108 protein-coding genes and 1 tRNA gene (2 of these 109 cut by a window edge) are annotated in these 110,573 nt (G+C 67.4%); 63 read left to right on the forward strand and 46 right to left on the reverse strand.

Features of this window, described 5'->3' with window-relative positions; genetic code table 11:
- The 3 genes in view from ABL838_RS14035 to ABL838_RS14045 are tightly spaced (at most 31 nt apart) and all read right to left on the reverse strand, a layout consistent with a single transcriptional unit that may run on beyond the window.
- Positions 1 to 1,127, reverse strand: the 5' portion of a protein-coding gene (locus ABL838_RS14035; protein WP_418125670.1) for a dipeptide ABC transporter ATP-binding protein. Its footprint begins 751 nt before the window's first position; 1,127 of the gene's 1,878 nt are visible here — the first part of the coding sequence; its start codon is at positions 1,125 to 1,127; its stop codon lies off the left edge, out of view.
- A 31-nt stretch (positions 1,128 to 1,158) separates the two neighbouring features.
- Positions 1,159 to 2,139 (reverse strand): isoaspartyl peptidase/L-asparaginase family protein, encoded by a 981-nt coding sequence (locus tag ABL838_RS14040; RefSeq protein ID WP_418125671.1) that lies wholly within the window; start codon positions 2,137 to 2,139, stop codon positions 1,159 to 1,161.
- Complete coding sequence (locus ABL838_RS14045; RefSeq protein WP_418125672.1) at positions 2,136 to 3,113, reverse strand: MurR/RpiR family transcriptional regulator; 978 nt, start codon at positions 3,111 to 3,113, stop codon at positions 2,136 to 2,138. Before ABL838_RS14045 ends, ABL838_RS14040 begins: the two co-directional genes overlap by 4 nt.
- 273 nt (positions 3,114 to 3,386) lie before the next feature.
- Between ABL838_RS14045 and ABL838_RS14050 the strand changes: the two genes are divergently transcribed.
- Together ABL838_RS14050 and ABL838_RS14055 are read left to right on the forward strand one after the other, a co-directional pair.
- Positions 3,387 to 3,929 (forward strand): demethoxyubiquinone hydroxylase family protein, encoded by a 543-nt coding sequence (locus ABL838_RS14050; RefSeq protein WP_184638297.1) that lies wholly within the window; start codon positions 3,387 to 3,389, stop codon positions 3,927 to 3,929.
- 113 nt (positions 3,930 to 4,042) lie between these two features.
- Positions 4,043 to 4,345, forward strand: a complete 303-nt coding sequence (locus ABL838_RS14055) for a hypothetical protein (RefSeq protein WP_184638295.1) — start codon at positions 4,043 to 4,045, stop codon at positions 4,343 to 4,345.
- Positions 4,346 to 4,411: 66 nt separating this feature from the next.
- Here ABL838_RS14055 and ABL838_RS14060 read toward each other — a convergent pair whose 3' ends face one another.
- The 3 genes from ABL838_RS14060 to ABL838_RS14070 all read right to left on the reverse strand — a co-directional run bounded on the left by ABL838_RS14060 (position 4,412) and on the right by ABL838_RS14070 (position 5,854).
- Positions 4,412 to 4,867 (reverse strand): GNAT family N-acetyltransferase, encoded by a 456-nt coding sequence (locus ABL838_RS14060; RefSeq protein WP_184638293.1) that lies wholly within the window; start codon positions 4,865 to 4,867, stop codon positions 4,412 to 4,414.
- Between the two features lie 94 nt (positions 4,868 to 4,961).
- Positions 4,962 to 5,516 carry a hypothetical protein gene (locus ABL838_RS14065; RefSeq protein ID WP_418125673.1) on the reverse strand — a complete coding sequence of 185 codons (555 nt, stop codon included), beginning with the start codon at positions 5,514 to 5,516 and terminating at the stop codon, positions 4,962 to 4,964.
- Positions 5,513 to 5,854 carry a hypothetical protein gene (locus ABL838_RS14070; protein WP_418125674.1) on the reverse strand — a complete coding sequence of 114 codons (342 nt, stop codon included), beginning with the start codon at positions 5,852 to 5,854 and terminating at the stop codon, positions 5,513 to 5,515. Before ABL838_RS14070 ends, ABL838_RS14065 begins: the two co-directional genes overlap by 4 nt.
- Positions 5,855 to 6,129: 275 nt before the next feature.
- Between ABL838_RS14070 and ABL838_RS14075 the strand changes: the two genes are divergently transcribed.
- Positions 6,130 to 7,158: an aldo/keto reductase gene (locus ABL838_RS14075; protein WP_418125675.1), complete on the forward strand. Its 1,029-nt coding sequence runs from the start codon at positions 6,130 to 6,132 to the stop codon at positions 7,156 to 7,158.
- Between the two features lie 9 nt (positions 7,159 to 7,167).
- On the opposite strand, the gene ABL838_RS14080 is transcribed toward ABL838_RS14075, so the two are convergent.
- On the reverse strand, positions 7,168 to 8,061 hold the full coding sequence (locus tag ABL838_RS14080) for a LysR substrate-binding domain-containing protein (RefSeq protein ID WP_126019298.1): 894 nt from the start codon (positions 8,059 to 8,061) through the stop codon (positions 7,168 to 7,170).
- Positions 8,062 to 8,230: 169 nt separating this feature from the next.
- Here ABL838_RS14080 and ABL838_RS14085 point away from each other — a divergent pair, with 169 nt between their 5' ends.
- From ABL838_RS14085 to ABL838_RS14095, 3 genes are read left to right on the forward strand one after another with little or no spacing between them, the layout of a single operon-like run.
- Positions 8,231 to 9,385, forward strand: coding sequence for a branched-chain amino acid ABC transporter substrate-binding protein (locus ABL838_RS14085; RefSeq protein WP_418125676.1), 1,155 nt, complete (start codon positions 8,231 to 8,233; stop codon positions 9,383 to 9,385).
- 14 nt (positions 9,386 to 9,399) lie between these two features.
- On the forward strand, positions 9,400 to 10,299 hold the full coding sequence (locus tag ABL838_RS14090) for a delta(1)-pyrroline-2-carboxylate reductase family protein (protein WP_418125677.1): 900 nt from the start codon (positions 9,400 to 9,402) through the stop codon (positions 10,297 to 10,299).
- A 36-nt stretch (positions 10,300 to 10,335) separates the two neighbouring features.
- Entirely contained in the window at positions 10,336 to 11,508 is a 1,173-nt protein-coding gene (locus ABL838_RS14095) for an NAD(P)/FAD-dependent oxidoreductase (protein WP_418125678.1), read from the forward strand.
- Positions 11,509 to 11,519: 11 nt separating this feature from the next.
- Here ABL838_RS14095 and ABL838_RS14100 read toward each other — a convergent pair whose 3' ends face one another.
- Complete coding sequence (locus ABL838_RS14100; protein ID WP_418125679.1) at positions 11,520 to 12,842, reverse strand: DUF3443 family protein; 1,323 nt, start codon at positions 12,840 to 12,842, stop codon at positions 11,520 to 11,522.
- Between the two features lie 73 nt (positions 12,843 to 12,915).
- Positions 12,916 to 13,470 carry a DUF2844 domain-containing protein gene (locus tag ABL838_RS14105; protein ID WP_418125680.1) on the reverse strand — a complete coding sequence of 185 codons (555 nt, stop codon included), beginning with the start codon at positions 13,468 to 13,470 and terminating at the stop codon, positions 12,916 to 12,918.
- A 170-nt stretch (positions 13,471 to 13,640) separates the two neighbouring features.
- On the opposite strand from ABL838_RS14105, the gene ABL838_RS14110 reads away from it, so the two are divergent.
- Positions 13,641 to 14,648 carry a class I fructose-bisphosphate aldolase gene (locus ABL838_RS14110; RefSeq protein WP_418125681.1) on the forward strand — a complete coding sequence of 336 codons (1,008 nt, stop codon included), beginning with the start codon at positions 13,641 to 13,643 and terminating at the stop codon, positions 14,646 to 14,648.
- Positions 14,649 to 14,660: 12 nt separating this feature from the next.
- Here ABL838_RS14110 and msrA read toward each other — a convergent pair whose 3' ends face one another.
- The 4 genes from msrA to ABL838_RS14130 all read right to left on the reverse strand — a co-directional run bounded on the left by msrA (position 14,661) and on the right by ABL838_RS14130 (position 17,250).
- Entirely contained in the window at positions 14,661 to 15,365 is a 705-nt protein-coding gene (gene msrA / locus ABL838_RS14115) for a peptide-methionine (S)-S-oxide reductase MsrA (RefSeq protein ID WP_418125682.1), read from the reverse strand.
- Positions 15,366 to 15,461: 96 nt separating this feature from the next.
- On the reverse strand, positions 15,462 to 15,713 hold the full coding sequence (locus ABL838_RS14120) for a pentapeptide MXKDX repeat protein (RefSeq protein ID WP_418125683.1): 252 nt from the start codon (positions 15,711 to 15,713) through the stop codon (positions 15,462 to 15,464).
- A gap of 104 nt (positions 15,714 to 15,817) precedes the next feature.
- Positions 15,818 to 16,609 (reverse strand): molybdopterin-dependent oxidoreductase, encoded by a 792-nt coding sequence (locus ABL838_RS14125; protein ID WP_418125684.1) that lies wholly within the window; start codon positions 16,607 to 16,609, stop codon positions 15,818 to 15,820.
- Positions 16,606 to 17,250 (reverse strand): cytochrome b/b6 domain-containing protein, encoded by a 645-nt coding sequence (locus ABL838_RS14130; protein WP_418125685.1) that lies wholly within the window; start codon positions 17,248 to 17,250, stop codon positions 16,606 to 16,608. The genes ABL838_RS14125 and ABL838_RS14130 overlap by 4 nt, the downstream gene beginning before the upstream one ends.
- A 99-nt stretch (positions 17,251 to 17,349) precedes the next feature.
- Between ABL838_RS14130 and ABL838_RS14135 the strand changes: the two genes are divergently transcribed.
- The 3 genes from ABL838_RS14135 (at position 17,350) to ABL838_RS14145 (ending at position 20,586) form a co-directional block, all read left to right on the forward strand.
- On the forward strand, positions 17,350 to 18,075 hold the full coding sequence (locus ABL838_RS14135) for a response regulator transcription factor (RefSeq protein ID WP_184638267.1): 726 nt from the start codon (positions 17,350 to 17,352) through the stop codon (positions 18,073 to 18,075).
- Positions 18,072 to 19,568, forward strand: a complete 1,497-nt coding sequence (locus tag ABL838_RS14140) for an ATP-binding protein (protein WP_418125686.1) — start codon at positions 18,072 to 18,074, stop codon at positions 19,566 to 19,568. Before ABL838_RS14135 ends, ABL838_RS14140 begins: the two co-directional genes overlap by 4 nt.
- 85 nt (positions 19,569 to 19,653) lie before the next feature.
- Positions 19,654 to 20,586: a crotonase/enoyl-CoA hydratase family protein gene (locus ABL838_RS14145; protein ID WP_418125688.1), complete on the forward strand. Its 933-nt coding sequence runs from the start codon at positions 19,654 to 19,656 to the stop codon at positions 20,584 to 20,586.
- 18 nt (positions 20,587 to 20,604) lie between these two features.
- Here ABL838_RS14145 and ABL838_RS14150 read toward each other — a convergent pair whose 3' ends face one another.
- Positions 20,605 to 21,513, reverse strand: coding sequence for a transglutaminase family protein (locus tag ABL838_RS14150; RefSeq protein WP_418120278.1), 909 nt, complete (start codon positions 21,511 to 21,513; stop codon positions 20,605 to 20,607).
- Positions 21,514 to 21,645: 132 nt separating this feature from the next.
- Here ABL838_RS14150 and ABL838_RS14155 point away from each other — a divergent pair, with 132 nt between their 5' ends.
- Positions 21,646 to 21,981, forward strand: a complete 336-nt coding sequence (locus ABL838_RS14155) for an antibiotic biosynthesis monooxygenase family protein (RefSeq protein ID WP_418125690.1) — start codon at positions 21,646 to 21,648, stop codon at positions 21,979 to 21,981.
- 122 nt (positions 21,982 to 22,103) lie between these two features.
- Here ABL838_RS14155 and mnmC read toward each other — a convergent pair whose 3' ends face one another.
- On the reverse strand, positions 22,104 to 23,867 hold the full coding sequence (gene mnmC, locus ABL838_RS14160) for an FAD-dependent 5-carboxymethylaminomethyl-2-thiouridine(34) oxidoreductase MnmC (protein ID WP_418125864.1): 1,764 nt from the start codon (positions 23,865 to 23,867) through the stop codon (positions 22,104 to 22,106).
- Positions 23,868 to 24,050: 183 nt separating this feature from the next.
- Entirely contained in the window at positions 24,051 to 24,326 is a 276-nt protein-coding gene (locus tag ABL838_RS14165) for an oxidative damage protection protein (RefSeq protein WP_126019332.1), read from the reverse strand.
- Between the two features lie 166 nt (positions 24,327 to 24,492).
- On the opposite strand from ABL838_RS14165, the gene ABL838_RS14170 reads away from it, so the two are divergent.
- The 20 genes from ABL838_RS14170 to ABL838_RS14265 all read left to right on the forward strand — a co-directional run bounded on the left by ABL838_RS14170 (position 24,493) and on the right by ABL838_RS14265 (position 41,780).
- On the forward strand, positions 24,493 to 25,542 hold the full coding sequence (locus tag ABL838_RS14170; RefSeq protein WP_184638257.1) for a sulfate ABC transporter substrate-binding protein: 1,050 nt from the start codon (positions 24,493 to 24,495) through the stop codon (positions 25,540 to 25,542).
- A gap of 128 nt (positions 25,543 to 25,670) precedes the next feature.
- The gene (ssuE, locus tag ABL838_RS14175) at positions 25,671 to 26,255 is read left to right on the forward strand and encodes an NADPH-dependent FMN reductase (protein WP_126019337.1); all 585 of its coding nucleotides are present in this window, start codon (positions 25,671 to 25,673) and stop codon (positions 26,253 to 26,255) included.
- 140 nt (positions 26,256 to 26,395) lie between these two features.
- Entirely contained in the window at positions 26,396 to 26,533 is a 138-nt protein-coding gene (locus tag ABL838_RS14180) for a hypothetical protein (protein WP_165909539.1), read from the forward strand.
- A 31-nt stretch (positions 26,534 to 26,564) separates the two neighbouring features.
- Positions 26,565 to 27,521 (forward strand): sulfonate ABC transporter substrate-binding protein, encoded by a 957-nt coding sequence (locus ABL838_RS14185; RefSeq protein WP_184638253.1) that lies wholly within the window; start codon positions 26,565 to 26,567, stop codon positions 27,519 to 27,521.
- Positions 27,521 to 28,690: an FMNH2-dependent alkanesulfonate monooxygenase gene (gene ssuD / locus ABL838_RS14190; protein ID WP_418125692.1), complete on the forward strand. Its 1,170-nt coding sequence runs from the start codon at positions 27,521 to 27,523 to the stop codon at positions 28,688 to 28,690. The genes ABL838_RS14185 and ssuD overlap by 1 nt, the downstream gene beginning before the upstream one ends.
- Before the next feature lie 9 nt (positions 28,691 to 28,699).
- Positions 28,700 to 29,548 carry an aliphatic sulfonate ABC transporter permease SsuC gene (gene ssuC, locus ABL838_RS14195; RefSeq protein ID WP_418125693.1) on the forward strand — a complete coding sequence of 283 codons (849 nt, stop codon included), beginning with the start codon at positions 28,700 to 28,702 and terminating at the stop codon, positions 29,546 to 29,548.
- A 10-nt stretch (positions 29,549 to 29,558) separates the two neighbouring features.
- A complete protein-coding gene (locus tag ABL838_RS14200) occupies positions 29,559 to 30,533 on the forward strand; it encodes an aliphatic sulfonate ABC transporter substrate-binding protein (protein WP_418125694.1) in 975 nt (324 codons plus the stop codon).
- A 7-nt stretch (positions 30,534 to 30,540) separates the two neighbouring features.
- Complete coding sequence (locus tag ABL838_RS14205; RefSeq protein ID WP_418120283.1) at positions 30,541 to 31,386, forward strand: ATP-binding cassette domain-containing protein; 846 nt, start codon at positions 30,541 to 30,543, stop codon at positions 31,384 to 31,386.
- A 145-nt stretch (positions 31,387 to 31,531) separates the two neighbouring features.
- The gene (locus tag ABL838_RS14210; RefSeq protein WP_418125695.1) at positions 31,532 to 32,821 is read left to right on the forward strand and encodes an O-acetylhomoserine aminocarboxypropyltransferase/cysteine synthase family protein; all 1,290 of its coding nucleotides are present in this window, start codon (positions 31,532 to 31,534) and stop codon (positions 32,819 to 32,821) included.
- 22 nt (positions 32,822 to 32,843) lie between these two features.
- A complete protein-coding gene (locus ABL838_RS14215; protein WP_418125696.1) occupies positions 32,844 to 33,440 on the forward strand; it encodes a malonic semialdehyde reductase in 597 nt (198 codons plus the stop codon).
- Between the two features lie 64 nt (positions 33,441 to 33,504).
- Positions 33,505 to 33,720 (forward strand): TOBE domain-containing protein, encoded by a 216-nt coding sequence (locus tag ABL838_RS14220; RefSeq protein ID WP_007829250.1) that lies wholly within the window; start codon positions 33,505 to 33,507, stop codon positions 33,718 to 33,720.
- 269 nt (positions 33,721 to 33,989) lie between these two features.
- The gene (locus ABL838_RS14225) at positions 33,990 to 34,655 is read left to right on the forward strand and encodes an N-acetylmuramoyl-L-alanine amidase (RefSeq protein ID WP_418120285.1); all 666 of its coding nucleotides are present in this window, start codon (positions 33,990 to 33,992) and stop codon (positions 34,653 to 34,655) included.
- On the forward strand, positions 34,652 to 35,215 hold the full coding sequence (locus ABL838_RS14230) for a hypothetical protein (RefSeq protein WP_418125697.1): 564 nt from the start codon (positions 34,652 to 34,654) through the stop codon (positions 35,213 to 35,215). Before ABL838_RS14225 ends, ABL838_RS14230 begins: the two co-directional genes overlap by 4 nt.
- 61 nt (positions 35,216 to 35,276) lie before the next feature.
- Positions 35,277 to 35,843, forward strand: a complete 567-nt coding sequence (locus ABL838_RS14235; RefSeq protein ID WP_418125698.1) for a hypothetical protein — start codon at positions 35,277 to 35,279, stop codon at positions 35,841 to 35,843.
- Between the two features lie 175 nt (positions 35,844 to 36,018).
- Positions 36,019 to 36,975, forward strand: coding sequence for a TauD/TfdA dioxygenase family protein (locus ABL838_RS14240; protein ID WP_418125699.1), 957 nt, complete (start codon positions 36,019 to 36,021; stop codon positions 36,973 to 36,975).
- A 137-nt stretch (positions 36,976 to 37,112) separates the two neighbouring features.
- Positions 37,113 to 37,598, forward strand: coding sequence for a rhodanese-like domain-containing protein (locus ABL838_RS14245; protein WP_184638233.1), 486 nt, complete (start codon positions 37,113 to 37,115; stop codon positions 37,596 to 37,598).
- A gap of 40 nt (positions 37,599 to 37,638) precedes the next feature.
- Positions 37,639 to 38,553 (forward strand): serine O-acetyltransferase EpsC, encoded by a 915-nt coding sequence (gene epsC / locus ABL838_RS14250; RefSeq protein ID WP_126019365.1) that lies wholly within the window; start codon positions 37,639 to 37,641, stop codon positions 38,551 to 38,553.
- Positions 38,550 to 38,819, forward strand: a complete 270-nt coding sequence (locus ABL838_RS14255; RefSeq protein WP_125950756.1) for a helix-turn-helix domain-containing protein — start codon at positions 38,550 to 38,552, stop codon at positions 38,817 to 38,819. Before epsC ends, ABL838_RS14255 begins: the two co-directional genes overlap by 4 nt.
- A gap of 63 nt (positions 38,820 to 38,882) precedes the next feature.
- On the forward strand, positions 38,883 to 39,815 hold the full coding sequence (locus tag ABL838_RS14260) for a family 2A encapsulin nanocompartment shell protein (RefSeq protein WP_184638231.1): 933 nt from the start codon (positions 38,883 to 38,885) through the stop codon (positions 39,813 to 39,815).
- Positions 39,816 to 39,881: 66 nt separating this feature from the next.
- Positions 39,882 to 41,780, forward strand: a complete 1,899-nt coding sequence (locus ABL838_RS14265; RefSeq protein ID WP_418125865.1) for a family 2A encapsulin nanocompartment cargo protein cysteine desulfurase — start codon at positions 39,882 to 39,884, stop codon at positions 41,778 to 41,780.
- A gap of 17 nt (positions 41,781 to 41,797) precedes the next feature.
- On the opposite strand, the gene ABL838_RS14270 is transcribed toward ABL838_RS14265, so the two are convergent.
- A complete protein-coding gene (locus ABL838_RS14270) occupies positions 41,798 to 42,808 on the reverse strand; it encodes an alpha/beta hydrolase family protein (protein ID WP_418125700.1) in 1,011 nt (336 codons plus the stop codon).
- Between the two features lie 105 nt (positions 42,809 to 42,913).
- Between ABL838_RS14270 and ABL838_RS14275 the strand changes: the two genes are divergently transcribed.
- The gene (locus ABL838_RS14275) at positions 42,914 to 44,272 is read left to right on the forward strand and encodes an FAD-dependent oxidoreductase (RefSeq protein ID WP_418120290.1); all 1,359 of its coding nucleotides are present in this window, start codon (positions 42,914 to 42,916) and stop codon (positions 44,270 to 44,272) included.
- Here ABL838_RS14275 and ABL838_RS14280 read toward each other — a convergent pair.
- Together ABL838_RS14280 and panE are read right to left on the reverse strand one after the other, a co-directional pair.
- Positions 44,259 to 44,927, reverse strand: coding sequence for an Asp/Glu/hydantoin racemase (locus tag ABL838_RS14280; RefSeq protein ID WP_418120291.1), 669 nt, complete (start codon positions 44,925 to 44,927; stop codon positions 44,259 to 44,261). The genes ABL838_RS14275 and ABL838_RS14280 overlap by 14 nt on opposite strands.
- A 7-nt stretch (positions 44,928 to 44,934) precedes the next feature.
- On the reverse strand, positions 44,935 to 45,876 hold the full coding sequence (panE, locus tag ABL838_RS14285; protein WP_418120292.1) for a 2-dehydropantoate 2-reductase: 942 nt from the start codon (positions 45,874 to 45,876) through the stop codon (positions 44,935 to 44,937).
- 336 nt (positions 45,877 to 46,212) lie between these two features.
- Between panE and ABL838_RS14290 the strand changes: the two genes are divergently transcribed.
- Complete coding sequence (locus tag ABL838_RS14290; RefSeq protein ID WP_184638219.1) at positions 46,213 to 46,767, forward strand: NADPH-dependent FMN reductase; 555 nt, start codon at positions 46,213 to 46,215, stop codon at positions 46,765 to 46,767.
- Between the two features lie 70 nt (positions 46,768 to 46,837).
- Here ABL838_RS14290 and ABL838_RS14295 read toward each other — a convergent pair whose 3' ends face one another.
- Positions 46,838 to 47,485 carry an FMN-dependent NADH-azoreductase gene (locus ABL838_RS14295; RefSeq protein ID WP_184638217.1) on the reverse strand — a complete coding sequence of 216 codons (648 nt, stop codon included), beginning with the start codon at positions 47,483 to 47,485 and terminating at the stop codon, positions 46,838 to 46,840.
- Between the two features lie 136 nt (positions 47,486 to 47,621).
- On the opposite strand from ABL838_RS14295, the gene ABL838_RS14300 reads away from it, so the two are divergent.
- The 8 genes from ABL838_RS14300 to ABL838_RS14335 all read left to right on the forward strand — a co-directional run bounded on the left by ABL838_RS14300 (position 47,622) and on the right by ABL838_RS14335 (position 54,333).
- Positions 47,622 to 48,536: a LysR family transcriptional regulator gene (locus tag ABL838_RS14300; protein WP_126019381.1), complete on the forward strand. Its 915-nt coding sequence runs from the start codon at positions 47,622 to 47,624 to the stop codon at positions 48,534 to 48,536.
- Positions 48,537 to 48,667: 131 nt separating this feature from the next.
- Positions 48,668 to 49,309 (forward strand): peroxiredoxin, encoded by a 642-nt coding sequence (locus ABL838_RS14305; RefSeq protein ID WP_126019383.1) that lies wholly within the window; start codon positions 48,668 to 48,670, stop codon positions 49,307 to 49,309.
- A gap of 24 nt (positions 49,310 to 49,333) precedes the next feature.
- Positions 49,334 to 49,909, forward strand: coding sequence for an RBBP9/YdeN family alpha/beta hydrolase (locus tag ABL838_RS14310; protein ID WP_184638215.1), 576 nt, complete (start codon positions 49,334 to 49,336; stop codon positions 49,907 to 49,909).
- Positions 49,906 to 50,922 (forward strand): sulfate ABC transporter substrate-binding protein, encoded by a 1,017-nt coding sequence (locus ABL838_RS14315; protein WP_418125701.1) that lies wholly within the window; start codon positions 49,906 to 49,908, stop codon positions 50,920 to 50,922. Before ABL838_RS14310 ends, ABL838_RS14315 begins: the two co-directional genes overlap by 4 nt.
- Positions 50,923 to 51,810: a sulfate ABC transporter permease subunit CysT gene (gene cysT / locus ABL838_RS14320; protein ID WP_126019390.1), complete on the forward strand. Its 888-nt coding sequence runs from the start codon at positions 50,923 to 50,925 to the stop codon at positions 51,808 to 51,810.
- A 1-nt stretch (position 51,811) separates the two neighbouring features.
- A complete protein-coding gene (gene cysW, locus ABL838_RS14325) occupies positions 51,812 to 52,714 on the forward strand; it encodes a sulfate ABC transporter permease subunit CysW (protein ID WP_418125702.1) in 903 nt (300 codons plus the stop codon).
- Between the two features lie 21 nt (positions 52,715 to 52,735).
- Positions 52,736 to 53,833 (forward strand): sulfate/molybdate ABC transporter ATP-binding protein, encoded by a 1,098-nt coding sequence (locus ABL838_RS14330; RefSeq protein WP_126019394.1) that lies wholly within the window; start codon positions 52,736 to 52,738, stop codon positions 53,831 to 53,833.
- Positions 53,830 to 54,333: a disulfide bond formation protein B gene (locus ABL838_RS14335; RefSeq protein WP_126019397.1), complete on the forward strand. Its 504-nt coding sequence runs from the start codon at positions 53,830 to 53,832 to the stop codon at positions 54,331 to 54,333. Before ABL838_RS14330 ends, ABL838_RS14335 begins: the two co-directional genes overlap by 4 nt.
- A 74-nt stretch (positions 54,334 to 54,407) precedes the next feature.
- Here ABL838_RS14335 and ABL838_RS14340 read toward each other — a convergent pair whose 3' ends face one another.
- Positions 54,408 to 54,758: a hypothetical protein gene (locus ABL838_RS14340; RefSeq protein ID WP_418125703.1), complete on the reverse strand. Its 351-nt coding sequence runs from the start codon at positions 54,756 to 54,758 to the stop codon at positions 54,408 to 54,410.
- 364 nt (positions 54,759 to 55,122) lie between these two features.
- Between ABL838_RS14340 and macA the strand changes: the two genes are divergently transcribed.
- Genes macA through ABL838_RS14355 form a run of 3 tightly spaced genes read left to right on the forward strand, consistent with a single transcriptional unit; the run spans position 55,123 to position 59,673 of the window.
- Positions 55,123 to 56,289, forward strand: coding sequence for a macrolide transporter subunit MacA (gene macA / locus ABL838_RS14345; protein WP_418125704.1), 1,167 nt, complete (start codon positions 55,123 to 55,125; stop codon positions 56,287 to 56,289).
- Entirely contained in the window at positions 56,286 to 58,283 is a 1,998-nt protein-coding gene (gene macB / locus ABL838_RS14350) for a macrolide ABC transporter ATP-binding protein/permease MacB (RefSeq protein WP_184638199.1), read from the forward strand. Before macA ends, macB begins: the two co-directional genes overlap by 4 nt.
- Complete coding sequence (locus ABL838_RS14355; protein ID WP_418125705.1) at positions 58,276 to 59,673, forward strand: efflux transporter outer membrane subunit; 1,398 nt, start codon at positions 58,276 to 58,278, stop codon at positions 59,671 to 59,673. The genes macB and ABL838_RS14355 overlap by 8 nt, the downstream gene beginning before the upstream one ends.
- Before the next feature lie 13 nt (positions 59,674 to 59,686).
- On the opposite strand, the gene ABL838_RS14360 is transcribed toward ABL838_RS14355, so the two are convergent.
- Genes ABL838_RS14360 through ABL838_RS14370 form a run of 3 tightly spaced genes read right to left on the reverse strand, consistent with a single transcriptional unit; the run spans position 59,687 to position 62,358 of the window.
- Positions 59,687 to 60,463: a glycosyltransferase family 2 protein gene (locus ABL838_RS14360; RefSeq protein WP_418125706.1), complete on the reverse strand. Its 777-nt coding sequence runs from the start codon at positions 60,461 to 60,463 to the stop codon at positions 59,687 to 59,689.
- Positions 60,430 to 61,227 (reverse strand): lysophospholipid acyltransferase family protein, encoded by a 798-nt coding sequence (locus ABL838_RS14365; protein ID WP_418125707.1) that lies wholly within the window; start codon positions 61,225 to 61,227, stop codon positions 60,430 to 60,432. Before ABL838_RS14365 ends, ABL838_RS14360 begins: the two co-directional genes overlap by 34 nt.
- A gap of 48 nt (positions 61,228 to 61,275) precedes the next feature.
- Positions 61,276 to 62,358: a Rid family hydrolase gene (locus ABL838_RS14370; protein ID WP_240650476.1), complete on the reverse strand. Its 1,083-nt coding sequence runs from the start codon at positions 62,356 to 62,358 to the stop codon at positions 61,276 to 61,278.
- Positions 62,359 to 62,484: 126 nt separating this feature from the next.
- Here ABL838_RS14370 and ABL838_RS14375 point away from each other — a divergent pair, with 126 nt between their 5' ends.
- From ABL838_RS14375 to rng, 9 genes are all read left to right on the forward strand, one after another.
- Positions 62,485 to 63,210, forward strand: a complete 726-nt coding sequence (locus ABL838_RS14375) for a YebC/PmpR family DNA-binding transcriptional regulator (protein WP_126019416.1) — start codon at positions 62,485 to 62,487, stop codon at positions 63,208 to 63,210.
- A 56-nt stretch (positions 63,211 to 63,266) separates the two neighbouring features.
- On the forward strand, positions 63,267 to 64,565 hold the full coding sequence (gene purD, locus ABL838_RS14380) for a phosphoribosylamine--glycine ligase (RefSeq protein ID WP_126019418.1): 1,299 nt from the start codon (positions 63,267 to 63,269) through the stop codon (positions 64,563 to 64,565).
- Positions 64,565 to 65,482, forward strand: a complete 918-nt coding sequence (hemF, locus tag ABL838_RS14385; protein ID WP_418125709.1) for an oxygen-dependent coproporphyrinogen oxidase — start codon at positions 64,565 to 64,567, stop codon at positions 65,480 to 65,482. Before purD ends, hemF begins: the two co-directional genes overlap by 1 nt.
- 17 nt (positions 65,483 to 65,499) lie before the next feature.
- Positions 65,500 to 66,114 (forward strand): nicotinate (nicotinamide) nucleotide adenylyltransferase, encoded by a 615-nt coding sequence (gene nadD / locus ABL838_RS14390; RefSeq protein WP_418125710.1) that lies wholly within the window; start codon positions 65,500 to 65,502, stop codon positions 66,112 to 66,114.
- On the forward strand, positions 66,114 to 66,779 hold the full coding sequence (gene rsfS, locus ABL838_RS14395; protein ID WP_126019424.1) for a ribosome silencing factor: 666 nt from the start codon (positions 66,114 to 66,116) through the stop codon (positions 66,777 to 66,779). The genes nadD and rsfS overlap by 1 nt, the downstream gene beginning before the upstream one ends.
- Positions 66,776 to 67,243 carry a 23S rRNA (pseudouridine(1915)-N(3))-methyltransferase RlmH gene (gene rlmH, locus ABL838_RS14400; RefSeq protein WP_070060813.1) on the forward strand — a complete coding sequence of 156 codons (468 nt, stop codon included), beginning with the start codon at positions 66,776 to 66,778 and terminating at the stop codon, positions 67,241 to 67,243. The genes rsfS and rlmH overlap by 4 nt, the downstream gene beginning before the upstream one ends.
- The gene (locus tag ABL838_RS14405; protein ID WP_418125711.1) at positions 67,240 to 67,944 is read left to right on the forward strand and encodes a phytanoyl-CoA dioxygenase family protein; all 705 of its coding nucleotides are present in this window, start codon (positions 67,240 to 67,242) and stop codon (positions 67,942 to 67,944) included. The genes rlmH and ABL838_RS14405 overlap by 4 nt, the downstream gene beginning before the upstream one ends.
- 3 nt (positions 67,945 to 67,947) lie before the next feature.
- Positions 67,948 to 68,550, forward strand: a complete 603-nt coding sequence (locus ABL838_RS14410; protein WP_184638187.1) for a Maf family protein — start codon at positions 67,948 to 67,950, stop codon at positions 68,548 to 68,550.
- A gap of 135 nt (positions 68,551 to 68,685) precedes the next feature.
- Positions 68,686 to 70,215: a ribonuclease G gene (gene rng, locus ABL838_RS14415; protein ID WP_418125713.1), complete on the forward strand. Its 1,530-nt coding sequence runs from the start codon at positions 68,686 to 68,688 to the stop codon at positions 70,213 to 70,215.
- A 10-nt stretch (positions 70,216 to 70,225) separates the two neighbouring features.
- On the opposite strand, the gene msbA is transcribed toward rng, so the two are convergent.
- Positions 70,226 to 72,010, reverse strand: coding sequence for a lipid A export permease/ATP-binding protein MsbA (gene msbA / locus ABL838_RS14420; protein ID WP_418125714.1), 1,785 nt, complete (start codon positions 72,008 to 72,010; stop codon positions 70,226 to 70,228).
- Between the two features lie 255 nt (positions 72,011 to 72,265).
- On the opposite strand from msbA, the gene tolB reads away from it, so the two are divergent.
- The 5 genes from tolB to ABL838_RS14445 all read left to right on the forward strand — a co-directional run bounded on the left by tolB (position 72,266) and on the right by ABL838_RS14445 (position 75,782).
- Positions 72,266 to 73,492: a Tol-Pal system beta propeller repeat protein TolB gene (tolB, locus tag ABL838_RS14425; RefSeq protein ID WP_221297482.1), complete on the forward strand. Its 1,227-nt coding sequence runs from the start codon at positions 72,266 to 72,268 to the stop codon at positions 73,490 to 73,492.
- Positions 73,493 to 73,520: 28 nt separating this feature from the next.
- Entirely contained in the window at positions 73,521 to 74,036 is a 516-nt protein-coding gene (gene pal, locus ABL838_RS14430; protein ID WP_126019437.1) for a peptidoglycan-associated lipoprotein Pal, read from the forward strand.
- Positions 74,036 to 74,785 carry a tol-pal system protein YbgF gene (gene ybgF / locus ABL838_RS14435; RefSeq protein ID WP_126019439.1) on the forward strand — a complete coding sequence of 250 codons (750 nt, stop codon included), beginning with the start codon at positions 74,036 to 74,038 and terminating at the stop codon, positions 74,783 to 74,785. Before pal ends, ybgF begins: the two co-directional genes overlap by 1 nt.
- 19 nt (positions 74,786 to 74,804) lie before the next feature.
- Positions 74,805 to 75,656, forward strand: a complete 852-nt coding sequence (locus ABL838_RS14440; protein WP_418125715.1) for a ThiF family adenylyltransferase — start codon at positions 74,805 to 74,807, stop codon at positions 75,654 to 75,656.
- Positions 75,657 to 75,706: 50 nt separating this feature from the next.
- Positions 75,707 to 75,782, forward strand: a tRNA-Lys gene (locus ABL838_RS14445).
- 85 nt (positions 75,783 to 75,867) lie between these two features.
- Here the strand turns inward: ABL838_RS14445 and ABL838_RS14450 are convergent.
- The 7 genes from ABL838_RS14450 to ABL838_RS14480 form a co-directional block, all read right to left on the reverse strand.
- Positions 75,868 to 76,539, reverse strand: a complete 672-nt coding sequence (locus tag ABL838_RS14450; protein WP_418125716.1) for a hypothetical protein — start codon at positions 76,537 to 76,539, stop codon at positions 75,868 to 75,870.
- A 70-nt stretch (positions 76,540 to 76,609) separates the two neighbouring features.
- A complete protein-coding gene (locus ABL838_RS14455; RefSeq protein ID WP_418125717.1) occupies positions 76,610 to 77,752 on the reverse strand; it encodes an ABC transporter ATP-binding protein in 1,143 nt (380 codons plus the stop codon).
- Between the two features lie 12 nt (positions 77,753 to 77,764).
- On the reverse strand, positions 77,765 to 78,616 hold the full coding sequence (locus ABL838_RS14460; RefSeq protein WP_369658240.1) for a carbohydrate ABC transporter permease: 852 nt from the start codon (positions 78,614 to 78,616) through the stop codon (positions 77,765 to 77,767).
- A complete protein-coding gene (locus tag ABL838_RS14465; protein WP_418125718.1) occupies positions 78,609 to 79,478 on the reverse strand; it encodes a carbohydrate ABC transporter permease in 870 nt (289 codons plus the stop codon). Before ABL838_RS14465 ends, ABL838_RS14460 begins: the two co-directional genes overlap by 8 nt.
- Positions 79,479 to 79,505: 27 nt before the next feature.
- A complete protein-coding gene (locus ABL838_RS14470) occupies positions 79,506 to 80,762 on the reverse strand; it encodes an ABC transporter substrate-binding protein (protein ID WP_418125719.1) in 1,257 nt (418 codons plus the stop codon).
- 158 nt (positions 80,763 to 80,920) lie between these two features.
- Positions 80,921 to 82,288 carry a carbohydrate porin gene (locus ABL838_RS14475; protein ID WP_418125720.1) on the reverse strand — a complete coding sequence of 456 codons (1,368 nt, stop codon included), beginning with the start codon at positions 82,286 to 82,288 and terminating at the stop codon, positions 80,921 to 80,923.
- Between the two features lie 506 nt (positions 82,289 to 82,794).
- On the reverse strand, positions 82,795 to 83,772 hold the full coding sequence (locus ABL838_RS14480; RefSeq protein WP_184638165.1) for a LacI family DNA-binding transcriptional regulator: 978 nt from the start codon (positions 83,770 to 83,772) through the stop codon (positions 82,795 to 82,797).
- 251 nt (positions 83,773 to 84,023) lie between these two features.
- Between ABL838_RS14480 and ABL838_RS14485 the strand changes: the two genes are divergently transcribed.
- Together ABL838_RS14485 and ABL838_RS14490 are read left to right on the forward strand one after the other, a co-directional pair.
- On the forward strand, positions 84,024 to 86,645 hold the full coding sequence (locus ABL838_RS14485) for a GH92 family glycosyl hydrolase (RefSeq protein ID WP_418125721.1): 2,622 nt from the start codon (positions 84,024 to 84,026) through the stop codon (positions 86,643 to 86,645).
- 101 nt (positions 86,646 to 86,746) lie between these two features.
- Positions 86,747 to 89,671: a GH92 family glycosyl hydrolase gene (locus tag ABL838_RS14490; protein ID WP_418125722.1), complete on the forward strand. Its 2,925-nt coding sequence runs from the start codon at positions 86,747 to 86,749 to the stop codon at positions 89,669 to 89,671.
- Between the two features lie 17 nt (positions 89,672 to 89,688).
- Here ABL838_RS14490 and ABL838_RS14495 read toward each other — a convergent pair whose 3' ends face one another.
- The 4 genes from ABL838_RS14495 to ABL838_RS14510 form a co-directional block, all read right to left on the reverse strand.
- Positions 89,689 to 92,784 carry an efflux RND transporter permease subunit gene (locus ABL838_RS14495; protein ID WP_418125723.1) on the reverse strand — a complete coding sequence of 1,032 codons (3,096 nt, stop codon included), beginning with the start codon at positions 92,782 to 92,784 and terminating at the stop codon, positions 89,689 to 89,691.
- Positions 92,785 to 92,794: 10 nt separating this feature from the next.
- Positions 92,795 to 93,958, reverse strand: coding sequence for an efflux RND transporter periplasmic adaptor subunit (locus ABL838_RS14500; protein ID WP_418125724.1), 1,164 nt, complete (start codon positions 93,956 to 93,958; stop codon positions 92,795 to 92,797).
- 39 nt (positions 93,959 to 93,997) lie between these two features.
- Complete coding sequence (locus ABL838_RS14505; protein ID WP_418125725.1) at positions 93,998 to 95,608, reverse strand: efflux transporter outer membrane subunit; 1,611 nt, start codon at positions 95,606 to 95,608, stop codon at positions 93,998 to 94,000.
- Positions 95,609 to 96,097: 489 nt separating this feature from the next.
- Entirely contained in the window at positions 96,098 to 96,814 is a 717-nt protein-coding gene (locus ABL838_RS14510) for a helix-turn-helix domain-containing protein (RefSeq protein ID WP_126019449.1), read from the reverse strand.
- 69 nt (positions 96,815 to 96,883) lie between these two features.
- On the opposite strand from ABL838_RS14510, the gene ABL838_RS14515 reads away from it, so the two are divergent.
- Complete coding sequence (locus ABL838_RS14515; protein WP_126019452.1) at positions 96,884 to 97,123, forward strand: XRE family transcriptional regulator; 240 nt, start codon at positions 96,884 to 96,886, stop codon at positions 97,121 to 97,123.
- Positions 97,124 to 97,136: 13 nt separating this feature from the next.
- Positions 97,137 to 97,373 carry a hypothetical protein gene (locus ABL838_RS14520; protein WP_418125726.1) on the forward strand — a complete coding sequence of 79 codons (237 nt, stop codon included), beginning with the start codon at positions 97,137 to 97,139 and terminating at the stop codon, positions 97,371 to 97,373.
- Here ABL838_RS14520 and ABL838_RS14525 read toward each other — a convergent pair.
- From ABL838_RS14525 to ABL838_RS14570, 10 genes are all read right to left on the reverse strand, one after another.
- The gene (locus ABL838_RS14525) at positions 97,324 to 97,827 is read right to left on the reverse strand and encodes a hypothetical protein (RefSeq protein WP_126019457.1); all 504 of its coding nucleotides are present in this window, start codon (positions 97,825 to 97,827) and stop codon (positions 97,324 to 97,326) included. The genes ABL838_RS14520 and ABL838_RS14525 overlap by 50 nt on opposite strands.
- Positions 97,828 to 97,870: 43 nt before the next feature.
- Positions 97,871 to 99,850, reverse strand: coding sequence for an ABC-F family ATP-binding cassette domain-containing protein (locus tag ABL838_RS14530; RefSeq protein WP_418125727.1), 1,980 nt, complete (start codon positions 99,848 to 99,850; stop codon positions 97,871 to 97,873).
- Between the two features lie 155 nt (positions 99,851 to 100,005).
- Positions 100,006 to 100,887 carry a 50S ribosomal protein L3 N(5)-glutamine methyltransferase gene (gene prmB / locus ABL838_RS14535; protein WP_418125728.1) on the reverse strand — a complete coding sequence of 294 codons (882 nt, stop codon included), beginning with the start codon at positions 100,885 to 100,887 and terminating at the stop codon, positions 100,006 to 100,008.
- Positions 100,884 to 102,065, reverse strand: a complete 1,182-nt coding sequence (gene dapE / locus ABL838_RS14540; protein ID WP_418125729.1) for a succinyl-diaminopimelate desuccinylase — start codon at positions 102,063 to 102,065, stop codon at positions 100,884 to 100,886. The genes prmB and dapE overlap by 4 nt, the downstream gene beginning before the upstream one ends.
- Before the next feature lie 122 nt (positions 102,066 to 102,187).
- Entirely contained in the window at positions 102,188 to 103,336 is a 1,149-nt protein-coding gene (locus ABL838_RS14545) for a PilT/PilU family type 4a pilus ATPase (protein WP_418125730.1), read from the reverse strand.
- Positions 103,337 to 103,420: 84 nt separating this feature from the next.
- Positions 103,421 to 104,254, reverse strand: coding sequence for a 2,3,4,5-tetrahydropyridine-2,6-dicarboxylate N-succinyltransferase (gene dapD / locus ABL838_RS14550; protein ID WP_184638149.1), 834 nt, complete (start codon positions 104,252 to 104,254; stop codon positions 103,421 to 103,423).
- 46 nt (positions 104,255 to 104,300) lie between these two features.
- Positions 104,301 to 105,521 carry a succinyldiaminopimelate transaminase gene (gene dapC / locus ABL838_RS14555; RefSeq protein WP_418125731.1) on the reverse strand — a complete coding sequence of 407 codons (1,221 nt, stop codon included), beginning with the start codon at positions 105,519 to 105,521 and terminating at the stop codon, positions 104,301 to 104,303.
- 71 nt (positions 105,522 to 105,592) lie between these two features.
- Complete coding sequence (locus tag ABL838_RS14560) at positions 105,593 to 106,231, reverse strand: LysE family translocator (RefSeq protein WP_369658228.1); 639 nt, start codon at positions 106,229 to 106,231, stop codon at positions 105,593 to 105,595.
- A 36-nt stretch (positions 106,232 to 106,267) separates the two neighbouring features.
- Entirely contained in the window at positions 106,268 to 107,614 is a 1,347-nt protein-coding gene (gene argA / locus ABL838_RS14565) for an amino-acid N-acetyltransferase (protein ID WP_126019475.1), read from the reverse strand.
- A 78-nt stretch (positions 107,615 to 107,692) separates the two neighbouring features.
- Complete coding sequence (locus tag ABL838_RS14570) at positions 107,693 to 109,690, reverse strand: AAA family ATPase (RefSeq protein WP_418125732.1); 1,998 nt, start codon at positions 109,688 to 109,690, stop codon at positions 107,693 to 107,695.
- Positions 109,691 to 110,089: 399 nt separating this feature from the next.
- On the opposite strand from ABL838_RS14570, the gene hrpA reads away from it, so the two are divergent.
- Positions 110,090 to 110,573: the start of an ATP-dependent RNA helicase HrpA gene (gene hrpA, locus ABL838_RS14575; RefSeq protein ID WP_418125733.1), read on the forward strand. 3,374 nt of this gene lie beyond the right edge of the window; the window shows 484 of its 3,858 coding nt (coding positions 1–484); its start codon is at positions 110,090 to 110,092; the stop codon falls past the right edge of the window.

A 110,573-nucleotide genomic window follows, 5' to 3' on the forward strand; every position in this document is an offset into this window, starting at 1 on the left:
AGCAGCGAGCGGCCGGTGGTCGACTTGCCGCAGCCCGATTCGCCCACCAGCGCCAGCGTTTCGCCGGGGTACAGGTCGAAGCTGATCTTCTCCACCGCATGCACGCGGCGCTTCACGCGGCCGAAGAGGCCGCTGCGCACGTCGAAGCGGGTGACGAGGTCGCGCACGCGCAGGATCGGGCCGGCGTCTGCGCGCACCGTGTCCTGCGGGGTGGCCTGATGGGGCGCCGCGGCGTCGGCGCTGGCCTCGGTGCGCAGCAGTTCGAACTTGGCCGGCAGGTCGGTGCCCTGCATCGCGCCCAGTTTCGGCACGGCCGACAGCAGCGCGCGGGTGTAGGGGTGCCGAGGCGCTGCGAACACGTCGTCGGAGACGCCTTCTTCCACCTTGTCGCCGCGGAACATCACCAGCACGCGGTCGGCGATCTCGGCCACCACGCCCATGTCGTGCGTGATGAAGAGCACGCCCATGTGCATCTCCTTCTGCAGTTCGCGGATGAGCTGGAGGATCTGCGCCTGGATGGTCACGTCCAGCGCGGTGGTCGGTTCGTCGGCGATCAGCAGCTGCGGCTTGCACGACAGCGCCATCGCGATCATCACGCGCTGGCGCATGCCGCCCGAGAGCTGGTGCGGAAAGCGGTCGAGCACGTTGCGCGCCTCGGGAATGCGCACCAGCTCCAGCATGCGCAGCGCCTCGGCGCGCGCTGCCGCGTCGCTCTTGCCCTGGTGGATGCGGATGGCCTCGGCGATCTGGTCGCCGGCGGTGAACACCGGGTTCAGCGACGTCATCGGCTCCTGGAAGATCATCGCGATGTCCGCGCCGCGGATGTTGCGCATGGCGCTATCGCGCGCCTGCGCCAGGTCGAGCACTTCGCCGTTGCGGCGGCGGAACATCATGCTGCCGTTCAGGATGCGGCCGCCGCCGTGCTCCACGAGGCGCATCAGCGCCAGCGAGGTCACCGACTTGCCCGAACCCGATTCGCCCACCACCGCGAGCGTTTCGCCGTGGTCGACGTGGAATGACAGCTTCTTCACGGCATCGACCGTGCGCTCGGAAGTCGAGAAGCGAACGGTGAGGTCGTCGACGGCGAGAACGCGGCCGTCCGGCAGGGCGAGGGCAGGGGTGGACATGGGAGTGCGGGAAAAGAAGGAGGCTGCTGCGTCAGGCGAAGATGGCCGTGAGGGGCGCTTCGTTGCCGCGCGCGTGGCCGCGGTACATGCCTTCGCTGTTGAAGGCCAGGCTCAGGTTGCCGTGGCGGTCCACGGCGATCAGGCCGCCGGAGCCGCCGATGGCCGGCAGCGACTGCTGCACCACGGCGTGCGTGGCGGCTTCGAGCGTCGCGCCGCCGTAGGCCATGCGCGCGCAGACGTCGTAGGCGGCGGCGACGCGGATGAACATCTCGCCGCTGCCGGTGCACGACACTGCGGCCGTACGGTCGTCGGCATAGGTGCCGGCGCCGATGAGCGGCGAATCGCCGATGCGGCCGACGCGCTTGTTGGTCATGCCGCCGGTGGAGGTGGCGGCGGCCAGGTGGCCGTGCATGTCGAGCGCGACCGCGCCGACTGTGCCGAACTTCTTGTCCTCGTCGAGCGGGGACGGAGTTGCTGCTGCAGCCGCCGCCATCGTCGCGCCTTCATGGTCCGTCACAACGCGGCCCGTGCCGCGCACGCGGTAGAGCTGCTGGCGGCGCGCCTCGGTGGAGAAGAACGAAGGCTCGACCATCTCCAGCCCGCGTTCGCGCGCGAATGTCTCGGCGCCGGCACCGGCCAGCAGCACATGGGCGCCGTCTTCGAGCACGGCGCGCGCGGCGCGCACCGGGCGGCGGATGTGGCACACGCCCGCGATCGCGCCGGCGGCGAGCGTGGCGCCGTCCATCACGGCGGCGTCGAGCTCATGGGTTTCGTCGTGCGTGAACACCGCGCCGTGGCCGGCGTTGAAGAGCGGACACTCCTCGAGCATCTCCACCGCGAGGCAGGTGGCATCGAGCGCGGAGGCGCCCTTGAGCAGCATCGCCTGCGCGGCGGCCACGATGTTCTTCAAAGCATCGTGATAGGCCTGCGCCTGTTCCGCGCTCGTCGTCGCGGCGCTGATGGTGCCGGCGCCGCCATGGATGGCGATCACGGGCACATGGGTCTGGGTCATCGGGAAGCTTTCTTCTTCTTGCTGCCCGCGCCGCTGGGGGCGGGGGCATCGGGTGTCTGGGGTGCTGCCGCGGCGGTCCCGCTGATGCGCTGCAGGCCGTTGGCGCCATGCAGCCAGGGGCGCACCGCCTGCAGGATGCGGCCGGCCGACTGCACAGGGTCGGGCGCGCGCAGCGACACCGCGCTGGTCAGCGCCTCGATCAGCGCGAGCACGCTGGTCTCGCAGTTCGGGCGGTAGCTGGTTTCGGTCTGGCAGAACAGCGCCACGTCGGCCAAGGGGGCCAGCGGCGAGCTGGGCCGGTCGGTGAGGGCGATGACGGCGCAGCCCTGGCTGCGCGCGAGCTGCGCCAGCGCGATGGTGTCCGTCAGGTAGCGCGGAAAGGTCAGGCCGATGAACACGTCCTGCGGCCCAGCGTGCATCAGCGTGCGCGCCGCATGCGTGACGCCGCTCACGCTGGAGAGCATGCGCACGTCGCTGCAGCTGCCGTCCAGCCCGTGCTGAAGCAGGCCCGCGAGCCACGCGCTCGCGCCGAAGCCGCCGATATAGACCGAGCGCGCCTTGCCGATGCGCGCCACTGCGGCTTCGCAGGCGGCGTAGTCCAGCGTCTGACGCGTCGCGTCGATGTTGCGGCGGCTCTCGTCGAGCGCCGTGGCGAACACCTCGGCCACCGTGGTCGGCCGCTCCAGGTTGCCCCGCAGCCGCTCCACCGGCGCCACCAGCGGCTCGAAGCCCCGCACCAGCTCTGCACGGAAGGTGGCGTAGCCGTCGAAGTCGAGCGCCCGAGCGAAGCGGTTGGCCGTGGCCACCGACACGCCCACCACCGCAGCCAGCTCGTCGATGGGCAGCGTCGCCACCTGCAGCGGATGCTCCAGCACGTAGTCGGCCACCTGCCGGTGCGAGCGCGACAGCCGCGGCAAGGCCTGCGCGATGCGCTGTGCCACGGTGGTGCCTGGGGTATCGAAAGGTGTGCTCATGAAGGGTGCGTTGCGCCCGAAAGTGTGCGTTTTTTGAAAACCAGTTTACAAATATAAGTCAGATAAGAAAATTTTCTGTCATTTTTGATCACGATCGCAAGTAGCGGGCCAGCGGGAAGGGGGTTCGGGAGGTGTAGAGGCGCGCCGTTTCCCTCGTGGAGGGAACGCCCGGGCCGGTGACGGCGTGGTCTCTAGGTATTTCCCCTGATGTCGCTGATTTGCGCCGGCTGAAGGCCCGACACGTCAAAATCCTCGGCAAATGAGGGATCTGCAATGAATGAGGGGAAGCAACCGGACCGGGGTTCGACGCTGGGCGGACGGATCCTCAAGGTCGACCATGCGGGCGAGCAAGGCGCGGTCAACATCTACAGGGCGCAGATCTTCGTGGCGCAATGGACCGCACCCTCGCTCGTACCGGAGTTGCGTGAGTTCAAGTCCCACGAGGAAAGACACCGGGCTCTGTTCTGGGCAGAACTGCAGAGACGGGGATTGCGCAGTTGCCGCAGCTATTGGTTGTGCGGCATCGGCGGATGGGTACTGGGTCTGCTCACCGGGCTGCTGGGTCGCGATGCCATCGCTGCGACCACAGTGGCTGTCGAGCGCGTGGTGCTGGGACACCTGAAGACGCAATTGCGCGAACTGGCTGGCAAGGACGAAACGGCCGTCCATGTCATCTCGCAAATCGTCGAGGAGGAGCAGTTGCATCACGACCAGTCGGCGTCGCATGTGCGTGCGGGCCATGTGTGGACGAAGTTGCTGAGCCCGGTTGTTGCGGCCTCGACCGAGACGGTAATCTGGCTCGGAATGCGGCTTTGAGTTCGCTTCGATGAGTTCTTCATCCGGGCGATAAACTGCGCCCCGCACGCCGAAAGCTCGGGGTGCTCGGGATTGGCGTCTCGAAGCATCTCTGCGTTCACCGGAGGCCATTCATGGCTGCTTCTACTCGCTCGCGTACGCCATCCGCATCAACCCGCTTCGACGCTGCCGAAGCCCTCGCTCTTCAAGCCTGCGACGACACCGACAGTCTTCGCGAAGTGCTCTGCGCCTATTCATGCCTTGAAAAGCTCATCGCGCCGCTGGAGGTGGGCGATACAGAACAACTCGGTCCCACGCGCACCGAACTCGGCTCCTTGGTGCGTCTGGTCAATGAGGAAATGAGCCGTCGCATCGAAGCTGCCGACAGCGCGACCCGCGCGATGCGTGCGGCGTTGTCGGGGCCGGAGGCAGGCTGAGCGCAGCGCGGCCTTGGTGCGGATCAGGCGCTGACCGGATTCATCGGCGATGGAGGCTGCGGCCTCTCAGCCCGCGACTTCCTTTTGCATGAACACGCTCAGCGGATCGTCCGGGTACGTCCCGAACGGTCCGCGCCGCGCATAGCCCGCGCGCGCATAGAACGAGAGCGCCTCCGGCTGGCTCACGCCCGTTTCGAGCCTGAACATCGCGCAGCCGCGCGCCTTCGCTTCGCCCTCAAGGAAACCCAGCACTTTCGCGGCGACGCCTTGCCCCCGGTTCTCGGGCCGCACGTACATGCGCTTGAGTTCACCGAAGCCGGGCTCCATCACTATGGCGCCGCAGCCCACGGCCGTGCCTTCGCCATCGCGGGCGACCGCGAACAGCACGTTCGGCGCAGACAGCGCCGCAATGTCGATGCCGTAGTGGCACTCGGGTGGATACAGCGGCTTCTGGTAGGCGTCGAGGTCGTCGATGAGCTGGATGACGTCGGGCTGGGCGGGGCTTTCGAGGGAGATTCGCATCGGGTGATGGTAGCCAGACGCTGGTCTGCCCAATGCGAGAGGTTGCGAGGGTCGGAGCCAGAGAAACCCGCCGAAGCGGGTTGGGTGTAGTCGCTCAGCGGCTGATTCGCAAGGCTTTCAGCCGGCGCTCGGCCTCGCCGGGAGGGATTTTTCCTTCTGCCTCCAGCCTTTTGAGCCGTCGCTCGTCTGCTCTGTCCAGCGCATCTTTCAGGAGCGCCATCTTGCGGTCCCGGCAAGGGCTGCATTCGTAGAAGCTCGTCGGACTGTTCTTTAGGTTCATCCGTGCGTCGTACTCAAGAGCAAGAGTTCGTCCGTTAGGCTCGATACCCATGACGAGGATTTTTCCGTTTTTGAACGTAACGTTGGCACCTCCTTCGCACCCCGTGGTATCGGTTTTTTCAGGGGCGTAGGCACTGCGCGAAATCCGGCGCATATGCCGCAGGGCAAAAAGAACGTCCTCTTCCGTCAAAACGACATCATCGCAATCGAGAAAATCCTTGTTCTCCCATACCGTTCTGCCCGAAGGTTCTGTGATCTCAACCTTCTGTACACGGCTGATGGGATATCGCCTGTCGGACGCTTGCGCCGGAAACACCGCAGCCGCAATCAGCACTGCCGCTGGAATCAAGAGATCGATGCTTCGTTTCATGGCGTTGGCACCTGCATTTTCCAATTTGCCCCCTGAGCCTCTGTCGGGTTCTTGCGGCTGACCAGAGGATGGCGAAAAACTTCCTCGCTATCGATTCGAATTGCCTCCTGAAGCACGCTGACAAGCCATGAGAGCGATTGATTCTGCGCCGCAGTCGGCTCGTCATAGATTCCACGCCTGCCGCGCAATTCATCAAGAGTCAGTTCTGCTTCTTTCCCAACAGCTTTAAATCCCGCAGGCAATCTGGCCCTTCCGACGATCTCGATCCCGATTGGACTGCGCGCATGTCGCACGCGCGCGTGACCGATCATTCCGTGTTCGTCGATTTCGACAAGCATGGGTTTTCCTCCCTGAAGAATTTGTTGGTTATCGACTCTCTGCAGAAGCCAGGCCTCGCGCATCGGATGAGCGCGAGGTCACGACCTCGCGGCGCATGCTAAAGGCTTAAAAAGTGAACTGGTTGATGACTTCGTCAACCACTTGTGACCCGCTGCGCAAAGCCCATTCGTCCGCAGGGTTGAACGCGCCAACCAACAATGGCCGCGCGGCAGTCCGACCGGTCTGTCGGCCACCTTTCTTCATCCCGAATCCGCAAGCACCAAGGAGCACCACTTTGGAATACCGTCATCTGGGCAAATCCGGCCTCAAGGTCCCCGTACTGAGTTTTGGCACCGGCACCTTCGGGGGCAAGGGCGAGTTCTTCAGCGCATGGGGAAGCACCGACGTGGCCGAGGCGCGCAAGCTCATCGACATCTGTCTCGAAGCCGGCGTGAACATGTTCGACAGCGCCGACATCTATTCGTCCGGCGCGGCCGAGTCGGTGCTCGGCGAGGCGATCAAGGGGCGGCCGCGCGACAGGCTGTTGATCTCGACAAAGGCCACCTTCCGCAGCGGCGAGGGGCCGAACGACGTGGGCTCTTCGCGTCACCACCTCGTGCAGGCGGTCGATGGTTCGCTCAAGCGGCTGGGCACCGACTACATCGACCTGTTCCAGCTGCATGGCTTCGACGCGAGCACGCCGGTGGAAGAGACGCTCTCCACGCTCGACGACCTGGTGCGCGCGGGCAAGCTGCGCTACATCGGCGTGTCGAACTTCTCGGGCTGGCACCTGATGAAGTCGCTGGCCGTGTCGGAGCGCCACGGCCTCGCGCGCTATGTCGCGAACCAGGCCTACTACTCGCTGGTCGGCCGCGACTACGAATGGGAGCTGATGCCGCTGGGCATCGACCAGGGCATCGGCGCCGTGGTGTGGAGCCCGCTGGGCTGGGGCCGGCTCACGGGCAAGATCCGCCGCGGCCAGCCGCTGCCCGCCAACAGCCGGCTGCACGTGACGGCCGACATGGGCCCGCCGGTGCCCGACGAGCTGCTGTACCGCGTGGTCGATGCGCTGGAAAAGATCGGCGCCGAAGTCAGCAAGACGGTGCCGCAGGTGGCGCTCAACTGGCTGCTGCAGCGTCCGACGGTGTCCAGCGTGGTGGTCGGCGCGCGCGACGAGGCGCAGCTGCGGCAGAACCTCGGCGCGGTGGGCTGGAACCTCACGCCCGAACAGGTTGCCGAGCTCGACGCGGCCAGCGCGACGACGCGGGCCTATCCCTACTGGCACCAGCAGGGATTTCTCGAACGCAACCCGAACCCGGTCTAGCGTCCTTTTCTAGCCGGGCGTCAGCCCGAGCACCCAGCGCTTGAAGTCTTCCAGCGCCCCGGAGGCCGGCCGGCCTTCGGGGTACGCGAAGTAGTAGCCCTGGGGCACGTCGAGGTGCCGGTCGACCGGAATCACGAGTTCGCCCGTGCGCAGCTCGTGCTCGATCAGGATGCGCGGCGCGAGGCCCACGCCCATGCCGGCGGCCGTGGCCGCCACCACCATGGTGAAGAGTTCGTAGCGCGGCCCGCGCGAGGCATGCACCGTGTACTCCCAGCCCTGCTGCGCATACCAGTCGCGCCATGCATGGGCGCGCGTGCTCAGGTGCACGTGGCGGCAGCGCTCGAAGCCGGCTTCGTCCCACGGCCCGTGCGCGTCGCGGAAGGCGGGGCTGCAGATGGGCACCATCTCTCCCTCGGAAAAGATCAGACCGCCGCGCGTGTTGGGCCAGAACTGGTCGCCGAAGTAGATGGCCGCGTCGTAGGCGTTCTCCTGGAAGGAAAAAGGCTGCGAGCGCGCCGACAGGTTCACCGTGATGTTCGGATGCAGCCGGCTGAACTCCGGCAGGCGCGGTATGAGCCACTGCGTGGCGAAGGTGGGCACGACGGCAAGCTCCAGCACGAAGCCCATCTCGTGGCCGGCGCTGATCTCCAGCGTGTCGCGGCGGATCTGGTCGAGGTGGCGGCGGATGCGCGCCGCGTACTCGCGGCCGGTGTCGGTGAGCGTGAGGCGGCGCCGCACGCGCGAGAACAGCGGCACGCCCAGGCGCTGCTCCAGCATGGCCACCTGCCGGCCGACGGCGCTCTGCGTGAGCGCCAGTTCGCTCGCCGCGCGGGTGAAGCTGCCCAGCCGCGCAGAAGCCTCGAAGGCCTGCAGCGCGCCGAGGTTGGGAATGTCTTTTCTCATCGATCGATAGCCAGCAGTTGTCTCGTTGCCGGTGCCGAAGCACCGGTCGTGCCCGGGTCGGATTCCTTCCCGGCTCGCACAACGTTGTGAGTTTTTAGCGTTTGTTCCGTGTCCGCCCGCGACTCTATTCTGCGTGCCGACCCCTGCCAACGATACGAGGAGACTTCCGATGATTGGTTCGCGCACCCGTCGCAATGCCGCCGTTGGCATCGCACTGGCTTCCGTCCTGGGCCTGCCCGCCGCCGCGTTCGCGCAGGCTGCCGCCGAGCAGACCGTCACCATCGGCCACGCGGGCCCGCTCACCGGCGGCGCGGCCCACTGGGGCAAGGACAACGACAACGGCGCGCGCCTCGCGGTCGAAGACCTGAACAAGCAGGGCCTCGTCATCGGCGGCAGGAAGATCAGGTTCGTGCTGCAGTCCGAGGACGACCAGGCCGACCCCAAGCAGGCCATGGTGGTCGCCAACAAGCTCACCGACATGGGCGTGAAGGGCATCCTGGGCCACTTCAACTCGGGCGCGGCCATTCCGGCCTCGGCGGTCTACAGCCGCGCGGGCCTGCCCGACGTGTCCACCGCCACCAACCCGAGCTTCACGAAGCAGGGCTACGACAACGTCTTCCGCATCCTCGCGAGCGACGAGGACGTGGGCATGGCCATCGCCAGCTACACGGTGAAGGACCTGAAGGCGAAGAACATCGCGGTGATCGACGACCGCACCGCCTACGGCCAGGGCGCCGCCGAGGTGTTCACGCGCGGCGTGAAGGCGCTGGGCGGCAACGTCGTGGCGCAGGAGTACGGCAGCGACAAGGCCACCGACTTCATGGCCATCCTCACCACCATCAAGAGCAAACAGCCCGACGTGGTGTTCTACGGCGGCATGGACGCGCAGGGCGGTCTCATCGCGCGGCAGATGAAGCAGCTCGGCATCACGGCCAAGCTGCTGGGCACCGACGGGCTGTGCACCGACGAGGTCGCGAAGATCAGCGGCGGCGCGGTCGACGGGCTGCTGTACTGCACGCGCGGCGGCAAGGAAGTCGAGAAGACGTCCAAGGGCGCCGATTTCGAGCAGCGCTACAAGGCCCGCTACGGCACCGAGGTGCTGACCTACGCGCCGTACCTCTACGACGCCATGATGGCGCTGGCCGCCGGCATGCGCGCCGCCAACTCGGTCGAGCCGCAGGCCTACCTGCCGGCCATGCGCAAGGTGAAGTTCGACGGCGTCACCGGCACCATCAGCTTCGACGCCAAAGGCAACCTGCAGAAACCCGACTTCACCGTCTTCACCTACAAGGACGGCAAGCGCGTGCGCGTGGCGGGCTCCTGAAGAGGGCGGCCCGCATGCGCACGCTGGATGCCGCGCAGACCGCCGCCGCGCTGCCTTACGGCGCGCTGGTGAAGGCGCTGCTGCAGATGTTCGAGCGCGAGCGGCTTGGCGAGGCGCATGCATCGCCGCGCACCTGCGTGCAGCTCGCCGGAGGTGGCGTCATGCTGCTGATGCCGGCCGCCGACCGGCGCTTCGCCGCTCTGAAGACGGTGACCGTGCACGCCGCCAACGCGGAACTCGGCCTGCCCGTGGTGCAGGGCGATGTCGCGCTGATGGATGCGGCCACCGGCACCCGGCTGCTGGCGATGGATGGCAACGTGCTCACGGCGCGTCGCACGGCGGCGCTGTCGCTGGCCGGAGCGGCGAGGGCGGGACGCACGGAGGCGCGTCGCATGCTGCTGATCGGCGCCGGGGTGCAGGCTCGCGCGCATGCCGAGGCCTTCGCGGAGGTCTGGGGTGTGCGACAGATGAAGATTCATGCGCGGACGCCCGAGCACGCCGAGACGCTGGCCCGGCATATGCGCTCGCGGGGCGTCGATGCCGAAGCGATCGCCGACCCTGCTGCGGCAGCGGAAGAGACCGCCCTGATCGTCGCCGCGACCAATTCGCAGGAGCCCGTGGTGCCGCCAGGCGTGAGGCCGGACGCCACCCTCATCGCCGTGGGCGCCTATCGCCCCGACATGGCCGAGGTGCCGCCAGAACTCGTGCGCCGCTGCGCCGTGTTTGTGGATACGCTGGAGGGCGCGCGCAACGAGGCGGGCGACCTGATCCGCGCGGGCGTGGACTGGGCGGCGGTGCAGGCGTTCCGCGATGCATCGCCGGCGCCGCCGGGCCGGCCGGTGCTGCTCAAGACGGTGGGGCATGCACTGTGGGACCTCGCGGCGGCGCAACTGGCCCATGAAGGGCAGGGCTGAATCAATGAAGGCAGACAGCAGCAAGGAAGGCAATTCATGCGGCGTGTGGTGATCATCGGCGGCGGGGCCATCGGCTCCGCCATCGCCTACTTCCTGACCCGCGAACCCGACGGCGAGCGCTTCGAGGTCACGGTGGTCGAGCGCGACTTCTCGTACAAGCAGGCATCGTCGGCGCTGTCAGCCAGCTCGATCCGCCAGCAGTTCTCCACCGCCATCAACATCCGGATGTCGCTCTACGGCATCGACTTCTTTCGGGATCTTGGCGAGACCCTTCGCGTGGGCGACGAGGTGCCCGACATCGGCCTCGTCGAGCCCGGCTACCTGTACCTGGCCTCGCAGGCCGGCGTCGAGGTGCTGCGCGAGAACCACGCGATGCAGAAGGCGCACGCGGTGGACGTGGCGCTGCTCACGCCCGATGAACTGAAGGCGCGCTTTCCGTGGATCTCGACCGACGGCGTCGAACTCGCCTCGCTCGGTCTCTCAGGCGAGGGCTGGTACGACGGCTACAGCCTGCTGCAGGCTTTCCGCAGGAAGGCGGTGTCGCAGGACGTGCGCTACGTGCAGGCGCATGCGATAGGCCTGCGCCGACACGGCCGCACCGTGACCGGCGTGCAGCTCGACAGCGCCGAGACGCTGGAAGCCGACTTCGTCGTCAACGCCGCCGGCGCCTGGGCCGCGAAAGTGGCGCAATGGGCCGGCATCGACCTGCCGGTGCGCGGCCGCCGCCGCAGCGTGTTCAGCTTCTCGTGCCCCGAGACGCTGCCCGGCTGCCCGCTGGTGATCGACACCTCCGGCATCTGGCTGCGCCCCGAGGGCCGCCAGTTCATCTGCGGCTTCGCGCCGCCGGAAGACCATGACCTGGATGACGCGCCGCTCGAGGTCGAGTACGAAGCCTTCGACAGCTTCATCTGGCCCTCGCTGGCCGAGCGCGTGCCCGCTTTCGAAGCCATCCGCATGACCGGCGCCTGGGCCGGCTACTACGAGATGAACGTGTTCGACCACAACGCCATCCTCGGCCTGCACCCCGACTGCGACAACCTCTACTTCGCCAACGGCTTCTCGGGCCACGGCCTGCAGCAGTGCCCGGCGGCGGGGCGCGGCGTGGCGGAGTTGATCCGCTTCGGCGAATACCGCAGCCTCGATCTGTCGCCGGTGTCCTTCGCGCGGATTCTCGAGAACAGGCCCTTGCTCGAGAAGAACGTGATCTAGGTCCTGTTTCGTCAGGGCATCGCCAGCGCGGTGAACGGCCCTTGCTGGCCCAGCGCGGATTGGCCTTCATTGAGCACCGCGACCAGCCTGCCGTAGAAGAACGGAAGGCCGAAGTCGATCGCGCTGGTGCCCGAACTCGCGGCGGCGATGTTGTCGACCGCCACGACGCCTGGATTGCCGGTGAAGAGCGATTGCGCGCTCGCGATCGCGAAGCTCTGGCTCAGCGCCGGGCCCGTCGCAGCCGTGAAGCTGGCGCTGAGGGCCAGTGTGCTCGCAGGGCAGTAGAAGCCCTTGAACGTGCCATTGCTCGCGCACTGGGCGATCGTGGAATCGTTGAGAAAGAAGAAGTTCGACCCGCTGTCCAGGAAGCTGTCGGGAAAGCTGGTGTTCTTGTAGCTGACCGAAACGCTGAGCGTGCGCGAGTCGGTTTTCAGCACCGTGGCTCCGCTCATGGCGTTGTTGCCTTGCGTCGCCACGCCGAAGTAGAGCGTGCCGACGGTCACGCCTTGGCCGGCCGATGAGATCGCCGGCAGGCCGAGCACGACGCCGTTGTTGTCCTGCGCGAAATTGGCGACCACGTTCTGGGCCTGCATCGCGAGCGGAACCGTGGTCCCCTGGCACGACGCGCCGGCGGCGCAGGTGTAGTAGGTGGCCGGAATGGCCTGCTGCGCGCATGCCGCGCCGCAGTCCTGGAGAACCGCGGCGACGCCGATGATGCCGTTCGTACCGAGTTTGTCCGGAGTGTTCTCGGGCTGCAGCGTGTTGTTGTCCGAGCATGCGGCGGGCACGTTGCCGGAGTTCAGATCGCCCACGATCTGCAGCGGCTGCGCGCTGGCGGACTTCGGCCCGAGCGTGACGTCGGCGACGCGCATCGTTCCCCATGTGTAGCCGTCGAGGAACTGGGCGCAGGCGTTCAGCGGCGCTCCGTTCACGGCTTCCTGGGGCAGGGCCGACTTCATCGCCGAGTTCAGGGCGTCGGCGGCGATGCGGATGCCGGTGGAGCCGGTGTCGACCAGCACGTTGTCGATGGTCTGGCAGGTGCCGGTTCCCGGTGCGCAGAGCCTGATGCTCACCTGCGGCAGGTTGACGCCGCTTGAATCGGTGCCGTTGGACACGGTGAGCGGCATCGAATTCTGCGAACTCGACGCGGCGGTGGCGGGGGGAGTACTGGGCGCCGGAGCAGGCGCCGGCGCGGAGCTTCCCGCGGCCGGCGTCGAAGTGGGCAGGAGCCCGATCGGCAATGCGCCACCACCGCCTCCGCCGCCGCCACCGCCACCGCAGGCAGCAAGGCCCAGCAGGCTCGCGGCACAAGCCACGGCGCGAAGGAGGTTCATGGCACCGGCTGCGCGCCGGTTGCCTGCTTGTCGTGAGTCCATGGGCACGAAGGGCGAAGATGAGTTGAAACGATCAGGAGCCTTGCGCGATGGCCAGCGAGTCGGGGTCGACTCCCGCGGGCAGCATCCGCGGCAGCCAGGCGACGCCGGCCGACAGCCGCTGGTGCGACGAGGCATGGACCGCGAAGTCCTCGTCGTGTTGCGACGTCGTGGCGTGGGAGCCCCTGCCAAGCTGGCGCTGCGCCCGGGCGTTGTCGGCCATCTGCCTGGCGTAGCGCGTGCCAAGCAGCACCGAGAGTTCCGGTCGGCGCGGCCCGCGCCACGCGACGGCGAACACCGTGCCGTCGGCCGTCAGGTACTCGCGCTGGACCAGGCCATCGTCGGACGTGCTTTCCCGTGTGCTCCAGCCGGTGGCGGATTCCGTCTTGGCTGCGGCACCGGTCGCTTCGGCAGCGGCCGCCTTGCGCGACACCATGTCGATCCGCTGGCCCGGCGCCAGCGTGGGCGCGCCGCCTAATTCGGCGAACGCGAAAGGCGTGGCGAACAAAGACGCAGCCAGCGCCAGGGCCGCCCGCATCGATGCCCTTCCGGCGCCGCGCGCATTGCACTCTCGTGACCCACGTTCCATTCAGTTTCCTTTCCGTCCCGACCGCGCGCAGATTACTGCCGGCCAGCGTCGGCTTGATAAAGACCCGGCGGGCCGCACAGGCAGGAGCGCCAAGTCGGCCAGCGATCAGGTTCGCGGTGTTAACGAGTGAGCGGCACGGGCGTACCATGCCCGCCAGAGAGGTGCCCCGCATGACCGAACGAACACTGATCGACACCGCCCGCGCGCTCGTCGCGGACGATAAGGGCCTGCTCGCGATGGACGAGAGCAACGCCACCTGCAACAAGCGCTTCGCCGCACTCGGCATACCGCAGACGGAGGCTGCGAGGCGCGACTGGCGAGAGCTGATCGTCACCGCGCCGGGCCTGGCCGACAGCATCTCTGGCGCGATCCTTTTCGACGAGACGATCCGGCAGAAGACCAACGCAGGCCAGCCCTTTGCGAAGGCGCTGGCCGACGCCGGCATCATTCCCGGCATCAAGGTCGACACGGGCGCCAAGCCGATGGCCGGCCACCCCGGCGAGACCGTCACCGAAGGGCTCGACGGCCTGCGCGAGCGCCTTGCCGAATACGCCACGATGGGCGCGCGCTTCGCCAAGTGGCGCGGCGTGATCGCCATCGGTGACGGCCTGCCGAGCCGCGCCTGCATACGTGTCAACGCACATGCACTGGCGCGCTATGCCGCGCTGTGCCAGGAGACCGCGCTGGTGCCTATCGTCGAGCCCGAGGTGCTGATGGACGGCGACCATTCGCTCGCGCGCTGCGCAGAGGTCACCGAGGAGGTTCTGCACCGCACCTTCGTTGAATTGCGCGCACAGGGCGTCCTGCTCGACGGCATGCTGCTGAAGCCCAACATGGTGCTGCCGGGGCTGAAGGCTGCCGTGCAGGATTCCGTCGAGGCAGTGGCAGAGGCGACTGTGCAGTGCCTGCTGCGCACCGTGCCGGCCGTGGTGCCCGGCGTGGCATTTCTCTCGGGCGGCCAGCCGGCGCAGTTGGCGTCGGCGCGGCTCAACGAAATGAATCGTCGCTACAAATCGCGCCTGCCATGGGCGCTGACCTTCTCGTTCTCCCGCGCGGTGCAGCAGCCAGCGCTCGATGCATGGAAGGGCGATGCGGCCAATGTGGCGACTGCCCAGCAGGCGCTGGTGGAGCGCACCAGCGCCAACCGGGCCGCGCGCCGCGGCGAATACAAGGAATGACCTGGCGCCCGCTCAGCCTGCCTTGGCCGCCTTCACCAGTGAAGGCGTGGCCTTGTAGCTTTCGGGGAAGAGCTTCTTCAGGTCGTCGATCTTCGGCATGTCGTTGATCGCGATGTAGGGCTGGCTCGGGTGCAGCGTCAGGTAGTCCTGGTGGTAGTCCTCGGCCGCGTAGAAGGGCTTCGACAGCTCGACCGTGGTGGCCAGCGGCTTGCCGAAGGTCTTCGCCTGGTTGAGCTGCGCGATGTAGGCGTTGGCGATGCGGGCCTGCTCGGCGTTCTCCGCGAACACGGTGGAGCGGTATTGGGTGCCGGTGTCCGGCCCCTGGCGGTTGAGCTCGGTAGGGTCGTGCGCCACCGAGAAATAGATCTGCAGCAGCTTGCCGTAGCTGACCTGCTGCGGGTCGTAGGTGATGCGCACCGACTCGGCATGCCCCGTGCGGCCCGAGCCGACTTCGTCGTAGCGGGCGGTCTTCGCCTCGCCGCCGGCATAGCCCGACACGGCGTTGCTCACGCCCTTGACGCGCTGGAACACGCCCTGAACGCCCCAGAAGCAGCCACCGGCGAACACGGCGGTTTCGGTCTTCGTGCCCGGTGCCGCGGCCAGGTCGGCGGTGGGCGCGGGCACGCGGCGGGCGGTTTCTGCGAAGGAGGGCGCCGCCTGCCAGACGAGGACTGCGGCAGCCAGCGTGCCGGCGGTGAGTGCGAAGGATTTCTTCATGGTGCGGATTCCTTGAGGGATGTGACATTGACGCCGAATCGCCCCGGCGTCAATGGTGATGCGGTAGCGCTGTGGGGCGGCAGCGCGGCGGGGCGCCTACTTCTTCATCTCGTCCTTGCCCATGGCGTCCTTCTTCATGGCGTCCTTGGACATGGAGTCCTTCGCCATCGAGTCCTTCTTCATCGCGTCTTTCGACATGGAGTCCTTGGCCATCGAATCCTTCTTCATGCCGTCCTTGGACATCGAGTCCTTGGCCATGCCGTCCTTCGCCATTTCGTCGGCGGCAAAGGCCGAGGCGCCGGCGAAGGCCATGCAGGTGGCGAGAAGGGTTGCGGTGAGCTTGTTCATTTGGCGTCTTCCTGAGTGAGTTGAGGTTGGGTCTTCAATGTCGGCTCGGTTCCGGTGGAACTCCGCCTTTCGCTTTCTTCGGCAGTCGAGTGGCTGTCGGCCCCTCAGCTCCCTCCGAACCAGTTGTAGCCCTGGTCTTCCCAGTAGCCACCGGAATAGGTGTTGGTGACGAACATCGCCTTGATGTGCTTCGGGTTCTTGTAGCCAAGCTTGGTGGGCATGCGCAGCTTCATCGGAAAGCCGTACTTCGGCGGCAGCGGCTGCCCGTCGTAGCTCAGCGCGAGCAGCGTCTGCGGATGCAGGGCGGTGGGCATGTCGATGCTGGTGTAGTAGTCGTCGGCGCACTTGAAGCCGACGTACTTGGCCGTGAGGTCGGCGCCGATGTGGCGCAGGAAGTCGGCGAAGCGCACGCCGCCCCATCGGCCGATGGCGCTCCAGCCCTCCACGCAGATATGCCGCGTGATCTGCTCCTGCTGCGGCATGGCGCGCAGTTCGGCCAGCGTCCAGGCGTGCCTGTCGGCGACCATGCCGGTCACTTCGAGGCGATAGCCGGCTTCTTCCACCTCGCGCACCTCGTCCTCGCCGTAGTAGGCGTTGAAGGGAAAGGGGCGGGTGATCTCGGCCTCCGTGTAGGTCGGCGCGAGCTGCGTGGGGCTGAAGATCAGGCCCTGCACCTTGTCGTTGAAGCGGGAGATTTTCGTGAGCGCGGCCTCCACCTGCGCGTTGTCGCTGATGCTGCAGCCGGTGAGCAGCGAAAGGCCGCCGAGGGTGAGCGAGCGCTGCAGGAAGACGCGGCGCGAGGGCTCGTCGAGCTTCTTCGAGATCAGCGTGCGGGCTTCGCGCAGCACGGCGTCGCCGTCGATGCCGCTCAGGGTGGGGGCTTTGAATATCTTCATCGGGCTTTGGCGGCGCGGCCGCGGATCATGGTGAGGAGCGTGCGGGGCACCAGGGCCACCATCACGAGGTGCACGACGACGAAGGCGACGATCGCGGCCATGCCGAAGAAGTGCACGCGGCGCGCCGACTCGTAGCCGCCCATCAGCTCGCGCAGCACCGGGAACTGCACCGACTTCCACAGCACCAGGCCCGAGAGCATGATCACGATCAGGTCGAGCATCACGAACAGGTAGGCCAGCTTCTGCACGCTGTTGTAGTGGCGCGGGTCGGCGTGCGAGAGCCTGCCCTTGAGCGCGGCCAGTGCGTCGTGCAGCACGCCGCGCGGCGTCAGCGGAAAGAACTTCGTGGCCAGCCTGCCGGTGGCGATGTTCATGAACAGGTAGAACAGGCCGTTGGCCACCAGCAGCCACATCGCCGCAAAGTGCCATTGCAGGGCGCCGCCGAGCCAGCCGCCTAGCGTGACCACGGTCGGGATGGTGAAGGGGAAGAAAGGCGAGGCGTCGTAGATGCGCCAGCCGCTGGCGACCAGGATCACCACGGCCAGCGCGTTGAGCCAGTGCGAGATGCGCATCCACAGCGGATGTACCGGCCCGGCCGTGGCCGTGGCGGGGATGGGGGCGGTGGCTGTCGTGCTGTTCATGGGGCGGATTGTTCGGCGCACCCCATGGCCGATTCATCACGCAAAGTTCAATTAATCGTGATAACTCCGCCGGCCGGATGGCGGGACAATGGCGCCACCATGGACACTCCCAAGCGCGTGCTGATCGTCGAGGACGACGCCCACATTGCCGAACTGCTGCGCATGCACCTGCGCGACGAGGGCTATGCCATCGAGCACGCCGCCGACGGCCACGCCGGCCTGCGCGAGCTGGAGCGCGGCAACTGGGACGCGCTGGTGCTCGACCTGATGCTGCCCGGCATCGACGGCCTCGAGATCTGCCGCCGCGCCCGCGCGATGGCGCGCTACACGCCGATCATCATCATCAGCGCCCGCTCGAGCGAGGTGCATCGCATCCTCGGCCTGGAGCTGGGGGCCGACGACTACCTGGCCAAGCCCTTCTCGGTGCTGGAGCTGGTGGCGCGCGTGAAGGCGCTGCTGCGGCGCACTGACGCGATGGCGCGCAACGCACGCATGGACTCGGGCAGCCTCACGCTGGGCAACCTCGACATCGAGCCGCTGGCGCGCGAAGTGCGGGTGGACGGCAAGCCGGTGGAGCTCACGCCGCGCGAGTTCGACCTGCTGTACTTCTTCGCGCGCAACCCCGGCAAGGTGTTCTCGCGGCTCGACCTGCTCAACCAGGTCTGGGGCTACCAGCACGACGGCTACGAGCACACCGTCAACACCCACATCAACCGGCTGCGCACCAAGGTGGAGGCCGACCCCACGCAGCCGAAGCGCATCCTCACCGTGTGGGGGCGCGGCTACAAGCTCTCGGCCACCGGCAGCGCGGAGGAGGCCGCATGACGATGGCCTGGGCCACGCTTTCGCGGCGGCTGTCGGCCGTGTTCGCAGTGCTGCTGCTGGTGTGCTGCGGCGCGTCGGTGTGGCTGCAGGTTCGCTCCAACGGCATGCACGAGCAGGAAGTGGTGCAGCGCCTCTCGCTCGGGCTGGCGGCGCACATCGCCGAAAACTCCGAACTCATGAAGCCCGGAGGGCTCGACCAGGCGGCGGTGAAGGACCTGTTCGACAAGCTGATGGCCGTCAACCCCAGCGTGGAGGTCTACCTGCTCGGGCTGGACGGCCGCATCGAGGCGCAGGCCGCGCCGCCGGGACACCTGAAGCGCGACAGGGTCGACCTGGGACCGGTCCGCAAGCTGCTCTCGGGCGCACCGCTGCCCATCGCGGGGGACGACCCGCGCAGCCCGACCGGCGCCAAGGTATTCAGCGCCGCGCCGCTGCAGATGGGCGGGCGCGACGCGGGCTATGTCTATGTGGTGCTCCAGGGCGAGGACCACGACGCGCTGGTCGCCAACGTGGCGGCCGACAACGTGCTGCGCACCACGCTGTGGGCGATGGGGCTGGTGGCGCTGCTCGGGCTGCTTGCGGGGCTGGCGGCATTCCGGCTCATCACGCGGCCGCTGCGCGAGCTGACGGCGGCGGTGAAGCGCTTCGAGACCGAAGGCATCGCATCGCTCGAAGGCGAGGCGCCCACGCTGGAGCGGCTTTCGCGCGGCAGCGACGAGATCGCCCAGCTGGGCCAGGCCTTTGCACAGATGACGAAGCGCATCGCCGAACAATGGCGCGAGCTGACCTTGCAGGACCAGCAGCGCCGCGAGCTCTTCGCCAACATCTCGCACGACCTGCGCACGCCGCTCACCTCGCTGCATGGCTACCTCGAAACGCTGCTGCTCAAGGCCGGCACGCTCGACGAGGCGGAGCGGCGGCGCTATCTCGAAATCGCCCTCGGCCAGAGCCGCAAGGTCGGCCGGCTGGCGCAGGAGGCCTTCGAACTGGCGCGGCTCGAATACGGCGTGGTCAAGCCCGAGAAGGAAAGCTTCGCGCTGGCCGACCTGGTGCAGGACGTGTTCCAGAAGTTCGAACTGGCGGCAGAAGCAAGGCACCAGCGCCTGAAGCCCGACATCGCGCCCGGCCTGCCGGTGGTGTCGGCCGATCTCGGCATGATCGAGCGCGTGCTGACCAACCTGCTGGACAACGCGATCCGCCACACGCCCGAGGGCGGCGAGATCGTGGTGCAGCTGCGTGCTGAGAACGGCGGCGTGACGGTGCAGGTGAGCGACACGGGGCCGGGCATTCCGGGCGAGCTGCAGAAGGCGATCTTCACGCGCCCGGTGTTCATGAGCGGCTCGCGCGCCGACGGCACGGCGAGCAGCGGCGGGCTGGGGCTGGTGATCGTCAAGCGCATCCTGCAGCTGCACGGCAGCGACATCCGGCTGGTGCAGCAGGCCGACAAGGGCGCGGTCTTCCGCTTCCAGCTGGGTGGGGCAACAGCGGGCTGAAGGCTCTTTCCGGGGCTGGGCGTGCGAGGCGGTCGATGCTAAAAAAGCAGCGCGACCGCCCCTCAACACAAGGAGACAGCCCGTCATGCCAGCCTTCGAAACCGTCCTGATCGACAAGGACCCGCAGCACCCGCGCATCGCGCGCCTGGTTCTCAACCGGCCCGACAAGCTCAACGCCATCGGCGAGACCACGCCCGCCGAGATACGCCGCGCGGTCGAATGGGCCGAGGCCGACGACGAGGTGCACGTGATCGTGGTCGAGGGCGCAGGCCGTGCCTTCTGCGCCGGCTACGACCTGGGCGATTACGCCGAAGGCCATGGCCGCCAGGGTGACGGCGACCAGGGCGACCACCCCTGCCGGCAGGAAAAGACGCCCTGGGACCCGATGCTCGACTACGCCGCCATGAAGCGCAACACCGACGACTTCATGGCCCTGTGGCGCAGCCGCAAGCCCACCATCGCCAAGGTACACGGCTACGCGGTGGCCGGCGGCAGCGACATCGCGCTGTGCTGCGACCTGCTGACCATGGCCGACGATGCGCGCATCGGCTACATGCCCACGCGCGTGTGGGGCTGCCCGACCACCGCGATGTGGACCTACCGCCTCGGCGCCATGCGCGCCAAGCAGCTCATGTTCACCGGCGACACCATCACCGGCACGCAGGCAGCCGAATGGGGGCTGGCCAATTTCTCGGTGCCGGCTGAGCGGCTCGAAGACGCCACGATGCAGCTCGCGCAGCGCATCGCGGGCGTGCCGAGCTCGCATCTCATGATGCACAAGCTGGTCGTCAACCAGGTCTGGCATTCGATGGGCCTGGAGCAGAGCCAGATGTTCGCCACCGTGTTCGACGGCATCACGCGCCACAACCCCGAGGGCATGTGGTTCAGGCGGCAGGCGGAGGCCGAAGGCTTCAAGAGTGCGGTGCAGTGGCGCGACAGCGGCCGGCCGATTCCGGAAGGCGACGAGGCGAGGGCGCGTATCGCCGAACTTGAAGCGAAGGTGGCGGCGCGCGGTTGAGCACCGCTGCCGCGGCGCTCAGCCCTCGCGGCGCGTGACGACCACCGTGGCCTCGAGTCCCTCGTAGGCCTCGGGGTCGCCGAACCAGCTGCCCGAGATCGGCGCCGCCAGCGAAGGGTCGCGTGCCACGCCCACGCGGATCAGCTGGCCGCTGCCCATGAGGTTGTTGGTGGGGTCGAAGGCGAGCCAGCCCACGCCCGGCAGGTAGGCCTGCAGCCAGGCGTGCGTGGTGCCGGCGCCGGTCATCGAGTCGGGCTCGCCCTGAGCCCGCGCGGCGGTGTCGAGTGCCGCGTCGTAGAGGTAGCCCGAGACGAAGCGGGTCGCGATACCCAGGCGGCGCGTGGCTTCCATCATCAGCAGCGCGTAGTCGCGGCAGCTGCCGCTGCCCAGCGCCAGCGTTTCCAGCGGCGTCTGGGTGCCTTCCTCGTCGCGCGCCTTGTATTCGAAGCTCCGGCCGATGTGCGCGTTCATGCGCGTGAGCACCTCGCGCGTGCTGTTGGGCTTGTCGGCCTGCAGGAACTGGTGGGCCCAGCGGATCAGCGTACCTTGCTCGTCGTCGTCGTGGTGCGGGCGCAGGTAGTGCTCCAGGTCGAGCCGCTCCTGCACCGAGTAGGCGAAGGGCAGGAATTCCGCGGACGGATCGAGTGTGAACAGGTCGCGCTGCGACGGCGGCACGTGCTCGATGGTGAAGGAGCACACGATGCGCAGCTCGGTGGCTTCGCCCAGTGGCTGCACCAGCGCGACGGAGTTGGAGTACGGGTCCTGGATGAGCCGCGTGTTCGCCTCCGGGCTCACCTGCAGGTCGGTGGCCAGCACGCGCAGGTCGTGGCTGTCGCGCGGGCGGAACATCACCCGGTGCAGGCCGAAGCTGACCGGCTGGTTGTAGCGGTAGACGGTGGTGTGCCTGATGTCGTACTGGGTGGCCATGCGCCGCATTCTCGTGCCTTCGCGCGGCAAAAGTGTGGAACGCACGGGCGTCGATGCCGCAGAATCGGCGCCCGTCCATTCGACCGTCCGGCTCGCACATCCGTTGCGCCACCCAGGAGATTCCGGCCCGCCATGTACTGCGCCACCTTCATCTTCGCCAAGAAGCAGTTCGACGACGAGTTCCACCGCCTCGACCAGACCATCGCCGCAGCCGCCAGGTCGCTGCCCGGCTACCTGGGCGAGGAGACGTGGGAAAACCCGGGCAACGGGCTCGTGTCGAACGTCTACTACTGGGATTCGCTCGACAGCCTGCAGGCGCTGATCAGCCACCCCGCGCACCAGCAGGCCAAGGCCGCGCAGGCGAACTGGCTCGACGGCTACAAGGTGGTGATCTCCGAAGTGCTGCGCACCTACGGGGACAGCCGCATCGACCACATACTGGCGCCCTCGGTGCACAGCGCCGGGTAGTCAGGCAGGCAACCGTTGCCCGAAGCCTTCGGCCCTTTGCAGGTGCTCGGCGGGCCGGCGATCGGCATCTTCCCGGGCGCCATGGTGGCCTGCTGGGCGTGACCCCGGCGACGGGCTGATTCTCAGAGCCGCTGAGTGCCGAGCGCCTTGGCCAGCGTGGCGGGCAGGGGCAGCGGTTCGGCATGCCACTGCGCGGCGAGCAGCTCGGCGCACAGGGCCGCGAAGCTCAGGCCGCGCGAGCCCAGGGCTGTGCAGGTCCAGAGGCCAGCATCGACCGGGCCTGCAAGAGGGCGCCGGTCGCCCGAAGCGCATCGAACGCCGACCCATGTGTGGCTCTCGCCGCCGGCCAACGCCCTAGCGGCGTCCGGGTGCAGACGCTCGAGGCGCTCGCGGTTTGCGTTGCTGTCCGCCTCGGTGGGGTCGAGGCTGGTGCTGTCGCGATCGAAGGTGGCACCGGCCAGCCACATCGCCGCATCGCCGTGCTCGCCGGGGACGTGAGCGACCAGATGACCGTCGCCGTTGACCGGCGTCGTGGGTAGCAGGGCGCTGTCGTCGGGCATCGGGCCCCAGGCGACCTGTCCGCGCACTGGCTGCAAGGGGAGCGCGGGAGCGAAGCGGCCCGATTCCAAGCCGGCACAGATCACGATGCGATCCGCTTCGGTCAGCAGCTCGCCGGCCGCGTCGAACAGTTGCCAGCCGTCTGCATGGCGCTCCAGCCGTTCCACCCGGCAACGGCCGCGGAACTCGATGCCCGGCTGGCGCAGCCAGGCGGCAATCAGCCGCTGCGGCTTCACCCAGGCCGCCCGCGCATGCCAGATCGCGGGAGTGCCGGCGGGCAGGCCGGCCGCCGACAGCTCGTCGCTATCGGCAGGCCACGATTCGTTCGGCCCCTGGCTGCTCCAGCCGGCGGGCACGCGGACATCGCCATCGGGCCGGCGCTCCAGCACGCCGCTGGCGCGCCAGTCCCGGCCTTCTTCGAGCAGCCGTGCCAGTTCGATCCAGGTCGCACGGATGCCGGCGCGCGTGAGCCGCGAGAGCAGGGCGTCGTCGGGCGATACATGCGGCGCGAGCATGCCCACCGGCAGCCCCGAGGCGCCGGATGCGGGCCAGTCGGCAGCGTCGAGCACCGTCACCTGCCAGCCGCGCCGCGCCAGGCTGGCCGCCACGGCTGCACCCGCGAGGCCCGCGCCGATGACGGCACAGCGGCCCGGCGCCTCGACGCGCTCCGGCGCGGGTTCGCGGCGGCGCACGGTCCAGGCGGGGGCGAAGGTGCCGCGCAGGCAGTCGCGCTTGGGCGGCAGGCCGGGTCGCTTCTCGACGGCGAAGCCTTGCTGCGCGAGCGCATCGCGGATCGCCCGCGCGATGGTCCAGGTGGCGATGCGTGTGCCCTGGCGGGCGAAGCGCGACACCGCCTTGAGCGTGTCCGCCGACCACATCGCCGGGTTCTGCTGCGGGCTGAAGCCGTCCAGGAAGATGCTGTCGGCCTCGAAGCGCTGGGCGCGCAGCATGGGCTGCACGTCGCCGACGCACAGGGTGAGCATCACGCGGCCCTCGTCGAGAGTCAGCCGGTGGAAGCCCGGTAGCAGGCCGTTCCACTGTGCGGCCAGTTCACCGGCCAGCGGAGCGAGTTCGGGGTACGCCCCGGCCGCGCGCACCAGATCCCCGGCCGAGACCGGATGGGCCTCGACCGAGACGAAGTGCAGCAGCCGAGGCCGTGCCGGATCGGCGCGCCACGCCTGCCAGGTTGTCAGGAAATTGAGGCCCAGGCCGAAGCCGGTTTCGAGAATCCGCCATTGGGGCTGCCCGCCCCAGGCCTCGGGCAGGCCGCAGCCGCCGAGGAAAACATGGCGCGACTGGGCCAGTGCGCCGGTTTCGGTGTGATAAATGTCGTCGAAGCGTTCGCTCCGGGGAACGCCGTCGGCGCGCCAGGTAACAGGCTCACCCCCAGGCTTCGCGTACTTCGTGTCGCTTCGCCCACCCCCTTCGAGGGGGCAACACCTGCAGCCCGGCGAAGCCGGTTCTGCAGTGTTTCCCGAAGAAGAGGTGGGCGGCAATCGCAGGGGTGACCGTCAGGGGGCAGATGGGGGAACGTAGCCCTGGGCCACGTCGGCGCCTTCGCCGAAGAAGTGCTTTTCCATCTGCCGCGCCAGGTACTGGCGGGCGCGCAGATCGGCAAGGTTCAGGCGGTTTTCGTTGACCAGCATGGTCTGCTGCTTCAGCCAGGCAGCCCAGGCTTCCTTGCTGACGCTTTCCCAGATCCGCTTGCCCAACTCGCCGGGGTAGGGCGGGAAGTCGAGACCTTCGGCTTCTTTGCCGAGCTTGATGCACTGAACCATGCGTGCCATTTCTGTTGCCTTTTGAACGGGAAAAGTGGGGATACGGGAAAAAAAGCGGGAAAGGGCTGCTTAGTTGATTTGGCTATTTAGAACTGAAAACTTGGTCGTTCCAGTTTCTATATGTCGTATTGAGAATACGCAGCTTCATCGATATGCATTTTCAGAGCAAGACACCATGAGCCTTCGCCGCGACTTTATCAAGCTTTCCCTGGGTGCCGGCGTGGCCGGTGCCATGGCCCTGTCGGCGTTGCCGACGTTCGCGCAGGGCGCCGCGGCGGCCAAGGGCCCCGTGACGCTGCTGAATGTGTCGTACGACCCGACACGCGAGCTCTACGTGGACTACAACCAGGCTTTCGCCAAGTACTGGAAGGCCAAGACCGGCCAGGACGTGACGGTCAAGCAGTCGCACGGCGGCTCGGGCAAGCAGGCCCGCTCGATCATCGACGGCATCGACGCCGACGTGGCCACGCTGGCGCTGGGCGGCGACATCGACGCGCTGGTTTCGCACGGCGGCTTGGTCAAGGCCGACTGGCAGAAGCGCCTGCCGCACAACTCCGCGCCCTACACCTCGACCATCGTGTTCCTGGTGAAGAAGGGCAACCCCAAGGGCCTGAAGGACTGGGACGACCTGGTCAAGCCCGGCGTGCAGGTGATCACCCCGAACCCCAAGACCTCGGGCGGCGCCCGCTGGAACTACCTGGCTGCGTGGGAGTTCGCCAAGCGCAAGTACGGCGGCGACGCGAAGGCCAAGGAATACATCGGCAACCTGTTCAAGAACGTGCCCGTGCTCGACACCGGCGCGCGCGGCGCGACCATCACCTTCGTGCAGCGCGGCGTGGGCGACGTGCTGCTGGCCTGGGAGAACGAAGCCTTCCTGGCGCTGAAGGAATTCGGCCCCGAGAAGTTCGAGATCGTGGTGCCGTCGATCTCCATCCTGGCCGAGCCCAGCGTGTCGGTGGTCGACAAGGTCGTCGACAAGAAGGGCACGCGCGCCGTCGCCGAGGAGTACCTGAAGTACCTGTACTCCGACGAAGGCCAGGACATCGCGGGCCGCAACTTCTACCGCCCGACCTCCGAGAAGGCCAAGGCCAAGTACGACAAGCAGTTCCCCAAGCTCACGCTGGTGACCATCGACCAAGCCTTCGGCGGCTGGGCGAAGGCCGACAAGGAGCACTTCGCCGACGGCGGCTCCTTCGACCAGATCTACACAGCGAAACAAAAGTAACCCCCCCGGCCGCGCGCACTTCGTGTCGCTTCGCCCACCCCCTGCCGGAGGGCGGGCCGGCCGCTTCGGGCGGCCGTGCGCGGCGGCCCCGCGAATTCGCGCTTTTTTTCATCGAACTGAGGTTTTCCGTGTCCGTTCTCCTGATTGCCGGTAGCCCGACGGCCCCGTCCCGTTCCACCGCCTTGCTCGACGCGGTGGGCGAGCGGCTGGCCCGGCGCCATGCGCGGATCGAGCGGCTCGCCGTTCGCGAACTGCCGGCGCAGGCGCTGCTCCTGGCCGAGTGGAACCATCCGGCCATCGAGCGCGCCATCGCCCAGGTGGCGGCGGCCCGCGTGATCGTGGTGGCCACGCCGGTCTACAAGGCGGCCTACAGCGGCCTGCTCAAGGTTTTTCTCGACCTGCTTTCGCAGAACGCGCTCAAGGGCAAGACGGTGCTGCCGCTGGCCACCGGCGGGAGCCCGCACCACATGCTCGCGCTCGACTACGCGCTGCGGCCCGTGCTGCAGTCGCTGTCGGCGCGCCACATCCTTCCGGGCGTTTACGCCAGCGAATCGCAGATCGCGCTGACGCCCGAGAACGCCTACCAGGTGCACAACGACCTGGCCGAACGACTCAACGAGGCCGTCGAGGTACTGGCCACCGAGGGCCTGAAGCTGCCGGCGACGCACGGCTTCGAGCCGGTGCCGTTCTCGCGCGTGCGATGTAGCGTCTGAAAGCACGGGCCGCGCGCCAGCGCGAGCCCGGCTTTTTCGGAACTCTTCCTCCGGTCATCCCGCTTCCCTTTTTGAACACCGCCTGTGCGCGGTGCGGGACAGCCTTTGCCTTTCGTTTCGCAACACCAAGGAACCCACGCATGACTCCCGTTGCCACCGAAGACTCCGTGCTCGACACGACCCCGCGCTCCCTCTGGCATGCGCTGGGCGACCTGGCCGCGAGCGTGATCGTCGTCAGCGCCGTCGCGCTGATCGTGAGCTTCATCGCCGCTGCCTGAGCGCGCGGCCAACACAGTCGAAAGCCTTCTCATGACACTGATCTCCGCACCCCGCCGCCGCCTGCTGCAGGGCGTTGCCGCTGCCATTGCGCTGCCTTCGTTCGGTGTACTGGCGCAGTCGCCGGCGCGCCAGTTCCGCATCGGCCACCAGAAGGGCTACCTCACGCTGCTCAAGGGCCGCGGCACGCTCGAGAAGCGCCTCGCGCCGCTGGGCGTGAGCGTGAAGTGGACCGAGTTCACCGCCGGCCCCGTGCAGCTCGAGGCGCTGAACGTCGGCTCCATCGACTTCGGCGACGTGGGCGAGGCGCCGCCGATCTTCGCGCAGGCCGCCGGCGCGCCGCTGGCCTACGTGGGCGCGACCGTGCAGCGTCCGCAGTCCGAAGCGGTGCTGGTGCCCAAGGGCTCGGCCATCAAGACGGTGACCGAACTGAAGGGCAAGAAGATCGCGCTCAACAAGGGCTCGAACGTCCATTACTTCATCGTCAAGCTGTTCGAGAAGCACGGCCTCTCCTACGCCGACCTGAACCTGGTCTACCTGCCGCCTGCCGACGCGCGCGCGGCCTTCGAGAAGGGCTCGGTCGATGCCTGGGTGATCTGGGACCCCTTCCTGGCCGCCGCCGAAAAATCGCTCGACGCACGCGTGCTCGCCGATGCCACGGGCGTGGTCGGCAACCGCGCCTACTACTTCTCGTCGCTGGACTACGTGGCGAAGAATGCCGACGTGCTGTCCATCGCGATCGAGGAACTCAACAAGGTGGACGCATGGGGCGCCTCGAACAAGGGCGAGCTGGCCGGTGAGCTCGCCGCTCTCTGGGGCCTGCCCAAGCCCGTGGCCGAACTGTCGGTAAACCGTTCGGCGTACGGCACCACGCCCATCACCAAGGCCATCCTGGCCGAGCAGCAGAAGATCGCCGACACCTTCTTCGAGCTGAAGCTGATCCCGAAGAGGATCAACGTGCTCGAAGCGGCCGGCGCGGGAGTCGCGTGATGCAGATCTTCTGGTTCCTCCCCACGCACGGCGACGCCCGCTACCTCGGCACCAGCGAGGGCGCGCGCCCGATCGACCTGGCCTACCTGCAGCAGATCGCCGGCGCGGCCGACAACCTCGGCTACGAGGGCGTGCTGATACCGACGGGCCGCTCCTGCGAAGACCCGTGGGTCATCGCCTCCAGCCTGATCGGCGCGACGAAGAAGCTCAAGTTCCTGGTGGCGGTGCGCCCCGGGCTGCACCAGCCCAGCCTGGCCGCGCGCATGGCAGCGACCTTCGACAGGCTCTCGGGCGGGCGCCTGCTCGTCAACCTCGTGACGGGCGGCGACCAGGCCGAGCTCGAAGGCGATGGCGTGTACCTGGACCATGCCTCGCGCTACGAGCAGTCGGCCGAGTTCATCCGCATCTGGCGCGAGATCATCGCGCGTAGCCACGACGGGCAGGCCTTCGACTACGAGGGCAAGCACCTGAGCGTGAAGGGCGCGAAGCTGCTCTACCCGCCGGTGCAGAAGCCGTATCCGCAAGTGTGGTTCGGCGGCTCTTCGGCGGCTGCGCACGAGCTGGCGGCGGAGCAGGTCGATGCCTACCTCACCTGGGGCGAGCCGCCCGCCGAGGTCGCGAAGAAGATCGCCGACGTGCGGGCGCGCGCCGAGCGCAAGGGCCGGCGGGTCGAGTTCGGCATCCGCCTGCATGTGATCGTGCGCGAGACGGAAGACGCCGCCTGGAAGGCCGCCGAGGAACTCATCAGCCGCGTGGACGACGAGACCGTGATCCGCGCGCAGGCCGCCTTCGCGCGCATGGATTCGGAAGGACAACGCCGCATGGCCGCGCTGCACGCGGGCGGCGCCAAGCGCACACGCGCCGAGCTGGAAATCGCGCCGAACCTCTGGGCCGGCGTGGGCCTGGTGCGCGGTGGTGCCGGCACGGCGCTGGTGGGCGATGCGAAGACGGTTGCGGCGCGCATCGAGGAATATGCGGCGCTGGGCCTGGATAAGTTCATCCTGTCGGGCTACCCGCATCTCGAAGAGGCCTACCGCTTCGCCGAGCTGGTGTTCCCGCTGCTCTCGCGCAGGGCGAAGACACGGCTGGCGGGCGGCTCGCTGAGCGGCCCTTTCGGCGAGGTCGTCGCCAATCTCGATGCGCCTTCGCGCCTCGTCTCCCAAAGTTGAAGGACTGCCATGACCGAACAGGTTCAGGAACTGCCGGCGGTGGTGCCGGCGGAGAACGCGGGCAACAACGCATTCAAGGCCTTCGCCGTCAGCGTCGCGAAGCGGCTGGTGCCGTGGCTGGTGCCGGTGGGGCTCATCGTCTTCTGGCAGATCGCCTCGTCGCTGGGCTGGCTCAGCACGCGCGTGCTGCCGGCGCCGGTCGACGTGGTGAAGGCAGCGTGGAACCTCACGGTCTCCGGCGAGCTGTGGACGCATGTGAAGGTCAGCGCGGGCCGGGCGCTCGCGGGGCTGGCCATCGGCGGCGGCGCGGGGCTGGTGCTGGGGCTGCTCACGGGTTCGGTGAAGTTCTTCGAGACGCTGCTCGACTCCACCATCCAGATGGTGCGCAACATCCCGGCGCTGGCGCTGATTCCGCTGGTGATCCTGTGGTTCGGGATCGACGAGTCGGCCAAGCTCTTTCTCATCTCGGTGTCGGTGTTCTTCCCGATCTACCTGAACACCTTCCACGGCATCCGCAACGTCGATCCGCAACTCATCGAGATGGGGCGCACCTACGGCCTGTCGCGCTGGCAGCTGTACCGCGAGGTGATCCTGCCGGGCGCGCTGTCGTCGATCCTCGTGGGGCTGCGCTTCTCGCTGGGCCTGATGTGGGTGATTTTGATCGTGGCCGAGACGATCTCGGCGCAGGCCGGCATCGGCTACCTCACGATGAACGCCCGCGAGTTCCTGCAGACCGACATCGTGCTGGTGGGCATCCTGCTGTACGCGCTGCTCGGCAAGCTGGCCGACCTGTTCGCCCGCGGTCTGGAGCAATGGTGGCTGCGCTGGCACCCCGGCTACCAGAAGAAGGCGAAGTGAGGGCAGGGGAATGACGCATTCATCAGCCTCCATCTCCCGCCGCACCGCCATCGCGACGATCGCGGCGCTCGGCTCGGGCGCGGTGCTCGCGCAGGGCGTGGCCGCCCGGCCCGCCACCGTGCGCCTGGGCTACCAGAAGTCGTCGACGCTCATCGCCGTGCTCAAGGCGCAGGGCACGCTCGAGAAGCAACTCGCACCGCTCAACGCCGCGCTGAGCTGGCACGAGTTCACCAGCGGCTTGCCGCTGCTGGAGGCGCTGAACCTCGACAACCTCGACATCAGCGCCGACGTGGCCGACACCGTACCGGTGTTCGCGCAGGCGGCTGGTGCCGACCTGACCTTCATCGCGCAGGAAGCGCCGTCGCCCGCCGCGCAGGCCATCGTGGTGCGCGAAGACTCGCCGCTGAAAAACGTCGCCGACCTGAAGGGCAAGAAGATCGGCTTCGCGAAGGCGGCCGGTGCGCACTACCTGCTGATCGCCGCGCTCGACAAGGCCGGCCTCTCGTTCAAGGACATCGAGCCCGCCTACCTCACGCCCGCCGACGGCCGCGCTGCCTTCGAGAAGGGCGCGATCGACGCCTGGGTGGTGTGGGACCCGTTTCTCGCCGCGGCCCAGCGCCAGTCGAAGGTACGCGTGCTGGCCGACGGCGCAGGCATCGCCTCGTACCAGCGCTACTACCTCGCGAGCAGCAAGTTCGCCAAGGCGCGGCCCGACGTGCTGCGCGTGGTCTACGCCGAGCTGGAGAAGACCGGCCGATGGGTGAAGCAGAACCCGAAGGAAGCGGCCACGCTGCTGTCGCCGGTGTGGGGCCTCGACGCCGCCACCATCGAGCAGGCCAACGCCCGCCGCAGTTACGCGGTGCGACCGGTGGTGCCCGAGGTGCTGGGCGAGCAGCAGCGTATTGCCGATGCCTTCCTCACCGAGAAGCTGCTGCCCAGAAAGATCGATGCGCTGAACGTGGCGCTGTTCAAGCCCGGAGTCTGAAGAAACCATGAGTGCCGTACTGAAAGACATCCAACCCCTGGCTCGTTCGCACGAAGGCGTTGCGGGCGGCGTGCGCCTCGAGGCGCGCAACCTGCACAAGCGATATGGCGCGCGCGAGGTGCTGCGCAACACGCGCCTGACCATCGAGCCGGGCCAGTTCATCGCCATCGTCGGGCGCAGCGGTTGCGGCAAGAGCACGTTGCTGCGGCTTATCGCGGGCCTGGAGGAGCCGAGCTCCGGCGGCCTCTACACCGACGGCAAGGCCGTGAACGGCCTGCACGACGACACCCGCATCATGTTCCAGGAGGCGCGCCTCTTGCCATGGCGCCGCGTGCTCGACAACGTGACGCTGGGGCTGCCGAACGACGCCAAGGCGCGCGGCAAGGAAGTGCTGGCGCAGGTCGGCCTGGCCGATCGCGAGAACGAATGGCCGGCGCGCCTGTCGGGCGGCCAGCGCCAGCGCGTGGCCCTGGCGCGCGCGCTGGTGCACCACCCGCGCCTGCTGCTGCTCGACGAGCCGCTGGGCGCGCTCGACGCGTTGACGCGCATCGAGATGCACCGCCTCATCGAGAACCTGTGGCAGCGCCACCGCTTCACCGCGCTGCTGGTGACGCACGACGTGCAGGAAGCCGTTGCGCTGGCCGACCGCGTGATCCTGATCGAGGACGGGCGCATCGCGCTCGACGAGAACATCGCGCTGGCCCGTCCGCGCTCGCAGGGCGACCCGGCCTTCGCCGCGATCGAAAAACGAATCCTCGACAGGGTGCTGCAGAAGTCCGGAGAGACCGAAGCCGAGAGCACCGACGCCAGCTGGCTCGCCACGCCCGCGCACGCATTGCGCTGGGCGATTTGATGTCCACCCCCAGGCTTGCCCACTTCGTGTGGCCGCCAACCCCCTCGCCGGGGGCAATACCAGCGGCCCGGCAGAGCCGGTTCCGCGGTATTCCTGGATGAACCCGTCAGCCCGTTCTTTCCTTCAACCCTGAAAGGTATTCCGCATGTCGCAGAACTGGAAATTCGAAACCCTGTCGGTCCACGCCGGCTATTCGCCCGATCCGACCACCCGCGCCGTGGCGCCGCCCATCTACCAGACGGTGGCCTACGCCTTCGACAGCGCGCAGCACGGCGCCGACCTGTTCGACCTGAAGGTGCCGGGCAACATCTACACCCGCATCAACAACCCGACACAGGACGTGCTGGAGCAGCGCGTGGCGGCGCTCGAAGGCGGCATTGCCGCGCTCGCGCTGGCCTCGGGGCAGGCGGCTGTGACCTACGCGATCCAGACCATCGCCGAAGCCGGCGACAACATCATTAGCAGCACAGCGCTCTACGGCGGCACCTACAACCTGTTCGCCCACACGCTGCCGCAGTTCGGCATCACCACGCGCTTCGCGGACCACCGCGATCCGTCGAGCTTCGAGAAGCTCTTCGACGAGCGAACCAAGGCCGTGTTCGTCGAGTCGCTCGGCAACCCGGCGGGCAACGTGACGGACATCGCGGCCATCGCCGAGATCGCGCACCGCAACGGCGTGCCGCTGATCGTCGACAACACGGTGCCCTCGCCGTACCTGAGCCGGCCCATCGAGCACGGCGCCGACATCGTGGTGCACTCGCTCACCAAGTACCTGGGCGGCCACGGCACCAGCATCGGCGGTGCCATCGTCGACTCGGGCAAGTTCCCGTGGGCGGAGCACAAGCAGCGCTTCAAGCGCCTGAACGAGCCCGACGTGAGCTACCACGGCGTGGTCTACACCGACGCGCTGGGCCCGGCCGCCTACATCGGCCGCGCGCGCGTGGTGCCGCTGCGCAACACGGGCGCGGCCATCTCGCCGTTCAATGCCTTCCTGATCCTGCAGGGCATCGAGACGCTCGCGCTGCGCGTCGACCGCATCAGCGACAACGCGCTGCGCGTGGCGCAGCACCTGAAGACGCACAAGGCGGTGAAGTGGGTCAACTACGCGGCGCTCGAAGACCACCCCGACCATGCGCTGGCGAAGAAGTACCTCGGCGGCAAGGCCAGCGGCGTGCTGACCTTCGGCATCGGCTCGGGGCGCGAGGGCGGCGCCAGGTTCCTCGACGCGCTGAAGCTCTTCACGCGCCTGGTCAACATCGGCGACGTGCGCTCGCTGGCCACGCACCCCGCATCGACCACGCACCGGCAGCTCTCGCCCGAGGAGCTGGCCAGGGCCGGCGTGACCGAGGCCACGGTGCGCCTGTCAGTCGGCATCGAGCACATCGACGACCTGATCGCCGACCTCGACCAGGCGCTGGCGGCAGCATCGAACTGAATCAAAGCTTTCTCCTGAAGCCATGACCACACTGCTATCGATTCCCGAAGCCGCGCTGGACCAGCTGTTCCGCAAGGCCCGCACCGTGCACGCGTTCAAGCCCGTGCCGGTGACCGACGAGCTCATCCACAAGCTGTACGACCTCCTCAAGTGGGGCCCGACCGCCTTCAACGCCCAGCCGGCACGCTACGTGTTCGTGCGAAGCGAGGAGGCCAAGGCGAAGCTGAAGCCGGCCGTGTCGGCGGGAAACACCGCCCAGACGCTGGCCGCAGGCGTCACGGTGATCGTGGCGCAGGACACGCGCTTCTACGAGCACCTGCCCAGCCAGTTCCCGGCCTACGACGCCAAGCCGCTCTTCGAGAAGAGCGCCGAGGCCGCGCAGGCCACGGCCTTCCGCAACAGCAGCCTGCAGGGCGCTTACCTGATCCTGGCCGCGCGAGCGCTCGGGCTCGACGCGGGCCCGCAGTCGGGTTTCAACGCCGATCTGGTCGACAAGGCCTTCTTCCCCGATGGCCGCTATCGCGCGAACTTCCTCGTCAACCTCGGCGTGGCCGACCACGCCGGCACCTTCGAGCGCGGGCCGAGGCTGGCGTTCGACGACGTGGCCGAGATCGTCTGAGCGCCGCCAGTCCGCCGTGCTTTTCCTCAACGAATTCCCTCATCAACCTGAAAGAGAACCCATCATGTCCATCCAAGCCATCAACGTCCGCAACCAGTTCAAGGGCAAGGTCCGCGAAATCATCCGCGGCGACGTCGTCTCCGAAGTCGACGTCGAAACCGCCTGGGGCATCGTCACCTCGGTCATCACCACGCGCTCGGTCGACGAACTGCAGCTGAAGGTGGGCTCCGACGTGGTTGCCCTCGTGAAGTCCACCGAGGTTTCGATCGCGAAGCTCTGACGGACCCTCGGGCATCTGCGACGACCCGGCGCCGATTGGCGCCGGGTTTTTTCGTTTGTGGGGTTTGTGTTTTCAGAGGTTTACCGAGTGTGGATTGATCGATCGTGCTGAATTTCTGAATTCATCATGATCTTTCAGTGACCTGAATTTTCTTTAAGGGCATCGCCATAGCATGCGCGCCGCGAGGCGCGGTCGGTGTCGTTTTTCGATGCATGGAAACGCCTCGTGAAGAGTCGTTAACCAATCAAAGATATTCAGGGAGGAACCGCATGCTCGTTGAGATTGACGAACATGGAATGATCAGCCACGCGCGAGTGAGACGTGCTCGCAGTCCACAGATCGAACGAGGGAAGAGGGCCGGGGCGATCACCGGCATCGTCGTGCACCAGACGGACGCCGATACTTCGGCGTCTTCGTTGAACAGCTACAAGCGGCCGAAGGCGAACGGGGCGCACTTTCTGATCGACAAGGATGGAACGATCTATCAGACGGCGGCGATTTATCAGAGGACGAATCATGTGGGGCCGTTGCAGGCAAGATGTCTGGCGATCCAAAAATGCAAGCCGCGAGATTTCCCTGCAAAGGTGGGCGCAGCCGAGATGCATCGCATTGAAATGCTCAAGGCGCCTGCCGATCGATATCCGAGCAATATGGAGGCTATAGGGATCGAACTGGTCGGAAGAGCCAAATTGCCCGCGGGGTTCAAAGCGCTCGGTGAAGAAGCAACATGGTCACTCGACAAGATACGAGGCAAGTACGGCATATTTGAAACGCCGACCGCAGCTCAGAATCAATCCCTCTCGTGGCTTGTCAACGCACTCCAGGGGTCGATGCAGATCGCTGCGGATGAGGTATTTCGCCATCCCGTTGTCAGCAGGAAGAATCTGACGGAGGCGCAAGGCGCGAACTGGACTCTGTCCACCCCCAAACCATGACCAGGACCAAGAACTCAATAACTGTCGCTGCGCTAGCTGTGGCGGCAACCGCATTCTCGGTACACGCTGCCGACGGGCGCTATCCGGTCACTTATGTGCAGAAGGTGGAAATCACGCACCCTTCGCATCGAAGCGCGTGGGAGAACAAAGACTTTCTGGACTGCGACGACGTTGTTCTGACAGAAGAGGATGTTTTCTACGCCTTGCGGCACATGCGCAGAATTTCGTGGAAATCCTACGACCCGGAAAATACGGATACCACAGGGTGTGAAGGAAAAACGCTCGTCACGTTCAAGAACGGAAAAATCCTCGCGATGGGCATCGAGCCGACCGGCCGAATCAGTACCGGGGAATTCGACGCAAAGATGAAGCCCACAGCGAGTCCACCGAGCTTCTACGAATGCGACCCGTGCAGGCAACGCAAGATGGCGCTTCTAAAAGATGCTCTGCATCGCGCGGACGAGCGACGGCTCAAGCGACTTGAGGCGGAAGGCAGGATTCCTCCCGGTGAGGCGGAAGTCCGGCTGAAGAGGAGCAAGGCTGAGCGAGACAAGCCCTGAGGGCCTGTCAACTCGGTTTTTCTGACGGCCCACTGCAGTGGGCTGATCGCACCAACACACTATGAAAAAGACCATCAACTTGATGACCGCAGCGGCGCTGCTCCTCGCCGCGGGAGTTTCAGCGGATGCCGCCGACAAGCGATACCCGATTGCTTATGTGCAGAAAGTGGAGATTACGGATCCTTCGCACCGGAACATCGCCTGGGAAAACAAGGACTTCCTGAACTGCGACGACGTCGTATTGACGGAGGAGGATGTTCGCTATGCCTTGCGGCACATGCGTAGAGTTTCGTGGAAAGGCTACGACCCTGAACAAGTGGTGGATGCCACGGGATGCGAGGGCGAGGCACTCGTTACGTTCAAGAATGGACGGGTGCTCGCCATGGGCATCGAGCCTACTGGGCGAATCGGCACGGCGGAGTACGACCGAAAGGCGGATATTGTCGCGGGGTCCACGAGCTTCTACGAATGCAGCCCCTGCCGGACACGCAAGATGGCCCTCCTGAAAGACGCACTGAACCGCGCAGACGAGCGAAGGCTCAAGAGGCTGGTGGCGGAGGGACAGCTCTCCGCCAGCGAAGCAGCGCGTCGCTTGAATTGGGCGCGAGTTCAGCGCGACAAGCCCTGACGCATCGACTGAAGCATGGCTTCCCCCGAAAACCCGCCACGGCGGGTTTTCTTTTGCCAGTCCTCCATCGGCGGCCCTCTTAGTCGCACAGCGCATTAGAAACTGCAAACACCTTCCTTCCACCCCCATCAGCCGCCTCGCAGAATCTTCCGGATCCCCCGAAAAAGGACCTCCGATGAGCGCCATTCTTTCTTCCACGATTCCCGCGCAAGCCGTGCACCACCACGAACTCGACATCGTCCGCCAGGCCGGCCACATTGGTGCAGAGGTGCGCGGCGTGCGCCTTTCGGGCTCGCTTCAGCCCGAGGTGTTCGGCGCCATCAAGGCCGCGCTGCTGAAGCACAAGGTGCTCTTCTTCCGCGGCCAGCAGCATCTGGACGACGCACAGCAGGAGGCCTTCGGACGCTTGTGGGGCGAACTGGTGCCGCATCCCACCGTGCCTTCGAGGGACGGCACACGGCTGCTGGAGCTCGACTCGCGCCACGGCGGCCGCGCCAATTCGTGGCACACGGACGTGACCTTCGAGGTCGCCTATCCGCAGGTGTCGATCCTGCGGGCGGTGGTGATCCCGGCCCATGGCGGCGACACGGTCTGGGCCAACACGGTGGCGGCCTACGAGAGCCTGCCCGACGATCTGAAGGCGCTGGCCGACCGGCTGCGCGCCATCCACGGCAACGACTACGACTACGCCGCCACGCGCTCACCGGCCGATCTGGACGAGGAGGGCACGAAGCGCTACCGCGATGTCTTCACTCGCCGCCTGCTCGAGGCCGAGCATCCGGTTGTGCGCGTGCACCCCGAGACCGGCGAACGCAGCCTCGTGCTCGGCCACTTCGTGAAGCGGCTGGCCGGGCATTCCACGCACGATTCCGGCCATCTGCTGAACGTGCTCCAGAGCCATGTGCACCGGCTGGAGAACACGGTGCGCTGGCGCTGGACCCAGGGCGACGTCGCCATCTGGGACAACCGTGCCACGCAGCACTACGCGATCAACGACTACGGCGACCAGCACCGCGTGGTGCGCCGGGTGACCATCGCGGGCGACGTGCCGTATGGCGTGGACGGTGCGAAGAGCGTGGACCTGACGGCCCCGGCCGTGCGCGCGGCCGAAGCTGAAGGAGCCGTCGCCTGATCGCGCCTGAATCGATCCTTTACAACGGCTGGTTGTTAGAAATCGACTTTTCGGTTGTTTGAGCTTCGGCGCCCGGCTCCTACAGTGGTGGTTATCGCCACCAAGGCGTATCCAACGCACAACAGGAGCCTCACAGCATGCCAGTGGAAGTTGAAGAAGAAGTCATCGCCTTGCCCGAAGCACTCGAACAGGCGCGCGCCAGGGCCGCCGGCAGCAATCTGCCCTATGCGGGCGGCGTCGCGCCGCAGAAAGCCTGGGAACTGGTACAGAACGGCCAGGCCGTACTGGTCGACGTGCGCTCCGGCGAGGAGCGCAAGTTCGTCGGCCATGTGCCCGGCAGCCAGCACGTGGCCTGGGCCACGGGCACGGCGCTCACGCGCAATCCGCGCTTCGTGCGCGAGCTCGAAGCCAGGCTCGCGAAGGACGGCGGCAAGGAAGCCGTCGTGCTGCTGCTGTGCCGCAGCGGCAAGCGTTCCGCGCTGGCGGCCGAGGCTGCGGCAAAGGCCGGCTTCACGAACGTCTTCAACGTGCTCGAAGGCTTCGAGGGCGAGATCGATGCGCAGCAGCACCGCGGCGGCTCCGACGGCTGGCGCTTCCACAAGCTGCCGTGGGTGCAGGACTGAGACCGCACCCCACACGACATTTCTCCGGGAGGAACTACAGATGGCCCATTTCGAGGTGAGCGACATCGTGCGCGCACTGCATGGTGTGCGCGACGAGTGGCGCGATTCGCAGCGGCGTTCGCGCGAGCCCGGCGCGCGCGAGTTTCCGTCGCGCGATGCGCTCGCGCAGATCGTCGAGTCGCTCAAGGGCGCGCTCTTTCCGATGCGGCTCGGCCCGCCGGACCTGCGCCACGAGAGCGAGGACTTCTACGTCGGCCACACACTCGACTCGGCGCTGCAGGCGCTGCTGGTTCAGGCGCGGCTGGAGCTGAACTTCAATGCGCGCCACGAGCCACGCCCTGCCAGCGAAATCGACGATATCGCCACCGAGGCCGTGCGCCGCTTCGCGAATGCGCTGCCGGGCCTGCGCAGCCTGCTCGACAGCGACGTGCTCGCCGCCTACCAGGGCGACCCGGCCGCGCGCAGCGTCGACGAGGTGCTCCTGTGCTATCCCGGCGTGCTCGCAATGATCCACCACCGCCTTGCGCATGAGCTCTACAAGCTCGGACTGCCGCTGCTGGCGCGCATCGTGGCCGAGCTGGCGCATGCGCAGACGGGCATCGACATCCATCCGGGCGCGAAGATCGACGCGGGCTTCTTCATCGACCACGGCACGGGCGTCGTGATCGGCGAGACGGCCGTCATCGGCAAGCGCGTGCGGCTCTACCAGGCGGTCACGCTCGGCGCCAAGCGCTTCCCGACAGATACCGAAGGCAACCTGCAGAAGGGCCTGCCGCGCCATCCGGTGGTGGAGGACGACGTCGTCATCTACGCCGGCGCGACCATCCTCGGGCGCGTGACGCTCGGCAAAGGCGCCGTCATCGGCGGCAACGTGTGGATCACCGACGACGTGCCGCCGGGCGCGAGCGTCACGCAGGCCAGCCTGCAGAACGCACCGAAGGCAGGTGGCGTATGAAGGCGTTCGTCGAAGACTTCGGCGTGACCATCCGCCAGCTGCGCGAGGACAGGGGCTGGTCGCAGGAGGAACTGGCCGAGCGTTCCGATCTGAACCGCTCCTACGTTGGGGAGATCGAGCGCGGCCGCGTCATTCCATCGATCGTCACCGCGCAGAAGCTGGCCACCGCGCTGGGCATCAACATGGTCGGCCTGCTCATGCGCTGCGAGCAGTTGGAGCAGTCGCGTCTCGCGCGAAGGATCAACTTGGCGGCTATAGCCTGTTGAGGGAAAACCCGTGGCCGCCGGACACTGGCGGCCACTTTTTTCTCAACCACGAAAGCCTGATCCATGAGCGCAACAGTTGGTGGTACCACCGCCCTTGGCGACAACGCCGCAAGACAGCTGGCCAATGCCACCAAGACAGTCCCCCAACTCGAGACCATCAGCCCGCGCTGGCTGACGCACCTGCTGCAGTGGGTTCCGGTGGAGGCGGGCATCTACCGCGTCAACAAGGTCAAGAACCCGGAGGCCATCAAGGTCACCTGCACGTCGCGCGAAGAAGAGAACCAGCTGCCGCGCACCTTCGTCGACTACGAGGAGAACCCGCGCGAGCACTACCTGAACGCCGTGAGCACCGTGCTCGACGTGCACACCCGCATCTCCGACCTCTACAGCAGCCCGCACGACCAGATCAAGGAACAGCTGCGCCTGACGATCGAGACGATCAAGGAGAACCAGGAGAGCGAGCTCATCAACAACCCCGACTACGGCCTGCTGGCGCAGGTGAGCGAAGAGCAGCGCATCTTCCCGCTGACCGGCGCGCCCACGCCCGACGACCTCGACGAGCTGCTGGCCAAGGTGTGGAAGGAGCCGGCCTTCTTCCTCACGCACCCGCTGGCCATTGCCGCCTTCGGCCGCGAAGCCACGCGCCGCGGCACGCCGCCGCCCACGGTGAGCCTCTTCGGCTCGCAGTTCATCACCTGGCGCGGCATTCCGCTGATTCCGTCGAACAAGGTGCCGGTGGCCGATGGCAAGAGCAAGATCCTGCTGCTGCGCGTGGGCGACAAGCGCCAGGGCGTGGTGGGCCTCTTCCAGCCGGGTCTGTCGGGCGAGCAGGGCCCGGGGCTGTCGGTGCGCTTCATGGGCATCAACAACCACGCGATCGCGTCGTACCTGATCTCGCTGTACTGCTCGCTCGCGGTGCTGACGACCGACGCGCTGGCGGTGCTCGACGATGTCGAGATCGGCAAGTACCACGACTACGCCGACACCTACAAGTAAGCCGCTGTGAGCAGCATTCCATCGATCCCGGGCGAGGCGCCGTTCGACCCGGCGGTTCTCGCGCGCATGGCCAGCGCCATGTTCTCCGCACTGCCGGGCACGCCGCCCGACTCGGTGCCCGGCGTGGCGAACGGGCTGGTGCCGGGAGCGCAGTTTCCGGCCAACGTCGCGCCCGCGGGTTCACCGCTGGCGAGCCCTGCCGGCTTCGGGCCCAGCGTGCCGGGTGCGCCCTTCCCACAAGGGCAGATTCCGGGCGCCAACCTGGTGCCGGCATCGCCGACGCAGGTGCCTTCGCTCGCGAACCGCGCACCGGCGCTGGTGCCGCACGCGGTGGCGGGCAACGGCGTGCCGGACAGCGTGCTCTCGGTGGCGCCGGCCTTCGAGCCGCGCTCGGGTGGCACGGTGCAGGGCGTGCCGCAGCTGAATGGGGCAGTGGCACCGCAAGCCGCGGCTTCGTCGTTCTACTTCCTGGACAACGGCTACGGGCATCCGTCGGCCGGCGCGACTCCCGTGGTCTCGCCCCCTCTCCCGCTTGCGGGTGAGGACTGGGGTGAGGGCCAGCGGACGACGCAAGGTGCGGGGCTGCCCCTCACCCCAACCCTCTCCCCAGAGGGGAGAGGGAGTGAACCCCAGTTTTACTTCGTCGATGCGGTGCGCCTGCCCAGCGGCTTCGTCACGCCCGCCAAGCCCGATCCGCGCGGGCCCGGCGCCGTGCCGCTGGCCGGCAGCGGCCAGCATCCTCCCTTCGACATCCAGGCCGTGCGGCGCGACTTCCCGATCCTGCAGGAGCGCGTGAACGGCAAGCAGCTCGTGTGGTTCGACAACGCGGCCACCACGCACAAGCCGCAGTCGGTCATCGACCGCATCTCGTATTTCTACGAGCACGAGAACTCCAACATCCACCGAGCGGCGCACGAGCTGGCCGCGCGCGCGACCGACGCCTACGAGGGCGCCCGCGAGCGCGTGCGCAGGTTCATCAATGCGCCCGAGGTCGAAGAGGTGATCTTCGTGCGCGGCACCACCGAGGCCATCAACCTCGTGGCCAAGAGCTGGGGCGGGCAGCACGTGGGCGAGGGCGACGAGATCGTCGTGTCGAACCTGGAGCACCACGCCAACATCGTGCCGTGGCAGCAGCTTGCCGCCGCCAAGGGCGCGAAGCTGCGCGTGATTCCGGTGGACGACTCGGGCCAGGTGCTGCTCGACGAATACCGCAAGCTGCTGAACGACCGCACGAAGATCGTCGCCGTCACGCAGGTCTCGAACGCGCTGGGCACGGTGGTGCCGGTGAAGGAGATCGTCGAGCTGGCGCACCGCGCTGGCGCGAAGGCGCTGGTCGATGGCGCGCAGTCGGTCTCGCACATGCGCGTGGACGTGCAGGACATCGGCGCCGACTTCTTCGTCTTCTCCGGCCACAAGGTGTTCGGCCCGACCGGCATCGGCGTGGTGTGGGGCAGGCGCGAGGTGCTCGAAGACATGCCCCCGTGGCAGGGCGGCGGCAACATGATTGCCGACGTGACCTTCGAGAAGACGGTGTTCCAGCCGATCCCGAACAAGTTCGAGGCCGGCACCGGCAACATCGCCGACGCCGTGGGGCTGGGCGCCGCCATCGACTACGTCAACAAGATCGGCATCGAGAACATCGCGCGCTACGAGCACGACCTGCTGGTGTACGGCATGGCGCAGCTCGGCGCGATCCCGGGCGTGCGGCTGATCGGCACGGCGGCCGACAAGGCCAGCGTGATGTCCTTCGTGCTCGACGGCTACACCACCGAGGAGGTGGGGCAGGCGCTGAACGAGGAGGGCATCGCGGTGCGCACCGGCCACCATTGCGCGCAGCCCATCCTGCGCCGCTTCGGCGTGGAAACCACGGTGCGGCCCTCGCTGGCCTTCTACAACACCTTCGACGAGATCGACCGGCTGGTGGCGGTGGTGCGGCGGCTGGCGTCGCAGCGGCGCGCGGGCTGAAGACTGGTCAGTGAAGGTCAGTGCGTTGGCCCGAGGTGGCGGTTGAAGAAGGCCGCTACCTCGGCGTTGAGCGCCTTGTGAAAGGCGATTCGGTCGAAGCCGGGCGCATCGCGGCAGATTTCGATCCTGGCATCGAGCTGTGCCTGCGAGCACGGCGCGAGAAAACCGAAGTGCTCGGCCTTGTCGGCCACATGCCATTCGGGCGCCACGGGCAGGTTGCTGCGAACGGCGGCCACGCTCTCGGGCGTGACGCCGTCGCCGCCGTAGGTCGACGCCCAGAGCTCGATCGGGATCTTCACGTTCTTCAGGCCCCGGGCGTCGAAGAGCATGCCGAGCGGGTCGGCGATCACGGCCGCCGTGATGCGGGTGTCGTGCGTCAGCGGCGTGGCCAGCAGTTCCTGGAAGCCCTGCTTCACCCATTCGCACGCCTTGCCTTCGGGCTGCGTTGCGCACGGGGATGAGGGCAGCGGCGGCAGCCGCTCGAAGTCCGGGCGCGCTCCCGCGAGCACGAGGCCCGTGTAGCCGCCCCTCGAAAAACCGTAGAAACCGATCCGGTCGGCCGCGATCCTGCCGTGCGCGGGCCACTTCTGGAGCATGTGGTCGATCAGCCGCTTGATGTCGGTGGTTCGCGTCGCAAGCGCGACGATCCTGTCGTCCGGGCCGCCACGGAGCTGGAAGTTGTCTTGCGAATGGCTGATGGCCGCGACGATGAAGCCCGCGTCGGCGAGCGCCTGCGCCGTGTCGTGATGGCCGAGGAAGGAGCCGCCGTAGCCGTGCGAGATCACGATGAGCGGCAGCCGGGCGTTGCCCGGCGGGAGCGGACAGTCCCGCACGCCCTGGATCGTGTTGCGGCCCAGCTTGATTTCGCCCGCGGGTGCGGCGCACGGTGTCCATACGGCGCCCTGCATCGCCGGGCCTTCGCGGTCGGCAGGTATATCGATGGTGCCGAAGCCGGCGGCATGGGCGAACACCGCCGACAGGCATGCGGCGGCGAGGCAGAAGGGGCGCAGAAGATGGAGGAGGCGCATTGCCCCAGTGTGCGGCGCCAGCCGGTGGGCTGCTTAGCAGGCTTTGCGGTCTTCGCAGGCCGCCGCGCTATGCTTGCGATTGTTAACAACGTTGCCTGCCTTCGCATGTCCCTGTCCCAAGCTTCTTCTCCCGCGCCCCGGGCCGCCGACGAATCCTGCGACGTGCTGGTCGTCGGCGGCGGTCCCGCCGGATCGACCATCGCCACGCTGCTTGCACGGCAGGGCCGCAAGGTGGTGCTGCTGGAGAAGGCGCACCACCCGCGCTTTCACATCGGCGAATCGCTGCTGCCCGCGAACGTGGAGCTGTTCGACAAGCTCGGCGTGCGCGACCAGGTCGAGAAGATCGGCATGCCGAAGTTCGGCATCGAGTTCGTCTCGCCCGAGCACGAGCACCGCAGCTATGTGGAATTCGGCGAGGGCCTGGACAAGTCGCTCGACTCGGCCTGGCAGGTCCGCCGCTCGGAGCTGGACGAGCTTCTGTTCCGCAACGCCGCCACCTGCGGCGCGCAGGCCATCGAAGGCTGCAAGGTGCGCGACGTGGCCTTCGACGCCGAGGGCGCGACGGTCCAGGCCGAGATGGACGACGGCGCGCGCCATAGCTGGCGCGCCCGCTTCGTGGTCGATGCCACCGGCCGCGACACGCTGCTGGCCAACAAATTCCGCTGCAAGCAGAAGAACCCCGACCACAACAGCACCGCGCTCTTCGGCCACTTCACCAACGCCGAGCGGCTGGAGGGCAAGAAGGAAGGCAACATCAGCATCTGCTGGTTTCCGCACGGCTGGTTCTGGTTCATTCCGCTGGCCGACGGCACCACCAGCGTGGGCGCGGTCTGCTGGCCGTACTACCTGAAGACGCGCGACAAGCCGCTCAAGGAGTTCTTCTACGACACCATCGCGACCTGCCCGGTGCTGGTGGACCGCCTGAAGAACGCCACGCTGGTCGACGACGCGGTGCATGCCACCGGCAACTTCTCGTACTCCAGCACGCACGCCACGGGCGAGCGCTACCTGATGCTGGGCGACGCCTTCACCTTCATCGACCCGATGTTCTCCTCGGGCGTGTACCTCGCGATGCACAGCGCCTTCGACGGCGCCGAACTGGTGGCGACAGCGCTCGACAAGCCGGCCCAGCTGGCCGCGGTACGCAAGGGCTTCGAGGCCATGATGCGCAAGGGCCCGCGCGAGTACTCGTGGTTCATCTACCGCGTGACCAACCCGACCATCCGCGACATGTTCATGCATCCGGGCAACCCGTTCCGCGTGAAGGAAGGGCTGATGACGCTGCTGGCCGGCGACATCTACCGCGGCACGCCGATGCGCGGCCCGGTCGGCATGTTCAAGGTGCTGTACTACCTGATCTCCATCGGCAACATGCGCCGCACCTGGGAAGGCTGGAAGCGCCACCGCTTCAACATCCGCGACATGGGGATGCTGAAGGGCGAGACGATCCTCAAGTCGGACTGAGCGCCAGGGCCAGTGTCACCGCGTGGGCGGTGCCGGGTACGGGGCTGCTGAGCACGTCGATGCCCAGGTCGGCGAGCTTATCGGCCACGGGGGCCATCGAGGCCTGGGCCAGCACGACGACGTCGGCCTCGATTGCCGCCGCACGGATCGCGCCAGCCAGTGTCTCGATGTAGCGCGCGTGGGCTCCGGCTTCGAAATGCGGCCATGCGTCCTCGACGAACAGCAGGGCCGGCTGGACGGCGATTCCAGCGTTCTGTGCGGCGGAAAGAACGAGGGCCTTCGTAGGCGCCAGCGTGCTTTCGAGCGCTGCGGCGATCAGCACGCGAGGCCCGGTGCGAACGGCCTTGTCGGCCATGGCCCGGTCGATGCGCAGGGCTCTGAATGCATCGCCGGAGGGCGTGCGTTCCGCGATGGCGCCGATGGTCGAGCAGGTGCACACCACGACCTTTGCGCCGCCCGCGGCGGCTTCGCGCATCGCCTCGTTGACGCGGGCGATGAGGTCGGCGTCGTCGACGCCGGTGACGCGCGCGTCAGCCAGCAGCTCTTCGCGCACCACGTGCCGCACACGCAGAGTGGGAGCGTTCTCGCGCGCCAGCCGCTCGAATGTCGGCACGTGGACCTGTGCCGTGTGCAGGAAGGCGAGCGAGTCTTTCATCGGATCCTCAGACAGCCGCGGCAGCCTCGCGTGCGCGTCGCGCCTCGTAGGCCTTGAGGTGCACGTAGGCGGTGCGCAGCACGGTGGGCACCGTGGCGTTGCCGGGCGCTGCGCGGCTCAGCAGGTCGCCGACGATGTGATCGGCTTCCACGGCCGCGCCGCGCGCCATGTCCTTGTACATCGAGGCCGTCATCGGCGAGCCGGCTGCCGTGATGATGGCGCGGCCGCGCTGCACGGCGGCGGGGCGCGGCGCGAAGCCGTTGTGTGTGGCGATGGCGCAGCACTCGTCGAAGATCGACAACGCCACGTCCTGCCCGCCGGCGGCCACGATGTCGCCGATGGAGGCGTGCATCAGGCTGGTGAGGCCGGCGGCCGAGGCGATGAAGACCCACTTCTCCCACATGTCCTGCGAGATGTTCTCGCTGGCGGTGGCATCGAACTTCGCGCCGGCGAACTGCGCCGCGATGGCGTCGACCCGCGCCGAGCGGCCGCCCGAGCGTTCGCCGAAGCTCAGGCCGTGCATGTCGTTGAGATGCAGCACGCGGCCTTCGTCGTCGAGGGTGGCGGAGATCATGCACAGTCCGCCCAGCACGCGCTCGCTGCCGAATCGCTCGGCAAGCCTGTCGATGTGGCTCATGCCGTTGAGCAACGGGAGGATCACGGTGTTCGGGCCCACGGCTGGCGCGAAGGAGTCCATGGTCGAGCCGAGGTCGTAGGCCTTGCTGCCGACCACGATCACGTCGTAGGGGCCGTCGATGCCATCGGCCAGCACATGCTTCGGAGATGGCAACTGCAGGTTGCCGAAGGGGCTCTGCACCACCAGCCCGGTCTTGGCGAGCTGGGCCGCGCGGCGCGGGCGCAGCAGGAAGGTGACGTCGCGTCCCGCCTCCAGCAGACGGCCGCCGAAATAACCACCGAGTGCGCCGGCACCCACCACCAGAAATCTCATCGCGTTTCGCTCCTGTATTCGACAGAGGAAAAAAGACCGGCCGCGATGATGCCCGGGATCGCCGCAGCCTGCTTCGAGCGGGCGCTTTCCCCGGCTGTCGGCGGCGGGCAAATGGCAAGAGGTGGAACACGCGCGGGCGGTCCGGCACATGATGCGCGATGGCATCGCCCGGCAGGCCTGGGCGCAGGGCAGGTTCGACATGCCCCGAGCGCATCGATCGCGAGGCAGCGATCGGGTGCCACGGTGTAAATGCATGAACTTTTCCGGATAAGGTCTTGGGCGCTTCGCATAATCGCGTTCGTCATTTCCGACCCCCTCATCAAAGGAGCTTCACCCATGGCACAGACCCGCATCGCCGTCATCGTCGGCAGCCTGCGCAAGGATTCGTTCAACCACAAGCTGGCCCTCGCGCTGGCGCAGCTCGCGCCCTCGGACTTCACCTTCGAAAGCCTGCGCATCGACGACCTGCCGCTGTACAACCAGGACGACGACGCCAACCAGGCTCCTTCGGTGAAGCGCCTGAAGACCGAGATCGCGGCGGCCGACGGCCTGCTGTTCGTCACGCCCGAGTACAACCGCTCCATTCCCGGCGTGCTGAAGAACGCCATCGACCACGCCTCGCGCCCCTACGGCCAGAGCGCCTGGGCAGGCAAGCCGGCCGGCGTGGTCGGCATCTCGGTCGGCGCAATCGGTACCGCGCTGGCGCAGCAGCACCTGCGCAACATCCTGGCCTACCTCGACGTGCCCACGCTTGGCGCCCCCGAAGTGTTCCTGCAGGCCAAGGACGACCTGTTCGACGACAAGGGCCACATCGGCAACGAGGGCTCGAAGAAGTTCCTGCAGGGCTGGATGGACAAGTACGTGGCCTGGGTGAAGAGCCACTCGGCCTGAGATTCCGCGCAGGCCGGAACGAAAAAACCGCCCATCGGGCGGTTTTTTCATGGTGCGAGGCTGAACGTGCTCAGGCAGCCTGCGCGACGCTCTTCTGGTTCGCGGCTTCTGCCGTCGCCACCAGGATGTCGGCGCGGGCAGCCGCCAGGGCGCTGTTGCGGGCTTCGTCGCCCATCGCCACGCCCTCGGCGCGCACGATGCGCACGTCGGTGATGCCGAAGAACCCGAAGACTGCCTTGAGGTAGCTCTCCTGGTGTTCCATGGCCTGGCCGCCTTCGCTGGTCGAGTAGACGCCGCCGCGGCTGGAGGCCACGATGATGGTCTTGCCGCCGGCCAGGCCCACGGGGCCCTTGTCGGTGTACTTGAAGGTGCGGCCGACCTGACCGAGGCGGTCGATCCACGCCTTGAGCTGCGTCGGGATCGAGAAGTTGTAGAACGGCGTGCCGATGACGACCACGTCCGAAGCCAGGAACTGGCTCACGAGCTTTTCGGACAGGGCGTTTTCACGCGCCTGGGCTTCGGTGGGCTGGGCCTGCACGCCGACCTTGATGCCCAGCGCGTCGGCGCTGAAGTGCGGGGGGGCGTCGACGGCCAGGTCGAGGTACTCCACGGTGGTGTCGGGGTGGGCGGCGCGCCATGCGGTCACGATCTCGGCCGAGAGCAGGCGCGAGGTCGAGTTGGTGCCGAGGATGCTGGAGTCGATGTGGAGCAGCTTCATTTCAATCAATCACTTTCTGTGTTGGCTGTCGGCACTCAAAATCGGCCGGCGATGGCGTAATTCTATTTTTGGGTCGAGTTGCCGATAAGTAGCCAAAAATTGCATAGATCGTCCTGATTGCAGGACAATGGCCGCCATGCAGGACCTCAACGACATGGTTTTCTTCGCCGAAGTGGCCGAGCGCGGCGGCTTCGCGGCCGCCAGCCGGGCCTTGGGCATTCCCAAGTCGCGGCTCTCGCGGCGGGTGGCGGAGCTGGAAGAGCGCCTCGGCGTGCAGCTGATGCAGCGCAGCACCCGGCGGCTGTCGCTCACGCCGGCCGGCGAGATCTACCTGCGGCACGCTTCCGCGATGCGCGACGCGGCGCAGGCGGCGGCCGAGGCGGTGGCGCAGGTGCAGACCGAGCCCAGCGGGCTGGTGCGGCTGAGTTGCCCGGTCACCATCGCGCACAGCGGGCTGGCGCAGCTGATGCCGGTGTTCATGGAGCGCTACCCCGCGGTGCGCATCGACATGAAGGTGATCAACCGGCCGGTGGACCTGATCGAGGAGGGTATCGACATCGCGCTGCGCGTGCGGCCGGCCATCGAGGACAGCACGGTGCTGGTGGCCAAGACCTTCGGCTACAGCCGGGGCGTGCTGGTGGCGAGCCCGGGGCTGCTGGCGCGACACGGGCCGGTGCAGACGGTGGCCGACCTGGGGAAGCTGCCCACGGCGGCCATGTCGGTCAACGGGGAGGGGCGCAGCGACTGGCGGCTGGAAGGCCCGAACGGCGAGAGCCTCGTCCATTCGCACACGCCCCTCTATGTGGCCGACGACCTCGCCACGCTGCAGTTCGGCGCGCTGGGCGGCATCGGCGCGACCATGCTGCCCGACTACATGTGCCGTGCCGACGTGGAAGCCGGCCGTCTGGTACGGCTGCTGCCGGGCTGGGGGCCGCCGCCGGTGGTGGCGCACATGGTGTTTCCGGCGCGGCGGGCGCTGGTGCCGGCGGTGCGCAAGCTGATCGATTTCCTGATGGAACACCTGCAGAGCGCAGACATGCGGATGTTCTAGCGCCCGGCCGATCTGGGGCCGGGTTGCCCTCGTTATGCGGAAAACGTCATATCCAAACAAGCAGATATTCGTTTGGCATTGAAGCAAGGGTTCGCACAATCCGGGACTCCCATCCCCATCCAGGAGCGATCATGGCTACTCTGCGTCTAGGCGACACCGCCCCCAATTTCACCCAGGATTCCAGCGAAGGCCCCATCGACTTCTACCAGTGGGCCGGCGATTCGTGGGTCGTGTTCTTCTCGCACCCCGCCGACTTCACGCCCGTGTGCACCACCGAACTCGGCAAGACCGCGGCGCTGTCGGGCGAATTCGCCAAGCGCGGCGTGAAGCCCATCGCGCTGAGCGTGGACCCGGCCACCAGGCACAAGGAGTGGATCGGGGACATCAACGACACGCAGAACACCACGGTCAACTTCCCCATCATCGCGGACGCAGACCGCAAGGTGGCCGACCTGTACGACCTGATCCACCCGAACGCCTCGGCCACGGCCACCGTGCGCAGCGTGTTCATCATCGACCCGAAGAAGATCGTCCGCACGACCATCACCTACCCGGCGTCCACCGGCCGCAACTTCGACGAGATCCTGCGCGTGATCGACTCGCTGCAGCTCACCGACAGCCACAAGGTCGCCACGCCGGTGAACTGGAAGGACGGCGACGACGTGGTCATCATCCCGGCCATTCAAGACCCGGCCGAGCTCGCCGAGCGCTTCCCCAAGGGCTTCAAGGCCGTGCGCCCGTACCTGCGCATCACGCCGCAGCCGAACAAGTAAGCAAGCGGGCAGGGCAGCTCGGTCATGCAGACTCGTGTCGTCATCGTGCCTGGTTGGCGCGACTCCGGGCCCGGCCATTGGCAGAGCCTGTGGGAAGAGCGCATTCCGGGCGCAGCGCGCGTGGTGCAGGACGACTGGGCCTCGCCCAAGCGCGAAGCCTGGGTGAGCACACTGGCCAGGCTGGTGCTCGACAGCCCCGGCCCGGTGGTGATCGCCGCGCACAGCCTGGGCTGCATCGCCACGGCGCACCTGCCGCCCGAGGCGGCCGCGCGCATCCGCGGCGCGCTGCTGGTGGCGCCGGCCGACCCCGAGCGCCGCGCCGTGTTGTCCGATTTCGCACCCGTGCCTTATGCCGCGCTGCCGTACCGCAGCATCGTGGTGGCCAGCAGCAACGACCCGTACTGTCCGATCCGCCTGGCAGGCGCATATTCGCGCGCCTGGGGCAGCGAATTCGTCCGGATGCAGAATGCGGGCCACATCAACATCGATTCGGGGCACGGGGACTGGCCGCTGGGCCTTGCCTTGCTCCAGTCGCTGACCGACGAGCCCGCCGCATGGTCGGCGGGCCGTGAATTTTCAGAGAACCTCGCAACCACATGACTTCCAGAATCAAGACCTTCGTCGCCGTGCTCGCGCTGGCGTCCTCCGCACTCGCCGGCAGCACCGCCTTCGCACAGGGCACCTCGCTGCTGAACGCCTCCTACGACGTGGCGCGCGAGTTCTACAAGGACTACAACGCGGCCTTCGTGGCGCACTACAAGAAGGCCACCGGCAAGGACGTGAAGATCGACCAGTCGCACGGCGGCTCCAGCGCGCAGGCCCGCGCGGTGGCCGACGGCCTCGACGCCGACGTGGTGACGATGAACACCTCCACCGACATCGACTTCCTCGCCAACGCCGGTGTGGTCGCGAAGGACTGGAACAAGAAATTCCCCGAGAACGCATCGCCGACCACGTCGACCATGCTGTTCCTGGTGCGCAACGGCAACCCCAAGGGCATCAAGGACTGGGACGACCTGGTCAAGCCCGGCGTGCAGGTTGTGATCGTCAACCCCAAGACCGGCGGCAACGGCCGCTACGCCTACCTGGCCGCCTGGGGCTACATCAAGAAGAAGGGCGGCACCGATGCCCAGGCCGCCGAGTTCGTCGGCAAGCTGTTCAAGAACGTGCCGGTGCTGGCACGCGGCGGGCGCGACGCGACCACCGCCTTCCTGCAGCGCAACATCGGCGACGCGCTGATCACCTTCGAATCGGAAGTGGTCTCCATCGACCGCGAATTCGGCACCGGCAAGGTCGACTCGGTCTATCCGTCGATCAGCATCGTGGCCGAGAACCCGGTGGCCGTGGTCGAGCGCACCGTCAACAAGAAGGGCACCGGCGAGCTCGCCAAGGCCTACCTCGACTGGCTGTATTCCGAAGAAGCGCAGGAAATCGCCGCCAAGCACGCGCTGCGCCCGCGCTCGCAGACAGTGCTCAAGAAGTACGCCGCGACCTTCAAGCCGCTGCAGCTCTTCACGGTGCAGGAACTCTTCGGCAGCCTCGGCGAAGCGCAGAAGGTGCACTTCAACGACGGCGGCCAGTTCGACAAGCTGTACACGCCCGGCGCGAAGTAAATGAGCGGCGCTGTGACTTCGGCGCTCCCGTCGGCGGGAGCGCCTTTTTCTCGTGCCAACCGGGCAGGCGGCGCCAAGCGCGTGCTGCCCGGTTTCCACATCACGCTGGGCTTTTCGATTCTTTATCTGAGCCTGATCGTGCTGATCCCGCTGTCGGCGCTGGTCTTCAAGACCTTCACGCTGAGCTGGGAGCAGTTCTGGGTGGCCGTGACCGCGCCGCGCGTGATGGCTTCCTACCGGCTGACCTTCGGCGCATCGCTGCTGGCCGCCATCGTGAACGCGGTATTCGGCCTGCTGGTGGCCTGGGTGCTGGTGCGCTACAAGTTTCCGGGCAAGCGCATCGTCGACGCGCTGGTCGATCTGCCTTTCGCGCTGCCCACGGCCGTGGCCGGCATTTCGCTGACCGCGCTGCTCGCGGGCAACGGCTGGATCGGCCAGCTGCTGGAGCCGCACGGCATCAAGCTGGCCTTCACGCCGGCGGGCGTGGTGATCGCGCTGATCTTCATCGGGCTGCCCTTCGTGGTGCGCACGGTGCAGCCGGTGCTGGAAGACGCCGAGAAGGAACTGGAAGAAGCCGCCACCTCGCTGGGCGCGACGCGTCTGCAGACCTTCACCAAGGTGATCTTCCCGTCGATCGCGCCTGCGCTGCTGACGGGCTTTGCCATGGCCTTCGCCCGCGCCATCGGCGAGTACGGCTCGGTGATCTTCATCGCCGGCAACATGCCGATGATCTCGGAGATCACGCCGCTCATCATCATCGGCAAGCTGGAGCAGTACGACTACGCGGGTGCCACCGCGGTCGCGCTGGTGATGCTGGTCATTTCCTTCGTGCTGCTGCTGGTCATCAACGGCCTGCAGGCATGGCAGCGTCGTCGCGGAGGGGCCTGACATGAGCGCACCAACCAAAGTCGTTCGCCGTGCTCAGGCCGGCACCACCGAAGCCGCCTGGGTGCGCTGGCTGCTGATCGCGCTTGCCCTCGGGTTCATGTTCCTGTTCCTCGTGCTGCCGCTGGCCGCCGTGGCGACCGAGGCGCTGCGCAAGGGCGTCACCGCCTACCTCGACGCGCTGAAGGAACCCGATGCCTGGAGCGCCATCCGCCTCACGCTGATCACGGCCGCCATCGCGGTGCCGATGAACCTGGTGTTCGGTGTGGCCGGCGCCTGGGCTATCGCCAAGTTCGAGTTCCGCGGCAAGGCGCTGCTGACCACGCTGGTCGACCTGCCGTTCGCGGTGTCGCCGGTGGTGGCGGGCCTGATCTACGTGCTGGTGTTCGGCGCACAGGGCTGGCTGGGCCCGTGGCTGGCCGAGCACGACATCAAGATCATCTTCGCGGTACCTGGCATCGTGCTGGCGACCGTGTTCGTGACCTTCCCGTTCATCGCGCGCGAGCTCGTGCCGCTGATGCAGGCGCAGGGCACCGACGAGGAGCAGGCCGCCATCGTGCTCGGTGCGACCGGCTGGCAGACCTTCTGGCGCGTGACGCTGCCCAACATCAAGTGGGGCCTGCTGTACGGCGTCATTTTGTGCAACGCGCGCGCCATGGGCGAGTTCGGCGCGGTGTCGGTGGTGTCTGGCCACATCCGCGGCCAGACCAACACCATGCCGCTGCACGTGGAAGTGCTCTACAACGAATACCAGTCGGTGGCCGCCTTCGCCGTGGCTTCGCTGCTGGCGATCCTGGCGCTGGTCACGCTGGTGATCAAGTCGGTGATCGAATGGCGCCACGAGCGCGAGATGAAGGCCATTGCCGAGCTGCCGCCGGAACGCCCCCCTGAAGCCACTGCGGCCTGAGAGAGTGAGAGAGAAGAAATCATGAGCATCGAAATCCGCAACATCAGCAAGCAGTTCGGCGACTTCCGCGCGCTGCGCGACGTGAGCCTCGACGTCGATTCGGGCGAGCTGGTCGCTCTGCTCGGCCCCTCGGGCTGCGGCAAGACCACGCTGCTGCGCATCATCGCGGGGCTGGAGACGGCCGACACCGGCAGCATTCTTTTCTCGGGCGAGGACACCACCGACGTGCACGTGCGCGAGCGGCAGGTGGGCTTCGTGTTCCAGCATTACGCGCTGTTCCGCCACATGACGGTGTTCGAGAACGTGGCCTTCGGCCTGCGCGTGAAGCCGCGCAAGGAGCGCCCGAGCGACGCGCAGATCAGGCAGAAGGTGACAGACCTGCTCAAGCTGGTGCAACTCGACTGGCTGGCCGACCGCTATCCCTCGCAGCTCTCCGGCGGCCAGCGCCAGCGCATCGCGCTGGCCCGCGCGCTGGCGGTGGAGCCCAAGGTGCTTCTGCTCGACGAACCCTTCGGCGCGCTCGACGCCAAGGTGCGCAAGGAACTGCGCCGCTGGCTGCGCCGGCTGCACGACGAGCTGCATGTCACCTCCATCTTCGTCACGCACGACCAGGAAGAGGCGCTCGAGGTAGCCGACCGCGTGGTGGTCATCAACAAGGGCCAGATCGAACAGGTCGGCTCGCCGCAGGAAGTGTGGGACCAGCCCGCCAGCCCCTTCGTCTACGGCTTCCTCGGCGACGTGAACCTGTTCCACGGCCGTGCCGACAACGGCGCGGTGCAGCTCGACGGCATGCGCCTCGAGTCTCCCGAACACAGCGGCGCGCGCGACGCCAAGGCGCGTGCTTATGTGCGCCCGCATGACATCGACGTGACACCCTACGTGAACGGCGCCTCGGGCATCGTCGCCACGCTGTCGCGCGCGATCGTCGTCGGACCCATTGCGCGGTTGGAACTTGAGCCCACGGAATCGAATCCAGATAATCCGGGCTCCGGAACCATCATCGAAGCGCAACTCCCTGCGCAACAGTTCCGCGATCTGGGCTTGAAGGAGGGCGACACGGTCGTCGCCAATCCGCGCAAGGCCAGAGTGTTCGTAGAAGAAGATTGGGTATCTCCTTGATCGATTGGTACTTCGGCGCGCCGCGCCGCGCGTTCGGGCTGATCTGCCTGGCCTGTGTCCTGATGCTGGCCTTCGGGCTCTACCTGCAGCACGTGGTCGGGCTCGAACCCTGTCCCATGTGCATCGTGCAGCGCTACGCTCTGGTGCTGGTGGCGCTGTTCACCGGACTGGCCGGCGTGTTCCGCAACGTGGGCCTGCGTGTGGTGAGCGGCGTGCTGGCGCTGCTGGCCGCTTTCGGCGGCGCCTACACGGCGGCCTCGCAGAGCTGGCTGCAGTGGTATCCGCCCGAAGTCGTCACCTGCGGGCGCGACCTCTACGGGATGATCGAGACCTTCCCGCTGAAGCGCGCTCTGCCGATGATCTTCCGCGGCGGTGGCGACTGCTCGAAAGTCGACTGGTCGCTCTTCGGCCTGACGCTGGCGAACTGGTCGTTCATCGCGTTCGTGGTTCTGTCGCTGATGCTGATCACGCTGCTGGTTCGCTCGCGTCGCGCGCGCTGAGACGGTCGCGCAAAGAAAACGCCGCCCGACGGGCGGCGTTTTTGCGTTCTCGAAGAGAGCGAGGCGGATTCGCCTCAGTTGAACCAGCCCTGGCCCGAGAAGCCGCAAGCCATTTCTTCCAGCAGGCTGCGCCAGTACCAGCGGGCCGAGCAGCTGTTGACCATCGCGGTGTTCATGGGCTGAGCCGTTTCGGTCTTGGCGGCAGGCGCGACGAAGCTCAGCAAGTCCTGCTGGGCCGAAACCCCTTCCACCTTCGTCTTCGAAGCGGGCGCGCCGATACTGGCGATGACGCCCGTCGTCTGCAGCATGTCGCTGTCCTGCGGGGTATGTGCCGCGCCCGCAATACCGCTGAAAGCCAGCAGCGTCGCAATTGCACCGGCCAGGGCTGCATTGCGCAGCAGCGTGTTCGACTGTTTGAATTTCATGGTCGTTTCCCTTAATTGAATACGTCGGAAAAGTGATGCCCCGGCCGCGAAAAAAGATATTCGCGGGCCCATTGGCATCTGCTGTGGCGGGCGGCTTTCAGTGCGCTGCCCAATTGCCAATGTAGGAGGGCAATTCGCGTGCATACAGTGCCTAAAGTCACGATCCGGCCGGGGTGTGGGCCGCAGGGCGTTCCCTTGTAAGAGGATGGTGTCAATGCACTGCGCAGGTCTTTAAAAGTCCTTCAGCAAACGCGGCTAGGATCGTGCGAAAACCGTGGAGCTTCTCCGGAACTTCTTTTCCGGCGCCGAATTCTTCTTGAAGGAAAGCGGCCCGCCCCGGAGCCTTTCATCCATTTCCTTCCGCATGCCCAATAACCCACCCCGGCGATCGCGCAAATACCTGATCGGCATTGCCTTTTTCATCGTGCTGGTCGTCATCGCCTCTTCATGGCTGCGGCCGGCGAAAAAAAGCGAATACCTCACCGCCACGGTGCAGCGCACCGATCTCGAGAACGCGGTGCTCGCCACCGGCGTGCTGCAGGCGCTCAAGCAGGTGGAGGTGGGCGCTCAGGTGAGCGGCCAGCTCAAGTCGCTGAAGGTGGTGCTCGGGCAGACGGTGAAGAAGGGCGACTGGCTCGCCGAGATCGACCCCGTCATCTCGCAGAACACCCTGGCGCAGGAGCAGGCCAGGCTCGACAACCTGCAGGCGCAGAAGCTCGCGAAGGAAGTGCGCGTCAAGCAGGCGCAGCTCACCTGGACTCGGCAGCAGGAAATGCTCGCGCAGGACGCCGCCGCCAGGCAGGACATGGAGAGCGCCGACGCCGAACTACGCGCACTGCGTGCAGACGCGGTGTCGCTCGAGGCTCAGATCCGCCAGCAGAAGCTGGCCGTCGCCTCGGCGCAGCAGAACCTGTCGTACACGCGCATCGTCGCGCCCATCGACGGCGACGTCGTCTCCATCAACACGCTCGAAGGCCAGACCGTGGTCGCCGCTTTTCAGGTGCCCACGCTGATGAAGCTGGCCGACCTGTCGACCATGACCGTGAAGGCGCAGGTGTCCGAGGCCGACGTGGTGCGCGTGAAGCCGGGGCAGCCGGTGTACTTCACCATCCTCGGCGACCCCGACAAGCGCTATCACGGCACGCTGCGCGCGGTGCAGCCTTCGCCGGAGAAGATCAACAACGCCGTGTTCTTCAACGCGCTGTTCGACGTGCCCAACCCCGACCGCACGCTGCGCGTGGACATGACGGCGCAGGTCGCGATCCTGCTGGGCGAGGCCAGGCAGGCGCTGACGGTGCCGCTCACGGCGCTGGGCGCGCGCGACAAGGACGGCCGCCAGGAGGTGCGCGTGCTCAAGCCCGACCAGACCGTGGAGACGCGCAAGGTGCGCGTCGGCATCTCCAACAACTTCCAGGCGCAGGTGCTCGAAGGCCTGAAGGAGGGCGACAGCGTCATCACCGGCGACGCCTCGGCGGTACCCGAGCGCGGCGAGACCGCCGACAACGGCGGCGGACGGGGCAAGCCTCAATGACGCAGCCGCTGCTCAGCCTGCGCGGCATCGGCCGCAGCTTTCCCTCGGGCGAGCAGGAAGTGCAGGTGCTGAAGGACGTGAACCTCGACGTCGGCAGCGGCGAAATGCTGGCCATCGTCGGCGCCTCGGGTTCGGGCAAGTCGACGCTGATGAACATCCTGGGCTGCCTCGACCGGCCGAGCACGGGCTCCTACACCGTCTCCGGCCAGGACGTGGGGGCGCTCGACAGCGACGCGCTGGCCGAACTGCGGCGCGAGCACTTCGGCTTCATCTTCCAGCGCTACCACCTGATGCAGCACCTGACGGCCACCGGCAACGTCGAGGTGCCCGCGGTGTACGCCGGCACCGACGGCCAGGCGCGCGACTCGCGTGCGCGCCAGCTGCTCGCGCGGCTCGGGCTGGGCGACCGCACCGAGCACCGGCCCAGCCAGCTCTCGGGCGGCCAGCAGCAGCGCGTGAGCATCGCGCGCGCGCTCATGAATGGCGGGCAGGTGATCCTGGCGGACGAGCCGACCGGTGCGCTCGACAGCCGCAGCGGCCAGGAGGTGATCGGCATCCTGCGCGAGCTGCATGCCCAGGGCCACACGATCATCATCGTGACGCACGACATGCAGGTGGCGAGCTGCACCGAACGCATCATCGAGATCGCCGATGGCGTGATCGTGGGCGACAGGCCGAACGTGCCGAGTGTGCCGACCGTGGCGGCCCCGGCGCAGGAGGCTTCGCAGGCCGAAGGCGACCCTTCGGCTGCGATGACGAAGCCCGGGCTGGGCATCGCCCGCTTCAACACCGGCTGGGCCCGCTTCGCGGAAGCCTTCCGCATGGCCTGGCGCTCGATGATGGCGCACCGCATGCGCACGGCGCTCACCATGCTGGGCATCGTCATCGGCATCACTTCGGTGGTGTCGATCGTGGCGATAGGAGAGGGCGCCAAGCGCTACGTGCTGTCGGACATCCGCGCCATCGGCACCAACACGCTCGATGTGTACCCGGGCCGCGACTTCGGCGACGACAAGGCGTCGAGCATCCGCACGCTGATACCTCCCGACCTCGACGCCATCGCGGCGCAGCCCTACGTTCACAGCGTGACGCCCGTGACCTCGCGCAGCCTGCGGCTGCGCTACCGCAGCGTGGACATCAACGGCACGGTCAACGGCGTGAGCGACAGTTTCTTCCGCGTGCGCGACATGCAGATGGCCAGCGGCGCGGCCTTCACCGCCTCCGACGTGCGCCACCAGTCGCAGGTGGTTGTTATCGACCAGAACACGCGGCGCAAGCTGTTTCCCGACGGAACCGAACCGGTGGGCAAGATCATCCTCGTGGGCAGCCTGCCATGCACGGTGATCGGCGTGGCGCAGGAGAAGAAGACGGTGTTCGGCGACGGCAACAAGTCGCTCAACCTCTGGCTGCCCTACAGCACGGGCGCGAGCCGGCTCTTCGGGCAGCAGCACTTCGACAACATCACGGTGCGCATCCGCGACGACCAGCCCACCAAGGCGGCCGAGGACAGCATCGTCAAGCTGCTCACGCTGCGCCACGGCACCAAGGATTTCTTCACCTTCAACATGGACAGCATCGTCAAGACGGCGGAACGCACCAGCCAGTCGCTGACGCTGCTGCTGTCGCTCATCGCGGTGATCTCGCTGGTGGTGGGCGGCATCGGCGTGATGAACATCATGCTGGTGTCGGTGACCGAGCGCACCCGCGAGATCGGCATCCGCATGGCGGTGGGCGCGCGCCAGAGCGACGTGCTGCAGCAGTTCCTGACCGAGGCGGTGCTGGTGTGCCTGGTGGGCGGCCTGATCGGTGTGACGCTCTCGTACGGCATCAGCTTTCTCTTTTCGCTTCTCGTCAAGCAATGGCAGATGATCTTTTCAATCGGCGCCGTGGTTTCGGCGTTTCTCTGTGCATCGCTGATCGGCGTGCTGTTCGGCTACCTGCCAGCGCGCAACGCGGCGCGGCTGGACCCCATCGAGGCGCTGGCTCGTGAGTAAGGCGCATGTTCTTTCCCTGGCCTCGGTGGCCATCGCGGTGCTCGCCCTGGGCGGCTGCACACTGTTCCAGCCGGAGCAGCGCGCCCAGCGGCCGTTCGACATTCCGCCGCGCTGGCAGCAGTCGGCTTCGCCCGCGACCACCGGGGCCGCGGTGGCGCTGTCCGCCAACTGGTGGACGGCCTTCGATGATCCGCAGCTCGACCGGCTGATCGACAACGCACTGCGCACCAATAACAACCTGGCGGTGGCCGGCATCCGCGTGCAGCGCGCTCAGCTGCAAGCCGGGCTCACGAACACGAATCTCACGCCGGGCGTGATCGGGCAGGCCAGCACCAGCCGCAGCTACGACCTCAAGCGCGGCGGCGTCGCCGGCTCGGCGTCGAACTCGTCAGTGGCGCTGAGCTACGAGATCGACCTGTGGGGCCGGCTCTCGGCGCTGCGCAGCGCCGCCGACTGGGAGCTGAAGGCCACCGAGTCCGACCGGCAGGCGACTGCGCTGTCATTGATCGGCACCGTGGCGGGGCTCTATTGGCAGACCGGCTACCTGAACCAGCGCATCGCGCTGAGCGAGGCGGGCATGGAAGACGGCCGGCGCATCCTCGCGCTGGCGCGGGTCAAATACGCGGCGGGCGCGGTGTCGGGGCTGGACGTGGCGCAGGCCGGCCAGAATCTCGCGACGCAGGAAGCCGCCCACACTCAACTGCTGCAGCAGCGCGTGGAGGCACGCAACGCGCTGGCGATCCTGTTCGACCAGCCGCCGGAGCCGATGGCCGCCGAGCCGGCGCAACTGCCCGACATCGCATTGCCCTCCATCGATGCCGGCGTGCCCGCGAGCCTGCTGGGCCGCCGCCCCGACCTGCGCGCTGCCGAGCAGCGCCTGCGCAGCGCGCTGGCAAACGTAGACGCCACGCGCACCGGCTTCTATCCCACGCTGAGCCTGACGGGCACGCTGGGCACGTCGAGCACCGCGCTCGGCGAACTGCTGAAGAACCCCGTCGGCACGCTGGGCGCCGGGCTGACGCTGCCGTTCCTGCAATGGAATACCGCGCGGCTGACGGTGGCCGTGTCGCAGACGCAGTACGAAGAGGCGGTGGTGGGCTTCAGGCAGTCGCTGTACACGGCGCTGTCGGAGGTCGAGAACGCGTTGTCGTCACGCACGCAGCTGCGTGCCGAAAGCGAGAGCCTGGTGCTGGCGCTGCAGGAGGCACAGCGCGCCGAGCGCCTGTCGGAAGTGCGCTACCGCGCGGGGGCGACCGCGCTGCAGCCGGTGCTCGACGCGAAGGACAGGCGCCGCGCGGCCGAGGTGTCGCTGGCGCAGAACCGGCTGAACCAGCTCAACGCGACGATGACGCTCTACAAGGCGCTGGGCGGGGCGGCCGACGCGTCGTAGCCGGACGGCTTCCTCAGTCCTGGAACGGCGGCTTCTTCGCCAGCTTGCGCAGCAGCAGCAGGGGCAGGCGCAGCACGAACTCGACCATAAGCCGTGTGTGCATCCAGGTGAGCAGCACGTTGTCGCGGCCATAGCGGAAGTGCGAGACGCCGCCTTCCTCGGCCGTCAGGTATTTCACCGGTGCGTCGATGTTGACCGGCTTCACGCCGCGCCAGGCCAGCCGCACGACGGCCTCGGTGTCGAAGTCGAAGCGGCGCATCCAGGGCTGGCGCGCCATCACCGCGATCAGGTCGGTCACCGGATACACGCGAAAACCGTAGAGCGAATCGCCGACGCCCGCGAACAGGGTTTCGAGCTGCGTCCAGCCGTTCGACACGCGCCGGCCGCGCACGCGCAGCAGCGGCGCGCTGGCGTCGAACACCGGGCGGCCGAGCACCATGGTTTCGGGGCGAGCCAGCGAGGCTTGCATGAAGGCGGGGATCAGGTCGGCCGGATGCTGGCCGTCGGAGTCCATCGTCAGCGCGTGGGTGAAGCCGGCCTCCTTCGCGGCGCGCAGGCCGTGCAGCACGGCTGAGCCCTTGCCCTGGTTCTGCGGCAGCACCCACACGCGCAGGCCCGGGTCGCCCTCGGCCATCTGTTGCAGGCGCTCGCCGGTGCCGTCGTCGCTGCCGTCGACCACCACCCACACCGGGTTCCATTGCGCGCGCGCGGCGGCGACCGTGGAGAACAGGCGCTCGCCGGTGTTGTAGCTGGGGATCAGGACAAGGTGTGTGCGCGAGGCGTCTGGCATTCGGGGGACGCGTCGGTGGCGCGCTGCTCCATGTTTTGTCGGAAGTATTGTTCGAGTTCGGCCTGCAGCACGTCGCTGTCCTGCGTGGGCGCGAAGCGCTTGCCCAGCCGCAGCCTGAAGACGATGGGCAGCGGCGGCACGCGCCACAGCGGCCAGCCCTTGGCGAGGTAGGGCGAGTCGGTGTCGATGAACACCGTCTGGATCGGCGCCTGCGCCAGCTTGGCGATCAGCGTGGTGCCCGGGCGGAACGGGTTGAGCGGCGGCGTCACCGTGCGGGTGCCCTCGGGGAAGATCACCAGCTGGCCGCCGTTGCGCAGGTCGTTCACCGCCAGCCGCACCATGGTGCGTGCCGACTTGTTGCTGATGTAGCGCGCCAGCCGGGCGCCCGCGCCCAGGAAGATGTTGCCCATCAGGTCGGCCTTCATGATGCAGGCGCTGCGCGGCAGCCGCGCCACCAGCAGCAGCGCGTCGAGCATGGTCGGGTGGTTGGCCACGAAGATCACGCCGGGCTCCTTGCTCATCGGGTCGAGGCAGCTGGCGTCGATGCGCATCATGCCGGTCACCGAGGCCAGCCACCAGAACATGCGGTAGGCGAAGGCGATGGTCATGCGGCCCAGGGCACGGGCGGGCGCCGCCGGCATCACCGGATGGATGAGCATGGCGAAGATGTTCCAGACCAGCGAAATCAGGCCGAGAAACAGCAGCAGCGCATAGAGCATCAACGCGAGCGGAATCGACGTGAGAAATCTCAGCACGCGGTTCATTGAATCGGTCAATCGGACGGAAGGACGGAACGGCCGGGCAATAGCCGGTCAGGCCCGCAGCTGCCCCGCGGCGACGGCGTGGGCCTCGATCTCGACCAGCAGGTCGCTGCGGCAGATGTCCGCCTCGAGATATACGGCGTGGCGAGCCATCGGCGCGTCGGCGCCCAGCGCTTCCTCGATGACGGCGCGCACCGTGGCGGTGTCGGAAGGGTGCCGCACGTAGACCACGCAGTCGAGCCCGGCCAGCGAGAAGGTCGCGCTGCAGCGCTCGTTCGCGGCTGTGATGACGGCCTGCAGGTTACGCAAGGTCTCGCGCGTCTGCTCTTGCACGTCGCCATGGTGCACGGTCTCGTGGCCGACGATGCTCGCGGTGCCGGAGATGAAGAGGGCGAGGTTGCCGTCGCCGGTGTCAGCCAGCGCGGCGCGGGAGAAGGTCGGAGAGCGGGGGCCGTAGGTTTCGGGATAGCGGTAGGCCGAAACCTGCCGCGGATTCTCGACCGGCAGCGGCGCCTGCTGGCCGGCCAGGAAGCGGATCGACAGCGCACCCTGGTGGATGCCCAGCGCGCAGGCGGCCGGCGCGCCTTCGAAGGCTGCGCGGCCGGCTTCGAGGAAAGCTTCCTGGCGGCCCAGGTTGAACTGGCGGTAGCGCTCCAGGCCGCCGCCGTCGGCGTTGATCTGCGGCAGGTAGTTCCAGATGCGCTGCAGGTGCGGCGTGCCGGCCTGGTCCAGCGTCTTGAAAAGATCGCGGTAGGCGCGGTGCGCGAGTTCGGCCAGGCCCTGCTTCTCGGCGGATTCGTCGAGGTCGATGGCGCCGAGCAGCCAGTGGCCGTCGGTGCGCCAGCGCGCGATGCCGGTGGTGCCCGACTTGATCTGCGCACCGCCCGCGTGCCACACGTCGGCCATGGCGCCGCTGTCGGAGAGCACGCGCGCGTTGACCGTCGGCATCCAGGCCACGCCGTGCGGCGTGCCGTAGCCGAGCGCGGCGAAGGGGGCCTTGCCGTCGGTCGCCAGCGCCAGGCTGGCCGGCAGCGACAGGCGCTCGACGCGCAGATGGGTCTCGTGGCGCTGCGGCAAGGTGGCGTGCGACGGGGTGTCGGGATTCCCGGGCCCGACGGAAGGCGATGGCGTCATCGAACAATTATCACCAAAAGCATTGACCCGAATTCCGGCCTCCAGGGCCGGCGTTGTGTGCGCCGGACAGTAAACTCGGGGCTGCTCGGATTGACACAGAAACACAGGACAGCGAGATAGAAAGCCATGGCCGGACATAGCAAGTGGGCGAATATTCAGCACCGGAAGGGCCGCCAGGACGAGAAGCGGGGCAAGCTCTGGACCCGCGCGATCCGCGAAATCACGGTAGCCGCCCGCGCCGGCGGCGCCGATCTGGGCGCCAACCCCCGGCTGCGGCTGGCGGTTGAAAAGGCCAAGGCCGTCAACCTGCCCATCGACACCATCAAGCGCAACATCGACAAGGCCACGGGCAACCTCGAAGGCGTCAATTACGAAGAAATTCGTTACGAAGGGTACGGCATCGGCGGCGCGGCAATCATCGTCGACACCATGACCGACAACCGCGTGCGCACCGTGGCCGAAGTGCGCCACGCCTTCTCCAAGCACGGCGGCAACATGGGCACCGAAGGCTCGGTGGCCTTCCAGTTCAAGCACTGCGGCCAGATCATCTTCGCGCCCGGCACCAGCGAGGACAAGGTGATGGAAGCGGCCCTCGAGGCGGGCGCGGAAGACGTTGTCACCGACGACGACGGCGCCATCGAGGTGATCACCTCCGTAGCCGAATTCGAGGCCGTGAAGAACGCGCTCGAAGCCGCCGGCCTGAAGCCCGACGCCGCCGAAGTCACCATGCGCGCCGAGAACACGGTGGAAGTGACCGGCGAGGACGCCGCAAGAATGCAGAAGCTGCTCGACGTGCTCGAGGACCTGGACGATGTGCAGGACGTCTATCACAACGCCTCGCTGTCCGAGTGAGCTGCCGTCGTCGAATGAATGTTTGTTGAATCACAGCGAGAAATGAAGGCCCGCGAATGAAGGTACTGGTAATTGGGGGAGGGGGCCGCGAACACGCTCTGGCATGGCGCCTGGCGCAGGCCGCACGGGTGAGCCGCGTGTACGTGGCGCCGGGCAATGGCGGCACCGCCAGCGACGAGCGCTACGACTGCATCGACATCACCGAGCCCGCCGCGCTGCGCGAGTGGGCCATCAAGGAAAAGATCGCGCTGACGGTGGTCGGTCCCGAGGCGCCGCTGGCGGCCGGCGTGGTCGACGAGTTCCGCGCGCACGGCCTGCGCATCTTCGGCCCGACCCAGGCCGCCGCGCAGCTCGAAAGCTCGAAGGCCTTCTCCAAGGCCTTCATGAAGCGCCACAAGATCCCGACGGCCGAGTACGAGGCCTTCACCGACGCCGCAGCCGCGCACGCCTACATCGACGCCAAGGGCGCCCCCATCGTCGTCAAGGCCGACGGCCTGGCAGCCGGCAAGGGCGTGGTGGTCGCCATGACGGCCGAGGAAGCGCACGAGGCCGTCGACTTCATGCTGGTCGACAACAAGTTCGGCGTGTCCCACAACGAAGGCGGCGCGCGCGTCGTCATCGAGGAATTCCTGCAGGGCGAGGAAGCCAGCTTCATCGTGCTGTGCGACGGCAAGAACGTGACCGCGCTGGCCACCAGCCAGGACCACAAGCGCCTGCTGGACAACGACGAAGGCCCCAACACCGGCGGCATGGGCGCGTATTCGCCCGCGCCGGTGGTCACGGCCGAGGTGCATGCGCGCGCCATGCGCGAGATCATCCTGCCGACCATCCGCGGCATGGAAAAGGACGGCATCCCGTACACCGGCTTCCTGTACGCCGGCCTCATGATCGACGCGGCCGGCCACCCCAAGACGCTCGAATTCAACTGCCGCATGGGCGACCCCGAGACGCAGCCGATCATGATGCGGCTCAAGTCCGACCTGTTCGAAGTCTTCTGGCACGCCACCGACGGCACGCTCGACCAGGTCGAACTGCAGTGGGACCGCCGCGTGGCGATGGGCGTGGTCATGGCCGCGCACGGCTATCCGCTGTCGCCGCGCAAGGGCGACCGCATCACCGGCATTCCGGCCGAGGCGCCCGATGCGGTGGTATTCCACGCGGGCACCACGCTCGACAACGGCGAGCTCAAGACCAGCGGCGGCCGGGTGCTGTGCGTGACCGTTCTGGCCGACAGCGTGAAGCAGGCGCAGCAGCGGGCCTATGAGGTCGCGGCGCGCGTCAGCTTCGATGGCGCCCAGTACCGCAAGGACATCGGCTTCCGCGCGGTGCACGCACGCAACCCCCACGGCAGCTGATGCAGCAGGCCAATCCGGCGGCGGTCGGCGAGTACCTGCGCGGACTGCAGCAGTCGATCATCGCGGCTGTCGAGAAGGCCGACGGCGGCACCTGCGTGCGCGATGCCTGGCAGAAGGCGCCCGGCGAGCCGCTGCAGGGCAACGGCCTGACCTGCATCCTCGAAGGCGGCGAGCTCTTCGAGCGCGCGGGCTGCGGTTTCTCGCAGGTGCGCGGTCCGAAGCTGCCGCCCTCGGCGACGCAGAACCGCCCCGAGTTGGCGGGCGCGCCCTTCGAGGCGATGGGCGTGTCGCTGGTGTTCCATCCGCGCAATCCGTACGTGCCAATCGTCCACATGAACGTGCGCATGCTCGCCGCGCTCCCCGAGGGCAAGGAACCGGTCTGCTGGTTCGGCGGCGGCATGGACCTCACGCCCTGCTACGGTTTCGAGGAAGACGCGCTGCACTTCCACACCGTGTGCCGCGATTCGCTTGCCGCGTTCGGCGACGACAAGTACCCGCGCTTCAAGACCTGGTGCGACGAGTATTTCTTCCTCAAGCACCGCAACGAGCAGCGCGGCGTCGGCGGCATCTTCTTCGACGATTTCTCCGAAGGCGGCTTCGAGAACAGCTTCGCGATGATCCGCTCGGTGGGCGACAGCTTCCTGCCGGCCTACCTGCCCATCGTCGAGCGCCGCCGCGCCACGCCATACACGGAGCGTGAGCGCAACTTCCAGCTCTACCGGCGTGGCCGGTACGTGGAATTCAACCTCGTGTGGGACCGCGGCACGCACTTCGGCCTGCAATCGGGCGGGCGCACGGAATCGATCCTGCTGTCGATGCCGCCGCTGGCGAGTTGGGCCTACCAGCAGCAGCCCGAGCCGGGCAGCCCCGAAGCCGCGCTCTACAGCGACTTCATCGTGCGGCGAGATTGGTTGTGAACTCTCCTCCCGGTAAGGTGCAACGCCGCATCGGCGTGTTTGGCGGCGCGTTCGATCCACCGCACAACGCCCACGTGGCCCTTGCCGAAGCCGCGCTGGCGCAGCTCGATCTCGACGAGCTGCATGTGATTCCCACCGGCCTGGCCTGGCACAAGAGCAGGGCGCTCACGCCGAAGGAGGATCGCCTCGCCATGGCCCGGCTGGCCTTCGGCGACCTGAAGGGCACCATCGTCGTCGACAGCCGCGAGGTGCTGCGCGACGGCCCCACCTACACGCTCGACACCCTGCACGAACTGCAGCGCGAGCAGCCGGGTGCCCAGCTGGTGCTGATCATGGGCGCCGACCAGGCCAGCGCGCTGCCGACCTGGCACGGCTGGCAGGATATACTCGGCATTGCTATTGTTTCTGTAGCGTATCGCGCACTATCGACGGGTAACACTGCCCGTTTTGATCCGAAATCACTGCCCGGCCTTCCTGCTGGCGCGCGTTTCGAGGCGCTCGAACTGCCTCCCATGGACATCAGCGCCACCGAGATCCGGCGGCGCGCGGCGCTCGGCGTGGACATTTCCTCGCTGGTTCCTCCCACGGTTGCACGCTATATTGACCAACACCACCTCTACCGCACTGCCTGATGACCACTGAAGCCGCCGCCAAGAAAGACACCCAGAAACTCCAGCGAGCCATCATCGATGGCCTCGAAGACGTCAAGGCGCAGGACATCCAGGTATTCGACACCGAGCATCTCTCGCCACTGTTCGAGCGTGTGATCGTTGCCTCGGGCACCTCCAACCGCCAGACCAAGGCGCTGGCCGCCAGTGTGCGCGACGCGGTACGCGAGGCCGGCTTCGCCAAGCCGCGCGTGGAGGGTGAGGACAACGGCGAGTGGATCATCGTGGACTGCGGTTCGGCCGTCGCGCACATCATGCAGCCCGCCATCCGCCAGTACTACCACCTGGAAGAGATCTGGGGCGACAAGCCGGTGCGCGCCAAGCTCGGCGGCACCAAGCCCGCGGTAGCCACCGCCTCCAAGGCCGGCGCCGAAGAGAAGAAGGCCGCCGCCAAGGCCCCGACGCTGCGCCGTTCGAGCGCCGCCAAGACCGCGATCCGCGCGGCCGAGCAGGAAGCCAAGGCCGCGAAGGCCCCGGCCAAGAAGACGGCTGCGAAGAAGGCTCCCGCCAAGAAGGCCGCAACCACCACCGCGCGCGTGCCGGTCAAGGTCGTGGGCAAGCCCGCCGCCAAGAAGCCGGCGGCAAAGAAGACCACGGCCGCCAGGAAGGCGCCAGCCCGCCGCGCATGAAGCTGCTGGTGGTCGCCGTCGGGCAGCGCATGCCCGATTGGGCACAGACTGCCTGGGACGACTACGCCAAGCGCTTTCCGCCCGAGCTCAAGCTCGAACTGCGCGCGGTCAAGACCGAGCCGCGCGGTTCAAAGACGCTGGAAACCCTCTACGCCGCCGAGCGCGAGCGCATCGAAGGCGCCATTGCGCGCGGAATGCGCATCGTGGTGCTCGACGAGCGAGGTACCGCGCTGACCACCAAGGCGCTCGCCGCGCGCCTGCAGACCTGGCAGGGCGAGGGCGATGACGTAGCCCTCGTCATCGGCGGGCCCGACGGGCTCGACCCGGCCTTCAAGGCGGCGGCGCACGAACGCATCCGGCTATCCGACCTCACGCTGCCGCACGCGATGGCGCGCGTGCTGCTGGTCGAGCAGTTGTACCGTGCGTGGTCGGTCAACGCGGGCCATCCCTACCACCGCGAATGACGAACGCCGCCGGGCACGTCGCGTTGCTCGACGAACGGGGCCATGCGCTGGTGCCGGCGCTGCTGCCGGCCGAACTCCTGGATGCCGCCGCGCGGTCGCTCGACGACCGGCTGGGCCACGCGGCGGGCAGCCGCAACCTGCTGGCCCATCCGTTTTGCAGCGACATCGCGGTTCGCCTGAAAGCGCGGCTGTGCGGCATGGGCCTGCTCGATGCCCGGTCGGTAGCCGTGCAATGCACGCTCTTCGACAAGACGCCCGACAGCAACTGGCTGGTCGCGCTGCACCAGGACACGTCGATCCCGGCCTCGGGCGCCGGCATGGCCGCCGTCATCAAGGAGGGCGAGCCCTACGTACAGCCTCCGATCGACGTCCTGCAATCGCTGCTCGCTGTTCGGGTGCATCTGGACGACTGCGGCGCCGACGCAGGACCGCTGCGCGTCGTGCCGGGCAGCCACCGCGCCGGTCGGCTCGATGGCGAGGAAGCGCTGGCGCTGCGAGCCGCCCATGGAGAAACCGTCTGCACCGCGGCGCAAGGCGATGTCTTGCTGATGCGCCCCTTGCTGCTGCATGCCTCGTCGCGCGCGAAATCGCCGGCGCGTCGCCGCGTCCTTCATTTTCTTTTCGGACCTCCGGGCCTGCCGCACGAGCTGGCCTGGAACCACACGGTGGCCGGCGATCAGCCGAGTCCACGGGAGACTTGAACCTTGCCCGATTTCATCTACCTCGCCTCGCAGAGCCCGCGCCGCGCCCAGTTGCTCGGCCAGCTCGGAGTGCGCCACGAACTGCTGCTGGCCGATGCCGACGAGGATGCCGAATCGCTGGAAGCCGTGCTGCCCAACGAAGCCCCGGCCACCTACGTGCAGCGCGTCACCGGCCTGAAGCTCGACGCCGCCGTGGCCCGGATGCGCAGGCGCGGCCTGCCCGACGCGCCGGTGCTTTGCGCCGACACCACGGTCGCGCTCGGCCGCACCATCCTCGGCAAGCCGGAGGACGAAAAGGACGCCTCTCGCATGCTGCGGATGCTCTCGGGCACCACCCACCGCGTGCTGACCGCCGTGGCGCTGCATCACGGCAGAAAGAGCCATGCCGCGCTCAGCGTGTCGCGCGTGCGCTTCGCCGACATCACGAAGCCGCAGATCGCCCGCTACGCCGAAAGCGGCGAGCCGCTGGGCAAGGCCGGCGCGTACGCCATCCAGGGCGCAGCGGCGGCGTTCGTCGAGCACATCAGCGGGTCCTATTCGGGCATCATGGGCCTCCCCATGTTCGAGACCGCACAACTCTTGCGGCAGGCGGGGATGCTCAAGTGAATACGCCATGACACTCAAGACCGCATTCTTTTTCAGGGCCGCCGCGGAACCGGCTTCGCCGGGCCGCTGGCGGCGCCCCCCTGCAGGGGGGTGGGCGAAGCGACACGAAGTGCGCGCAGCCTGGGGGGCGAACCTATGAGTCAAGACATATTGATCAATTGGTCTCCGCAGGAGACCCGCGTAGCGCTGATCGAGCACGGTGCGGTGCAGGAACTGCACGTCGAGCGCACGCTGGAGCGCGGGCTGGTCGGCAACATCTACCTGGGCAAGGTGTCGCGCGTGCTGCCGGGCATGCAGTCGGCCTTCATCGACATCGGCCTGGAGCGCACTGCCTTCCTGCATGTCGCCGACATCGTCGCGCCGTTCACGCCGGGCTCGCGCCCCAGCGCCCCGGCACCCGAGCGCGACCACCGCAACGGCGGACCGATGGTGCCCATCGAGAAGCAGGTGTTCGAAGGCCAGTCGCTGCTGGTGCAGGTCATCAAGGATCCCATCGGCACCAAGGGCGCCCGGCTTTCCACGCAGATCAGCATCGCCGGGCGGCTGCTGGTGTTCCTGCCGCAGGACAACCACATCGGCGTGTCGCAGAAGATCCCGGCCGAGCAGCGCGAGTCGCTGCGCACCCGCATGCTGGCGCTCATCGAGGCGGCTGCCGCGGCCGACAGCGGCGGCGCGGTGCCGGCCAACACGGGCGGCTTCATCCTGCGCACCAACGGCGAAGACTCCAGCGACGCGGAGCTTGCCGAAGACATCGCTTACCTGCGCAAGACCTGGTCGCGCATCCGCGAAGCCTCGATGCGCATGCCGCCGATGTCGCTGCTGCACCAGGACCTGAGCCTGCTTCAGCGCGTGCTGCGCGACATGACGGGCGAGGAGACGCAGACCATCCGCATCGACTCGCGCGAGCAGTTCGAGCTGCTTTTGAAGTTCGGCCTCGAATACATGCCCAAGGCAGCGGGCAAGCTGCAGCACTACAAGGGCGAGCGCCCGATCTTCGACCTGTACTCGGTCGACGAGGAAATCGCCAAGGCGCTGGGCCGGCGGGTCGACCTCAAGTCGGGCGGCTATCTGGTGGTCGATCAGACCGAGGCCCTGACCACGGTGGACGTGAACACCGGCGGCTTCGTCGGCGCGCGCAACTTCGACGACACCATCTTCAAGACCAACCTGGAAGCAGCGCAGGCCATCGCGCGGCAGCTGCGGCTGCGCAACCTGGGCGGGATCATCATCGTCGACTTCATCGACATGGGCCGCGACGACCACCGCGAGCAGGTGCTGGCGGAGTTCCGCAAGCAGCTCGCGCGCGACCGCGTGAAGACCACGGCGGGCGGCTTCTCGCAACTGGGGCTGGTGGAGATGACGCGCAAGCGCACGCGCGAATCGCTGGCGCACATGTTGTGCGAACCCTGCATCGCCTGCGGCGGGCAGGGCATCGTGAAGACCGCGCGCAGCGTGGCCTACGACGTGATGCGTGAAATCTTGCGCGAGGCGCGTCAGTTCACGCCGCGCGAGTTCCGCATCGTCTCGTCGCCGCAGGTGATCGAGCTCTTCCTCGACGAGGAAAGCCAGCACCTGGCGGGTTTGAGCGACTTCATCGGCAAGCCGATCTCGCTGCAGGCCGAGCCGGCTATCGGGCAGGGGCAGTACGACATCGTGCTGCTCTGACCGGGCAGGATCACAGCGTCGGATCCTGCCCCGGCGGTGCGCTTCGCACGGCCAGCGTCTGCAGCCGCGCATACAGCCCGTCGAGCGCCATCAGCTGTTCGTGGCTGCCTTGCTCGGCGATGCGGCCTTGCTCCATCACGATGATCCGGTCGGCGTGCTGGATGGTCGAAAGGCGGTGCGCCACGATCAGCGTGGTGCGGTTCTGCATCAGGCGCTGCAGGGCGTCCTGCACCAGGCGCTCGGATTCGGTGTCGAGGGCAGACGTCGCCTCGTCGAGCAGCAGCACGGGCGCATTCTTGTAGAGGGCGCGGGCGATAGCCAGGCGCTGGCGCTGACCTCCGGAGAGCTGCGTGGCGTTATGGCCCAGCACGGTGTCGATGCCCTGGGGCAGGTTCTCGACGTGCGAGTTCAGGTTGGCCGCTGCTATGCATTGCTGCACGCGCTCGCGGTCGATCTCGGCGCCAAGCGCCACGTTGGCTGCCAGCGTGTCGTTGAGCATCACCACGTCCTGGCTCACCATCGCGAACTGGGCGCGCAGGCTCTTGAGCTGCCATTCGCTGGTGTCGTGGCCATCGAGCAGCACCTGGCCGCCGCTGGGCTGCACGAAGCGCGGCAGCAGGTTGACCAGCGTGGTCTTGCCCGAACCCGAGGGGCCCACGAAGGCCACCACCTGGCCAGGCTCGATGGTCAGGCTCACGCCGTCGAGCGCGCGCTGCTCGTCGTCGCCGCGGTAGCTGACCCGCACGTCGCGCAGCTCGATGCGGCCCTGGGCATGTTCGAGGCTGAAGCTGCCTTGCGACTCTGGCGCCACTTCGTCGATGAGGATCAGCCCGCGCTCCAGCGCGGCGAGGCCGCGCGTGATCGGGCCGGCCACTTCGGCAAGGCGGCGGATCGGCGCGATCAGCATCAGCATGGCCGTGATGTAGGCCACGAAGCCGCCCACGGTGAATCCCTGCTTGCCGCTTTGCCACAGCGCGATCATCACCACCACCGAGAGCGCGAGCGAGGCCATCATCTGCGTGAGCGGCGTGGTGGCCGCCTGGGCGATGGTCGACTTCACGGCCAGCCGGTTCAGGCGCTGGCTGAGCTGCTCGAAGCGGCGGCCCTGTGCGCCTTCGGCGCCGTGCAGCCGCACCACGCGGTGGGCGAGCACGTTTTCCTCGACCACGTAGGCCAGCTCGTCGGTGGCCTGCTGGCCCTGCTGCGTCAGGCGGTAGAGCCGCTTGGAAAACACCTTCATGATCCAGGAGATGCTGGGCACCAGGAAGGCGACGATGAGCGTGAGCTTCCAGTTCAGGTAGACCAGATAGCCCAGCAGCGCAATCAGCGTGAAACCGTCGCGCGTGAGCCCGAGCAGCGCCTGCACCAGCAGCATCGCACCGGTCTGCACTTCATAGACGACCGTGTTCGAAAGCGCGCTGGCCGACTGACGGGCGAACAGCGCGAGCTCGGCGCCCAGCAGCCGCTCGAACAGCACCCGCCGCAGCTTCTGCATGCCCTCGTTGGCGATGCGCGAGAGCGCGTACTGCGAAATGAACTGGGCGATGCCGCGCACCGCGAACAGCAGCAGCACGGCGGCGGGCACGAACCACAGGGGCATCTGGCCGCGCGTGAAGCCGCGGTCGAGCAGCGGCTTGAGCAAGGCTGCCATCAGCGGTTCGGTGACGGCGGCGAGCAGTGCCCCGATCAGTCCGAGGGCCCACCATTGACGGGAGCCGCCAAACCAGGTCATGAGTCGCGCCAGGCGGCGCATCAGGGGAGGGCGCGCGTTCTCGGCGCCGGGGGATGCTTGCATGGCGGCGGATTTTACGGGGCGGGCCTTTGCAGGCCCGGTGCTGCCCCGTCTGTAGGACCGGATCGACGGATAAACGTTTTGTGACGGCAGGCCCTGGCCAGTGTGTAACATGTCGGCCGTTGAAGCCGGGGAGAACTTTTTCACCCCGAAACCTCTCCGAACCGCATGAACAAGCCGTTGCCAGCCCAAATTCCAACTCCTTCTTCATCGCTATTTGCACGCCGCACCGTCATCGCGGCTCTCGCTGCCACCCCCATGATTCCCGCTCTGGCCCAGTTCCGGGTCGAGGTTTCCGGTGTGGGGCTCACGCAGCTGCCGATCGCGCTCGTTCCATTCAAGGGGCAGGAATCCTCCCCGCAGAAGATCTCCGACATCGTCCAGGCCGACCTGGAGCGCAGCGGCCAGTTCCGCGGCGTCGATGCCTCGGGGCAGGCCCTCGACGAGGCATCGCGCCCCGATCTTTCGCTGTGGCGCCAGCGCACCGCCGATTCGCTCGTGGCGGGCAGCGTCACCCGTCTGGCCGACGGCCGCTTCGACGTGCGCTTCCGCCTGTGGGACGTGGTGAAGGGCCAGGACCTCGGCGGCCAGAGCTACACCGTTCCCCAGGGCGACCTGCGGCTGGCATCGCATCGCATCGCCGACTACGTTTACGAGAAGCTGACCGGCGAAAAGGGCATCTTCTCGACCCGCATCGCCTACGTCACCAAGGGCGGCAGCCGCTACTCGCTGTGGGTGGCCGACGCCGACGGCGAGAACGCGCAGGCCGCGCTCGCCAGTCCCGAGCCGATCATCTCGCCGTGCTGGTCGTCCAATGGCCAGCAGCTCGCGTACGTGTCCTTCGAGTCGCGCAAGCCCGTCGTGTACGTGCACAACGTGGCCACCGGCCAGCGCCGCCTGCTTGCCAACTTCAAGGGCTCCAACAGCGCCCCGGCCTGGGCACCCGACGGCAACTCGCTGGCCGTCACGCTCAGCCGCGACGGCGGTTCGCAGCTCTTCTCCATTCCCGCCAGCGGCGGCGAACCGCGCCGCCTGACGCAGAGCTCCAGCATCGACACCGAGCCGGTGTACTCGGCCGACGGCAGCACGATCTATTTCGTGAGCGACCGCGGCGGCGCTCCCCAGATCTACAAGATGAGCGCCGGCGGCGGCAGCCCCACGCGGGTGACCTTCAGCGGCACCTACAACATCTCTCCATCTGTCAGCGGCGATGGCCGGTGGTTGGCCTACATCTCGCGAGTGGGCGGCGCCTTCAAACTCCATGTGATGGAGTTGGCAACCGGCAACGTCAGCGCGATCACCGACACCTCCGCGGACGAAAGTCCGAGTTTTGCTCCGAACAGCAAGCTGATCGTCTACGCCACCCAGCTCCAGGGCCGCGAAGCCCTGATGACGACCACGCTCGATGGAAAAATAAAGGCACGACTGGCGGGACAGGCGGGAGACATCAGGGAACCGGACTGGGGTCCGTTCCAAAAGCAATGACCAAGGTTTATTTGAGGAGTTTGAAAAAATGTTGAAACGTACGCTCTATTCGCTGGCCATCGTGGCTCTCATCGCCGGTTGCTCGTCGGGCACCAAGCTCAACGAAACGCCGGTGACCGACCGCTCGGGCACGGCTGGCGGCCAGCAGGGCGCCAGCACCGTGGCACCTGTCACCATCGACCCGACCGCGGGCACCGCGCAAGGCCCGGTGGGCGTCGAGCGCATCGTCTATTTCGACTACGACAGCTACACGGTCAAGCCCGAGTTCCAGTCGCTGATCGACGGCCATGCCCGCTTCCTCAAGGCCAACCCGCAGCGCCGCATCTCGATCGAAGGCCACACCGACGAGCGCGGCGGCCGCGAGTACAACCTGGCCCTCGGCCAGAAGCGTTCCGAAGCCGTGCGTCGCGCACTGACCCTGCTGGGCGTGAACGACAACCAGATCGAAGCCGTGAGCTTCGGCAAGGAAAAGCCGGCCGTGACCGGCTCGGGTGAGGAAGTCTGGGCGCAGAACCGCCGCGCCGAAATCCGCTACACCCGGTGATGCCACGCGCCCTACTGCGAGGCGCGGCGCTGGCCGCCGCCTTGCTCTGCGTCTCGGCGGCCTCGCAGGCCGCGCTGTTCGAGGATGACGAGGCTCGCCGCGCCATCCTCGACCTGCGCCAGCGCGTCGAGGCCATGCGCCAGCAGACCGACCAGCGGCTCACCGACGAGAACGGCCAGCTGCGTCGCAGCCTGCTCGACCTGCAGAACCAGATCGAGCAGATGCGTGGCGATCTGGCCCGAATGACCGGCCAGAACGAGCAGCTCACGCGCACGCTGAGCGAAATGCAGTCGCGCCAGACCACCATCGACGACAAGCTCAAGCAGAGCGAGCCCTCGAAGGTGTCGGTGGACGGCCGCGAGTTCACCGCCGATCCCAAGGAGAAGGCCGACTTCGAGGCTGCCCTCGGCGTGTTCCGCTCGGGCCAGTTCGCGCAGGCGCAGACCGCGTTCGCCGAATTCGTCAAGCGCTACCCGCAAAGCGGCTACAACGCCTCGGCACTCTTCTGGCTTGGCAACGCGCAGTACGCCACGCGCAACTACAACGAGGCCATCGCGAACTTCCGCTCCATGCTCTCGCTCGCGCCCGACCATGCCAAGGCTCCCGAGGCCGTGCTGTCGATCGCGAACTGCCAGATCGAGCTGAAGGACACGCGCGCCGCGCGCCGTACGCTGGAAGACCTGACCAAGGCCTATCCGCAATCCGAAGCCGCGCAGGCCGGCCGCGAGCGTCTCTCGCGCCTGCGCTGATGCGGGCGGAGCATTCCGCTTGAGCGCCATCATCGCTACCGCATCTCTCACTCCTCCCACAGCCGCCGCGGACGTCGTCACAGACACCGCGGCGCCTGACTTTGCGCGCCGCTTCGGCGGGCTCGAGCGGCTCTACGGCGTGGCCGGCGCAGCGCGCATCCGCGATGCGCACGTGCTGGTCGTCGGCATCGGCGGCGTGGGCTCGTGGGCGGTCGAGGCCCTGGCGCGCAGCGGAGTGGGGCGCCTGACCATGATCGACCTCGACCACGTGTCGGAGTCGAACATCAACCGCCAGATCCATGCCCTCGACGCGACCGTCGGGCAGGCCAAGGTCGAGGCGATGCGCGAGCGCATCGCCCAGATCAACCCCGAGTGCAAGGTGCAGGCCATCGACGATTTCGTCGAGCCCGGCAACTGGCTTTCGCTGCTCGAGGCCGCGCAGGCTGTGAACGGGCCGGCAACGGCCGTCATCGACGCCTGCGACCAGGTGAAGGCCAAGGTGGCGATGGCGGCATGGGCCCGTGCTTCGCGCGCTGCGTTCATCACGGTGGGCGCGGCAGGGGGCAAGCGGCAGGCACACAAGGTGGACATCGAGGACCTGTCGCTGGTCACGCACGACCCGCTGCTGGCCCAGCTGCGCCAGCGCCTGCGCAAGGAGCATGGCGCCCCGCGCGAGGGCCGCAAGATCGGCGTCGCCTGCGTCTTCAGCCGCGAAAGCGTGGCTCCGCCGGACGCCTCGTGCGCCATCGAGAGCGGGGACGGCACGCTCAACTGCCATGGCTACGGATCGGTGGTCAGCGTGACCGCGACTTTCGGCCAATGTGCGGCAGGTTGGGTTCTGGACAAAATCGCGTCCAACGTCGCGCTATAATCTTTGGCTTTGCCGGATATCACTTCGGCAAAGAACAGAAAAATGGTTCCGGGACGTTAGCTCAGTTGGTAGAGCAGCGGACTTTTAATCCGTTGGTCACTGGTTCGAATCCAGTACGTCCTACCAGACCTTCTTCGAAATCCTCGCCTGCCTTGTGCACGCGAGGATTTTTTCTTGGCCGCTCCAATACGCCTTGCCCTGCGACATGTGTTCAAGGCCGCTGCTGAGGACACCCCAGCCTGAACTGCCTGTCCCGCGTGCGGTGCCGTTCGGCACGCTGCCAATCCTGGGTGTACATGCCTTGCGGCTGCCTCCCAAGTGCGTCCAGCCACTTGATGCGCTCGGCAAGTCCGCTGCACTCATCGGCGAAACCTTGATCGACGTTCTGCGCCACCTGTCGCTCGTATTCCTGCTGTTGCGCCGCGATGACCGCGTTGTTCCGCCGCGATGCCTCGCGCTCCTGCGGACTCATCCCATCGGCGACGTTCACGTCGCGCCGCAGGCGCACCGTCGTGGCGCGTGAGCCTTCGGGACACGGTCCGTCGGAGTACGCTGCCTTGCCGGAAGGCGTGAGGCACTTCGTGACCTCGAAGGTGTCCTGTGTCGTCGTTCTTTCCTGGGGAAGCGAAGGCGGCGCCGTAGGTGCAGGACGATTGCTCGCCGACGGCGGTGTGGCAGACGAGGGCATCGGGATGGAACGCGGTCCGACAGGCTGGGTCAGCAGCCACTCGGCCAGCAGGTAGAACACGAACACCACCACAACGCCCACAACCAGCCACAGCCCCAGGCGACGTTCCGGTTGGGGCTGTCGCAAGCTGCGCTCCCAGGCGGCCATGGCCTCCCGGCGTTCGCGCATCGGATCGTGTTCGTCTTCGGTGCTCATGGGGCCGTAGTATCTGCGTTGAAGGCTCCCGCAGAGCGGTCGCCTGGCCCGGCAAGCACTCGGCTTTCACCTACGCAATCAGCTCTTCGCTCTCCACATCGAAGAAAACCACCTTCGACAGATCGACCGAAAACCGCGCCCGCGCTCCGGCCGTCAACGTCACATCCGGCGCCAGCCGCGCCGTGAAGTCATGCCCGTCGATGTCCAGCAGCACCAGCGTGTCCGCCCCGGTCGGCTCGACCACCTGCACGCGCGCTTCCAGATGGCACTGCGAGGGACGGGGCACCGCATCCGAAGCAACGAGGCTCACCGCCTCGGCGCGCAACCCGACGATGACATCCTGCCCAGCGCAGACCGCCTGCGGCACAGCCGCCAACACCTCCGCCGGCAGATTGATCGCCGTTTCCCCGGCACCACCATCCGCAGCCACCAGCCGCAGCTCCCCATGCCGCTCGCTCGCCATCCGCATGCGCAGCAGATTCATGCGCAGCAGATTCATGCGCGGCGATCCCATGAAGCTGGCCACGAAGGTATTGGCCGGCCGGTTGTAGACCTCGTGCGGCGTGCCCAGTTGCTGCAGCACGCCGCCCTTCATCACCGCGATGCGCGTGGCCAACGTCATGGCCTCGATCTGGTCGTGGGTGACATAAACGATGGTGGCGTTCAGGCGCTGATGCAGCTTCTTGATCTCGGTGCGCATGTCCAGCCTGAGCTGGGCGTCGAGGTTGGACAAGGGCTCGTCGAACAGGTAGAGCTGCGGCTCGCGCGCCAGCGCGCGCCCGATGGCCACGCGCTGGCGCTGGCCGCCGGAGAGCTGGCGCGGCTTGCGGTCCATCAGGTGGCCGATCTGCAGCAGCTCGCCCACCTTCTTCACGCGCTCGGCGCGGGTGGCCTTGTCGACCTTGCGCATCTCCAGCGGAAACTCGATGTTCTTCGCCACCGTCATGTTGGGGTAGAGCGCATACGACTGGAACACCATCGAGATGTTGCGTTCCGCCGGCGCGGCGTGCGTGATGTCGCTCCCGTTGAGCTGCAGCCGGCCTTCGCTGGGCTCTTCCAGCCCCGCGATGATGTTCATCAGCGTGCTCTTGCCGCAGCCCGAAGGGCCGACGAGCACGAGGAATTCGCCGTCTTCCAGCGCGATGGAGATGTCGTGCAGGATGTGCACGGGGCCGAAGCTCTTGCGGATGCCAATCAAGTCCAGAGAAGCCATTCACCTACCCAACTAACCTTTGACCGAGCCGGCCATGAGGCCGCGCACGAAATACTTGCCGGAGACCAGGTACACGATGAGCGTCGGCAGCGCCGCGATGAAGGCGCCCGCGAAGTGCACGTTGTATTCCTTGACCCCCGTGGAGCTGTTGACGAGGTTGTTCAGCGCCACGGTGATGGGGAAAGAGCTGTAGTCGCTGAACGAGGCCCCGAAGAGGAACTCGTTCCAGATGTTGGTGAACTGCCAGATCACCGTCACCACGATGATCGGCGTGCTGTTGGGCAGCAGGATGCGCCACAGCACGCCGAAGAAGCCCGCGCCGTCCATGCGCGCCGAGCGCACCAGCTCCTGCGGAAAGGCCGCGTAGTAGTTGCGGAAGAAGAGGGTGGTGAAGCCGATGCCGTACACCGTGTTGACGAAGACCAGCCCCGTCACCGTGCCCGCGATGCCCAGCAGGCCCAGCGTCTTGGCCATCGGGATCAGCACGATCTGGAACGGGATGAACACCGAGAACAGCATCGCCGCGAACAGCAGGTGCGCGCCGCGCACCCTGAACTGCGTGAGGATGTAGCCGTTCACCGCGCCGATCAGCGTCGACAGCACCACGCCCGGCACAACCAGCAGGAACGAGTTGATGAAGTAGGGCTTCAGCCCGGTGGGCTGCACGCCGATCTGCGCTGTGCTCCAGGCGGCGCGCCAGGGCGCGAGGGTCCAGTCCACCGGCAGCGTCATCAGGTTGCCGTTGCGGATCTCCTCCAGCGGCTTCAGCGAGTTGACGACCATCACGTACACCGGCATCAGGAACACCAGCGCCATCACGGCCAGGAGCGCGTAGAGCGCGATGCGCAGGCTCCGCTCAGCCATTGTTCTTCGCTCCCCGCATCTCGCGCAGCAGATAGGGCACCACCACGACGCTGATCGCCAGCAGCATCAGCACCGAGCTCGCCGCGCCCACGGCCATCTCGTTGCGCGCGAAGGTGTACTGGTACATGAAGACCGAAGGCAGCCAGGTCGAGCGCCCGGGCCCGCCGTTGGTCAGCGCGATCACCAGGTCGTAGGACTTGATCGCCATGTGCGCCAGGATCACGAAGGCCGAGACGAACACCGGCCCCAGCTGCGGAATGACGATGCGCGCGTAGATCTGCCAGGTGCGCGCGCCGTCGACGCGCGCGGCGCTGATCTGCTCGCTGTCCACGCCACGCAGCCCGGCCAGGAACATCGCCATCACGAAGCCGGAGGTCTGCCACACGGCGGCGATGACCACGCAGTAGATGGCCATGTCGCCGTCCTTGATCCAGCCGAAGGCGAAGCTGCTCCAGCCCAGGCTCTGCAGCGTGTGCTCCAGGCCCACGCCGGGGTCGAGCAGCCATTTCCAGGCCGTGCCGGTGACGATGAGCGAGAGCGCCATCGGGTAGAGGAAGATGGAGCGCAGCACGCCCTCGGCGCGGATCTTCTGGTCGATGAGTATCGCCAGCGCCAGCCCCAGCACCATCGCAATGACGATGTAGAGGCTGGCGAACACCGCGAGGTTGTGCAGCGACACCTCCCAGTTCTCCAGGCCGAGCAGGCGTTCGTAGTTCGCCGTGCCCGCCCACTCGGCGGTGGGCAGCATGGTCGACGTCGTGAACGACAGGTACACCGTGAACATGATGTAGCCGTACACGCAGACCAGCACGAGCAGGGCGCTGGGGCTCAGCAGGAGCCGGGGGAGCAGGTTGGATTTCAAGGGCGGCAGCAGGCGTCGGTGAGGTCTTCAGTTCTTCGCCGCCGACACCAGTGCCGCGACGGCTTTCCTGTCGTCCAGCTGGCCGTTGAAGTGCCGGGTGATCACGTCGTAGAACGCGTTCTTGATCGACGCGGGCACCGCGTGGCCGTGCGCCATCGAGCCCACCAGCGTGTTGCCCGCGCTGGCCTCGGCCACGTCCTTGATGGCCTTCTTGCCGCAGGCGTCGAAGGCCGTGTCCGGCACGTCCGTGCGCGCGGGCGCCGAGCCCTTCACCACGTTGAAGGCCGACTGGAAGCCCGGCTCCATGATCGCGGCGGCCAGCTTCTGCTGCGCGGCCTCCTTGTCGGCGTCCTTCATCTTGAACATCACGAACTGGTCGGTGTTGAAGGTGACCACGCCCTGCGTGCCCGGGAAGCGGAAGCAGGCGAAGTCCTTGCCCGGCACCTGCCTGGCGTTGACGAACTCGCCCTTGGCCCAGTCGCCCATCACCTGGAAGCCGGCCTTGCCGCCGATCACCATGCCGGAGGCCACGTTCCAGTCGCGTCCCGAGAAGTCCTTGTCGACCAGCTTGCGCAGCTGGCCCATGCGCTGGAACACCTTCTCGGTGGTGGGCGAGCCGATGGTCTTGCCGTCGAGCTCGATGAAGACCTTGCGGTAGTAGTCGATGCCGCCCGTGGAGAGCGCCACGCTCTCGAACAGCGTCGCGTCCTGCCACGGCTGGCCGCCATGGGCGATGGCGACGAAGCCGGCCTTCTGCACCTTCTCGGCGGCGGCGATGAACTCGTCCCATGTCCTGGGCTCGGCCGTCACGCCGGCCTTGGCCAGCACCGCCTGGTTGGCCCACACCCAGTTGGTCGAATGGATGTTGACCGGCGCGGCGATCCACTTGCCGTTGTACTTCGAGAACTTCTGCAGCGCGGGCGGCACCACCTTGTCCCAGCCGCCTTTCTGGGCGAGCGCGTTGAGGTCGGCCACCACGCCCTGCTTGCCCCAGTCGAGGATGTCGAAGCCCAGCATCTGCGAGGCCGTGGGCGGGTTGCCCGCGGTCACGCGTGCCCGCAGCGCGGTCATCGCGGCCTCGCCGCTGCCGCCGGCCACGGGCATGTCGTTCCACTTGACGCCCTGTTTCTCGAGGTTGCCCTTGAGCACGTTGAGCGCGCCGGCCTCGCCGCCGGAGGTCCACCAGTGCAGGACTTCCACGCTCTGCTGTTGCTGGGCCATGGCGGCGCCGCTGCCCATGGCGAGGCTGAGGGCGGCTGCGGTGAATCGGGATGAGGTTTTCATGTGCTTGTCTCTTCTCATTGCAGTGTTGGATGCCGGAGCCGGCGGCAGTTTAGGCAGCCCCTCCGGGGCCGCGCGCTGTGATTTCCCGGACGAAACACAGCGTTGCGAGCGCAACAAGAGCGCCGCCAGGAGCGTGTGCGGGATCGCCATTGCCTGGTTCACTCCCACCAGGCTTCCATCTGGATGCCGAACACGGTGGCGCTGCGCCGCCCGTTGGCGCCGAAGGTGCCTGCGTTGGCGTCGGCCGCGGCCTTGTTCCAGCTGGCGCGCGTGGCGTAGATGCGGAATTCGGGCCGGGTCCAGAAGTCGGTGTTCGGCGAGAAGGCCACGGCGATCGTGCCCTTGTTCAGCGTCTGCCTGGGCTGGCCGTCGATGCTGCGGCGCGTCGTGCCCAGCTCGGCCAGCAGCTTCGTGTACTTGGCGATGCCGTAGGACACGCGCCCGCCCAGCGTGAAGTCGCGCGTCTCGGGGCCGTCGTCGGGGCGCGTGGTCTGGTAGCCGATCAGCGTCTGGCCGCCGAAGCGCCCGATCTGGAAGTCCATCGAGTCCAGGATGCGCCGCTGCTTCGCGCCCGCCTGCGGCGTGATCACCGTGCGCTCCACCAGCGGCGCGAAGAAGAAGCTGTCCGACTGGCCGATGCCCGCCGGCAGCAGGAAGCCGGTGGTCGTCGTGCTGTTGTCCAGGTTGTAGAACTTGCCGCTGAGCGACGAATGCCCGTTGGAGGCCTGCGCAATGAAGATGTTGTTCAGCCCCGGCGTCAGGAAGTTCTTCTGCACATGCATCAGGCCCAGCGCGCCGCCGTCCTTGCCCTTGGCGAAGTTGCCCGAGATCAGCCCGCCCGTGACGGTGAGCTTGCCGTCCGGGTTGGTCGGAATGTCGCGCCACTGCACGTTGATGCGCTTGGCGTTGTTGGGGTTGCCGCTTCTGTTGTCGACCGAGTCGGCCGTGTGCACCGCCACGTTCAGCCGCCCGAGGCCGCCCAGCGGAATGTCGTCGATGCCGGCGCCGTAGTTGTCGCCGTCCTCCACCACCCACTTGTCGACGATGTGCACGTCCTGCACGCGGTGGTAGCGCTGGCCGGCCCACAGCGTGGCGCTGTTGCCGAAGATGCCGCTGAGCGAGAAGTACGCCTGCGCCGTGCCGCTCTTGCCGTTGTAGATCGTGGGCATGTAGAACACGCCCCACTTGATGCCGTCGCCCAGGTCGAAGCGCTTGCCGATGCCGAACTCGAGGTAGTTGTCGCCCTCGTTGCCCAGGCGGTACTTCTGCAGGTCGCCGCCCAGCGAGTAGCCGCCCTTGGGCTTGCCGTTGCCGGCGCTGTAGAAGCCGCCGCGGCCGTAGCCCCAGAACTCCAGGCCGGTGGCCTCATTGACCTTCTTGACGAAGTCCTTGGTGGGGTCGGACTTAACCGCCGCCTCGGGCGGTGCGTCCGTCGGTGTCTCCGCAGTCTGGGCATGCGCCAGGCCGTGCAAGCCGGCGAGCAGCACGACGGCCGCGGCGGTGATTCGGTTCAGCTTGGGTCTCACGGGAGTCTCCTTGGTCAGGGTTGTTGTGAAGGCGTGAAAGAAGCGGGAAAAAAGAGAAAAAAGGCCGTCCGGCCGCTTTGGGCAAAAGCGGTCCCGCACCGGTCGAAACCGGCGTGTCGCGTTCAGACGCGTTCGAACGGAAAGGGGGAGAGAGGGAGCGAGGGAGGCGCTATCGCTTCATCGGGCGACAGGCAGGGCGGGCGCACGGCACAGGGCGTTCGCGAAAGAAGTGACGCACGGCGATGCGGCAATGAGGCCTGCGTTCAGGCATTTGCCGGTCGTGCATGCAGGTCGCTGCCATGTGCTGTGTCTCCTCTTGTTGTGCTGCGTTTGCCGTGTCGCTCTTTGTCGGAAGGCCGGCTTCCCGAGGGGGCCCGACGTGTGACGGCACGCAGTGTAGGAGCGGGGTTTCGCGCGGCGATCTTGTGATTTCCCGGACGAAACACAGCGTTGGCAGCGCAAAAAGCGCCGGGGTGAAGAGCCTGCTGTGGCGGAAGAAAAGCGCTTCAGCCGCTCGTGCTCGCGCGCACGATCAGCTCGACGGGCAGCGTGTTGAGCCGGGGCATCGAGGAGCCCTGCAGCACCAGCTCGACACCGAAGCGGCCGAGTTCCTGGCGGTCCACGCGCAGCGTGGTGATGGGCGGATCGGACTGCGCCGCGGCGAGTGTGTCGTCGAAGCCGACGATGGCGATATCGCCCGGCACCGAGAGGCCCGCCTGCCTGCAAGTGCGCAATGCGGCGAGCGCCGCCGCGTCGTTGTACGCGAACACCGCGTCGGGCGGCCTGCGCAGCCGAAGCAGCTGCTGCATCGCGGCCGATGCGCCCAGGTCGTGCAGTTGCCCCGTGGGCGCCACCACTTCGAGCTCGGGGTCGGCGAGGATGCCGGCCTCGAAGAGCGCGCGGCGGTAGCCCTGCGCGCGCTCGAGGATGCTCACATGCGCCAGCGAGCCCGCGATGTACGCGACGCGCTTGCGGCCGATGTCCAGCAGGTGGCGCGTGGCCATGTAGCCGCCCACCGCGTTGTCGGGGTTCACCGAGGGCAGGTCGCCCTGCGAGAAGTCGATGAGCGCGATCGGCAGCTCCAGCCCCGCCACCATCTGCAGCACCTCGCTCTCGAAGTAGCCGGCCGCGAGGATCATGTCGGGCTCGTGCATGCGCAGCTGCTCGCGTATCGGATCGGTGGGCCCGCAGGTCAGCAGCGTGGGCACGATGCCGAACCTGCGGCACGCCTCCTCCACGCCATGCAGTACGTCGGAGAAGAAGGGGTTGGTCGAGAAGTGGCTGTGCTGCCTGTGCACCATGAAGGCCAGCTGCCTGGCCTTGGCGCCGCGCAGTCGCGCCGCGTTGTAGCCGATGTCGCGTGCCACCTGGCGGATCATGCGGCGCGTCTCGTCGGAGAGGCCGCGCTGGTTCTTCAATGCGCGCGATACGGTGCTGATGGAGACGCCGGAGGCCTCGGCCACATCGCGGATGGTTACGGGCATGGATCTCCTTGGGATGAGCTGTCGCGGTGAGAAAGGGCGCCATTTTGGGGTTGGCGGCGCGGCCTTGTCGAGGCACTGCTGCACGCGCGAAGCCTTTGCCTGGAAGGGGAAGCGCGCTGATTTGTTTCCCTGCCAACGCCATGTTTCGTTCGGGAAATCACAAGACCGCCGCGGCCGCGGCCGTACCTACACTGCGGCCGTCCGGCGCTCCGACCGTGAGCGATGTACAGACAACCAGGGAGACAGACAACATGGAAAAGAAGCTCGCATGCGGCAGGACCCTGGCCGCGAGCGTGATCGGTGCGTCGCTGCTTTGGGGCTGCGGCGGCGGTGGTTCGGGTGGCTACTCGATGCCCCTGCCGACGGCGGCAGGCGGGACGGCCACGGCTCCTCCGGCCGCGAACGGTTCCGACCCCGGCACCGTCGCCTCGGGCACGAGCCCTGGCCCCGATGCGGGTGCGTCGACGCCGACCGTGCCGGTGCAGGAAAAACGCATCGACATCCCGCTCACGCAGTACGTCAACCTGTTCGTCGGAACGAAGATCTCCGACACCGGCAGCGGCCACTCCGGCAACGTCAACCCCGGCGCGCAGACGCCCTTCGGCATGGTGAGCTTCGGGCCCGACACGCGCGGCAGCGGCTCGCCCTGGGGCTACGGCTCCGGCGGCTACTACGACGGCGACAACGCCATCCGCTACTTCAGCATGACCCATCTCAACGGCCCGGGCTGCAGGGGGCAGGGCGCGGTGGCTATCCTGCCGAACAACGCCGGCGGCGGCATTCCCTCGGGCGGCCTTGTCTACACGAAGGCCAACCAGTCGGCCAGCCCCGGCTACTACAGGGTGAAGTTCAACAACGGCATCACCAGCGAGCTGACGGCGACCACGCGCACCGGCATGGCAAGGTTCAGCTACGCGGACAAGGACAAGGCCTTTCTCGTCATCGACTCCGCGCGCAACAACCCCAACCAGAGCGGCGTGCCCTACAGTGGCCTGACCGACATCGCGCTGGGCGCCGATCTCAGGTCGGTGTCGGGCACGGCGGTTGCCAACGAATTCTGCGGCGGCACCTGGAAGCAGCCCGTCTACTACTACGCGAGCTTCGACAAGCCGCTGAAAGCCGGCTCGGCCATCTCGGGCAAGGCCGCGCAGCTGCAGTTCGACCTGAAGGACAACGACCTCTCGGTGCAGCTCAGGGTCGGCATCTCCTCGGTGAGCGTAGCCAACGCGAAGGCCAACCTCGAGGCCGAGAACCTCGACGCCTCCTTCGACACCGTCAAGGCCACGGCCGACAGCAACTGGAACAGCCGGCTCAACGTCGTGCAGCTCGACCTCGCCAGGACCGGCGCGCTCGACAAGCTCGATGCCGGCAAGAAGGACGACGCGACCAGCCAGCTCGCGAAGTTCTACACCGCGCTCTACCGCGTCTACAGCGGGCCGACCGTCTACAGCGACGTCAACGGCGACTACCGCAGCATGAAGCAGGCCGACCTCTCGCAGTCCAACAACGTGCTGCCGGCGAGGGCCACCGAGAACGTCGCGAACTACAAGTTCAAGCTTGACGGCAAGGACGCGAGCTACAAGACGCACTACAGCGGCTTCTCGATGTGGGACACCTACCGCAGCCAGGCCCAGTTGCTCGCCATGATCGCGCCCGACGAGGCCAGCGACATGATGCAGTCGCTGGTGGCCGACGCGCAGCAGTGCGGCGCCTTCCCGCACTGGGTGGACGGCAGCGAAGACACCACGCCGATGAACGGCGACCACGCGCCCACGGTCGTCGCGGGTTCCTACATGTTCGGCGCACGCAAGTTCGACCTCGACACGGCGCGCAAGTACATGCTGCAGGCCGTCACCAACCCCAGGGGCCAGTGCAACGACAAGTTCTCCATCGGCAAGCCCGGCGACAGCCTGGCCGACTACATGAGCCTCGGCTGGATTCCCTCCGACAGGGGCTACGACAACCCCTCGTCGACAACGCTGGAGGCCATCACCACCGACCGCTCCGTCGGTGCCTTCCTCGATGCGCTGCCCGCCACCCGTGCCACCGACAAGAGCGTGATCGACACGGTGTTCAGGCGCGCGGGCAACTGGCAGAACATCTTCGACGACACGAGCAAGACGCTGAAGTCGAAGACCGCGGCGGGCGACTGGGCCGGCGGCGTGTTCCATGAATCGACCGAAGCCAACTACCTCTGGACCTTCGCCTACGACTGGACCCGTCTCGCGCAGAAGCTCGGAGGCCAGAAGGGCACGCTCGACCGGCTCGCCAGCCTGTTCTCGCTCGATACCGCCGATGCCTTCAACGGCACCGAGCCCAGCGGGCAGGACCTGAACGGCGGGGAGAGTTCCGACAACTACTACATCGGCAACGAACCCGCCTTCCAGACGCCGTGGGCCTACAACTGGATCGGCTCCGCCAAATACGCGCAGTACGTCATCCCGGTCATCCTTCGCAAGAACTTCAGCCTCGGCTCGGGCGGACTGCCTGGCAACGACGACATGGGCGCGACCTCGGGCTGGTTTGTGTGGGCTTCGATGGGGCTGTATCCGGTGATTCCTTCTGCCCCCGGACTGGCCGTGTCCACGCCGCAGTTCTCGGGCATGACCCTCTGGCTGGGCAACGGGAAGAAGCTGCGCATCGAGGCCGACCGGCAGGCGCTCATCGACAACGTGCGCTACATCGGCGAGATGAAGCTCAACGGCACGACCTACGCGGGCTCGTGGCTGCCGCTCGACAGGATCAAGGACGGCGGAACGCTCTCCTTCAAGCTGTCGACGACGCCCACCGACTGGGCTTCCGATCCGTCGCTGACGCCGCCCTCGGGACCAGCCGCGGACTACACCAAGGCAACCTCCGCGGGTGCGATGTGAGCGCCCCGGCACGGTTCGCGGGCAGGGCTGCCCGGGCTGCCGCATGGGTTGTTGCGGCAGCACTGTGGGGGTGCGGAGGCGGCCCCGGCGGGGGCTTCCCGGTGCCGTCGCCGCAGGGCGGAGCACCCGGCGATCAGCAGCAGGTCGCCGGAAGCAATGGAGGCGATGGCAACGGCAGCACAGGCGCGGGCAACACCACCGCCACCACCGTCACCACGGGCGGCACGAGCGGGAGCGCCCCGTCCCGCGAGAAGCAGGACCTCGCGAACTATGTCAACACGCTGCGCGGCTCCCACTCCAACGCCTACATCTACGACGGCTATTCGCGTGGCAACACCTTCCCGGCCACGGCCGTGCCCTTCGGCTTCACGATGTGGTCGCCGGTCAACCGCATCGACCCCGATGACGAGAGCTCGGGCTGGAGCAACACCAAGCCCTATGACGGCTACATGGGCAACGATTTCTTCTACACCTTCTTCGAGGACGAGAACGACACCAAGCCGCTGGACCGCATCTTCGCCTTCGCGGCGGTCCACGAGGCCAGCCCGTGGATGGGCAACCGCCAGTCGCTGCAGTTCATGCCGGTCACGCAGACCGACAGCGCTGGCAATCCGGTGCTCGACAAGGCCACGCGCGGCGAGAAGTTCAGCCACGGGAACGAAGTGGCGCATGCGCACTACTACAGCGTGACCTTCGACAACGGCACCCGCACCGAGATCACCCCCACCGACCACGCGGCGTACTTCCGCTTCACCGCCGCCGCGAACCAGCCATCGCTGGCGGTGGTGTTCGACATGTTCAAGGGCGTGTCGGGTTCGCTGAACGTCGACGCAGCCAACGGCACGGTCTCGGGCTACACCGACCAGGGCTCGCCGCGCATGTACTTCCACGCGGTGGCCGACGCACCGGTGAAGGCCTCGGGCGCGGCCTCGTTCCCGACATGGCTGAGCTTCGACACCGCCTCCGCGGGCAGGCAGGCGGTGGGCCTGAAGGTCGGTACCTCCTTCATCAGCGTGGAGCAGGCCAAGGCCAACCTCGTGCAGGAGATCGGCGCCAGGTCCTTCGACGACGTGCTGGGCGCGGCCAAGGAGGCCTGGAACGACAGGCTCAACACCATCCAGGTCGAGGGCGCGACGGAGGACCAGAAGACCATCCTGTACTCCAACATGTACCGGGCCTTCCTGTACCCCAACTCGGCCTGGGAGAACGTGAACGGCGCGCCGTCGTACCTGAACCCCTACGTGAGCCCGATGACGGTGCGGCCCGGCAAGCTGTGGGTCAACAACGGCTTCTGGGACACCTACCGCACCACCTGGCCGCTGTACACGCTGCTCTTTCCGCAGCAGACCGGCGAGATGCTCGACGGCTTCGTCAACGGCTACAAGGACGGTGGCTGGACCACGCGCTGGGCCAGCCCGGGCTATGCCGACATGATGGTGGGCACCAATTCCGACATCATCCTTGCCGACGCCTACCTGAAGGGCGTGCGCAACTTCGACGTCAACGCCGCCTACGACTCGATGCTGAAGAACGCGTCCGTCTACAGCCCCAACAGCGACCGCGGCCGCAAGGGAATGGAGAAGACGCCGTTCTACGGCTACTCGACGGTCTACGACGAGTCGGTGTCGTGGTCGCTCGAGGGTTACCTGAACGACTTCGGCGTGAGCCAGATGGCGAAGGCGCTGGGCAAGACCGACGACGCAGCCTACTTCGCCAACAGCGCGACCGGCTACGCCAACATCTTCGACGGCGCCTCCACCGGCACCTGGGCCGGCGGCTGGTTCCGCCAGAAGAGCACGGGCGGCGCCTTCGGCGGCGGCGCGCCGAACCCGATGGCCTGGTACTACGGCTACACCGAGGGCAACGCCTGGACCTACGCCTTCGCCACGCCGCAGGACGGCCGGGGCCTGGCCAACCTCTACGGCGGCCGCGCCGCGCTCAGGACGAAGCTGGATGCCTTCTTCACGACCAGGCCGGGCCTCGGCTACGACGGCACCGATCCGAACGGCTCGCACACCGGCATCAAGCCCGAGATCAAGTCGGCCTACGACGTGGACGCGTTGGCAGGCGTCGGGCAGTACCAGCACTCCAACCAGCCGGTGCACCACACGATCTACATGTACAGCCACGCCGGAAGCCCGGCCTCCGGCCAGAAGTACCTGCGCGACGTGATGGACAAGCTCTACTTCTCGGGTTTGGACAAGAACGGCGTGCCGAACGGCGACGGCTACATGGGCGACGAGGACAACGGCGAGATGTCGGCCTGGTACGTGCTCAGCGCCATGGGCTTCTATCCGGCCTCCACGGGACGGCCCGAGTACACGATCGGTGCGCCTTACTTTCCGAAGATGAGCGTGCTGGTGCCCAACGCGAAGGGCGAGCCGCGCGCCATCACCATCAGCGCACCCGGCGTGAGCAGCACCAATCGCTACGTGCAGGGGCTGAAGCTCAACGGCGCGAGCATCACGCGCACCTACCTGACGCACGCCGAACTGGTGGAGGGCGCGACGCTGGAGTTCCAGATGGGGCCGAACCCGTCGTCATGGGGCACTGGCGACGACGATGCGCCTTCGTCCGTCACCAAGGACGCTGCCAGGCCTTCGCCCTTGCAGTCGCTGCTGCCAACCTCGGCCTTCTCCACGACCGCGAGCAATACGACCGGGCTGAAGAACCTGAACGACCGGACCTCGCTCACGGAATGGAGCAGTGGTGCCGGCGCGGCGTGGATCCAGGGCAGCACGGCCGGTACGGCGCGCAAGGTGGCGATCTACACGCTCACCTCCAGCAGCAAGACCGGGCAGGACCCGGCCGGCTGGACACTGAAGGGCTCGAACGACGGCATCGACTGGACCACGCTCGACACGCGCCAGGGCGAGGTGTTCGCCTGGCGCCGCCAGGTACGGCCCTTCGTCGTGAAGACCCCGGGCGCTTATTCGACCTACCGGCTGGAGATCGGGGGAGGAGTGGGTGGGGGCGGGGCGGTCAGCCTCTCGGAATTCGAGTTGCTGGCCGCGCCGCTGAACTGAAGACCCGAGCCAGCCGCTCAGGCCTCGGGTGCCACGCTGCCCGGCAGCGCGGCCGGCGGCGTTGCACCGCTGGCAGGTTCCTCGCCCGGGCCTTCTTCCTTCTGGTGCCGCGCGGCGATGAAGAGGTACATCGCCGGCACCACGAAGAGCGTGAACAGCGTGCCGATGGAAAGTCCGCTGAAGATCACGATGCCCATCGCCTTGCGGCCCGCGGCGCCGGCGCCTGAGGCGATCACCAGCGGCAGCACGCCGAAGACCATGGCGGCGGTCGTCATCAGGATGGGGCGCAGTCGGGTGCCGGCGGCTTCCACGATGGCGTCGAGCTTGCTCAGGCCCTGCTTCTGCAGGCGGTTGGCCACCTCGACGATCAGGATTCCGTGCTTGCTGATGAGGCCCATCAGCGTCACCAGGCCCACCTGCGTGTAGATGTTCATCGAGGCGAAGCCCCAGAAGATGAAGATCATCGCGCCGAAGAGCGCCAGCGGCACCGACACCAGGATCACCACCGGGTCGCGGAAGCTCTCGAACTGCGCCGCCAGCGCCAGGAACACGATGATCAGCGCGAACACGAAGGTGATGGCGAAGTTGCCCGACTCCTGCACGAACTGTCGCGACTGGCCCGAGTAGTCCACCGTGTAGCCGCTGGGCGCCATCTGCTGCACCAGGCCGCGCAGGTACTCCAGCGTCTCGCCCTGCGTGCCGCTGGGCACGCCCTGGATGGTCACGGAGTTCAGCTGCTGGAAGTGGTTCACCGTCTCCGGCTGCACGCTGTACTTCAGGCTCGCCACCGTGCTGGCCGGCACCACGCCGCTGGGCGTCTTGATGTAGAAGTTCAGCACGTCCGACGGGTTCAGCCGGTCGACCTGCTGCACCTGCGGGATCACCTTGTACGAGCGGCCCGAGATGGAGAAGTAGTTGACGTAGGCGCCGCCCAGCGCCGCCCCCATCGCGTTGCCCACGTCCTGCTGCGTGATGCCCAGCGTGGCGATCTTGTCGCGGTCGACCACCACGGAGGCCTGCGGCAGGTCGATCTTCAGGTCGGCGTCGATGTAGTAGAACTTTCCGTCGGCGCGCGCCTTGTCCATGATCTGCTGGGCGAGGGCATTCAGGTTCTCGAAGGGCTCGGTCGTCTTGATGACGAACTGCACCGGCAGGCCCGAGGCGCCCGGCAGCGCCGGGAACTGGAAGGCCACCACCTTCGCGCCGGCGATGCCGTTCCAGCGCTTCTGCAGGTCGGTCTGGATGTCGTGCGCGCTGCGCGTGCGCTCGTCCCAGGGCTTGAGCAGCACGCCCGCGATGCCTGCGTTGGTGCTGGGCACGCCGGTCAGCTGGAAGAGCTGCGCGTACTCGGGCGTGTCGTGCGCGATCTTGAAGATCTGGTCCGCATACGTCTGCATCTGGTTGATGGTGGCCGTGGGCGCGCCCACCACCTGCGACAGCACGATGCCCTGGTCTTCCTCGGGCGCGAGCTCCGACTTCGACATCTTGAACATCACGAACAGCAGCGCCACCAGGATCGCGCCCATGACGATCATCACCGGCCAGGTCTTGAGCACGCCGCGCAATATCAGCTGGTAGCGGTGGTGCACGCGCTCGAAGACGTGCTCGATCTTCATCGCGAACTTGCCGCTGTCCTGCTCGGGCTTGAAGAAGCGCGAGCACATCATCGGCGACAGCGTGAGCGCCACGATGCCCGACACCACCACCGAGCCGGCCAGCGTGAAGGCGAACTCGGTGAAGAGCGAGCCGGTCAGCCCGCCCTGGAAGCCGATGGGCACGTACACCGCCACCAGCACCACCGTCATGGCAAGGATCGGCCCGCCCAGTTCACGCGCCGCGAGCAGCGAGGCCTGCATGGGCGACTTGCCCTCTCGCATGTGCCGGTCGACGTTCTCCACCACGATGATCGCGTCGTCCACCACCAGCCCGATGGCCAGCACCAGCGCCAGCAGCGTGAGCAGGTTGATCGAGTAGCCCAGCGCCAGCATGATGAAGAAGGTGCCGATCAGCGACAGCGGCATCGCGATCACCGGCACCACCACCGCGCGCAGGCTGCCCAGGAACAGGTAGATCACCACCGTCACGATGACCAGCGCCTCCACCAGCGTCTTGATCACTTCGCTGATGGACGTGTTGATGAAGTCGGTCGAGTCGTAGACGATCTTGCCCGTCAGGCCGGTGGGCAGCTGGGACTGGATGTCGGGGAACACCGTGCGCACCTGCTTGGCCACGTCGAGGATGTTGGCCTCCGGCGCGACCTTGATGCCGATGAACACCGAACGCACGCCGTTGAAGGCCACGTTGAAGTCGTAGTTCTCCGAGCCCAGGGTCACGTTGGCCACGTCCTGCAGCCGCACGATCGCGCCGTTGGAGCTCTTCACCGACAGCTGCTTGAACTCGTCCACGCTGTGCAGCGAGGTGCCGGCCGTGAGAGGCACGCTCACCATCTGGCCCTTGCTCTGGCCGACGGCCGCGAGGTAGTTGTTGGCGGCCAGCGCCGCGCTCACGTCGGTGGCGGTCACGCCGTAGGCGGCCATCTTCTGCGCGTCGAGCCAGGCCCGCAGCGCGAAGGTGCGCGCGCCGAGGATCTCGGCGGTCTGCACGCCCGGAATGGCGTTGAGCTTGGGCTGCACCACCCGCACCAGGAAGTCGGTGACGTTGTTGTTGGGCAGGGTGTCGCTGTAGAAGCCGATGTACATCGCGTCGGTGGTCTGGCCCGTGGCCACCGTCAGCACCGGCTGCTGCGCCTGCGGCGGCAGCTGGTTGCGCACCGAATTGACCTGCGTGTTGATCTCGGTCAGCGCGCGGTTGGAGTCGTAGTTCAGCCGCAGCGTGGCGGTGATGGTCGACACGCCAAGGCTGCTGGACGACGACAGGTAGTCGATGCCCTGCGCCTGCGACACGGCGGCCTCCAGCGGCTGCGTGATGAAGCCCGCGACCGTGGCCGCGTCCGCGCCGTAGTAGGCGGTGGTGATGGTGACCACGCCGTTCTCGGTCTTCGGGTACTGGTTGACCGGCAGGCCGGCCAGCGCGCGCAGCCCGAGCACCACGATCAGCATGCTCACCACCATCGCCAGCACCGGCCGGCGGATGAAGATGTCCGTGAAGTTCATGCGGGCGACCTCACTTTTCCTGCGGCGTCGGCGCCGGGTTGTTGGCGGGCTGGACGCTGTTGTCCACCACCACCGGCGTGCCGTTCTTCAGCTTGTTCTGCCCGCTGCTCACCACCACCTGGCCGGCCGTGAGGCCCTTGACGATGGCGATCTGGTCGCCGCGCGTGGCGCCGGTCTCGACGAACACCTGCTGAGCGACGAGCTGCTTCGCGCCCGAAGGGCTGGCTGGCTGGGCGGGAGCACCTGCGGCACCTTCCTTGGGCGGCTCGGCCTCCTTCACCACGTACACGGTCGAGCCGTACGGGTTGTAGGTGACGGCGGTGGACGGCAGCGTGAGCTGCTCCTGCACGCCGCCCACGTCGATCTTCACGTTGGCGAACATGCCGGGCAGCAGGAGCTGCTTCGGGTTGGAGACGGTGGCCTCGACCTGCACGTTGCGCGTGGCGGCGTCTACCTTCGGGCTGATCGCGTTGATCTTGCCGCTGAAGCCCTGGCCCGGGAAAGTGTCGACCGACAGGTTCACCACCTGGCCCACCGCCAGCCCCGCGAGCTGCTGCTGCGGCAGGGCGAAGTCGACGTAGATCGGGTCCAGCGTCTGCAGCGTGACCAGCTTGTCGCCCGCGTTCACGTACTGGCCGGGGTTCAGCGTGGTGATGCCCAGGCGGCCCGAGAAGGGCGCGCGGATCGACTTCTTCGCCACCACCGCGGCCTGCTGCTCGACCTGCGCACGCTTGGCCTTCAGGTCGTTGGTGTCGGCGTCGATCTGCGCCTGGCTCACGGCCTGCACCGCGAGCTGCGCCTGGTCGCGCTTGAGCACGATGGCGGCCTGCGCGGCGGCGGCTTCGGCCGAGTGCAGCAGGGCGATGTCGGAATCGGCATTGAGCTCGACCAGCAGCGTGCCGGCCTTCACATCCTGGCCCGACTTGAAGTGCACCGTGCGCACCAGCCCGGCCACTTCGGTGCTCAGGTCGGCGCCGCGCACCGGGTTCAGCGTGCCGACTGCCGTGAACTGCGACTGCCACTGCAGCTTCTGCACCTCGGCCGTCGACACCGTCTGCGGCGCCGGCTTGGGCACGGCAGCGATCAGCGCGCGGATCTGCATGAACTTGCCGAACGCGAGCACGGCGACCAGCAGCAGTACGCAGCCGATCATGATGATCATTCTTCGGGTCATAGATTGTTTTCTTGGAGTTTTTGGAGTGTTCGGGGCCGCTCAGTTCTGCGGCGCGGCGGCTTGCTGTGCAGGTTGCGCGGGCTGCCCCGGTGCGATCGCCGCGTCGGCCAGCGCGCCGCGGTTCCACCAGCCGCCGCCCAGCGCCTGGAAGAGGGCGGCCGTGTCGGCATAGCGCGCGGCCTGCGCCTGCGCCAATGCGGTGTGCGTCTGCAGCCAGGCCTGCTGGGCGGTGAGAAGCGTCACGTAGCTCACCGCGCCGGCGCGGAACTGCGCGGTCGACAGGTCGAGCGACTGCCTCGCGAGCGATTCGGCCGTGGCCTGGGTCTGCAGCGCGGCGGCGTCGAGTTCGAGCGCGCGCAATGCGTCGGCCACGTTCTGGAAGGCGCCGAGCACGGTGTTGCGGTATTGCGCCGCAGCCGAGTCGTAGGCCGCGATGGCGGCGCGCTGCTGCGCGCGCAGGGCGCCGCCGTTGAAGATCGGCTGCGTGAGCCCGGCGCCGATGTTCCACAGCGTGGTCGGCCCGGTGAACAGGTCGCGTGCGCGCAAGGAGGTGTTGCCGTAGCTGGCACTGAGCTGTATCTGCGGATAGAGATTCGCCGTGGCCACGCCGACTGCGGCGCTGGCCTGGTGCAGCTGCGCCTCGCTGGCGCGCACGTCGGGCCGCTGGCGCGCGAGCTCGGAGGGCAGCGACAGCGGCAGCTCCTGCGGCAGCGAGAGGCTGGCGAGATCGAACTCGGGCAGGCCCTGCTCAGACGGCAGGCGGCCCGCGAACACCGCGAGCTGATGGCGCGTCTGCGCGAGCGATTTCTCCAGGGGCGGCAATGTGGCCTGCGTCTGCGCGACCTGCGTGCGCTGCTGCAGCACGATCGACTTCGGGATCGCGCCGGTGTCGAACTGCTTTTCGATCACGCCCAGCTGCTCGCGCTGCGCCTGCAGCACCTCGCGCGTGGCCTGCAGCTGGCCGCGCAGCGCGGCTTCGCGGATCGCGGTGGTGACGAGGTTCGAAGTGAGCGTGAGGTAGGTCGCCTCCACCTGGTAGCGCTGAGCTTCCACTGCGGCCTGCGCGCCCTCGATCTGCCGGCGCGAGCCGCCGAACACGTCGAGGTTGTAGCTGACGTTGACCGAGGCGTTGTACAGCGTGAGCAGCTGGCCGCCCGGCACCTGCGTGCTGACCTCGGAGGCCCGCTCGCGCTGCGCGCCCAGTTGCGCCGTGACCTGCGGCCACAGCAGGTTGCCCGACTTCGCGTCATAGGTGGCTTCGGCCTGCCGCAGCGCGGCCTGCGCGGACGCCAGCGTGGGGCTCTGTTCGAGCGAGGCGCGGATCAGCCGGTCGAGCTGGTCGGAGCGGAACACCTCCCACCACTGGGCCGGGATGTCACGGCCCGGCAGCAGTTCCTGGGCCTGTCCGGCCGGCACGTCGGACTTCGCGGTGCGCGCCGGCATCGGCGCGGGGGTGTAGTCGGCACCGCTGGCGGCGGCGGGAAGATCGGGCGTCTTGAAATCCGGCCCGACCGCGCAGCCGCCCACCAGCAGCAGGACGACGCCGAGCACGGCACCCTGAACGGGCCACCCCGGCCGCGAGCGCGCAGGCGCAGCGCGCAACGACGAACCGGGGTGATCCTCCAACGCATTGTTTTCTTGATATTGCATGGGGCAGCGGTTGTACACCCGGAACGCCCGGGCTGCCTGACTTTCCCGAAGTCTCGTAGCCGTCGCCCCGCGTTGCGAGGCCGTTGCGACGAAACAGGATCTGCACGGCGCGAAATGTACGGGCAAGGCGCCAAACGCACCACCCCGAGGCGCGGCGCAAGCCTCACCGCTGCCCCAATGCCAGGAACACCGAGGAACCGGCTTTGCCGGGCCTCAGGTGTTGCCCCCGGTAGGGGGTTGGCGAAGCGGCACGCAGTGCCGCGCAGCCTGGGGGCGAGCAACATCCAGACAAAAAAAAAGCCCGCACGAAGGCGGGCTCGAAGGTGACCTGCTGGAGGAGGGAGGATCAGAGGATGCAGGCCACAGGGAGAGCCATGAATATCGCTTCCGAACCTGCACGCAACCTGACCTCGACGGAATCCTGTTCCACGCTAATTTCCGGCTCATTCTTCGCCGGACGCGTCAATCGCGCTCGCGACCGGTCCTCGCTCAGTCTTCGTCTTCCCACTTGCCGACAACGGTGCCCAGCACGGTGAAGGACGTGCGTACCGGCTCGTGCTTCGGGTTCAGCGGCAGCAGCCAGCGGCGGCCGTCGTCCTGCTTGAACACCTTGAAGGTGACCTCGTCGCTGTCATCGAGCTTCGCGATGACGCGTTCGCCGTCGTCGGGCTTTCTCAGTGCGGTATCGACGAACACGATGGAGCCTGGCGGGTAGCTCTTCAGCAGGCCGCTGGTGGAGGTCATGCTGTCGCCGCGAACGCGCAGCGCATAGCTCTGGAGGCTGTGGTGGGCGATGCAGGGAATCCAGCGCTCGGCGTGCGGCTGCTGCGAGATCTCGTGGCTGTCCCAGTTGGCTGCGTCGGCCCAGGAGATGAGCGGCACCGTGCCCGGCGTGCGCGGGTTGAAGCTGGGAATGGACGGCGGCGTGTGCGTCACCCGATAGGGGCCGAGCGGTTCGCTGACCCGGTCGCGGGCCTGGCGGAGCTGGTCTTCGTCCCACGGGGCGGGGCCGTCGCCGGTGTCCAGCCAGTTCGGATCGGCACGGTAGGCGCGCGCCAGGGCCAGCACGCTCATGGAGCGGGTGACGTCGCCTCGTTCGATCTTGGAAATGCTGGATTGCTTGACGCCCGAGACCGCTTCGGCCTGCTTCTGCGTCATCTTGGCGAATTTGCGCGCGGCAAGGGCGCGTTTGGCAATGCTGTCCATCGAGTGGGGATTTAAGCCCAAACGAATATTCTTCTCAAACTCTAGAATAGTAAGAAAAGGGAGGAAAGAATGAAGCCACGGGAGTTGGTTCTGGCGCTGAGGGCCATGGGCCTCACGCAGAAGCAGATCGAAGAGAGAACGGGAATTCCCCAGCCGACGGTCTCCAAGATCGGCCTGGGCCGGGTGGCCGACGTGATGTCGCGCCACTACGTCGCGCTGGTGGCCGCCTACGAGCAGCGGGTGAAGGAGGAAGCGCTCAAGCCCGGGCCGGAGGCCTTCCGCCAGCCCGAGAAGAAAAAGCAGCCGTAGCGATGAGCGCGCGATGCGCCGTCAACTATGGCCGTCGGGCCTGTGGTTCGACCGCACGCTTTGCGTGCTGCTGGCGCTGCTGTCCCTCGCGGGGCTTGCCTTCGGGCTGATCGCGGCGCGCCCGGCCTTTGCGGGCGGCGGCTGCTTCGGGCTGGTCTGCGCGGCGTGGGCGGCGCAGGTGCTCTTCGACGGCGAGGCGCTCAGGCGCTCGCGTGCGGTTCGGGCGGCGCGAGAGCGAGGGTGGTACTGACCCGGACGCAGTCCTTGATGTGCTGTTCGCCGAGGGCGCGCAGCGCCGCGTAGCCGAGCGCGGCCGACACCACCTGCCCGGCGATGGGCACGTACTTGGTTGCCTGCTTGGCCGTGAGGCGCACGCCCGCGTGCCTGGCGAGGCGCAGCAGCAGGTCGCGCGTGACCAGCCTGCCGACCAGCAGCGCGCCCACCGTGGTCGCGGCCTTCTGGATGCGCTCGCGCTGGTGCGGCGCGAGCTTCTCGACCTGCGTGACCGAAAGGCCGAACTCGGCGCTGATCTGCGGCACCAGCCGCGAGAGCAACGCGGCGTCGGCCATCCAGTCCAGGCCGGGCAGGGGAACCGCGCTGGCCGCTGCCGCCATCAGCGCCTTGCGGCTGATGAGGCGGCGGCTGCGGTGGACGGCAGCGATGAGCTTTTCATCGCCCCGGGCCAGTTCGATGGCTGACGGCATCCGGCGGCTCCCTTCCTTCTTCCTGCCTGCGTGGCCTTGCGGTTCAGGCCGCCAGGGCTTCCAACTGGTCCGAAAGGGCCAGCCAGCGCTCCTCGAGGCGGCCGATTTCGTCGTTGAGCGCCTTCAGCCGCTTGCCGGCCTCGGCGATCTCGCCGGCGGGCAGCGGCTGGGCCAGCCGCGCTTCAAGTTCGGCACGCTCGGTGCCGGCCTTGGCCAGGCGCTCGTCGATCTGGGCGATCTCGCGCTTGATCGGCTTGGCCTGGTCGCTGCGCTGCTGGCGCTCCTGGGCATCCTGCTTGCGCTGCTGGGGCGCGGGCGTGGCTGCGGCGGCCGGTGCCGCGGCGGCTTCGGCCTCGCGCACCGCCACCTTGGCTTCCTCGCGCAGTCGCTTGGACTCGTCGAGCAGGTAGCGCTGGTAGTCGTCGAGGTCGCCTTCGAAGTCGCCGACCACGCCGCGGCCCACCAGCCAGAACTCGTCGCACACCGAGCGCAGCAGCGCGCGGTCGTGGCTCACCAGCATCAGCGTGCCCTCGAACTCGTTGAGCGCCACGGCCAGCGCCTCGCGGGTGGCGAGGTCCAGGTGGTTCGTCGGCTCGTCGAGCAGCAGCAGGTTGGGGCGCTGCCACACCATCATCGCGAGCACGAGGCGGGCCTTCTCGCCGCCGCTCATGGTGCCCACGGGCTGCTTGACCATGTCGCCGCTGAAATTGAAGCTGCCCAGGTAGCCGCGCAGCGCCTGTTCGCCCGAGGGCTCCCGGGCGTTGCCGCCGAGCTCGCGCGCCAGGCGCACCATGTGCTCCAGCGGGTTGCTCCCGGGGTGCAGCACGTCGAGCTCCTGCTGCGCGAAGTAGCCGATGTTCAGGCCCTTGCCCTCGGTGACCTGGCCCGCCAGCGCCCCCATCTCGCGCGCGATGGTCTTCACCAGCGTCGACTTGCCCTGGCCGTTGGCGCCCAGTATGCCGATGCGCTGGCCCGCCAGCACCGAGCGGTTGACGCCGCGCAGGATGGTCTTGGGCTCGGCGTCTTCCACGACGTAGCCGAAGCTCGCATTGCTGATCGACAGCATCGGGTTCGGGATGTTGCCCGGCTCCTTGAACTCGAAGCTGAAGTCGGCTTCGGCCAGGAGCGGCGCCACGCGTTCCATGCGCTCCAGCGCCTTGACCCGGCTCTGCGCCTGCTTGGCCTTGCTGGCCTTGGCCTTGAAGCGGTCGATGAACTTCTGCAGGTGGGCGATCTTTTCCTGCTGTTTGGCGAAGGCCTGCTGCTGCTGCTCCATCTGCAGCGCGCGCATGTCCTCGAACTTGCTGTAGTTGCCGCCGTAGCGCGTGAGCTGGGCGTTGGCGATGTGCAGGGTGACGTCGGTCACGGCGTCGAGGAACTCGCGGTCGTGGCTGATGACGATCATGGTGCCCGGGTACTTCTGCAGCCAGGCTTCGAGCCACACCAGCGCGTCCAGGTCCAGGTGGTTGGTGGGTTCGTCCAGCAGCAGCAGGTCGCTCGGGCACATCAGCGCGCGAGCCAGTTGCAGGCGCATGCGCCAGCCGCCGGAGAAGCTGTTGACGGGCGCGTCGAGCTCGTGCGTCTTGAAGCCCAGCCCGAGGATCAGCGCCTGCGCGCGCGGCACGGCGTCGTGCTCGCCGGCGTCGGCCAGGTCGGTGTAGGCGTGGGCAAGCTGCATGCCGATGTCCGCGTCGTCGGGGTTCTCGGCGTAGGCGGCCTCGATGGCGGCCAGCTGCTCGCGCAGCTCGGTCAGGCGGGTGTCGCCGCCAACCACGAAGTCGGTGGCCGACTCCTCGGTCTCGGGCATGTTCTGCGCCACCTGGGCCATGCGCCACTGCTTGGGAATGGAGAAATCGCCGCCGTCTTCGTGCAGCGTGCCGTTGAGCAGGGCGAAAAGGGTCGACTTGCCGGCGCCGTTGCGGCCCACCAGCCCGACCTTCTCGCCGGGGTTGAGGGTGACCGTGGCGCCGTCGAGCAGGACCTTGGCGCTGCGGCGAAGAATGACGTTCTTGAGAGTGATCATGAAAGAGGAACCGTAGGGGCGATTATCCCGCCCGGCCTCCGGAGCCCCGGAAAAAGGGGCAAAGGCACGGGGAAATCGGCATCGATCGCCCGGTGAATGGGGTTTCGCAGCCAATGGCTGCGAGAAGGCGGCTGAAGGAGGCGCGGCGGGCGCAGCTAACGCACGCCGGCGCCGGCCACCAGGGCATCGCGCGTCACGAGCAGAACCTGGTCTTCGCCCGCCGAGGTTTCGAGCCAGAAGACTTCGAGCTGCGGAAATGCCGCCTCGAAGTATTCGCGCTCGTTGCCGATCTCCAGCACCAGCACTGCGCGCTCGCTCATGCGCGAGGGCGCGTCGGCGAACAGCTGCCGCACGAAATCCATGCCGTCGGTGCCGCCGGCCAGCGCCAGCTCGGGCTCGGCGCGATATTCGGCGGGCAGGGCGGCCATGCTGGCGCTGTTCACGTAGGGCGGGTTGCACAGCACCAGGTCGTAGGGGCCGGGCAGGTTCTTCAATCCGTCGGATTCGACCAGCCTCACGCGCGAGTCCAGCTCGTGGCGGGTGACGTTGATGGCCGCCACTTCGAGCGCCTGCACCGACAGGTCGCCCGCGTCCACCGTCACTTCCGGGTAGGTGAGCGCGGCGAGCACGGCAAGGGAGCCGTTGCCGGTGCACAGGTCGAGCACGCGCTGCGTGTGTTCGCCCAGCCAGTAGTCGATGGTTCCGTCGGCGATCAGCTCGGCGATGAAGCTGCGAGGCACGATGGCGCGCTCGTCCACGTAGAAGGGCACGCCCTGCAGCCAGGCTTCCTTGGTGAGGTAGGCGGCGGGCTTGCGCGTGGAAATCCGCTCTTCGATGAGAGCCGCCACCTTGCCGGCGTCGGCGGGCGAGACGGCCCTGTCGGCCACGCCGTCGAGGTCGTCCAGCGGCAGCTTCAGGCGCCACAAGACCAGCCAGGCAGCTTCGTCGAAGGCGTTGGCGGTTCCGTGGCCGAATGCGACGCCGGCTTCTTCCAGCCGCTTCGCGCCCGACTCGATGAGTTCGATGACGGTGCTCATCCGGCGAGCGCGCCGTCCAGCCGCTTCAGGGCGCGCAGGTAGATGTTCTTCAGCGTCTCGATCTCGGCCACTTCGATGTGCTCGTCGATCTTGTGGATGCTGGCGTTCACCGGGCCCAGTTCGACCACCTGCCTGCAGATCTTGGCGATGAAGCGTGCGTCGCTGGTGCCGCCGCTGGTCGAAAGCTCGGTCTCGATGCCCGTTTCTTCGCGGATGGCGCCCTGCACCGCCTCCACCAGCTCACCCGGCGTGGTCAGGAAGGGCAGGCCGCCGATGGTCCAGGCCAGGGTGTAGTCGACCTGGTGCGCATCGAGCACGGCGTGCACGCGCTGCTGCAGCGACTCGGGCGTGGATTCGGTCGAGAAGCGGAAGTTGAAGTCGATCACCGCGCTTCCCGGGATCACGTTGCTCGCGCCGGTGCCCGCGTGGAAGTTGCTGATCTGCCAGCTGGTCGGCTGGAAGTACGGGTTGCTCGCCGCGTCCCAGCCGCCGGCGGCGTTGATGGCCACCAGCTCGGCCAGCGCGGGCGCGACCGCATGCACCGGGTTCTTCGCCAGGTGCGGATAGGCGATGTGGCCCTGCACGCCCCTGACCGTGAGCTTGCCGCTCATGGTGCCGCGGCGGCCGTTCTTGATCATGTCGCCGCAGCGCTCCACGGCCGTGGGCTCGCCGACGATGCAGTAGTCGATGGTCTCGCCGCGCGCGGCCAGTGCGTTGCAGACGACTACCGTGCCGTCGACGCCGGGGCCTTCCTCATCGCTGGTGAGCAGCATGGCCAGCGTGAGCCGCGGCTCGGGCACGGCCTGCAAGAAGTCTTCGATGGAGGTCACGAAGGCCGCGACCGAGGTCTTCATGTCGCAGGCGCCGCGGCCGTAGAGCTTGCCGTCGCGGTGCGTGGGCGTGAAGGGGTGGCTGGCCCACTGCTCGACGGGACCGGTGGGCACCACGTCGGTGTGGCCGGCGAACACCAGCGTCTTCGTGGCGGCCTGGGCGTTCGCGGGACGGCGCACCGCCCACAGGTTGGTCACCCGGAAGTCGGCCGGGCCGCTCTCGATGGTCTCCAGCGTGAAGCCCAGCCGCGCCAGCCGCTCGCCGAGGATCTGCTGGCAGCCCGCGTCGTCAGGGGTGACGGAAGGGCGCGAGATGAGTTGTTCGGCTAGCTGGAGGGTTCGGGACATGGCACAGGAATGGAGGGTGACTCTTCCAGGAACACCGCGGAACCGGCTTTGCCGGGCCGCTGGTGTTGCCCCCTGCGAGGGGGTGGCGAAGCGACACGAAGTGCGCGCAGCCTGGGGGAGAGTCAGAATTTGACGTCTAGTGTGATGTCGGTGAAAGTGGGTTCGTCGACCTGGTCCGTGAGGTGGCGGTCGTCGACGTGAGGCTTGGGCGCCGCGCGGTTCTGCAGGCGCCACATGAGGTTGGTGGGCGAGTCGGCCTGCGACAGGCCCTCTTCGCGGGTGATGCGCTCTTCGACGATGAGGCGGGCGATGTCTTCCTCGAAGGTCTGCGAGCCTTCGGCCATCGACTTTTCCATCGCCTCCTTCACGCCGGAGAAGTCGCCCTTCTCGATCAGCTCGGCCACCAGCGCGGTGTTGAGCATGACTTCGAGCGCCGGCACGCGGCCGCCGGTCGGCGTGCGCAGCAGGCGCTGCGACACGATGGCGCGCAGCGCGCCGCCCAGGTCGCCCAGCAGCGTGGGGCGCACCTCGACGGGGTAGAAGCTCAGGATGCGGTTCAGCGCGCGGTAGCTGTTGTTGGCATGCAGCGTGGCCACGCAGAGGTGGCCCGACTGCGCGTAGGCGATGGCGGCGGACATGGTGTCGCGGTCGCGGATCTCGCCGATCTGGATCACGTCGGGCGCCTGGCGCAGCGCGTTCTTCAGCGCCGTCTGCAGCGAGGTGGTGTCGCTGCCCACGTCGCGCTGGTTCACCACCGACTTCTTGTTGGTGTAGGTGAACTCGATCGGCTCCTCGACCGTGAGGATGTGGCCGCTGGCGTGCTCGTTGCGGTAGTCCAGCATCGAGGCCAGCGTGGTGGTCTTGCCCGCGCCAGTGGCGCCGACCATCAGGATCAGCCCGCGCTTTTCCATGATGAGCGTCTTCAGGATGTCGGGCAGGTTCAGCTCGTCGAAGCTGGGAATGGTGGAGGCGATGTGCCGCACCACCACCGCGTAGGTGCCGCGCTGGCGCATGGCGCTGATGCGGTAGTTGCCGGCGCCCTCGATGTGCACCGCCATGTTCAGCTCGCCCGTGCTCTCCAGCTCCTGGATGCGCCCGGCGGGCACCACCTCGGACAGCAGCGCCAGCGGCGCCGTGGGCGGCAGCACCTGCGCGTTGACCGGCAGGCAGATGCCGTTGATGCGGATCAGCACCGGCGAGTGGGCCGAGAGATAGATGTCGGAGGCCTTGCGTTCGGCCATCAGACGAAGAAGCCGTTCCATCATGTTCATCGGTCTCTCTCCTCGGGTGCTGTTTGTTTTCTCTGGGGCTCTGAAGAAGACCGGCCCCGCAAAGGAGGGGCCGGCGGGAGGCGATCAGTCGCGCAGCAGGTCGTTCAGGCTGGTCTTGGAGCGGGTCTGCGCGTCGACCGTCTTCACGATGATCGCGGCGTAGGTGCTGTAGTCCTGGCCCGACTTGGTCTTCTTGGGCAGGTTGCCGCTGATGACGACGCTGCCCGACGGCACGCGGCCGTAGGAGATCTCGCCGGTGTCGCGGTTGAAGATCGGGGTGCTCTGGCCGATGTACACGCCCATGCCCAGCACGGAGTTCTCTTCGACGATCACGCCCTCCACGACTTCGGAGCGCGCGCCGATGAAGCAGTTGTCCTCGATGATGGTCGGGTTGGCCTGCAGCGGCTCCAGCACGCCGCCCAGGCCCACGCCGCCGGACAGGTGCACGTTAGCGCCGACCTGCGCGCACGAGCCCACGGTGGCCCAGGTGTCGACCATGGAGCCTTCGCCCACGTAGGCGCCGATGTTCACGTACGAGGGCATCAGGATCGCGCCCTTGGCGATGAAGCTGCCGCGGCGGGCCACGGCCGGCGGCACGATGCGCACGCCCGAGTCCTTCAGCTCGTTGGCCGACAGGTGCGAGAACTTGGTGGGCACCTTGTCGTAGAAGCCGAGCGAGCCGGCCTGCATCTGCTCGTTGTCCTTCAGGCGGAACGACAGCAGCACGGCCTTCTTGACCCACTGGTGCACGGTCCACTTGCCCACGCCTTCGCGGGTGGCCACGCGCAGCTTGCCGTTGTTGAGTTCGGTGATGACGTGCTCGACGGCGTCGCGCACTTCGGCCGGCGACGAGGCGACCGAGATGTTGGCGCGGTCTTCCCACGCGGCGTCGATGATTTGTTGCAGTTGCTGGGTCATGGAGGGTCTCGGGTGAAAAATGGGAGCAGGGGCCAGGAGAGGCGGATCAGCGGCGGGCTTCCTTGCAGAAGCGCACGATGCGCTGTGCGGCCTCCACGCATTCGGCCGTTTCGGCCACAAGCGCCATGCGGATGCGGCCCCGGCCGGGGTTGACGCTGTGCGCGCCGTAGGTGGTCTGGCGCGCCAGATAGCTCCCCGGCAGAACCGTCACATTGTATTGAGCGTAAAGGGCGCGGGCGAAGGCTTCGTCGTCGCCAGCCCACACTTCGGGCACGCCGGCCCACAGGTAGAAACTGGCGTCGGGCAGGCGCACGTCGAGCACCGGCTCCAGCAGCGGGGTGACGGCTGCGAACTTGGCGCGGTACTGGGCGCGGTTGTCGACGACGTGCGACTCGTCGCCCCAGGCCGCGATGCTGGCGGCGGCCACGGTGCCGCTCATGGCGCTGCCGTGGTAGGTGCGGTAGAGCAGGAATTTCTTGATGATGGCCGCGTCGCCCGCCACGAAGCCGCTGCGCAGGCCGGGCACGTTGCTGCGCTTGGACAGCGAGGTCAGCGCGATCAGGTTGCGGAAGTCGGGCCGGCCGAGCTTGACCGAGGCCTCGAGGCCGCTGAGCGGGGGCTCGTCGCGGAAGTAGATCTCGCTGTAGCACTCGTCGGCCGCGATCACGAAACCGTGGCGGTCGGAGAGCGCGAAGAGCTTCTTCCACTCGTCCAGCGCCATCACCGCGCCCGTGGGGTTGCCCGGCGAGCAGACGAACACCAATTGGGTGCGCGCCCAGACCTCCTCGGGCACGCTGTCCCAGTCGACCGCGAAATTGCGCTCCGGCACGCTGGGCACGTAGTACGGCTCGGCGCCGGCCAGCAGGGCCGCGCCTTCATAAATTTGATAGAACGGATTCGGTGACATCACCACCGGCTGCGGCGAGGCCGTCGGGTCGACCACCGTCTGGGCCAGCGAGAAGAGCGCCTCGCGCGAGCCATTGACGGGCAGCACCTGCGTGGCCGGATCGAGGGCGAGGCTGTAGCGGGTCTTGAGCCAGTCTGTGAAGGCGGTGCGCAGCTTCAGGTCGCCGGCGGTGGCGGGGTAGGCGGCCAGCGCGCCGAGGCTGGCGCTCAGCGCGTCCTTGATGAAGCCCGGCGTGGCGTGCTTGGGTTCGCCGATGCCCAGGCTGATGGCCGTGAACTCGGGGTTGGGCGTGACGCCCGCGAACAGCTGCTTCAGCCGCTCGAAGGGGTAGGGTTGCAACCGGGAAAGCAGGGGATTCATGGCCGGGATTATCGGTGACAGGTGTTACCGCTCCCGGCGAAGCGGCTACTCGCGGCGGCCGGCAGCAAGGCTCAGGCGGCGCTGCGGCGATAGAAAGCCAGCGAGCCGGCCAGGGCCAGCAGCATGCCGCCGCAGGCGCGGTCGATCCAGCGCGTGGCCGACACGGTCAAGAGGCGGATCGCCCGGGCGCCGACGAAGGCGTAGGCCAGCATCACCGCCATGTCCAGGCCGGCGAAGATCAGCGCGATGACGATGTACTGCGGCGCCTGGGCTGCCGAAGGGTCGATGAACTGCGGCAGCAGCGCCGAGCAGAAGATGTAGCCCTTGGGGTTGGTCACCGCCACCAGGAACGACTTGAAGAAAATGCGCCGGCTCTCGCCCGCCGTGGCCGAGGGCGCCGCATCGGCGGCCGGCAGGTGGAAGCCGCCCCTGGAGCGCAGCATGCGCAGGCCCAGCCAGGCCAGGTAGATGGCGCCCACCCATTTCAGCATCGAGAACCAGAACTCCGACGCAGCCAGCAGGGCGCCCAGGCCGAGCGCCACCGCGCCGACGAGCACGAAATCGGACAGCACCGCACCGAGCATCCCCGGCAGCGCACGCCGCACGCCGTGGCGCGAGCCGTTGCTGAGCGCCAGCAGCACCGTGGGCCCGGGCGTGGCGATGGCGGCGAAGGCCACGATCGCGAAGAGCAGGGCGGTGGCGAGCGTCATCGGGGCAGTCTCCTTGTTGAGCTTTGGCGGCCGGGGCTAGATCTTCTTGACCAGTACCTGGCTCTTGCGGTCCCAGTTGTACTTGCGCTTGCGGGCCTCGGGCAGCCAGTCGGGGTTGACCTGCTGGAAGCCGCGCTTGAGGAACCAGTGCATGGTGCGCGTGGTGAGCACGAAGATGCTCTCCAGGCCGATGGCCTTGGCGCGATGCTCGATGTGCTTGAGGATGCGCTCGCCGTCGCCCTGCGACTGCGATTGCGGCGACACCGTGAGCGCTGCCATCTCGGCCGTGCGCGCCTCGGGGTAGGGGTAGAGCGCCGCGCAGCCGAAGATCACGCCGTCGTGCTCGACCACCGTGTACTGATGGATGTCGCGCTCGATCTCGGTGCGGTCGCGCTTGACCAGCGTGCCGTCGCGCTCGAAGGGCTCGATCAGCTGCAGGATGCCGCCGATGTCGTCCACCGAGGCTTCGCGCAGGCTCTCGAGCTTCTCGTCGATCACCATGGTGCCCACGCCGTCGTGCACGTACACCTCCAGGAGCAGAGAGCCGTCGAGGGCGAAGGGCAGGATGTGGTTGCGCTCCACGCCGGCCTTGCAGGCCTTCACGCAGTGCTGCAGGTAGAAGGCGGTGTCGGTGGGCTTCTGCGGCGGCGGCAGCGAGGCCAACAGCTTCTCGGCGGCGTCCAGCGGCAGCTCGGTGTCGATGGGGTTGTCTTCGCTCTCGGGCAGTTCGCTGTCGATGCGGATGCCGGGAATCTCGGTCAGGAAGATCAGCTTGTCGGCCTGCAGCGAGATGGCCACGCTGGTGGCGACTTCTTCCATCGTCAGGTTGAAGGCCTCGCCCGTGGGCGAGAAGCCGAAGGGCGACATGAGCACCATGGCGCCGAAGTCGAGCGTGCGGCGGATGCCGGCGGCGTCCACCTTGCGCACCAGGCCCGAATGCTTGAAGTCCACCCCGTCGACCACGCCCACGGGCCGCGCGGTGATGAAGTTGCCCGAGATCACCCGCACCGTGGAACCCGCCATCGGCGTGTTGGGCAGGCCCTGGCTGAAGGCGGCCTCGATCTCGTAGCGCAGCTGGCCGGCGGCTTCCTGCGCGGAGTCGAGCGCCACTTCATCGGTGATGCGGATGCCGTGCGAGTACTTCGCCTCGTGCCCCTTGGCCGCCAGTTGCTCGTTGACCTGCGGGCGGAAGCCGTGCACCAGCACGATCTTCACGCCCATGCTCTGGATCAGCGCCAGGTCTTGCGCGATGTTCTGCAGCTTGCCCGCCGCGATCGCCTCGCCCGCGAGCCCGACCACGAAAGTCTTACCGCGGTGCGTGTGGATGTAGGGCGCGACCGAGCGGAACCAGGGCACGAAGGTGAAATTGAAGACGGTGGACATGGGGCGTGATTGTGCATTCATGAAGGGGCATTTGCCTGACTCGGCCGACTCGGCCCGACCCGGGCCGGGTCAGGCGAATCAGGCGATCGCGCGCAGCACGCGGGCCGCGCTGGCGGGGACCGAGCCGCCGCCTGCGCGAGGCGCGGGAGGCGGCGGCAGCGGCAGTCCCCCGTGCCGGGCACGGAAGCCCGCCAGCAGCGCCGCGTAGGCGTCCGTGGCCGCGTTGGCCTCGCCCGAGCCCGGATCGGGCAGCCCCAGCATTGCCGCCAGCGCTGCCGGCGCGATGGAGCCGTCGCGCAGCAGCGCATCGACCACCGTCATCAGCGCCGGCGTGTGGGCCTCCAGCAGCGCCAGCGCGCGCTCGTGTTCCTGCGCCAGCAGAGCTTCGATCTCGGGGTTGGTGGCCGCGATATCGGTGTTGACGTTGTCGCCCGGGTCGTTCGCGACGTCGGTGCGGCTCAGCCGCGTGCCGAAGGCGAAGTGGCGCACGTACTGCGCCGCATTGGCAGTCGCCTGCATGAAGTCCTGCGTGGCGCCCGAGGTGCAGGCCTGCTCGCCGAACACCAGCTGCTCGGCGGCGCGGCCGGCCAGGCTCACGCAGATGCGATCGCGCAGGTTCTCCTTCGACCAGGCCTTGCGCTGCTCGTAGCTGTTGTAGCCGCCCTCGAACGAGGCCACGTTGATCTTGATCTCCTGCGGCGCGCGGCCGAAGAGCAGGCCGTACGCCACGCCGTGGCCGGCCTCGTGCACCGCGAGCAGGGCGCGGAAGTCCTCGCTCGAACGCTGCTTGAGGCGGTTCAGCTCCAGTGCCACCGGAAACTGGCGGCGCGCCTTGCGGTACTTCGCCGAGATGGCCGACACGCCCGCGTCCAGCGAGAGCCATACCGGCTCGCTGCCGTTGGCGCCTTGCTCCAGCGCCCACAGCGCGGCGTTGACCAGCGTGGCGCTCAGGATCGCGTGGATCGACGAGAACAGCGGCCGCGTGCCCTGCGCCGGGAACACCGCGTTGGCGTAGATCTGCTCGTACACGCTCGCATCGAGCACGAAGCGAACGCCGGAGCTCTCCTGGATCTCGGCCACGTAGCGGTCGCAGATCGACAGGATCAGGCGCACGTAGGTCGCGCGGTTGAACGAGGGGTAGATCACGTGGTTGTTGCCGAGGCGGGCGATCTGCTCGGGTCGGAAGCGCTCGGCCAGCGCCTTCTTCACGTCGATGACGGAGAGCTTCTTCGTCAGGGCGTGGAAGATGTCGGCGTCGGTGTCGCAGTCTTCGACGCGCTGGGCCGTCTCGGCATACATCTCGTCGAGGTTGCCCGAGACGAACACCAGCAGCTTGCTGTAGTCGGTCTCCCAGCTCTGCTGGGTGTCGCGGAAGGCGCGCAGGCGCGCGTGCACCTCGGCGGGCTTCCAGGCCATGATCTGCAGCAGCGTTTCCGACAGCTTCAGGCAGCGCTTCACCTCGCGCGCCTCCCAGGGCGACAGGTGCAGCTTGCGCTTCTTGTCGTACTTCTTCTTGTCGGTGCCATCGCGGTCCTGCGTGTATTCGGCGTAGGCCAGCGACGACTCGATCTCGCCGAGCATCGAAAGCGCGGGCGGCAGGCGGCCGTCGGACAGCAGCGCCCACACGTCCTGGTAGCGCTCTACCTTGGCGTCGTTGCCGCCGCTGTCGACCGTGCGGAAGCGCTGGAACTCGTCCAGCACCAGGATGCCGGGCATGCCCTCGGCGATGCCCGACTCGGCCAGCATCGCCGAGATGGAGCCGCGGCTGTGATGGCCCGAGCCATGGCTGAAGCCGTCCATCTGCACTTCGATGAAGCGGTCGTAGAAGCCCAGGTGCTGCGCGAGCCTGCGCACCAGTTGCGTCTTGCCGGTGCCGGTGAGGCCCCAGAGGCAGACGATGACGGGGCGGCTGATGAGCTGCGGCAGCACATACCAGGCGCGGATCGAGTCGATCACGCGATCGATGATGTCGTCGATGCCGAAGAGCTCGGTCTTCAGTGCTTCGGCGACGGTCTGCAGGTGGCGAGTGCGCTCGGCGAGCTCGGCATGCAGTTGGGTACGGATGTCTTTGGACATGTTTTTCTTCTTGGATATCTGACGGGAACAGGAATGCGGCCGCCCCTTCACCATGAAGGAGTCGGCGGGCGTGACGCTGTGGGTGTCGGTTGCGGCGCTTCGGTCTGCGAAGCGCGCCGACCGTGTCGATGGCGCGGGCTTCAGGCCGGGCGAGGCAACTTGACCCTTCCGTGCGCACGGGGCGCACGGCTTGCGCAGCGACGGCGCAAGGTGGTGAGGGCAAGGCGGCAGGACATGGACGCGATCGTAGTGGCGGTTTGCAATCGAGTAAAGACTATTTACGGATCGTGTCGCGATCTTGTTGCAATCGGACTGCGGCTGTGGATGCCGTGCAACAACGGTGGTGCGCGCCGATAATCGACGGTTTGCCTGCCGCGCCGGCCCGACGACTGTTTTCCCTTGACGACCACCACACCCCTTCGCATCGAATTCCCCGAATCGCTTCCTGTCTCCAGCAGGCGCGACGAGATCATGGCCGCCATCTCGGCGCACCAGGTCGTGATCGTCTGCGGCGAGACGGGCTCGGGCAAGACCACGCAACTGCCGAAGATCGCCCTCGCGCTGGGCCGCGGCAAGCTCAACGCCGAGCCCGGCAAGGGCCGGCTCATCGGCCACACGCAGCCGCGCCGCATCGCCGCGAGTTCGGTGGCCAAGCGCATCGCGGAAGAACTGAAGACACCGCTGGGCGACGTGGTCGGCTTCAAGGTGCGCTTCCAGGACCGCCTCTCGCGCGACGCCTCCGTCAAGCTGATGACCGACGGCATCCTGCTGGCCGAGACGCAGACCGATCCGCTGCTGAAGGCCTACGACACGCTCATCATCGACGAGGCCCACGAGCGCTCGCTGAACATCGACTTCCTGCTGGGCTACCTGCGCGAGATCC

Origin of the sequence: Variovorax sp. 160MFSha2.1, from assembly GCF_048305075.1 — a bacterium.
Classification (GTDB): Bacteria; Pseudomonadota; Gammaproteobacteria; order Burkholderiales; family Burkholderiaceae_C; genus Variovorax; species Variovorax guangxiensis.

Excerpts from the sequence above, each read along its gene's own strand:
- ABL838_RS14070 (WP_418125674.1), bottom strand. The coding sequence starts at position 5,854 with ATGCTTGTCGAAATCGACGAACACGGAATGATCGGTCACGCGCGCGTG.
- pal (WP_126019437.1), top strand. The coding sequence starts at position 73,521 with ATGTTGAAACGTACGCTCTATTCGCTGGCCATCGTGGCTCTCATCGCC.
- ABL838_RS14560 (WP_369658228.1), bottom strand. The coding sequence starts at position 106,231 with ATGACGCTCGCCACCGCCCTGCTCTTCGCGATCGTGGCCTTCGCCGCC.
- ABL838_RS14140 (WP_418125686.1), top strand. The coding sequence starts at position 18,072 with ATGACGATGGCCTGGGCCACGCTTTCGCGGCGGCTGTCGGCCGTGTTC.
- ABL838_RS14135 (WP_184638267.1), top strand. The coding sequence starts at position 17,350 with ATGGACACTCCCAAGCGCGTGCTGATCGTCGAGGACGACGCCCACATT.
- ABL838_RS14205 (WP_418120283.1), top strand. The coding sequence starts at position 30,541 with ATGAGTGCCGTACTGAAAGACATCCAACCCCTGGCTCGTTCGCACGAA.
- purD (WP_126019418.1), top strand. The coding sequence starts at position 63,267 with ATGAAGGTACTGGTAATTGGGGGAGGGGGCCGCGAACACGCTCTGGCA.
- ABL838_RS14365 (WP_418125707.1), bottom strand. The coding sequence starts at position 61,227 with ATGAACCGCGTGCTGAGATTTCTCACGTCGATTCCGCTCGCGTTGATG.
- ABL838_RS14110 (WP_418125681.1), top strand. The coding sequence starts at position 13,641 with ATGACCGAACGAACACTGATCGACACCGCCCGCGCGCTCGTCGCGGAC.
- cysW (WP_418125702.1), top strand. The coding sequence starts at position 51,812 with ATGAGCGCACCAACCAAAGTCGTTCGCCGTGCTCAGGCCGGCACCACC.
- ABL838_RS14040 (WP_418125671.1), bottom strand. The coding sequence starts at position 2,139 with ATGACCCAGACCCATGTGCCCGTGATCGCCATCCATGGCGGCGCCGGC.
- ABL838_RS14245 (WP_184638233.1), top strand. The coding sequence starts at position 37,113 with ATGCCAGTGGAAGTTGAAGAAGAAGTCATCGCCTTGCCCGAAGCACTC.
- ABL838_RS14180 (WP_165909539.1), top strand. The coding sequence starts at position 26,396 with ATGACTCCCGTTGCCACCGAAGACTCCGTGCTCGACACGACCCCGCGC.
- ABL838_RS14150 (WP_418120278.1), bottom strand. The coding sequence starts at position 21,513 with ATGGCCACCCAGTACGACATCAGGCACACCACCGTCTACCGCTACAAC.
- ABL838_RS14495 (WP_418125723.1), bottom strand. The coding sequence starts at position 92,784 with ATGAACTTCACGGACATCTTCATCCGCCGGCCGGTGCTGGCGATGGTG.
- ABL838_RS14290 (WP_184638219.1), top strand. The coding sequence starts at position 46,213 with ATGGCACAGACCCGCATCGCCGTCATCGTCGGCAGCCTGCGCAAGGAT.
- ssuD (WP_418125692.1), top strand. The coding sequence starts at position 27,521 with ATGCAGATCTTCTGGTTCCTCCCCACGCACGGCGACGCCCGCTACCTC.
- rsfS (WP_126019424.1), top strand. The coding sequence starts at position 66,114 with ATGACCACTGAAGCCGCCGCCAAGAAAGACACCCAGAAACTCCAGCGA.
- ABL838_RS14340 (WP_418125703.1), bottom strand. The coding sequence starts at position 54,758 with ATGAAATTCAAACAGTCGAACACGCTGCTGCGCAATGCAGCCCTGGCC.
- ABL838_RS14120 (WP_418125683.1), bottom strand. The coding sequence starts at position 15,713 with ATGAACAAGCTCACCGCAACCCTTCTCGCCACCTGCATGGCCTTCGCC.
- ABL838_RS14375 (WP_126019416.1), top strand. The coding sequence starts at position 62,485 with ATGGCCGGACATAGCAAGTGGGCGAATATTCAGCACCGGAAGGGCCGC.
- ABL838_RS14455 (WP_418125717.1), bottom strand. The coding sequence starts at position 77,752 with ATGGCTTCTCTGGACTTGATTGGCATCCGCAAGAGCTTCGGCCCCGTG.
- ABL838_RS14260 (WP_184638231.1), top strand. The coding sequence starts at position 38,883 with ATGAGCGCAACAGTTGGTGGTACCACCGCCCTTGGCGACAACGCCGCA.
- ssuC (WP_418125693.1), top strand. The coding sequence starts at position 28,700 with ATGACCGAACAGGTTCAGGAACTGCCGGCGGTGGTGCCGGCGGAGAAC.
- ABL838_RS14185 (WP_184638253.1), top strand. The coding sequence starts at position 26,565 with ATGACACTGATCTCCGCACCCCGCCGCCGCCTGCTGCAGGGCGTTGCC.
- ABL838_RS14105 (WP_418125680.1), bottom strand. The coding sequence starts at position 13,470 with ATGGAACGTGGGTCACGAGAGTGCAATGCGCGCGGCGCCGGAAGGGCA.
- hemF (WP_418125709.1), top strand. The coding sequence starts at position 64,565 with ATGCAGCAGGCCAATCCGGCGGCGGTCGGCGAGTACCTGCGCGGACTG.
- ABL838_RS14525 (WP_126019457.1), bottom strand. The coding sequence starts at position 97,827 with ATGCCGTCAGCCATCGAACTGGCCCGGGGCGATGAAAAGCTCATCGCT.
- ABL838_RS14220 (WP_007829250.1), top strand. The coding sequence starts at position 33,505 with ATGTCCATCCAAGCCATCAACGTCCGCAACCAGTTCAAGGGCAAGGTC.
- epsC (WP_126019365.1), top strand. The coding sequence starts at position 37,639 with ATGGCCCATTTCGAGGTGAGCGACATCGTGCGCGCACTGCATGGTGTG.
- rng (WP_418125713.1), top strand. The coding sequence starts at position 68,686 with ATGAGTCAAGACATATTGATCAATTGGTCTCCGCAGGAGACCCGCGTA.
- ABL838_RS14500 (WP_418125724.1), bottom strand. The coding sequence starts at position 93,958 with ATGACCCGAAGAATGATCATCATGATCGGCTGCGTACTGCTGCTGGTC.
- ABL838_RS14125 (WP_418125684.1), bottom strand. The coding sequence starts at position 16,609 with ATGAAGATATTCAAAGCCCCCACCCTGAGCGGCATCGACGGCGACGCC.
- ABL838_RS14240 (WP_418125699.1), top strand. The coding sequence starts at position 36,019 with ATGAGCGCCATTCTTTCTTCCACGATTCCCGCGCAAGCCGTGCACCAC.
- ABL838_RS14100 (WP_418125679.1), bottom strand. The coding sequence starts at position 12,842 with ATGAACCTCCTTCGCGCCGTGGCTTGTGCCGCGAGCCTGCTGGGCCTT.
- ABL838_RS14055 (WP_184638295.1), top strand. The coding sequence starts at position 4,043 with ATGGCTGCTTCTACTCGCTCGCGTACGCCATCCGCATCAACCCGCTTC.
- tolB (WP_221297482.1), top strand. The coding sequence starts at position 72,266 with ATGATTCCCGCTCTGGCCCAGTTCCGGGTCGAGGTTTCCGGTGTGGGG.
- dapE (WP_418125729.1), bottom strand. The coding sequence starts at position 102,065 with ATGTCCCGAACCCTCCAGCTAGCCGAACAACTCATCTCGCGCCCTTCC.
- macA (WP_418125704.1), top strand. The coding sequence starts at position 55,123 with ATGCCCAATAACCCACCCCGGCGATCGCGCAAATACCTGATCGGCATT.
- ABL838_RS14545 (WP_418125730.1), bottom strand. The coding sequence starts at position 103,336 with ATGAACATGATGGAACGGCTTCTTCGTCTGATGGCCGAACGCAAGGCC.
- ABL838_RS14065 (WP_418125673.1), bottom strand. The coding sequence starts at position 5,516 with ATGAAACGAAGCATCGATCTCTTGATTCCAGCGGCAGTGCTGATTGCG.
- ABL838_RS14330 (WP_126019394.1), top strand. The coding sequence starts at position 52,736 with ATGAGCATCGAAATCCGCAACATCAGCAAGCAGTTCGGCGACTTCCGC.
- ABL838_RS14130 (WP_418125685.1), bottom strand. The coding sequence starts at position 17,250 with ATGAACAGCACGACAGCCACCGCCCCCATCCCCGCCACGGCCACGGCC.
- panE (WP_418120292.1), bottom strand. The coding sequence starts at position 45,876 with ATGAGATTTCTGGTGGTGGGTGCCGGCGCACTCGGTGGTTATTTCGGC.
- ABL838_RS14530 (WP_418125727.1), bottom strand. The coding sequence starts at position 99,850 with ATGATCACTCTCAAGAACGTCATTCTTCGCCGCAGCGCCAAGGTCCTG.
- dapC (WP_418125731.1), bottom strand. The coding sequence starts at position 105,521 with ATGAATCCCCTGCTTTCCCGGTTGCAACCCTACCCCTTCGAGCGGCTG.
- ABL838_RS14300 (WP_126019381.1), top strand. The coding sequence starts at position 47,622 with ATGCAGGACCTCAACGACATGGTTTTCTTCGCCGAAGTGGCCGAGCGC.
- ABL838_RS14145 (WP_418125688.1), top strand. The coding sequence starts at position 19,654 with ATGCCAGCCTTCGAAACCGTCCTGATCGACAAGGACCCGCAGCACCCG.
- rlmH (WP_070060813.1), top strand. The coding sequence starts at position 66,776 with ATGAAGCTGCTGGTGGTCGCCGTCGGGCAGCGCATGCCCGATTGGGCA.
- ABL838_RS14570 (WP_418125732.1), bottom strand. The coding sequence starts at position 109,690 with ATGTCCAAAGACATCCGTACCCAACTGCATGCCGAGCTCGCCGAGCGC.
- macB (WP_184638199.1), top strand. The coding sequence starts at position 56,286 with ATGACGCAGCCGCTGCTCAGCCTGCGCGGCATCGGCCGCAGCTTTCCC.
- prmB (WP_418125728.1), bottom strand. The coding sequence starts at position 100,887 with ATGAGCACCGTCATCGAACTCATCGAGTCGGGCGCGAAGCGGCTGGAA.
- ABL838_RS14315 (WP_418125701.1), top strand. The coding sequence starts at position 49,906 with ATGACTTCCAGAATCAAGACCTTCGTCGCCGTGCTCGCGCTGGCGTCC.
- ABL838_RS14480 (WP_184638165.1), bottom strand. The coding sequence starts at position 83,772 with ATGCCCGTAACCATCCGCGATGTGGCCGAGGCCTCCGGCGTCTCCATC.
- ABL838_RS14200 (WP_418125694.1), top strand. The coding sequence starts at position 29,559 with ATGACGCATTCATCAGCCTCCATCTCCCGCCGCACCGCCATCGCGACG.
- msrA (WP_418125682.1), bottom strand. The coding sequence starts at position 15,365 with ATGAAGAAATCCTTCGCACTCACCGCCGGCACGCTGGCTGCCGCAGTC.
- ABL838_RS14155 (WP_418125690.1), top strand. The coding sequence starts at position 21,646 with ATGTACTGCGCCACCTTCATCTTCGCCAAGAAGCAGTTCGACGACGAG.
- ABL838_RS14305 (WP_126019383.1), top strand. The coding sequence starts at position 48,668 with ATGGCTACTCTGCGTCTAGGCGACACCGCCCCCAATTTCACCCAGGAT.
- ABL838_RS14295 (WP_184638217.1), bottom strand. The coding sequence starts at position 47,485 with ATGAAGCTGCTCCACATCGACTCCAGCATCCTCGGCACCAACTCGACC.
- ABL838_RS14370 (WP_240650476.1), bottom strand. The coding sequence starts at position 62,358 with ATGACGCCATCGCCTTCCGTCGGGCCCGGGAATCCCGACACCCCGTCG.
- ABL838_RS14510 (WP_126019449.1), bottom strand. The coding sequence starts at position 96,814 with ATGGACAGCATTGCCAAACGCGCCCTTGCCGCGCGCAAATTCGCCAAG.
- ABL838_RS14520 (WP_418125726.1), top strand. The coding sequence starts at position 97,137 with ATGCGCCGTCAACTATGGCCGTCGGGCCTGTGGTTCGACCGCACGCTT.
- ABL838_RS14215 (WP_418125696.1), top strand. The coding sequence starts at position 32,844 with ATGACCACACTGCTATCGATTCCCGAAGCCGCGCTGGACCAGCTGTTC.
- ABL838_RS14230 (WP_418125697.1), top strand. The coding sequence starts at position 34,652 with ATGACCAGGACCAAGAACTCAATAACTGTCGCTGCGCTAGCTGTGGCG.
- ABL838_RS14485 (WP_418125721.1), top strand. The coding sequence starts at position 84,024 with ATGGAAAAGAAGCTCGCATGCGGCAGGACCCTGGCCGCGAGCGTGATC.
- ABL838_RS14060 (WP_184638293.1), bottom strand. The coding sequence starts at position 4,867 with ATGCGAATCTCCCTCGAAAGCCCCGCCCAGCCCGACGTCATCCAGCTC.
- ABL838_RS14265 (WP_418125865.1), top strand. The coding sequence starts at position 39,882 with ATGGCCAGCGCCATGTTCTCCGCACTGCCGGGCACGCCGCCCGACTCG.
- ABL838_RS14515 (WP_126019452.1), top strand. The coding sequence starts at position 96,884 with ATGAAGCCACGGGAGTTGGTTCTGGCGCTGAGGGCCATGGGCCTCACG.
- ABL838_RS14470 (WP_418125719.1), bottom strand. The coding sequence starts at position 80,762 with ATGAAAACCTCATCCCGATTCACCGCAGCCGCCCTCAGCCTCGCCATG.
- ABL838_RS14090 (WP_418125677.1), top strand. The coding sequence starts at position 9,400 with ATGCGCACGCTGGATGCCGCGCAGACCGCCGCCGCGCTGCCTTACGGC.
- ABL838_RS14360 (WP_418125706.1), bottom strand. The coding sequence starts at position 60,463 with ATGCCAGACGCCTCGCGCACACACCTTGTCCTGATCCCCAGCTACAAC.
- ABL838_RS14095 (WP_418125678.1), top strand. The coding sequence starts at position 10,336 with ATGCGGCGTGTGGTGATCATCGGCGGCGGGGCCATCGGCTCCGCCATC.
- ABL838_RS14235 (WP_418125698.1), top strand. The coding sequence starts at position 35,277 with ATGAAAAAGACCATCAACTTGATGACCGCAGCGGCGCTGCTCCTCGCC.
- ABL838_RS14210 (WP_418125695.1), top strand. The coding sequence starts at position 31,532 with ATGTCGCAGAACTGGAAATTCGAAACCCTGTCGGTCCACGCCGGCTAT.
- ABL838_RS14165 (WP_126019332.1), bottom strand. The coding sequence starts at position 24,326 with ATGGCACGCATGGTTCAGTGCATCAAGCTCGGCAAAGAAGCCGAAGGT.
- argA (WP_126019475.1), bottom strand. The coding sequence starts at position 107,614 with ATGTCCACCGTCTTCAATTTCACCTTCGTGCCCTGGTTCCGCTCGGTC.
- ABL838_RS14085 (WP_418125676.1), top strand. The coding sequence starts at position 8,231 with ATGATTGGTTCGCGCACCCGTCGCAATGCCGCCGTTGGCATCGCACTG.
- ABL838_RS14170 (WP_184638257.1), top strand. The coding sequence starts at position 24,493 with ATGAGCCTTCGCCGCGACTTTATCAAGCTTTCCCTGGGTGCCGGCGTG.
- ABL838_RS14450 (WP_418125716.1), bottom strand. The coding sequence starts at position 76,539 with ATGAGCACCGAAGACGAACACGATCCGATGCGCGAACGCCGGGAGGCC.
- cysT (WP_126019390.1), top strand. The coding sequence starts at position 50,923 with ATGAGCGGCGCTGTGACTTCGGCGCTCCCGTCGGCGGGAGCGCCTTTT.
- ABL838_RS14275 (WP_418120290.1), top strand. The coding sequence starts at position 42,914 with ATGTCCCTGTCCCAAGCTTCTTCTCCCGCGCCCCGGGCCGCCGACGAA.
- ABL838_RS14255 (WP_125950756.1), top strand. The coding sequence starts at position 38,550 with ATGAAGGCGTTCGTCGAAGACTTCGGCGTGACCATCCGCCAGCTGCGC.
- ABL838_RS14280 (WP_418120291.1), bottom strand. The coding sequence starts at position 44,927 with ATGAAAGACTCGCTCGCCTTCCTGCACACGGCACAGGTCCACGTGCCG.
- dapD (WP_184638149.1), bottom strand. The coding sequence starts at position 104,254 with ATGACCCAGCAACTGCAACAAATCATCGACGCCGCGTGGGAAGACCGC.
- ABL838_RS14310 (WP_184638215.1), top strand. The coding sequence starts at position 49,334 with ATGCAGACTCGTGTCGTCATCGTGCCTGGTTGGCGCGACTCCGGGCCC.
- ABL838_RS14405 (WP_418125711.1), top strand. The coding sequence starts at position 67,240 with ATGACGAACGCCGCCGGGCACGTCGCGTTGCTCGACGAACGGGGCCAT.
- msbA (WP_418125714.1), bottom strand. The coding sequence starts at position 72,010 with ATGCAAGCATCCCCCGGCGCCGAGAACGCGCGCCCTCCCCTGATGCGC.
- ybgF (WP_126019439.1), top strand. The coding sequence starts at position 74,036 with ATGCCACGCGCCCTACTGCGAGGCGCGGCGCTGGCCGCCGCCTTGCTC.
- ABL838_RS14270 (WP_418125700.1), bottom strand. The coding sequence starts at position 42,808 with ATGCGCCTCCTCCATCTTCTGCGCCCCTTCTGCCTCGCCGCCGCATGC.
- ABL838_RS14080 (WP_126019298.1), bottom strand. The coding sequence starts at position 8,061 with ATGAGAAAAGACATTCCCAACCTCGGCGCGCTGCAGGCCTTCGAGGCT.
- ABL838_RS14505 (WP_418125725.1), bottom strand. The coding sequence starts at position 95,608 with ATGCAATATCAAGAAAACAATGCGTTGGAGGATCACCCCGGTTCGTCG.
- ABL838_RS14460 (WP_369658240.1), bottom strand. The coding sequence starts at position 78,616 with ATGGCTGAGCGGAGCCTGCGCATCGCGCTCTACGCGCTCCTGGCCGTG.
- ABL838_RS14050 (WP_184638297.1), top strand. The coding sequence starts at position 3,387 with ATGAATGAGGGGAAGCAACCGGACCGGGGTTCGACGCTGGGCGGACGG.
- ABL838_RS14225 (WP_418120285.1), top strand. The coding sequence starts at position 33,990 with ATGCTCGTTGAGATTGACGAACATGGAATGATCAGCCACGCGCGAGTG.
- ABL838_RS14045 (WP_418125672.1), bottom strand. The coding sequence starts at position 3,113 with ATGAGCACACCTTTCGATACCCCAGGCACCACCGTGGCACAGCGCATC.